This window comes from Promicromonospora umidemergens (assembly GCF_024171995.1).
Classification (GTDB): domain Bacteria; phylum Actinomycetota; class Actinomycetes; order Actinomycetales; family Cellulomonadaceae; genus Promicromonospora; species Promicromonospora umidemergens.
The window spans coordinates 56764-172106 of the sequence record NZ_JAMTCT010000007.1 but is presented as its reverse complement, the minus strand read 5'-3'; the positions used below and the strand labels follow the sequence as shown (position 1 = coordinate 172106).

Annotated in this window: 98 protein-coding genes and 7 tRNA genes (2 of these 105 only partly in view); 66 read left to right on the top strand and 39 right to left on the bottom strand. The window is 71.6% G+C overall.

Annotated elements, in window-relative coordinates; genetic code table 11:
• Nucleotides 1–248: the 3' end of a TRAP transporter large permease gene (locus APR04_RS14135; RefSeq protein ID WP_253871240.1), read on the top strand. The gene continues 1060 nt to the left of window position 1, outside the view; the window shows 248 of its 1308 coding nt (coding positions 1061–1308); its start codon lies beyond the left edge, outside the window; the stop codon is at nt 246–248.
• Between the two features lie 78 nt (nt 249–326).
• Here the strand turns inward: APR04_RS14135 and APR04_RS14130 are convergent, their stop codons facing one another.
• A complete protein-coding gene (locus tag APR04_RS14130) occupies nt 327–1703 on the bottom strand; it encodes a mannitol dehydrogenase family protein (RefSeq protein WP_253871238.1) in 1377 nt (458 codons plus the stop codon).
• Complete coding sequence (uxaC, locus tag APR04_RS14125) at nt 1700–3121, bottom strand: glucuronate isomerase (RefSeq protein ID WP_253871236.1); 1422 nt, start codon at nt 3119–3121, stop codon at nt 1700–1702. Before uxaC ends, APR04_RS14130 begins: the two co-directional genes overlap by 4 nt.
• 117 nt (nt 3122–3238) lie before the next feature.
• Between uxaC and APR04_RS14120 the strand changes: the two genes are divergently transcribed.
• The 3 genes from APR04_RS14120 to APR04_RS14110 all read left to right on the top strand — a co-directional run bounded on the left by APR04_RS14120 (nt 3239) and on the right by APR04_RS14110 (nt 5265).
• On the top strand, nt 3239–3925 hold the full coding sequence (locus APR04_RS14120) for an NUDIX hydrolase (RefSeq protein WP_253871234.1): 687 nt from the start codon (nt 3239–3241) through the stop codon (nt 3923–3925).
• Nucleotides 3925–4260 (top strand): hypothetical protein, encoded by a 336-nt coding sequence (locus APR04_RS14115; protein WP_253871232.1) that lies wholly within the window; start codon nt 3925–3927, stop codon nt 4258–4260. The genes APR04_RS14120 and APR04_RS14115 overlap by 1 nt, the downstream gene beginning before the upstream one ends.
• 72 nt (nt 4261–4332) lie before the next feature.
• Nucleotides 4333–5265, top strand: a complete 933-nt coding sequence (locus APR04_RS14110) for a threonine/serine dehydratase (protein ID WP_253871230.1) — start codon at nt 4333–4335, stop codon at nt 5263–5265.
• A gap of 7 nt (nt 5266–5272) precedes the next feature.
• Here the strand turns inward: APR04_RS14110 and APR04_RS14105 are convergent, their stop codons facing one another.
• Together APR04_RS14105 and APR04_RS14100 are read right to left on the bottom strand one after the other, a co-directional pair.
• The gene (locus APR04_RS14105) at nt 5273–5974 is read right to left on the bottom strand and encodes a DUF4241 domain-containing protein (protein WP_253871228.1); all 702 of its coding nucleotides are present in this window, start codon (nt 5972–5974) and stop codon (nt 5273–5275) included.
• 39 nt (nt 5975–6013) lie between these two features.
• The gene (locus APR04_RS14100; protein WP_253871226.1) at nt 6014–6904 is read right to left on the bottom strand and encodes an aminoglycoside phosphotransferase family protein; all 891 of its coding nucleotides are present in this window, start codon (nt 6902–6904) and stop codon (nt 6014–6016) included.
• A gap of 63 nt (nt 6905–6967) precedes the next feature.
• On the opposite strand from APR04_RS14100, the gene APR04_RS14095 reads away from it, so the two are divergent.
• Together APR04_RS14095 and APR04_RS14090 are read left to right on the top strand one after the other, a co-directional pair.
• A complete protein-coding gene (locus tag APR04_RS14095) occupies nt 6968–7396 on the top strand; it encodes a DUF1801 domain-containing protein (RefSeq protein ID WP_253871225.1) in 429 nt (142 codons plus the stop codon).
• Between the two features lie 91 nt (nt 7397–7487).
• On the top strand, nt 7488–9527 hold the full coding sequence (locus APR04_RS14090) for a HelD family protein (protein ID WP_253871223.1): 2040 nt from the start codon (nt 7488–7490) through the stop codon (nt 9525–9527).
• A gap of 22 nt (nt 9528–9549) precedes the next feature.
• Here the strand turns inward: APR04_RS14090 and APR04_RS14085 are convergent, their stop codons facing one another.
• On the bottom strand, nt 9550–11001 hold the full coding sequence (locus APR04_RS14085) for a GuaB1 family IMP dehydrogenase-related protein (RefSeq protein WP_253871222.1): 1452 nt from the start codon (nt 10999–11001) through the stop codon (nt 9550–9552).
• 172 nt (nt 11002–11173) lie between these two features.
• On the opposite strand from APR04_RS14085, the gene dxs reads away from it, so the two are divergent.
• The 3 genes from dxs (at nt 11174) to APR04_RS14070 (ending at nt 15079) form a co-directional block, all read left to right on the top strand.
• Complete coding sequence (dxs, locus tag APR04_RS14080; RefSeq protein WP_253871220.1) at nt 11174–13084, top strand: 1-deoxy-D-xylulose-5-phosphate synthase; 1911 nt, start codon at nt 11174–11176, stop codon at nt 13082–13084.
• Entirely contained in the window at nt 13081–14166 is a 1086-nt protein-coding gene (locus tag APR04_RS14075; RefSeq protein WP_253871218.1) for a carboxylate-amine ligase, read from the top strand. Before dxs ends, APR04_RS14075 begins: the two co-directional genes overlap by 4 nt.
• A 232-nt stretch (nt 14167–14398) precedes the next feature.
• On the top strand, nt 14399–15079 hold the full coding sequence (locus tag APR04_RS14070) for a GNAT family N-acetyltransferase (RefSeq protein WP_253871217.1): 681 nt from the start codon (nt 14399–14401) through the stop codon (nt 15077–15079).
• On the opposite strand, the gene APR04_RS14065 is transcribed toward APR04_RS14070, so the two are convergent.
• On the bottom strand, nt 15070–15714 hold the full coding sequence (locus APR04_RS14065; protein ID WP_253871215.1) for an MSMEG_1061 family FMN-dependent PPOX-type flavoprotein: 645 nt from the start codon (nt 15712–15714) through the stop codon (nt 15070–15072). The genes APR04_RS14070 and APR04_RS14065 overlap by 10 nt on opposite strands.
• A gap of 97 nt (nt 15715–15811) precedes the next feature.
• On the opposite strand from APR04_RS14065, the gene APR04_RS14060 reads away from it, so the two are divergent.
• The 3 genes from APR04_RS14060 (at nt 15812) to APR04_RS14050 (ending at nt 21140) form a co-directional block, all read left to right on the top strand.
• On the top strand, nt 15812–18013 hold the full coding sequence (locus APR04_RS14060) for a DEAD/DEAH box helicase (RefSeq protein WP_253871213.1): 2202 nt from the start codon (nt 15812–15814) through the stop codon (nt 18011–18013).
• A 64-nt stretch (nt 18014–18077) separates the two neighbouring features.
• On the top strand, nt 18078–20615 hold the full coding sequence (locus APR04_RS14055) for a tetratricopeptide repeat protein (protein WP_253871211.1): 2538 nt from the start codon (nt 18078–18080) through the stop codon (nt 20613–20615).
• Nucleotides 20616–20924: 309 nt separating this feature from the next.
• The gene (locus APR04_RS14050; RefSeq protein WP_253871209.1) at nt 20925–21140 is read left to right on the top strand and encodes a helix-turn-helix domain-containing protein; all 216 of its coding nucleotides are present in this window, start codon (nt 20925–20927) and stop codon (nt 21138–21140) included.
• Nucleotides 21141–21284: 144 nt separating this feature from the next.
• Here the strand turns inward: APR04_RS14050 and APR04_RS14045 are convergent, their stop codons facing one another.
• Both APR04_RS14045 and APR04_RS14040 read right to left on the bottom strand, forming a co-directional pair.
• Nucleotides 21285–21917: a metallophosphoesterase family protein gene (locus APR04_RS14045; protein WP_253871207.1), complete on the bottom strand. Its 633-nt coding sequence runs from the start codon at nt 21915–21917 to the stop codon at nt 21285–21287.
• A gap of 73 nt (nt 21918–21990) precedes the next feature.
• Nucleotides 21991–23541, bottom strand: coding sequence for a hypothetical protein (locus APR04_RS14040; RefSeq protein WP_253871205.1), 1551 nt, complete (start codon nt 23539–23541; stop codon nt 21991–21993).
• A 132-nt stretch (nt 23542–23673) separates the two neighbouring features.
• Here APR04_RS14040 and pdxR point away from each other — a divergent pair, with 132 nt between their 5' ends.
• Nucleotides 23674–25086 (top strand): MocR-like pyridoxine biosynthesis transcription factor PdxR, encoded by a 1413-nt coding sequence (gene pdxR / locus APR04_RS14035; protein ID WP_253871203.1) that lies wholly within the window; start codon nt 23674–23676, stop codon nt 25084–25086.
• On the opposite strand, the gene APR04_RS14030 is transcribed toward pdxR, so the two are convergent.
• The 7 genes from APR04_RS14030 to APR04_RS14000 form a co-directional block, all read right to left on the bottom strand.
• Nucleotides 25031–26329, bottom strand: coding sequence for an APC family permease (locus APR04_RS14030; protein ID WP_253871201.1), 1299 nt, complete (start codon nt 26327–26329; stop codon nt 25031–25033). The genes pdxR and APR04_RS14030 overlap by 56 nt on opposite strands.
• Nucleotides 26330–26386: 57 nt before the next feature.
• Nucleotides 26387–28186: a potassium channel family protein gene (locus tag APR04_RS14025; RefSeq protein WP_253871199.1), complete on the bottom strand. Its 1800-nt coding sequence runs from the start codon at nt 28184–28186 to the stop codon at nt 26387–26389.
• Between the two features lie 126 nt (nt 28187–28312).
• Complete coding sequence (locus APR04_RS14020; protein WP_253871340.1) at nt 28313–30394, bottom strand: 3-hydroxyacyl-CoA dehydrogenase NAD-binding domain-containing protein; 2082 nt, start codon at nt 30392–30394, stop codon at nt 28313–28315.
• Nucleotides 30395–30472: 78 nt separating this feature from the next.
• Complete coding sequence (locus APR04_RS14015) at nt 30473–31723, bottom strand: thiolase family protein (RefSeq protein ID WP_253871197.1); 1251 nt, start codon at nt 31721–31723, stop codon at nt 30473–30475.
• 349 nt (nt 31724–32072) lie between these two features.
• Complete coding sequence (locus tag APR04_RS14010; RefSeq protein WP_253871195.1) at nt 32073–33128, bottom strand: lipid II:glycine glycyltransferase FemX; 1056 nt, start codon at nt 33126–33128, stop codon at nt 32073–32075.
• A gap of 33 nt (nt 33129–33161) precedes the next feature.
• The gene (locus tag APR04_RS14005) at nt 33162–34427 is read right to left on the bottom strand and encodes an HRDC domain-containing protein (protein ID WP_253871193.1); all 1266 of its coding nucleotides are present in this window, start codon (nt 34425–34427) and stop codon (nt 33162–33164) included.
• A complete protein-coding gene (locus APR04_RS14000; RefSeq protein WP_253871191.1) occupies nt 34424–35092 on the bottom strand; it encodes a DUF3000 domain-containing protein in 669 nt (222 codons plus the stop codon). The genes APR04_RS14005 and APR04_RS14000 overlap by 4 nt, the downstream gene beginning before the upstream one ends.
• 163 nt (nt 35093–35255) lie before the next feature.
• Between APR04_RS14000 and gnd the strand changes: the two genes are divergently transcribed.
• The 5 genes from gnd (at nt 35256) to zapE (ending at nt 40467) form a co-directional block, all read left to right on the top strand.
• On the top strand, nt 35256–36704 hold the full coding sequence (gene gnd / locus APR04_RS13995; protein ID WP_308292354.1) for an NADP-dependent phosphogluconate dehydrogenase: 1449 nt from the start codon (nt 35256–35258) through the stop codon (nt 36702–36704).
• On the top strand, nt 36701–38005 hold the full coding sequence (locus APR04_RS13990; protein ID WP_253871189.1) for a carboxylate--amine ligase: 1305 nt from the start codon (nt 36701–36703) through the stop codon (nt 38003–38005). Before gnd ends, APR04_RS13990 begins: the two co-directional genes overlap by 4 nt.
• Before the next feature lie 199 nt (nt 38006–38204).
• The gene (locus APR04_RS13985) at nt 38205–38666 is read left to right on the top strand and encodes a DUF805 domain-containing protein (RefSeq protein ID WP_253871188.1); all 462 of its coding nucleotides are present in this window, start codon (nt 38205–38207) and stop codon (nt 38664–38666) included.
• Between the two features lie 14 nt (nt 38667–38680).
• Nucleotides 38681–39355 carry a Rossmann-fold NAD(P)-binding domain-containing protein gene (locus APR04_RS13980; RefSeq protein ID WP_253871187.1) on the top strand — a complete coding sequence of 225 codons (675 nt, stop codon included), beginning with the start codon at nt 38681–38683 and terminating at the stop codon, nt 39353–39355.
• Nucleotides 39356–39408: 53 nt separating this feature from the next.
• Entirely contained in the window at nt 39409–40467 is a 1059-nt protein-coding gene (gene zapE, locus APR04_RS13975; protein ID WP_253871186.1) for a cell division protein ZapE, read from the top strand.
• Nucleotides 40468–40479: 12 nt separating this feature from the next.
• Here the strand turns inward: zapE and cuyB are convergent, their stop codons facing one another.
• From cuyB to glgX, 5 genes are all read right to left on the bottom strand, one after another.
• Complete coding sequence (cuyB, locus tag APR04_RS13970) at nt 40480–41295, bottom strand: cysteate racemase (RefSeq protein WP_253871185.1); 816 nt, start codon at nt 41293–41295, stop codon at nt 40480–40482.
• Nucleotides 41282–42541 (bottom strand): carboxylate--amine ligase, encoded by a 1260-nt coding sequence (locus APR04_RS13965; protein ID WP_253871184.1) that lies wholly within the window; start codon nt 42539–42541, stop codon nt 41282–41284. The genes cuyB and APR04_RS13965 overlap by 14 nt, the downstream gene beginning before the upstream one ends.
• A gap of 59 nt (nt 42542–42600) precedes the next feature.
• Nucleotides 42601–43461 carry a PPK2 family polyphosphate kinase gene (locus APR04_RS13960; protein WP_253871183.1) on the bottom strand — a complete coding sequence of 287 codons (861 nt, stop codon included), beginning with the start codon at nt 43459–43461 and terminating at the stop codon, nt 42601–42603.
• Between the two features lie 58 nt (nt 43462–43519).
• Complete coding sequence (locus tag APR04_RS13955; RefSeq protein ID WP_253871182.1) at nt 43520–45277, bottom strand: alpha-amylase family protein; 1758 nt, start codon at nt 45275–45277, stop codon at nt 43520–43522.
• A gap of 76 nt (nt 45278–45353) precedes the next feature.
• The gene (glgX, locus tag APR04_RS13950) at nt 45354–47492 is read right to left on the bottom strand and encodes a glycogen debranching protein GlgX (protein WP_253871181.1); all 2139 of its coding nucleotides are present in this window, start codon (nt 47490–47492) and stop codon (nt 45354–45356) included.
• A gap of 142 nt (nt 47493–47634) precedes the next feature.
• Here glgX and APR04_RS13945 point away from each other — a divergent pair, with 142 nt between their 5' ends.
• A complete protein-coding gene (locus APR04_RS13945) occupies nt 47635–47880 on the top strand; it encodes a hypothetical protein (RefSeq protein ID WP_253871180.1) in 246 nt (81 codons plus the stop codon).
• A gap of 12 nt (nt 47881–47892) precedes the next feature.
• Here APR04_RS13945 and APR04_RS13940 read toward each other — a convergent pair whose 3' ends face one another.
• The 3 genes from APR04_RS13940 to APR04_RS13930 form a co-directional block, all read right to left on the bottom strand.
• The gene (locus tag APR04_RS13940; RefSeq protein WP_372496108.1) at nt 47893–48168 is read right to left on the bottom strand and encodes a hypothetical protein; all 276 of its coding nucleotides are present in this window, start codon (nt 48166–48168) and stop codon (nt 47893–47895) included.
• A gap of 22 nt (nt 48169–48190) precedes the next feature.
• The gene (locus APR04_RS13935) at nt 48191–48514 is read right to left on the bottom strand and encodes a DUF2277 domain-containing protein (protein WP_253871179.1); all 324 of its coding nucleotides are present in this window, start codon (nt 48512–48514) and stop codon (nt 48191–48193) included.
• Nucleotides 48515–48575: 61 nt separating this feature from the next.
• Nucleotides 48576–50030 (bottom strand): MFS transporter, encoded by a 1455-nt coding sequence (locus tag APR04_RS13930; protein ID WP_253871178.1) that lies wholly within the window; start codon nt 50028–50030, stop codon nt 48576–48578.
• A gap of 114 nt (nt 50031–50144) precedes the next feature.
• Here APR04_RS13930 and APR04_RS13925 point away from each other — a divergent pair, with 114 nt between their 5' ends.
• The 5 genes from APR04_RS13925 to APR04_RS13905 all read left to right on the top strand — a co-directional run bounded on the left by APR04_RS13925 (nt 50145) and on the right by APR04_RS13905 (nt 54976).
• On the top strand, nt 50145–50615 hold the full coding sequence (locus tag APR04_RS13925; RefSeq protein ID WP_253871177.1) for a MarR family winged helix-turn-helix transcriptional regulator: 471 nt from the start codon (nt 50145–50147) through the stop codon (nt 50613–50615).
• Between the two features lie 140 nt (nt 50616–50755).
• Complete coding sequence (locus tag APR04_RS13920) at nt 50756–51445, top strand: FadR/GntR family transcriptional regulator (protein WP_253871176.1); 690 nt, start codon at nt 50756–50758, stop codon at nt 51443–51445.
• Nucleotides 51442–52209, top strand: coding sequence for a creatininase family protein (locus APR04_RS13915; protein WP_253871175.1), 768 nt, complete (start codon nt 51442–51444; stop codon nt 52207–52209). Before APR04_RS13920 ends, APR04_RS13915 begins: the two co-directional genes overlap by 4 nt.
• 107 nt (nt 52210–52316) lie before the next feature.
• A complete protein-coding gene (locus APR04_RS13910) occupies nt 52317–53417 on the top strand; it encodes a CE1 family esterase (protein ID WP_253871173.1) in 1101 nt (366 codons plus the stop codon).
• Nucleotides 53414–54976 (top strand): AbgT family transporter, encoded by a 1563-nt coding sequence (locus tag APR04_RS13905; protein WP_253871172.1) that lies wholly within the window; start codon nt 53414–53416, stop codon nt 54974–54976. The genes APR04_RS13910 and APR04_RS13905 overlap by 4 nt, the downstream gene beginning before the upstream one ends.
• Nucleotides 54977–55059: 83 nt before the next feature.
• Here APR04_RS13905 and APR04_RS13900 read toward each other — a convergent pair whose 3' ends face one another.
• On the bottom strand, nt 55060–56259 hold the full coding sequence (locus APR04_RS13900) for a sialidase family protein (protein WP_253871171.1): 1200 nt from the start codon (nt 56257–56259) through the stop codon (nt 55060–55062).
• Nucleotides 56260–56362: 103 nt separating this feature from the next.
• Nucleotides 56363–56818: a GNAT family N-acetyltransferase gene (locus tag APR04_RS13895; RefSeq protein WP_253871170.1), complete on the bottom strand. Its 456-nt coding sequence runs from the start codon at nt 56816–56818 to the stop codon at nt 56363–56365.
• A gap of 136 nt (nt 56819–56954) precedes the next feature.
• Here APR04_RS13895 and APR04_RS13890 point away from each other — a divergent pair, with 136 nt between their 5' ends.
• Together APR04_RS13890 and gap are read left to right on the top strand one after the other, a co-directional pair.
• Nucleotides 56955–57911, top strand: a complete 957-nt coding sequence (locus tag APR04_RS13890; protein WP_253871169.1) for a GlxA family transcriptional regulator — start codon at nt 56955–56957, stop codon at nt 57909–57911.
• 199 nt (nt 57912–58110) lie between these two features.
• Complete coding sequence (gap, locus tag APR04_RS13885; protein WP_253871168.1) at nt 58111–59109, top strand: type I glyceraldehyde-3-phosphate dehydrogenase; 999 nt, start codon at nt 58111–58113, stop codon at nt 59107–59109.
• Nucleotides 59110–59183: 74 nt separating this feature from the next.
• Here gap and APR04_RS13880 read toward each other — a convergent pair whose 3' ends face one another.
• A complete protein-coding gene (locus APR04_RS13880) occupies nt 59184–59615 on the bottom strand; it encodes a protein-tyrosine phosphatase family protein (RefSeq protein ID WP_253871167.1) in 432 nt (143 codons plus the stop codon).
• Nucleotides 59616–59698: 83 nt separating this feature from the next.
• On the opposite strand from APR04_RS13880, the gene APR04_RS13875 reads away from it, so the two are divergent.
• Complete coding sequence (locus tag APR04_RS13875; protein WP_253871165.1) at nt 59699–60280, top strand: dihydrofolate reductase family protein; 582 nt, start codon at nt 59699–59701, stop codon at nt 60278–60280.
• 66 nt (nt 60281–60346) lie between these two features.
• Here APR04_RS13875 and APR04_RS13870 read toward each other — a convergent pair whose 3' ends face one another.
• A complete protein-coding gene (locus tag APR04_RS13870; protein ID WP_253871163.1) occupies nt 60347–62008 on the bottom strand; it encodes a beta-1,3-glucanase family protein in 1662 nt (553 codons plus the stop codon).
• Nucleotides 62009–62150: 142 nt separating this feature from the next.
• On the opposite strand from APR04_RS13870, the gene APR04_RS13865 reads away from it, so the two are divergent.
• Nucleotides 62151–63050 carry an alpha/beta fold hydrolase gene (locus APR04_RS13865; protein WP_253871161.1) on the top strand — a complete coding sequence of 300 codons (900 nt, stop codon included), beginning with the start codon at nt 62151–62153 and terminating at the stop codon, nt 63048–63050.
• 398 nt (nt 63051–63448) lie between these two features.
• On the opposite strand, the gene APR04_RS13860 is transcribed toward APR04_RS13865, so the two are convergent.
• The 4 genes from APR04_RS13860 to APR04_RS13845 all read right to left on the bottom strand — a co-directional run bounded on the left by APR04_RS13860 (nt 63449) and on the right by APR04_RS13845 (nt 66059).
• A tRNA-Val gene (locus tag APR04_RS13860) sits at nt 63449–63520 on the bottom strand.
• Between the two features lie 82 nt (nt 63521–63602).
• Entirely contained in the window at nt 63603–64451 is an 849-nt protein-coding gene (locus APR04_RS13855) for an aminotransferase class IV (protein ID WP_253871159.1), read from the bottom strand.
• A 13-nt stretch (nt 64452–64464) separates the two neighbouring features.
• Nucleotides 64465–65055, bottom strand: a complete 591-nt coding sequence (locus tag APR04_RS13850) for a dihydrofolate reductase family protein (RefSeq protein ID WP_253871157.1) — start codon at nt 65053–65055, stop codon at nt 64465–64467.
• A 44-nt stretch (nt 65056–65099) separates the two neighbouring features.
• Nucleotides 65100–66059 (bottom strand): hydroxyacid dehydrogenase, encoded by a 960-nt coding sequence (locus tag APR04_RS13845; protein WP_253871155.1) that lies wholly within the window; start codon nt 66057–66059, stop codon nt 65100–65102.
• A gap of 182 nt (nt 66060–66241) precedes the next feature.
• Between APR04_RS13845 and APR04_RS13840 the strand changes: the two genes are divergently transcribed.
• Genes APR04_RS13840 through APR04_RS13830 form a run of 3 tightly spaced genes read left to right on the top strand, consistent with a single transcriptional unit; the run spans nt 66242 to nt 69454 of the window.
• Nucleotides 66242–67576, top strand: coding sequence for an ABC transporter substrate-binding protein (locus APR04_RS13840; RefSeq protein WP_253871153.1), 1335 nt, complete (start codon nt 66242–66244; stop codon nt 67574–67576).
• Between the two features lie 28 nt (nt 67577–67604).
• On the top strand, nt 67605–68528 hold the full coding sequence (locus tag APR04_RS13835; RefSeq protein ID WP_253871151.1) for a carbohydrate ABC transporter permease: 924 nt from the start codon (nt 67605–67607) through the stop codon (nt 68526–68528).
• Nucleotides 68525–69454: a carbohydrate ABC transporter permease gene (locus tag APR04_RS13830; RefSeq protein ID WP_253871149.1), complete on the top strand. Its 930-nt coding sequence runs from the start codon at nt 68525–68527 to the stop codon at nt 69452–69454. The genes APR04_RS13835 and APR04_RS13830 overlap by 4 nt, the downstream gene beginning before the upstream one ends.
• Nucleotides 69455–69462: 8 nt before the next feature.
• On the opposite strand, the gene APR04_RS13825 is transcribed toward APR04_RS13830, so the two are convergent.
• A complete protein-coding gene (locus APR04_RS13825) occupies nt 69463–70482 on the bottom strand; it encodes a LacI family DNA-binding transcriptional regulator (RefSeq protein ID WP_253871147.1) in 1020 nt (339 codons plus the stop codon).
• Nucleotides 70483–70533: 51 nt separating this feature from the next.
• On the opposite strand from APR04_RS13825, the gene APR04_RS13820 reads away from it, so the two are divergent.
• The 5 genes from APR04_RS13820 (at nt 70534) to APR04_RS13800 (ending at nt 80539) form a co-directional block, all read left to right on the top strand.
• A complete protein-coding gene (locus tag APR04_RS13820; RefSeq protein WP_253871144.1) occupies nt 70534–71505 on the top strand; it encodes a family 43 glycosylhydrolase in 972 nt (323 codons plus the stop codon).
• Nucleotides 71502–73685 carry an alpha-galactosidase gene (locus APR04_RS13815; RefSeq protein WP_253871141.1) on the top strand — a complete coding sequence of 728 codons (2184 nt, stop codon included), beginning with the start codon at nt 71502–71504 and terminating at the stop codon, nt 73683–73685. Before APR04_RS13820 ends, APR04_RS13815 begins: the two co-directional genes overlap by 4 nt.
• Nucleotides 73682–75313, top strand: a complete 1632-nt coding sequence (locus APR04_RS13810; RefSeq protein WP_253871139.1) for a glycoside hydrolase family 43 protein — start codon at nt 73682–73684, stop codon at nt 75311–75313. The genes APR04_RS13815 and APR04_RS13810 overlap by 4 nt, the downstream gene beginning before the upstream one ends.
• Before the next feature lie 318 nt (nt 75314–75631).
• The gene (locus APR04_RS13805; RefSeq protein ID WP_253871137.1) at nt 75632–79201 is read left to right on the top strand and encodes a discoidin domain-containing protein; all 3570 of its coding nucleotides are present in this window, start codon (nt 75632–75634) and stop codon (nt 79199–79201) included.
• Between the two features lie 42 nt (nt 79202–79243).
• Entirely contained in the window at nt 79244–80539 is a 1296-nt protein-coding gene (locus tag APR04_RS13800; protein WP_253871135.1) for an alginate lyase family protein, read from the top strand.
• Nucleotides 80540–80563: 24 nt separating this feature from the next.
• Here the strand turns inward: APR04_RS13800 and APR04_RS13795 are convergent, their stop codons facing one another.
• Nucleotides 80564–81664, bottom strand: a complete 1101-nt coding sequence (locus APR04_RS13795; RefSeq protein ID WP_253871134.1) for a chorismate-binding protein — start codon at nt 81662–81664, stop codon at nt 80564–80566.
• A gap of 190 nt (nt 81665–81854) precedes the next feature.
• Here APR04_RS13795 and APR04_RS13790 point away from each other — a divergent pair.
• From APR04_RS13790 to APR04_RS13780, 3 genes are all read left to right on the top strand, one after another.
• Nucleotides 81855–81926: transfer RNA gene (locus tag APR04_RS13790), tRNA-Gly, on the top strand.
• Nucleotides 81927–81990: 64 nt separating this feature from the next.
• A tRNA-Cys gene (locus tag APR04_RS13785) sits at nt 81991–82061 on the top strand.
• 13 nt (nt 82062–82074) lie between these two features.
• A tRNA-Val gene (locus APR04_RS13780) sits at nt 82075–82149 on the top strand.
• 377 nt (nt 82150–82526) lie between these two features.
• Here APR04_RS13780 and APR04_RS13775 read toward each other — a convergent pair.
• Both APR04_RS13775 and APR04_RS13770 read right to left on the bottom strand, forming a co-directional pair.
• Nucleotides 82527–83339 (bottom strand): hypothetical protein, encoded by an 813-nt coding sequence (locus tag APR04_RS13775; RefSeq protein WP_253871133.1) that lies wholly within the window; start codon nt 83337–83339, stop codon nt 82527–82529.
• 28 nt (nt 83340–83367) lie between these two features.
• Entirely contained in the window at nt 83368–83766 is a 399-nt protein-coding gene (locus tag APR04_RS13770; RefSeq protein WP_253871132.1) for a PPOX class F420-dependent oxidoreductase, read from the bottom strand.
• A 142-nt stretch (nt 83767–83908) separates the two neighbouring features.
• Here APR04_RS13770 and APR04_RS13765 point away from each other — a divergent pair.
• From APR04_RS13765 to APR04_RS13755, 3 genes are all read left to right on the top strand, one after another.
• Nucleotides 83909–83980: transfer RNA gene (locus tag APR04_RS13765), tRNA-Gly, on the top strand.
• A 25-nt stretch (nt 83981–84005) separates the two neighbouring features.
• Nucleotides 84006–84076 (top strand) — tRNA-Cys (locus tag APR04_RS13760).
• Nucleotide 84077: 1 nt separating this feature from the next.
• Nucleotides 84078–84152 (top strand) — tRNA-Val (locus APR04_RS13755).
• A 69-nt stretch (nt 84153–84221) separates the two neighbouring features.
• Here the strand turns inward: APR04_RS13755 and APR04_RS13750 are convergent.
• Nucleotides 84222–84773 (bottom strand): hypothetical protein, encoded by a 552-nt coding sequence (locus APR04_RS13750; protein ID WP_253871131.1) that lies wholly within the window; start codon nt 84771–84773, stop codon nt 84222–84224.
• 360 nt (nt 84774–85133) lie between these two features.
• Between APR04_RS13750 and APR04_RS13745 the strand changes: the two genes are divergently transcribed.
• Nucleotides 85134–88886 carry an Ig-like domain-containing protein gene (locus APR04_RS13745; protein ID WP_253871130.1) on the top strand — a complete coding sequence of 1251 codons (3753 nt, stop codon included), beginning with the start codon at nt 85134–85136 and terminating at the stop codon, nt 88884–88886.
• A gap of 117 nt (nt 88887–89003) precedes the next feature.
• On the opposite strand, the gene APR04_RS13740 is transcribed toward APR04_RS13745, so the two are convergent.
• Together APR04_RS13740 and APR04_RS13735 are read right to left on the bottom strand one after the other, a co-directional pair.
• Nucleotides 89004–89702, bottom strand: a complete 699-nt coding sequence (locus APR04_RS13740) for a tyrosine-protein phosphatase (protein ID WP_253871129.1) — start codon at nt 89700–89702, stop codon at nt 89004–89006.
• Nucleotides 89703–89711: 9 nt separating this feature from the next.
• Entirely contained in the window at nt 89712–91481 is a 1770-nt protein-coding gene (locus APR04_RS13735; RefSeq protein ID WP_253871128.1) for a cation:proton antiporter, read from the bottom strand.
• A 264-nt stretch (nt 91482–91745) separates the two neighbouring features.
• On the opposite strand from APR04_RS13735, the gene APR04_RS13730 reads away from it, so the two are divergent.
• The 23 genes from APR04_RS13730 to APR04_RS31030 all read left to right on the top strand — a co-directional run bounded on the left by APR04_RS13730 (nt 91746) and on the right by APR04_RS31030 (nt 114767).
• Nucleotides 91746–92135 (top strand): hypothetical protein, encoded by a 390-nt coding sequence (locus APR04_RS13730; RefSeq protein WP_253871127.1) that lies wholly within the window; start codon nt 91746–91748, stop codon nt 92133–92135.
• A gap of 82 nt (nt 92136–92217) precedes the next feature.
• Nucleotides 92218–94260, top strand: coding sequence for a threonine--tRNA ligase (gene thrS / locus APR04_RS13725; RefSeq protein ID WP_253871125.1), 2043 nt, complete (start codon nt 92218–92220; stop codon nt 94258–94260).
• Nucleotides 94261–94284: 24 nt separating this feature from the next.
• Nucleotides 94285–94857 (top strand): HIT family protein, encoded by a 573-nt coding sequence (locus APR04_RS13720; protein ID WP_253871123.1) that lies wholly within the window; start codon nt 94285–94287, stop codon nt 94855–94857.
• A complete protein-coding gene (gene pgsA / locus APR04_RS13715; protein WP_253871121.1) occupies nt 94857–95537 on the top strand; it encodes a phosphatidylinositol phosphate synthase in 681 nt (226 codons plus the stop codon). The genes APR04_RS13720 and pgsA overlap by 1 nt, the downstream gene beginning before the upstream one ends.
• Nucleotides 95537–96490 (top strand): phosphatidylinositol mannoside acyltransferase, encoded by a 954-nt coding sequence (locus APR04_RS13710; protein WP_253871120.1) that lies wholly within the window; start codon nt 95537–95539, stop codon nt 96488–96490. The genes pgsA and APR04_RS13710 overlap by 1 nt, the downstream gene beginning before the upstream one ends.
• Before the next feature lie 29 nt (nt 96491–96519).
• Complete coding sequence (locus APR04_RS13705; RefSeq protein WP_253871335.1) at nt 96520–97716, top strand: glycosyltransferase family 4 protein; 1197 nt, start codon at nt 96520–96522, stop codon at nt 97714–97716.
• Nucleotides 97713–98300 carry a hypothetical protein gene (locus tag APR04_RS13700; RefSeq protein WP_253871119.1) on the top strand — a complete coding sequence of 196 codons (588 nt, stop codon included), beginning with the start codon at nt 97713–97715 and terminating at the stop codon, nt 98298–98300. Before APR04_RS13705 ends, APR04_RS13700 begins: the two co-directional genes overlap by 4 nt.
• Nucleotides 98301–98438: 138 nt before the next feature.
• Nucleotides 98439–99353, top strand: a complete 915-nt coding sequence (gene pdxS, locus APR04_RS13695) for a pyridoxal 5'-phosphate synthase lyase subunit PdxS (protein ID WP_308292353.1) — start codon at nt 98439–98441, stop codon at nt 99351–99353.
• 182 nt (nt 99354–99535) lie between these two features.
• Nucleotides 99536–100192, top strand: a complete 657-nt coding sequence (locus APR04_RS13690; protein WP_253871118.1) for a DUF6000 family protein — start codon at nt 99536–99538, stop codon at nt 100190–100192.
• Nucleotides 100189–100437 carry a ribbon-helix-helix protein, CopG family gene (locus APR04_RS13685; protein WP_253871117.1) on the top strand — a complete coding sequence of 83 codons (249 nt, stop codon included), beginning with the start codon at nt 100189–100191 and terminating at the stop codon, nt 100435–100437. Before APR04_RS13690 ends, APR04_RS13685 begins: the two co-directional genes overlap by 4 nt.
• On the top strand, nt 100434–100775 hold the full coding sequence (locus tag APR04_RS13680; RefSeq protein WP_308292352.1) for a type II toxin-antitoxin system PemK/MazF family toxin: 342 nt from the start codon (nt 100434–100436) through the stop codon (nt 100773–100775). Before APR04_RS13685 ends, APR04_RS13680 begins: the two co-directional genes overlap by 4 nt.
• Nucleotides 100776–101205: 430 nt before the next feature.
• Complete coding sequence (locus tag APR04_RS13675) at nt 101206–101757, top strand: RNA polymerase sigma factor (RefSeq protein WP_253871115.1); 552 nt, start codon at nt 101206–101208, stop codon at nt 101755–101757.
• Nucleotides 101754–102755 carry a CU044_5270 family protein gene (locus APR04_RS13670; protein ID WP_253871113.1) on the top strand — a complete coding sequence of 334 codons (1002 nt, stop codon included), beginning with the start codon at nt 101754–101756 and terminating at the stop codon, nt 102753–102755. Before APR04_RS13675 ends, APR04_RS13670 begins: the two co-directional genes overlap by 4 nt.
• Nucleotides 102756–103121: 366 nt before the next feature.
• Nucleotides 103122–103709 (top strand): GNAT family N-acetyltransferase, encoded by a 588-nt coding sequence (locus tag APR04_RS13665; protein ID WP_253871111.1) that lies wholly within the window; start codon nt 103122–103124, stop codon nt 103707–103709.
• 111 nt (nt 103710–103820) lie between these two features.
• Nucleotides 103821–104192, top strand: coding sequence for a helix-turn-helix domain-containing protein (locus APR04_RS13660; RefSeq protein WP_253871109.1), 372 nt, complete (start codon nt 103821–103823; stop codon nt 104190–104192).
• Complete coding sequence (locus tag APR04_RS13655; RefSeq protein WP_253871107.1) at nt 104189–105019, top strand: ImmA/IrrE family metallo-endopeptidase; 831 nt, start codon at nt 104189–104191, stop codon at nt 105017–105019. The genes APR04_RS13660 and APR04_RS13655 overlap by 4 nt, the downstream gene beginning before the upstream one ends.
• Before the next feature lie 190 nt (nt 105020–105209).
• Nucleotides 105210–105629, top strand: a complete 420-nt coding sequence (locus APR04_RS13650) for a PIN domain-containing protein (protein WP_253871105.1) — start codon at nt 105210–105212, stop codon at nt 105627–105629.
• 234 nt (nt 105630–105863) lie between these two features.
• Nucleotides 105864–108035 (top strand): TerD family protein, encoded by a 2172-nt coding sequence (locus APR04_RS13645; protein WP_253871103.1) that lies wholly within the window; start codon nt 105864–105866, stop codon nt 108033–108035.
• Between the two features lie 243 nt (nt 108036–108278).
• The gene (locus tag APR04_RS13640) at nt 108279–109214 is read left to right on the top strand and encodes a hypothetical protein (RefSeq protein ID WP_253871101.1); all 936 of its coding nucleotides are present in this window, start codon (nt 108279–108281) and stop codon (nt 109212–109214) included.
• Nucleotides 109215–109422: 208 nt separating this feature from the next.
• Nucleotides 109423–109866 carry a hypothetical protein gene (locus tag APR04_RS13635; RefSeq protein WP_253871099.1) on the top strand — a complete coding sequence of 148 codons (444 nt, stop codon included), beginning with the start codon at nt 109423–109425 and terminating at the stop codon, nt 109864–109866.
• Nucleotides 109867–110603: 737 nt separating this feature from the next.
• Nucleotides 110604–111077 carry a hypothetical protein gene (locus tag APR04_RS13630; protein ID WP_253871097.1) on the top strand — a complete coding sequence of 158 codons (474 nt, stop codon included), beginning with the start codon at nt 110604–110606 and terminating at the stop codon, nt 111075–111077.
• A gap of 5 nt (nt 111078–111082) precedes the next feature.
• Nucleotides 111083–111283, top strand: a complete 201-nt coding sequence (locus tag APR04_RS13625) for a hypothetical protein (RefSeq protein WP_253871095.1) — start codon at nt 111083–111085, stop codon at nt 111281–111283.
• Nucleotides 111284–111497: 214 nt separating this feature from the next.
• Nucleotides 111498–114767 carry a CHAT domain-containing protein gene (locus APR04_RS31030; protein WP_253871094.1) on the top strand — a complete coding sequence of 1090 codons (3270 nt, stop codon included), beginning with the start codon at nt 111498–111500 and terminating at the stop codon, nt 114765–114767.
• A gap of 6 nt (nt 114768–114773) precedes the next feature.
• Here APR04_RS31030 and APR04_RS13615 read toward each other — a convergent pair whose 3' ends face one another.
• Nucleotides 114774–115343: the 3' portion of a hypothetical protein gene (locus APR04_RS13615; RefSeq protein WP_253871093.1), read on the bottom strand. It continues 555 nt past the right edge of the window; 570 of the gene's 1125 nt are visible here — the last part of the coding sequence; its start codon lies off the right edge, out of view; the stop codon is at nt 114774–114776.

The following is a 115343-nucleotide window of genomic DNA, read 5'->3' as shown; positions in this document are numbered from 1 at the left end:
TCGCGGAGTTCGGCATCAGCCCGATCCACTTCGGCACCATGATCGTCTACAACCTCTGCGTCGGAGTCATCACGCCGCCCGTCGGCAACGTCCTCTTCGTGAGCGCGCGGGTGGCGGGGCTGCGGCTCGAACCCGTCATAGCGAAGATCGTGCCGTTCCTCGTCGCGTTGATCGGTGGGCTCTTCGTGGTCGTCTTCGTGCCGGAGCTGTCGACCTGGCTGCCCACCCAGATGGGCCTGGTCGACTGACCTCGAGCACGAGAGCTGAGCGCCGGGCCGCTGATGCGGCCCGGCGCTCAGCCGTCGGTCGTGCTCATGCCCGCCTGATCATGTGCCGTCGAGCTGCCCTGCCTCGCGCCGGACGGCGGCGACCAGACCGCCGTCCTGAGCCAGCCGGGGGTCGAGCTCGTTCAGGAGGCGAGGCACTGCCTCGTCGAGGCTGCCCGCAGCGAGCCCGACCAGCTCCGGCGCCTGGACATCCGTCACGGACGTGCCGGCCCGGAGGTGGGCGATCCAGGCAGCCAGGACCCGGGACCCGCCCTGCGGGAGCCGGCCCGCGGCCCGCTCGGCGCGGATCGTGGGCAGGATGCGTACCGGGAGCTTCTGCGAGCCGTCGGCGGCGATCTGGTCCAGGCGGTGGCGCATCGTCGGGTTCCCGAAGCGGGCGAGCAACGCCGTGCGGTAGGCCACGATGTCGTCCGCAGGGAGCGTCAGGTGGGTCGAGGCCTCGTCCCACCACTGCTCGACCCAGGCCAGGCAGCCCGGGTCGCCGATGGCGTCAGCGACCGTCGTGTGCCCGCGCAGGAGACCGCCGTAGGCGAGCAGGGAGTGGGCGCCGTTGAGCAGGCCCAGCTTGCGCGCCTCGAACGGCCGGACGTCATCGGTGAACGTCGCTCCGGCGGCCTCCCACCGCGGCCTGCCCGCGGAGAACGTGCCGCTGAGCACCCACTCGCTGAACGGTTCGGTCACCACGGGGGACGAGTCCGACACCCCGGTCAGCGCGGCGACGGACGCGACGTCGTCGGCCGTCGGTTCCGGGGTGATGCGGTCGACCATCGTCGTGACGTAGGAGACGTTGTCGTCGATCCAGTCGGCGAGGGCGGGGTCGACGAGTCGCGCGGCCTCACGGACGACCCGAGCGGTGGCGGCGCCGTTGTCGGGGAGGTTGTCGCACGGGACGACGGTGAGCGGCCCCGCCCCGGCGGCCCGTCGGGCGGCCAGTCCCGCCACCAGCCGGAACGGGACGGTGCTGACGAGGGCCGACGGGTCGGCGAGCAGGGCGACCAGGTCGGCGGCCACCTGGTCGGTGCCGGCGAGACCGCCGTCCGGGCCGCGGGAGTACCCGGCCTCCGTGACGGTCAGCGTGACCAGGACGACCTGCGGGTCGGCGAGGTACCGCAGCCACGCCGCGTGGTCCCGCGCAGGGTGCGTCGCGGCGACCGAGGTGATGACCTCGAGGTGGTCGCCGTCCGCGCCGCGCGTATCGAGCGTGAAGAGTCCGTCCTGCTCGTGCAGCGCGTCAGCCAGGTGCGGGCTGCGCCCGGTGAAGGCGGCGATCCCCCACTGCGCGGCGTCCGGGGCGCGGTGCGTGTACCAGGCTTGGTGGGCCCGGAAGAAGTTGCCCAGCCCCACGTGGACGTGGCGCACCGGGGGTGCGGGCCGCGTGCGCCGCAGCGGCACGGGGGCGGCGTCGAGCGCGGTCACAGCGCGAAGACCTCCGCCGGCTGCCGGGTCACCAGGTCGACTGCCGCTTCGTGGGCCTCGTCCTCGTCGAGGCGACGTTCGGCGACGAGCTGGGCCAGGTATCCGCTGTCCAGCCGGCGCGCCATGTCGTGGCGGGCCGGGATCGAGCAGAAGGCCCGCGTGTCGTCGATGAACCCCGACGTCTTGGTGAAGCCGGCGGACTCGGTGACGGCGGACCGCCAGCGCCGCACCGCCTCCGGCGCGTCCAGGAACCACCACGGCGCTCCCACGTAGACCGAGGGGTAGAAGCCGGCGAGGGGCGCGAGCTCGCGGGAGAAGACCGTCTCGTCGAGGGTGAAGAGCACCAGCCTGAGGTTCGGGTGCGTCCCGAAGCGTTCCAGCAGAGGCCGCAGAGGGTCGGTGAAGTCACCACGCAGCGGGATGTCGTGGCCGGTGTCCGGTCCGAGGGCGCGCAGGGTCGGCGTGTGGTGTCCCCGGCGGACGCCCGGGTGCAGCGTCATCGTGAGCCCGTCCTCCGTCGCCATCCGCGCCATCTCGAGCAGCATGTGCCTGCGCAGCGCGACGGCGTCCCGTGGCGCGGCGAGACCCGCTACGGCGTCGCGGTAGATGCGCTCGGCATCGGCCGGCTCGAGCGGGTCCGTCCGCACGTCCTCGTGGCTGTGGTCGCTGGAGACCGCTCCGTGCGTCTTGAAGTAGGCCCTGCGCGACTCCATCGCCTCGACCCAGCCCGCGAACCCCGTGGTGTCGGCCCCCGCGACGGAGCCGAGGCGGCCCACGTCCTCCTGCCAGGTGGGCGAACCGACCTCGAGGTAGCGGTCCGGACGGAAGGTCGGGACCACCCGGCCGGACCACGTCGGGTCGTCGGCCAGTGCCCGGTGGATCGTCAGGTCGTCCGTCGGGTCGTCGGTCGTGGCAAGGACCTGGATCCGGAACTGCTCGAAGAGCGCACGGGGCAGGAACTCCGCGCGCGTCAGCCGGTCGGCGATCTGGTCGTAGATCTGGTCGGCCGTGGCGGCGGAGGGCCGGACCGTGATGCCGAAGATCTCGGCCAGCTCGGACTCCAGCCAGTAGCGGACCGGTGTCCCGCGGAAGACGTGCCAGTGCGAGCACAGCCGCCGCCACACCTCGCGGGCCGCCGACGGGTCGAGCGGGCCCTGCCCGACCCCGAGCTCCGAGAGCTGGACCCCCGACGCGTGCAGCAGGCGCGTCACGTAGTGGTCGGGAGTCACGAAGAGCGCGGCCGGGTCGCTGAACGGGGTGTCGTGCAGGAGCACGCCAGGATCGACGTGCCCGTGCGGAGAGATGATCGGCAGCTCGCGCACCGCCGCGTACAGCCGGCGGGCGATCTCGAGCACACCAGGGTCGGCGGGCAGCAGCCGGTCGGCATGCAGGACAAGGGGTGTGGCGGATCGACTCATGCCGGCGAGTCTGTTCATGGGCCGGACCGGTCGACAACCGTTTGCCATCAGTTGTCGCGCTTTGCCAGAAGAGGCTGGAGAGACGGTCGCCCGGGCGACGAGAGCTAAGGTCGGGCAGTGAGCTCCTCCGCATCCGCCCGCAAGCAGCTGGTCGCGCTCGCCGAACAGGGTTTCGAAGGACCGTGGCGGCACGCGCGCGGTGACTTCACGAGCAACGCCCGCCCGGCGTCGGTCCTCGTGCTGTTCGGCGTCCTGGACGACCTCGCGGCCGACCGCGACGACCATGACCTCGCGGTGCCCGCCGACCTCGACGTCCTGCTCCTCGCGCGCGCCGCGACGCTCCGCAGCCACGCCGGGCAGGTCGCGTTCCCCGGCGGCCGCGCCGACGACGGGGAGGACGCTGTCACGGCAGCCCTGCGCGAAGCCGTCGAGGAGACCGGGCTGGACCCGTCCGGCATCGAGGTGCTCGGCGCCTTCGACGAGCTGCCCATGCCGGTCAGCAACCACGTCGTCACGCCGGTGCTCGGCTGGTGGGCCAGCCCCACCCCCGTACGCGTCGTCGACGTCGCAGAGTCCGCGCACGTCTTCCGCGCCCCCGTGGCCGACCTGCTGGACCCCGCCAACCGCTTCACCGTCGTCGCGCGCCGCGGCAGCCAGACCTGGCGCGGCCCGGGCTTCCACGTGCACGACGGCGACGTCACCCACCTCGTGTGGGGGTTCACCGCCGGGGTGCTGGACGCGATGTTCGACCAGCTCGGCTGGACCGAGGACTGGGACCGCGCCACGGAGCTGGGGATCTCCTGATGTTCACCACCGCCGACCGTGAGGCGCTGCGGGACTCCCTCGTGGCCGCCGCCCAGGCCGACGCCGACGTGGCCGCCGCCGCACGCTGGACCGACGTGATGTACGGGACGCACGGCGCCGCGCACCACCTCGACGTCGTGGCCGACGGCGTGCTCTACCGCGTGTTCCTGCTGGCCGGTTCGCTGCAGGTCGACGTGTCGTTCTGGCCGTACGAACGGTTCCGCGAGACGCAGCGGGGAGACCGGCTCCTGTTCGGCGACACCAACCCGCCCGCGATCGCTCGGGGCCGCCGAGCTGCGGGCGGCGCACGACGCGGCCGTCCGGGCGATCGGTGAGGAGGCCGCACGGCACGACCCCGCCCTGGCCGGCCGCCTGACCGACGTGTTCGAAGAGCTGAGGAGGATTCGATGACCGAGGTGACCCGCGACGCCATCCGCGCCGCAGAGCAGCTGATCCGACCGCACGTACGGCACACCCCCGTGCTGCCCGTCGACCTGGCGGACTTCGGCAGGCCCGCGCACCCCGTGGCGCTCAAGCTCGAGTGCCTGCAGCACTCCGGCTCGTTCAAGGCACGCGGCGCGTTCACGAGCTTCCTGACCCGCGACGTGCCCGACGCCGGCGTGGTCGCCGCCTCGGGCGGCAACCACGGGGCCGCGGTCGCCTACGCCGCCGCCCGCCTCGGCATCCCCGCGACCGTCTTCGTGCCGAGCGTCACCTCGTCGGCCAAGGCCGACCGCATCCGGGGGTACGGCGCCAAGCTCGTCGTGGGCGGCGACCGGTACGCCGACGCGCTGGCCGCGAGCGAGGAGTTCGTCGCGGGCACCGGCGCCCTGACCGTCCACGCCTACGACCAGCCCGAGACGCTGATCGGGCAGGGCACGCTCGGGCTGGAGATCGCCCACGACCTGCCCGACGTCGACACGCTGCTCGTCGCCGTGGGCGGCGGCGGGCTGGTCGGCGGCATCGCCGCCTGGTTCCGTGGCGAGGTCAAGGTCGTCGCCGTCGAGCCGGAGGGCGCGCCGACCCTGCACCGGGCGCTCGCGGCCGGCGAGCCGGTCGACGCGCCGACCGAGGGCATCGCCGCCGACTCGCTGGCGCCGAAGCAGGTGGGGCGGCTCATGTTCCCGATCGCGCAGCAGTTCGTCGCCGAGTCGGTGCTGGTCACCGACGACGCCATCGCCTCCGCCCAGGCCTCCCTCTGGGAGACGGCCCGGGTGGTGGCCGAGCCCGGCGGCGCGGCGGCGCTCTCCGCGCTCCTGTCCGGTGCCTACGTGCCGCAGCCGGGGGAGCGGGTGGCCGTGCTGGTGTGCGGGGCGAACACGACTGCCGTGCGGTTCTGACCGCGGTCTACTGGTCCGGGTCCTCGGCAACGAGTGGCTCGTCGTTCACGTCGTGCTCCTCGTTCTCGTCGAAGGAGGGTCCGACGACGAGCAGATCGATGTGTACCCCGAGGAGAGACCCGTCGGCGGCGTGGGCGGTGAGCAGCGGAAAGAGGCCGTCGCCCCAGCCGGACAGGCTCAGCACCACGTTCTCGCCGGCACGGGCCAGGGGCATCGTCACGTTGCCGGCTCCGTTCGGGAAGTGGTCGGGGACGTCCAAGAGCTCTGGGGCGAAGACGTCGTTGTACCAGTCGTTGGAGTCCGCCGGGGGCATGTAGGCGGCGATCGCGGCGGCGTCCGCGAAAGCGACGGTCCCGGAGTCGACGCTGACGCCGTGGTACCCCTCCGCACCGGCCGGACCGGCACCCTCCGGGGTGAAGAGCCGCACCTCGGCGACCGGTGCGGCGTCGGACACCACGAGCGAGAGGTAGGCCTCGATGAGGTCGCTTCCGTCGTGGGTGTCGGAGAAGTCCACGACGGTCACGAACACGGGGTATGCGCCCGGCGGGACGTCGATGACCAGGCCTTCACCCAGGCCCACGCACGGGTCGGAGGCCTCGAGGCGCCCGGAGGGGACCTGCAGGACGCCGAGGTCGCGTACCGACTGCGGGTGGGACGCGCCGTCGGGCGTGCCGGGCAGGAGGGCGAAGAGGGGCCTGAAGTAGGACATGCGAGGAACCTAGCGACGGTCACTGACACTCATCGACACTCAGCCGAAGAGCTGCTCGATCGCGTGCTCCCCGACGCCGACCATGATCGGGTGCGTGTCCGGGTAGGAGAAGCAGATGGTCGTGTACAGCAGCGCCCAGCCCTGCGCCCTGCGCCACATCCCGGCGTCCCAGCCGCGCCCGTCGCGCGCGTGCCTGTCGACCACGCGGCGGAAGCGGTCGCGACCCTCCGCGTCGAAGACGAGCCACATCGCGCCCAGGTCCGACGCCGGGTCGCCGCTGGTCACGTCCCCGAAGTCGATCACGGCGGAGAGCCGGTCGCCGTCGGCCACCAGGTTGGCGGGGTGCGGGTCACCGTGCAGCCACACGGGGACGCCGTCGTACCCGGGGGCGTCCGCAGCAGAGGCCCACAGGTCGCGGGCGCGGCCGTGCAGCCGCTCCGGGAGCAGGGCGAGGCGGTCGTCGAAGGTCGCCGACCGCTCCGCGACGGGGATCCCGCGGAACCTGTTCCCCGGGGCGTCCTCGGGCGCCGGCTGGTGCAGCGCCACGAACACCCGCGCCAGGTGCTCGGCCCACGGGGTGCGGTCCGCCGCCGGGACGGTGGCCGCCGGGACGCCGTCGGCCCACCGCACGATGCCCCACGGCCACGGGTAGCCGAGCGTCGCACTGGGCGCGCCGGTGCGGACCGGGACGGGGACCGGCACGGGCAGCCGCGGGGCGAGCAGCGGGAGCACCCGGTGCTCGTTGCGCATGAGCTGCCCCCCGAGCTCGCGCCGGGGCAGGCGCAGGGCGAGGTCGTCACCCAGGCGGATCATCACGTTGTCCCAGCCGTTCGCCACCAGCTCGAGCGGCAGGTCGGCGAGGTCCGGATGCTGCTCGTCGAGGAGCGATCGGGTGAGGTCGACGGTGACGTCGAGGTCGGCGGCGACCACGGCAGCCTCCTTGTTCCTGTGCTGGGCGGGCGGTCAACGGTACCGGTGTGCCCATACTGGAGCATGGCCACCACCTGGACCGACCGCGACCCCGCTGCCTACCTCGACGCGGTCACGCCCGCCGTCCGGCAGCGCGACGCGCGGACGCTGTGCGACCTCATGGAGCGCGTCACGAACGAGGCGCCGCGCCTGTTCGGCACGTCGATGATCGGCTTCGGCGAGTACCGGTACGTGTACGCGAGCGGGCACTCCGGGCACGCCCCCGCGGCGGCGTTCGCGCCACGGAAGGCGGCGAGCACCGTGTACCTCCCGGACGGCGTGGGCGCGCACGAGGACCTGCTGGCGCGGCTCGGACCGCACACCACCGGCGTCGGCTGCCTGTACCTGAAAGACCTCGAGCAGGTCGATCTCGCGGTGCTCGAAGAGCTGGTCCGCCGGTCGTGGGCCACGGTCACCGCCGGCACGTTCGGGCAGCGCGCCGCGGAGTCCTGACCGCCGAGCGCCACGCCCGAGCGCGGTGCGACCCCGGGAACGTATCGCGAACCGGCCGCGTTGACACCAGGCCCGACCACGAGGAGACCCGGTGCAGCAACGCCAGATCGAGCAGTCCGCCGAACAGGAGTACGTCGATGCCCTGTATGCCAGGCTCGACGGCGAGGTGGCGCGTGTCCGCGCGGATCTCGACGACGCTGTACGCACCTCGTCGACCGACCCGGAGGAGGCGTTCACCCGCGACGTGCGCGTCGGCATGCTCACCCGCCGGGCGCGCACCCTCGACGCCGCCGAGCACCACCTCTGCTTCGGCCGGATCGACCACACCGACGGCCGCTCGCTGCACATCGGCCGCACCGGCCTCAGCGACGGCGACGACCAGCTGCTCGTCGACTGGCGCGCCGACGCAGCCCGCCCGTTCTACGCGGCCACCGCCGCCCACCCGATGGGCCTGCACCGGCGCAGGCACCTGGGCCTGGACGGGCGCAGGATCGCACGGGTCAGCGACGAGATCCTGGACGGCGCGGAGCCGGGGCCCCACGACGTCATCGGCGACGGACCGCTCCTGGCGGCGATCAGCGCGCGGCGCACCGGCCGCATGCGCGACGTCGTCTCCACGCTGCAGTCCGAGCAGGACGCGATCATCCGCTCCGCGCACCGCGGCGTCACCGTGGTGGAGGGCGGGCCAGGCACCGGCAAGACGGTCGTCGCCCTGCACCGCGCCGCCTACGTCCTCGCCGGGTTCGCCGAGGCCAGGGCCGACGGCGTGCTCGTGCTCGGCCCTGGCTCGCGCTTCCTCGACTACATCGCGGAGGTCCTGCCGTCCCTCGGCGAGAACGACGTCGCGATGAGCACCCCCGACCGGCTCGTCGCCGACGCCCTCGGCCTGGAGACGCCTCCCGGCGCGGGCCACGAGCTGCGGCGCGCCGCCGGCGACGTCCGGCTCGCCGACCAGCTGGCCGAGGCCGTGCGGCGGTACCAGGCGCCGTCCGGCACCCTCGCCGTGGTCGTCGACGGCGACGCGGTCACCCTCGACGAGCACGCCCTCGCCGAGACCCGCGAGACGGCAGCGGGCAGCAACCTGCCGCACAACCAGGCCAGGGCCTTGTTCAAGGACCTCGTCGTGGACTTCGTGGCCGACGAGGTCCAGGCCCGCGCCCGCGTGCTGCTCGCGAAGCTCGACGAGGACATCGAGGTGCTCACCGGCGGCGTGGACGTCGACCGGGCCGCGGCCAAGGACCTGGAGAAGCTGGGCTTCGGCCCCGACGAGGGCGGCGCCTTCGGGCACGCGGCAGCCGTGGCGGAGCTCGACCCCGGAGCGCTGCGGGCCGAGCTCCTCGACGACCTCGCCCTGGAACAGGCGGTCGAGTCCGCCTGGCCGCGGCTCGCCGCAGGCGACGTCGTGCTGGACGTGCTCGACGAGCACCCGGCGCTCGCGGTGGAGGCCGACGGCGTGTGGACCACGGCGCACCTGCCGCTGCTCGACGAGGCCGAGCACCTGCTGAACGGCCCGCCGGCCACGATCTACGGCCACGTGGTGGTGGACGAGGCCCAGGAGCTGACGCCGATGCAGTGGCGGGCGGTCCTGCGGCGCTGTCCCGGCCGCTCGATGACCGTGGTCGGGGACCTGGCCCAGGCCGGGCCGGCGACCGGCGCCGGGTCCTGGGCCGACGCGCTGGGCAGCGACCTGGCCAAGCGCGCGGACGTGCGCACCCTGACCGTCTGCTACCGCACGACCGCGGAGGTGCTCGAGGCGGCGGCCCCGCTGCGGGAGCTGATCGCGCCCGACCAGGCGCCCGCCGTCGCGGTCCGGCACGGCGTCCCGCCCCGCCGCGTCGCGGTGACCGGAGAGCTGGTGCGCGCCGTCGTCGAGGAGGCGGAGGCTCAGGTCGCCGCCGGACCGGACGAGCTGGTCGCCGTCCTCGCGGCCGACGCGGCGGTCCCCGGGATCGCCGAGGCGCTGGCGGGCACCGACGTCCGGGTGGTTCCGGTCTCCCAGGTGCGCGGCCTGGAGTTCGACGCCGTCGTGGTCGCCGACCCCGACGGGATCACCGCCGCCCGGCCCGGTGGCGAGCGCGACCTCTACGTCGCGCTGACGCGCCCGACCCAGCGCCTGGTGATCGTCGGCTGACCGCCCACGAGCAAGCGGGGGGTCACCAGCTCGTCGCCTGCGGCATGCCCTCCTGGTAGCCGGCCGCCGACTGGATGCCCACCACTGCGCGCTCGGAGAACTCGGCCAGCGACCGTGCTCCGGCGTAGGTGCAGGAGGACCGCAGGCCGGACGTGATCTCGTCGAGCAGGTCCTCGACGCCCGGTCGCGCCGGGTCGAGGTACATCTTGCCGGTGGAGATGCCCTCCTCGTACAGGGCCTTGCGGGCACGGGCGAACGCGGTCCCCGCACCGGAGTTGCGGGCCGCGACCGCCCGCGCGGAGGCCATGCCGAACGAGTCCTTGTAGAGGCGGCCCGAGCCGTCCGACTTCAGGTCACCGGGCGACTCGTGCGTGCCGGCGAACCAGGAGCCGACCATCACCTGCGACGCCCCAGCGGCCAGCGCCAGGGCGACGTCGCGGGGGTGGCGCACGCCGCCGTCGGCCCAGACGTGCTTGCCGAGCTCGCGCGCGGCGGCCGCGCACTCCAGGACCGCGGAGAACTGCGGCCGACCGACGCCGGTCTGCATGCGCGTCGTGCACATCGCGCCGGGACCCACGCCGACCTTGAGGATGTCGGCGCCCGCGGCCACGAGGTCGCGCACCCCCTCGGCGGTGACGACGTTGCCCGCCACCACCGGCACCGTCGGGTCGACCGACCGGACCGCCTCCAGGGCGGCGAGCATCTTGGTCTGGTGGCCGTGCGCCGTGTCGACCACGAGCACGTCGACGCCCGCGGCGAGCAGGTCCTTCGCCTTCGCGGCGACGTCGCCGTTGATGCCGACGGCGGCCCCGATGCGCAGGGCACCGGACGCGTCGAGGGCAGGGGAGTAGATCGACGAGCGCAGCGCGCCCTTGCGGGTGAGGATCCCGGCGAGGCGCCCGTCGCGCACCACGGGCGCCAGGTCGAGCCGCGCGGAGTGCAGCACGTCGAAGGCGGCCTCCAGCCCGCCCGGGCCGTCCAGGAGAGCGGCGTCCAGCAGCCGGGGCTCCGCCGACATCACCTCGGCGACCCGGGTGAACCGGTCGACGTCGGTGCAGTCCGACTCGGTCACGACGCCGACGGGCCGGTCGTCCTCGACGACGACGGCGGCCCCGTGCGAGCGCTTGCCGAGCAGGTTCAGCACGCTGTGCACGGTGTCGTGCGGGGAGACGACCACCGGCGTCTCGATGACGGGGTCCTTGGCTTTGACGTCCGCGACCACGCCGGCGACGACGTCGGCAGGGACGTCCTGCGGGATGATCGCCAGCCCGCCGCGCCGCGCGACGGTCTCCGCCATCCGGCGACCCGCGACGGCGGTCATGTTGGCGACGACGACGGGGATCGTGGTGCCGGTGCCGTCGTCGGACGCGAGGTCCACGTCGAACCGCGACGTGACGTCCGAGCGGGACGGGACGAGGAAGACGTCGCCGTAGGTGAGGTCGGTCGCAGGGCTCTGCTCGGGGAGGAAGCGCACGTTCACCAAGGGTAGGGAGTTCTTCCCGCCCTGCCTATGAGTCCGGCCACATCGTTGTGGAGGTATCGCAGACAGGCGTGGGAGGCGACGCTCTCGTGGCACAGTGGAGAGGTCGGAGCCCCTTAGAGTGGGGCCCCGATTCCCCCGCTGGGGGCACGACGAAAGGACGAGCATGGGGCTGCTGAGCGACATTCGTTCGCCCAAGGACGTCCGGGCGATGACGCCCGGCCAGATGCCGGAGCTCGCAGAGGAGATCCGCAGATTCCTCGTGGAGAGCGTCTCGCGCACGGGTGGCCACCTCGGCCCCAACCTCGGCGTCGTCGAGCTGACGATCGCCATGCACCGGGTCTTCGACTCGCCGCGCGACTCCATCGTGTTCGACACCGGCCACCAGGCCTACGTGCACAAGCTGCTCACGGGCCGCCAGGACTTCTCCGAGCTGCGCAAGCGCGGCGGCATGTCGGGCTACCCGAGCCGCGCCGAGTCCGTGCACGACGTCGTGGAGAACTCCCACGCCTCCACCGCACTGTCCTGGGCGGACGGCATCGCCAAGGCCAACCGGGTGCGCGGCAAGGACGACCACGTGGTCGCCGTCATCGGCGACGGCGCGCTCACCGGCGGCATGGCCTGGGAGGCGCTGAACAACATCGCGGAGAGCCGCGACCGCAAGCTCGTGGTCGTCGTCAACGACAACGGCCGGTCCTACTCGCCGACCATCGGCGGGCTCGCCAACCACCTCGACACGCTGCGCACCACCAGCGGCTACGAGGCGTTCCTCAGCTGGGGCACGCGCGCCCTGCACCGCTCCGGCCCGCCCGGGCGCTTCGCCTGGCGCTGGCTGCACGGCCTGAAGAAGGGCCTCAAGGACGTCGTGGCACCGCAGGGCCTGTTCGAGGACCTCGGCATCAAGTACATCGGCCCCGTCGACGGCCACGACACCGAGGCGCTAGAGCGGGCGCTCGGCCGCGCCAAGGCGTTCGGCCGGCCCGTGATCGTGCACGCGATCACCGAGAAGGGCCGCGGCTACACCCCCGCAGAGGAGGACATCGCGGACCGGTTCCACTCGGTCGGGGCGATCCACCCCGAGACCGGGCTGCCCGTCGCGCCCAGCCGGTTCGGCTGGACCAAGGTCTTCGCGGACGAGATCGTGCAGATCGGCCGCCGCCGGCCCGACGTCGTCGCGATCACCGCCGCCATGCTGCACCCCGTCGGCCTCGCGCCGTTCCAGCAGCAGTTCCCCGAGCGGACCTTCGACGTCGGGATCGCCGAGCAGCACGCCGCGACGTCGGCCGCAGGCATGGCCTTCGCCGGGCTGCATCCCGTCGTCGCCGTCTACGCGACGTTCCTGAACCGGGCGTTCGACCAGGTGCTCATGGACGTGGCGCTGCACAAGGCCGGCGTCACCTTCGTCCTGGACCGCGCGGGCATCACCGGCGACGACGGCGCCAGCCACAACGGCATGTGGGACATGGCGATGCTGCGGATCGTGCCCGGCCTGCGCCTGGCCGCACCCCGCGACGAGACGACCCTGCGCGCGGCCCTGCGCACGGCGGTCGACGTCGACGACGCGCCCACCGTGGTCCGCTACCCCAAGGGGGCGCTCGGCGACGACATCCCGGCCCTCGAGGAGCTCGACGGCGTGGACGTCGTCGGGCGGTTCGAGGCCTCGACAGGCTCGACCGGCGGGAAGGGCTCGACGAGTGCCCCGGCCCGCCGGGTGCTCGTGGTCGGCGTGGGCGCCATGACGGGCTGCGCCATCGAGACCGGCGCTGCGCTCGCTGCGCACGGCGTCGAGGTGACCGTCGCGTCGCCGACCTGGGTGCTGCCCGTCCCGGCGAACCTGGTCAAGCTCTGCGGCGAGCACGACCTGGTGGTCACGCTGGAGGACGGCGTGGTCGACGGCGGTGTGGGCGACATGCTCGCGCAGCGCGCGGGGGAGCAGGGCATCGGTGCGCCGCAGGTCCACGTGGGCCTGCCGGTGGCCTTCCTCGACCACGCGAGCCGTGACCACATCGTCAGGGCCCAGCGCATGACCGCGGCGGACGCCACACGCGACGCGCTGGCCGCACTGGCGCTGCTGTGACGGACTCGGCACGCTCGGTCGGCGTCGAGGAGGAGCTGATGCTGGTCGGGCACGACGGGACCCCGGTCCCGCGGGCCCGGGACGTGCTCGGCAGCGCCGAGCCGGCCGACGGTCCGCTCGAGCACGAGCTCATGGAGGAGCAGCTCGAGACCGCCACACCGCCGCGGTCCACGCTCAAGGAGATCGCCACGGCGATCCGGGAGGGCCGGGCCGGTGCGCAAGCCGCAGCGGACCGGCACGGCGCCCGGGTCGCGGCGCTCGCCACCTCACCGTTGGCGTTCGACGGCACGACGGTGGACAAGCTCCGCTACCTCGCCGCGCGCGCGGAGTTCGGGCTGACCGCCCGCGAACAGCTCACCAGCGGCTGCCACGTGCACGTCGCGGTGGCCGACGACACCGAGGGCGTCGCGGTGCTGGACCGCATCGGGCCGTGGCTCGCGCCCCTGCTGGCGCTGTCGGCGAACTCGCCGTACTGGATGGGCGTCGACTCCGGGTACGCGAGCTTTCGCTCCCAGGTCTGGTCCCGCTGGCACACGGCGGGACCGACGCGGCGCTTCGGCACCCCGGAGGCGTATCACGCGGCCGTCGAGGGCCTCGTCGCGACCGGCACCATCCTGGACGAGGGGATGGTCTACTTCGACGCCCGCCTGTCGGCGCGCTATCCCACCGTCGAGATCCGGGTCGCCGACGTCTGCCTCTCCGCCGACACGGCGACGCTGCTGGCCGCGCTGGCCCGCGGGCTCGTGGAGACGGCGGCGCGGGCGGCGGACTCCCCGGCGCCCGACGTGCCGGTCGAGGTCCTGCGCACCGCACTCTGGCGGGCGGGCCGCTCGGGCCTCGGCGGTGACCTCGTGGATCCCCGGACCTGGCGGCCGGCTCCGGCGCACGACGTCGTCGGTGCGCTGGTGGACCATGTCCGTGAGGCGCTGGTGGACCTGGGCGACCTCGACGCCGTCACGGAGCTGCTGGGCGGTCTCTGGTCCGGCGGCGACGCCGCGACGCGCCAGCGTTCCTGGGCGGCCGCGGCGGGCGGCGACCTTGCGGCGGTCGCGCGGCGTGCGGCGGACGCGACGCTGGAGTGAGCTGAGGCGGGAGCGCGCGCCGACCTGGTCCAGCGTCCAGGGAGTCCGCCCGCGGAACCGGTCGGAGACTGCGGCCCTGGACAGGCCGACCTCGGCAGCGATCTGCCGCTGGCACCTGGCACCCCTCGCCTGGGTATACCTCACCCAGCGCCGAGCCGGCCTGATCTTTCTCAGGCTGGGCCGGGAGTGAAATCAGGTTGTCCGGGACTGCGGCTGCGGCAACGGTAGGCGCATGGACCTCGCCACCGCCTTCCCGACGTTCGGCCTCCGGGTCGCCTGCGGCGACCTCGAGCTGCGCCTGCCCGACGACGCCGAGCTGCTGCGCCTGGCCGACGTCGTCGTGGCCGGGATCCACCCGCCCGAGCGACGGCCGTTCCTGTTCCCGTGGAACGTCGGCGAGCCGGACGAGGTGCGCCGCAACTTCCTGCAGTTCCACTGGTCGGCGCGGGGCAAGGTGGGGTCCGACGCGTGGAGCCTGGAGCTCGCGGTCTTCCGCGATGGTGAGCCGGTCGGCGCCCAGAGCGTGGGCGCCAAGGGCTTTCCCGTGACCCGTTCGGCAGGGACCGGCTCCTGGCTCGGCCTGCGGCACCATGGCCAGGGCATCGGCAAGCGGATGCGGCTGATGGCCCTGCACCTGCTGTTCGACGGGTTCGACGCCGCGGACGCGACGACCGAGGCGTTCGACGACAACCCCGAGTCCAACGGGGTGACGCGGTCGCTCGGCTACGCCCCGAACGGCGTCTTCCCGCAGGATCGGCAGGGCGAGGTGGCCACCGAGAACCGGTACCGCATGACTCGCCGGGCGTGGGCGGCGCGGCCGGACGTGCACCGGCTCGACGTCACGCTGGAGGGTGTCGCGCCGGTCCGGGCGATGCTCCAGATGGATCCGGGGTCGAAGGACCCTCAGCCGTAGATCGTCTCGGCGTACCTGGGGCCGTAGTGCTCCTCGACCTGCTCGAGCGTCTGGTGCTGCCGCTCGAGGGTGTGTGCGATCACGGCGCGGCGGGGCACGGTCTCCAGGTCCCACGCGTCGGGGTCCCAGGCCTTGGCGCGCAGGAACGCCTTGGAGCAGTGGTGGAAGACCTCTTGGATGTCGACCTCCAGCGCCAGCACCGGAACGTTGCGGCGCACCTGGAGGTCGGCGAGGTAGGGCGCGTCGCGCACGATGCGCGCCGAGCCGTTGACCCGCAGCGTGTCGCCGCGGCCCGGGATCACGAAGACGAGACCCACGTGCGGGTTGGCGAGCACGTTGAGGTACCCGTCGGTGCGCCGGTTGCCGGGGCGCTCCGGGATGGCGATCGTGCGCTCGTCGAGGATGCGCACCAGCGAGCCCGCCGGGTCACCCTTGGGGGAGACGTCGAGGTTGCCCTCGGCGTCCGACGTCGCGACCAGGCACAGCGGCGACGCCGCGAGCCACTGCCGGTCGAGGTCGTGCAGGGCGGTGCGTACCTTGCCCGCGGCAGCGCCCAGTGGTGGCGGGATGATCTCGCGGAGCTCCTCGACGGTCGTCACAGGAGTTCCGCCGAACCTGCTCGGCTGGTCAGTCATGGTCCCCAACCTAGACCGGGCACACCGACGCGGCCAGGGAACAGCACGTACATCGCGAATGGGGCATGTCAGACCATCCGGGTACGCTCGCAGCGCCATGACCGAGCAGACGACCCTCCCCAGCCCAGCAGCTGCCCCCACCGGCCCACCACGGCCCTGGAAGGCACGCGCGGCCCGCCGCGTCGTGGGACAGGCGCAGGCGCTGCTCGACGACGCGCGACTCCTTACCACCGCCGACGTCGGCCTGCGCGAGCGCGTCCGCGACGCCTACACGGCCACGCGCGAGGTGCGGGTCCACGCAGACCTCCGCTCGGTCGGCGTCACGGCCCTGGAGGACCGGCGCAAGAAGCTGCGGGTCGCCGTCCTGGAGAAGGCCGGGTTCAAGCACGTCACCCAGGTGCTCGTCGCGGGCACCGACCGGCTCGTCGAGGCGGGCATCGGCGCGGGAACCGCGAAGCTCGCCACTGCCGCGGCCCGCGAGCTCGCCTCCGATGTGGACGGCGATCTGCGGTTCCGCATCGACGTCGACCCCGACGACCCGTACGCCACCGTGCTCGTCCAGTCCCTGTACGCCTTCGGGCTGGCCACCGATGCCCGGCACCGGCACCTCGACGAGGCACGCCGCGTGGCCGCCGTCGTGCCGGGACAGCTGGAGCCTGCGGGCCTCGCCACGAGCCTCTGGCGGCGCCTCGTGGCGCCCGCCGACCGCAAGGCCGCAGCCTTCGCGGCCGTCTCCGCGCTCGCGGACCAGGTGGCGCTCGCACGACTGACCGACGACGCGCGGGCGGTGCGCACCGCCGTCGGGCAGCCGCCCGAGAGCGCGGAGGTCTGGGCGGACTTCGAGGCCCGGTCCGCCGAGTACTACGGGCTGCTGTCGCAGGTCGTGGACCTGGGCGACGACCACGAGGCCGCCGAGGGCGGCCTGCCCGCCGACGTCGTGCGGCGGGTCGAGGCGCAACCGCTGGACCGCACCCTGCTGCGCGCCAACCTGCGCGGCTACCAGCAGTTCGGCGCCAAGTACGCGCTGGTGCAGCGGCGCACCATCCTCGGCGACGAGATGGGGCTCGGCAAGACCATGCAGTCCATCGCCGTGGCCGCGCACCTCGTCGCGACGGGCGGGACGCACGTGCTGGTGGTGTGCCCGGCGAGCGTCGTCACCAACTGGAAGCGCGAGGTGGAGCAGCACTCCGGCCTGACGGCAGTGGTGATGCACGGCAACGACCGGGAGCAGGCCGCAGCGGCCTGGCTGGACGGCGGCGGTGTGGCGATCACGACGTTCGAGGTGCTGGGACGGCTCGACCTCCCGTACGACCTGACGCCGGCGCTCCTGGTCGTGGACGAGGCGCACTACGTGAAGAACCCCGAGACCATCCGCGGCCGCGAGGTGCGGCGCTGGGCCGACCGCTCCGACCGCGTCCTGTTCCTGTCCGGCACGCCGATGGAGAACAAGGTCGCCGAGTTCAAGAACATGGTCGGCTACCTGCAGCCCGAGGTCGCCGCACAGCTCGACCCCAACGCCGGGCTGTCCGGGGCGAAGGCCTTCCGCCGGATCGTCGCGCCCGCCTACCTGCGCCGCAACCAGGAGGACGTGCTCACCGAGCTGCCCGAGATGGTGCAGGTCGAGGAGTGGGAGCAGTTCGGCCCGGTCGACGGCGCCGCCTACCGCGACGCCGTCCTGGCCGGGAACTTCATGGCGATGCGGCGAGCCGCCTTCGCGGTGGCGGACACGGACGAGTCCGCGAAGCTCGTGCGCCTGCGCGAGCTCGTCACCGAGGCGGTCGACGGCGGCCGCCGCGTCATCGTCTTCTCCTACTTCCTGTCGGTCCTGGAACAGGTCATGGACCTGCTCGGCGACCTGGCCGTCGGCCCCCTGACCGGGTCGGTGCCCGTGCCCGAGCGGCAGACCATGGTGGACGCCCTGTCCGAAGCCGACGGGCCGTCCGTGCTGGTCAGCCAGATCACCGCCGGGGGAGTCGGGCTGAACGTGCAGGCCGCGAGCGTGGTCATCTTCTGCGAGCCCCAGGTCAAGCCCACCATCGAGGCGCAGGCCGTCGCCCGCGCGCACCGCATGGGCCAGACCCGCACCGTCCAGGTGCACCGGCTCCTGGTCGAGCACTCCGTGGACCAGCGGATGATGGAGATCCTCGGATCCAAGTCCGCACTGTTCGAGGAGTTCGCCCGCCAGTCCGAGATCACCGACGCAGCGCCGTCGGCGGTGGACGTCGCAGCGCCGACCGAGACCTCGCTGTCGCGCACCATCCTGGCCGAGGAGCAGGAGCGGCTCGGACGCACACCATGAGGGGGCCGTCGGTACCCATACGGGTGTGATACCGGTTCGATCGGGATTGGGGTTCACTGACGTCGTGTCCATCTCGACGTCACAGCCCGGCGCGGCCGTCGCCGACGCCGGGTCGCCCGGGCGCCTGCTCGCGCCGGCACGACGCATCGTGCCGTTCGTGGGGCGCGCCGCCGAGCTGATATCGCTCATCGACTGGTGCAGCGGCCCCGACCCGGTAGCGGTCCGGCTGATCAGCGGCCCGCGCGGCGTCGGAAAGACGCGCCTGGCCCGCGAGGTTGCCCACAGGCTGGCGCACGCCGGCTGGACCTGCCTCGACGTGCCCGACGGCGCCGAGCCCGCCGCACTGGCCGCCGTACCCGACGGCGCCCCCGCCCTCCTCCTGATCGACGACGCGGAGACGCGCGGCCCGGCGCTCGCGGACCTGCTGCGTGCGGCGGCGCGAGACCGCGCCGGAGCGCTCCGTGTCCTGCTGGTCGCACGTGGCGCCGGCGAGTGGTTCAGCCGGCTCAGCATGGCCGACGTGACCGTCCGCGCGCTGCTGGAGCCTGCCCGGGCCCGAGGCGACCTCGGTGCCGAGGTGTTCCCGGGCCAGGTGGACGCCCGCCTCGTGGCGGCGTTCGTGCAGCCGTACGCCCGGGCTCTGGGGCTCGCCGCGCCACGGGTCGCCGTCGCCTCGGTGCCCGGTGGCGGGGCGCGGATGCTGGACCTGCAGGCGGCTGCCCTCTGCGCGGTGCTGCGCGCGCAGGCGCAGGCGCGGGCGCCCCGGGGCGCGCTGCCGGTCGACGTGTCCGACGCGCTCGGTGAGCTGCTCGAGCACGAGCGCTGGAGCTGGTTCCGCTCGGCAGAAGAAGCGGGCGTGCTGGGCGAGGCCGGATTCCTGCCGAAGGCTATGGACGGGCTCGTGGCCGCGGCGACCCTCACGGGTGTGCGGACGCCGGACGCCGCGGAGAACCTCGTGCGCCGCGTCTCGGCCGTCGTGCCGGGCGTGCGGCCGGGCGCGGAGGGCGACGTCGGCCGGTGGTTGCTCGACCTGGACCCGCACCGCGCCCTGCCCGGACGACTGGTGGACCCCCATCTGCTGGCGGAGCTCACGGACGTGCCGGAGCTGCTCGGGGCGTGCCTGGCGGGGGCGGGCGCGGCGGCGGCCCGGAGAGCGGCCCTGCGCGCGGCCGGCATCGTCGTGGAGCAGCCGGGCGGACCGTCCGAGGACCAGGGCGCGGCGCTGGACCGGCTCGGCGCGGCGATCGCCGCCCTCCCGGAGGAGCACGACACGCTGCGTTCGGTCTCCGGGGTGCTCCCGTACCCGTCGTTGGCGCTCGGCGAGCTGCGCGCCGAGCTCACGCTCCGTACGCTCGCCGCCACCCCGGTCGGTGACCTGCCGAGTCGCGCCGAGGCGCTGCGCGACGTCGGCGTCGCGCTCGGCGAGGTCGGCCGCGCCACCGACGCCGAGCAGTACCAGCGCGAGGCCCTCGCCCTGTTCCGCGAGCTGGCCGCGGCGGACCCGCACCGGTTCCGGCTGCGCCTGGCCGCTCTGCTGGTCAACCTGGGCACCACGTACTCCGACCAGGGCCGTCCGCAGGAGGCGCTGCGCTGCGTGGAGGAGTCGGTGGACCTGCTCCGGCTCGTCGCCGCGGACCGCCCTGGCGTCGTCACGCTCGACCTGACCATGGCCGTGTCGAACCTTGCCGTGACGTTCGCCGAGCTGGGCAGGCCCCTCGCGGCGCTCGAGCCGAGCCGTGAGGCGGCACGGCTGTGGCGAGAGCTCTCCCGCGCGAACCCGGAGCGGTTCGCCTGGGCCCTCGCCCTGGCCCTGATGAACGTCGCGCGGCGGCTGCTGGAGCTCGGCCGGGCGCGGGAGGCGCACGAGCCCGCGGCGGAGTCGCTGGAGATCCGGCGGCGGCTGGCGGCCGCGGACCCGGACGAGCACCTGTCCGGCCTAGGGGACTCGCTGCAGGTCATGGGCAGTGTGCTCGCCGACCAGGGGCGAGCCGAGGAAGCCCTGCCGTACCTCGAAGAGGCCGTCGAGATCCGGCGCCGGACCGCCCAGGAGAACCCGGGTCGGTACCTGCCGGACCTCGCTCGCTCGCTCCAGTCCCTGGGCACCCGGCTCGCCGACGCCGGGAGGCGTGCGGAGGGCCTCGACCTCCAGCAGGAGGCCGTCGAGGTGCGGCGCCGGCTCGTGGCCGACGACCCCGCACGATACGTGCCCGACCTGGCCGACGCCCTGTCCGCCGTCGGCGTCACCCACGCCCGGCTGGGCCGGCCGCAGGACGCGCTCGACGTGGAGCGCGAGGCGACTCGGACCTGGCGCGGGCTGGTCGGCTCCGAGCCGGACCGCTACCGTCCCCGGCTGGCGCAGTCGTTGACGAACGTGAGCTCCGCCTTCGCCGTCCTCCGGCTCGGGGACGAAGCGGTCCCGCCGGCGTGCGAGGCTGTCGCGCTGCTGCGCGAGCTCGCCACGGACGACGCGGCGCGGTACCGGCCGCGGCTGGCGGAAGCGCTGCGGGTGCTGACGCTCGCACTGCACGACCAGGAGCGGTTCGACGAGGCGCAGCGGGCCAGGGCCGAGGCAGAGGAACTGGTTGGGTCGCCGGCCCCGTAGAGAGGCGCGTCGGGGGCTTGCTGGCTCTGTACTCAAGCGTCCGGAAACCGCTAGACGTTGGGGTGAAAGTTCCTTACCAAGCATTTGTCAGGAATGGTTGCCGAACTTTTGGTTCGCGGCAGCTGGAGGGTGTGAATTGCGGCGAGAATTGTATTGCCTGGTTTGTCGCTGCGCGCAGCCTGGAGCCGGTTTCCCGCGAATTCGACGACGTGTAGAAAAGAATCATCGGACGGATGTCGGAACTCGCACCGATTCGACTGGACTCGGACGGTACCGACACGTAAGACTGGCGGTGTGAACGAGATCACATTGGAAACCGAAGTCAACAGGCCGCACGAGGACCTGACCGCGCTCGAAGCCGCGCGGTTGCTGGGGGTGTCGAAGCTGCACGTCATCGATCTCCTCGAGGCGGGCGAGATCGACTACCACATGGTCGGGGCGGACCTCATGTTCAACGCAGCGGAGATCGCGTCCTACAAGTCGGACCGGGAGCACCGCGACTCGGAGTCCCTCGTATCCGCATGACCCCCGCGCGGCGGTCCGCGCTCTGGCGCTTCCGCTGACGCACCGGGTGCGCCTCGCACACCAGCGACGCCGCACACCCTGACGCCTGAGCGCACGTTCATCACCTGAGAACGTGCGCTCTTGTCATTTCGGGCTGGGGCCGGCTCACACCCAGCTCAGCGGCTCCAGGTCGGACGAGCTCTCGGTCAGCAGACCGGCGATGACCTCGGCAGGTACTGGACGTCCGCCCCACGCGTCGACGCCGACGTTGATCTGCCGGCCGCGCCGGCGCCAGGTGTCGTGCACGTGGCCGTGCACCACCCAGGCGCCCTGGTCCGCCGGCCGGTACTCGACGAACCGGTCCTCGCCGTGCGAGTCGCCCTCGTACGGGAAGTGCGACAGCACGACGCTGTGCCCGCCCACGGTGACCGGCTCGGGCCGGTCGTGGATCTCGGCGAAGCCCGCGTCCAGGTACCGCTGCCTCTCCTTGGCCCGACGCCGTTCGCGCGCCTCCGGGTCGCCCTTGCGCAGCGCGCGCTCACCCTCCCAGCAGCGGTCGTGGTTTCCGGGCACCAGGAGCTTGCGTCCCGCCAGCCGGCCGATGTGGGCGAGCGACTCGTCGAGCGCACCGAGGGCGACGTCGCCGAGCACCCACACGGTGTCGTCGTCGGTGACCGTCTCGTTCCAGAGCTGGACGAGCCGGGAGTTCATCGCGCCGACGCCGGGGAACGGGCGGTCGCAGAACCGGATGATGTTCAGGTGCCCGAAGTGCTGGTCGGACGTGAAGTACGTAGTCATGTCGGAACGCATTCAACCCGCTCCCGTGCCGCCGAGGAAAGCGAATTCGGCGGCACGGGGACGTGCCAGGTGCTCAGCGCTCATGGGTCCACGTGCAGAGCCCGCCGTCGGCCGTGTAGCTCTCCTTGCCGAGGCTCCCGCCTTCCCAGTCGAGGATGGTGCCGTCCTGCCGGGTGGCCGTGATGTAGTCGCCCGCGGGGATGGTCACGGTCTCGCTCGGGACCGTGAGCGAGTAGCCGACGCACTCCGGCTGGTCGCCCTTTGCGTAGTGGTGGCAGTCCTCGCACGGGTCGATGGTGATGACGCCAGTGGCCGGCCCCGTGTAGACCATCTCGAACTGGTCCGGGCTGTAGTTGTGGACCGTCAGGGTGACGGTTCCATCGGGCTCGGTGAGCGGGGGCAGCTCGACGCCCGCTCTCGGGTCCAGCCGTGCGATGCCCGAAGCGATCTGGACCCGCTCCGCGTAGTCCGCGTCCTTGGCCCGCGGATACACGTCGATGAGAGTGCTCAGGACGCCCTGTGCCTCCGTGTACTGCTCGTTCTTGAACTGCGCCACGCCGCACCTGAGCAGCCCAGCCGGGATCTTCGTACGGGCCTCGTCCGCCAGCGCCTTGACCTTGCCGGAGTCGAACCCGGCGAGGAACGACGTCGACTCGGTGGCTTGCCTCGTGTCGGAGCAGCCGCCCTTGCTGCTCAGACTCTTGATGACGTCGTCCCGCCACGCCGCCAGCTCCTCGGGCAGGGCCTGGGCAGGATCGCTCGCCGGGTGGTCCGCCAGCAGCTCGGTGAGCATGGGACGCGCGCTGGCGAAGACCCCACGCTCGGCGGAACGCAGCCCGCAGTCGTGCAGGGCGCCGGGTAGCTCGTGCTGTGCGGCGGTCCGCAGCGGCTCCGCTGTTCCTGGCTCCGCGAAGTGCCGCACCGCCGCGACGGCGTTGCACGCGTCGTCCCCCTTGGCCTGGGCGTACAGGCCGTCGACGAGTCCCGGTACCCGGTCGGCGGCGCGTGTGCGTGGGTGCTCAGCGACGGTCCGCACGTAGGTCGCGTACGCAGCGTCGTAGACGTCCTTGTACGCAGCGAACACGCTGGGCCTCCCCTCCAGGCTCTCCTCGGCCTGGTCCAGGTCGTGCGCGAGGTGCTGCTCCAGCACCTCCTGCTGCGTCACCACGTACGCGCCGCCCAGGAGCGGGACGACGGCGAGCGTTACCCACGCGATGCGGCCGGCCGCGCGGGGCGTCCAGACGTTGCGCCGCGGCGTCTCGTGGCGTGCCCGGTGCCGGGCGAGGAGGGCAGCGTCCAGCGCGAACAGACCGAGCGCGCCGAGGTAGCCGAGTGCCCACCAGACGGCGATCGGCTCGCGCCCGATCGGCAGCGCGACCCAGACGAGCCCAGCCGTGGCGGCCAGGGCGACGACCAGGCGGAGCCACGCGCGCAGGTGCAGGTAGCCGAGACCGAGCCCGCTCAGGTTGAGCAGGGCGGCGGTCAGGGGGCGGGCCGCGGGTCGAGGGGCGCCGTCGGCGTCCGGGGACGTCGCGGGCGGCTCCGGAGCCTCTCCCGTTGCGTCGGTGGGCGCTGCGGCAGGCTCCTCGGGAAGGGGCGTCGTCGGCGCTGGATCAGTGCTCATGAGCCGCGATGCTAGGTGCCCTTTATGCCTCGAACTGGCGAGAAAGGGCGGTTAAGCCGGGTGAATTGCCCCGATGAGTCCGAACCGTAATGAGCGGCTGTCCTGTCCGCCGGGATGGGCAATGATCGGCGGGTGGACCTCGCCGTCGATCTGAGCCAGCGCACCGGACGCACCGATGCCATCTACCGCGCGCTGCACGCGGCGCTGACCACCGGCCGGATCCCCGCGGGGGAGCGGCTGCCCTCGACCCGGGACCTGGCCCGGGACCTCGGTGTCTCGCGCGCGAGCGTCGCAGAAGCCTACGAGCGGCTCGTCGCGGAGGGCTTCCTGGAGACGCGGGCCGGTTCGGGCACGTTCGCCACGGCGGCCGCGAGCGACACCCCGCCCGTACGGCGCCGGAACCCGGGCGCTCTGCGTCCGCGGGCAGGCTGGCGCTGGGCCCCACGCGCCACGAGCGGCGACGTGCCGGTCCCCGCGCACGACTTCCGGGTGGGCATCCCCGACGCCGGCCTCTTCCCGTTCGACACCTGGCGCCGCCTGCTGACCGCGGAGTCGCGCGCGGGCGGCCCCGCAGCAGGCTCGTACGCCGGCCCGGCGGGCCTGCCGCGCTTCCGGGAGGCCGTCGCCCGTCACGTGGCCGGCTCCCGCGGGGTCCGGGCGGGGCCGGACGACGTGATCGCGACGACCGGTGCGCAGCAGGCCCTCGACCTCGTGGCGCGCGTGCTGCTCGAGCCGGGGGACGTCGTCGCCATGGAGGACCCGGGCTACCCCGACGCGCGCGAGCTCTTCGCGCTGCACGGGGCGCGAGTGGTGCCGGTGCCCGTCGACGCCGAAGGCCTCGTCGTGGACGAGATCCCGCCGCGAGCCCGCCTCGTCTACACCACCCCGTCGCACCAGTTCCCGCTCGGGATGCCGCTGTCGCTCGCCCGGCGTCGCGCCCTGCTCGCGCACGCCGTACGGCACGGTGCAGCGGTGGTCGAGGACGACTACGACAGCGAGTTCCGCCGCGCCCGCCGGCCGCTGGAGTCGTTGCAGGCCCTCGACCGGGACGGCCACGTGATCTACGTCGGCACCTTCTCGAAGTCGCTGCTGCCGGGCCTGCGTGTCGGGTACCTGGTGGCGCCGTCGTCGCTGCGCGACGCGCTGCTCGCGGCCCGCCAGCTCACCGACGGACACGGGGCCGTGCACGTGCAGGCCGCGCTCGCACGCTTCATCGACGACGGCCTGCTGGCCCGGCACGTCCGGAAGGCCTCTGCGCACTACACCGAGCGGCACGAGATCCTGCTGGACGCGCTGGCCGAGCTGCCGGTCGAGCCGGTCCCGTCGGCGGCGGGCCTGCACGTGGCGGCCTACCTGTCCGCGGACTCACCGGTGGACGCGCGGGCGCTGGTGACCCGTGCCCGACGGCGGTCGGTCGCGTGCGAGTCCCTCGCCGCCTTCGCGGTGGGTCCCCACCGGGACGGGGTGGTGCTCGGGATCGGCGGAGCGGTCACGAGCTCGATCCGGCCAGGCATTCAGGAGCTGGGTCGGCTGCTGGCGTCGTGACGGCTGCCGCGGTCCGTGCCCGGCGTCGCCGCCACGTCGACCAGGCGAGGCCGCCGAGCGCGGCGAGCACCGGACCGGTCATGTGCGGCCCGGTCATCACGAGCAGCCCGAGCGCGGCCAGCAGCGACACGGCCGCGCACCACCAGGCGATGCTCCCGCGGGGCAGGAGGCGCAGGGCGGCCGCCGCGCCCACCAGGTACAGCAGCGAGAACGTGGCGGAGGCCATGAGGACCACGGCGTCGGTGGGCAGGTGCAGGGCGGCCAGCACCGCCGTCGTCCCGACGGCCAGCGTCGTGAGGACGGCCAAGGACCTGCGGGGCGGCCGGTCCGGCCGGGCGGCCAGCCAGCCGGGGAGGCCACCGTCCCGGGCGAGGGCGGCGCCGATCCGGCTGCCGCCCGCGAAGTAGACGTTGATGGCGCCGACGGTCAGCAGGACGGCCAGCACCGTGGTCACGGGCCGTGCCTGCTCGCCGAACCCGAGCACCAGCAGGTCCGAGAGCGGCGCGGGCCCGGGTGCCGGCCCGAGCACCGCCACCGTGGCGAAGGCGACGCCCAGGTAGAGCACGCCCACGACGGCCACGGCGATCGCCGTGGCGCGCGGGATGTCGCGGGCCGGACGCCGGTACTCCGCCGACAGCGAGCCCAGGATCTCCCACCCGGCGAAGGCCCAGACCAGCAGTGCCGCCGCCGCGCCGACCGCGCCCCAGCCGTGCGGTGCGAACGGTGCGAGGTGGCCGGGCTGCGCGTGCGGCAGCGCCACGACGACGGCCACGGCCAGCAGGAGCGCCACCGTCCCCGCGATCACGAGCTGCACCGTGCCGGACACGCGCAGGTCGAACCAGTTCATCGTCGCGCACACCGTGATGATGGCGACCGTCGTGGCCAGGGCGGTACCTGGCCCGCCGCCGGTGGCGTCGGCGACGTAGGCACCGGCGAAGCCGGCTGCGGCGGGCGCTCCGACCGCGATGGTCGCGTAGAACGCCCAGCCGACCATCGTGGACGCCCGCTCGCCGAACGCGAGGCGGGCGTAGGTGGCCACGCCGCCGCCGTCCGGGTGTCGTGCCCCGAGGGCCGCGAACGTCGTGGCGAGCGGGATCGACAGGAGGACGAGCGCCGCCCAGGCCACCAGAGAGGCCGGGCCAGCCACGTCGGCGGCGAGGGCGGGGAGCGAGATGACGCCGGTGCCGAGCATGGCGCCGAGGGTGAGCGCGGCGCCCTGAGGCACGCTGAGACCGTTGTGCATGTCCATGACGCTATGCGCGCGGTGGACCGGCGAACGGGCCGGTTCCCGGCCGGTCGTTCAGTCCGGTGCCGGGTCGGGTCCCGGCCGCTCACGCGCCTCCTCGCGCAGGTGATGCAGCCCGGCCGTGGTCGCGATGACGAACACCCGGTCCCCTGGCTGCAGATAGCGGCCCGCCGTCGGCTCGATCAGGTGGCCACCACCTCCGCTCTCGAACGTGAGCGTGTGGACAGCCAGCAGCCGGCTCCTGATCTCCTTCTTCGTGGTGTCGTGCTCTGTGGCGGCCGCGCTCTCGGCGCCGGCAGCATGGAGATTGACGGAGTCGGAGTGCTTGCCGACGAGGCGACTGTTCGTCCCGACCTCGAGCTCGGCGAGCACCAGCACCCGGTCCCGGTACGGGATGGTCGCCTTGACCTCCTGGCCGATCATCGAGGCCGCGAACCACGGCGCGGCGAGGAACGAGGAGCTGAGTCCCACCGAGTCGGGGATCTCGCGGCGGATGCGGCGCGTCAGGTCCTTGTCGTACACGCGCAGGACGGTGCGCAGCGGCGTCGGGGCGTCCTCGGGCCGCGGGATGGAGTGGGCGGCGAAGCCGATGCCGATGGTCGTCGCGCCGCCGCTCGTGACCACCACTACCGCCTGGGCGGTATCGACGTAAGCGGCGCGCAGGGTCGCCGCCCGGCGGGCGTCGCCGATCACGACGGGGACGTCCCTGGCCCGCGCCACCGCGATCCCGCGTGCCGACTCGTCGATGTCGACGGCGACCACGGGCACCCCACGGCGGTCCAGGGACCGGACGATGCGCGTGCCGAGGTCGCCGAGGCCGACGACGACCACATGGTCGGACATCGCGTGCAGCGGGGAGCCCGCGTCGAGCAGGCGCTGGGTCCGCACGACGCCGTCGACCACCACACCCGTGACCCACGGGATGACGGCGACGCTCACGACGGTCAGGACCACCTGGGTGACCTTGACGACGGGGTTCGCGTCGTGGTCGGGGTCGCTGCCCGCCAGGGAGGGCAGCACCGCCTCGTACAGCGCGCCGAAGAAGGACGAGCCCGTCGCGAGCTGCATGGTCACCGCGCCGATGAGCACGACCACGAGGAGGACCCCGGCAGCGAGCAGCAGGTTCCAGCCCGAGGTGATCGCCAGGGTACGCAGGTACTCGCCGAACCGGCGACGCCGGTGCGGGTCCACCTCGTCCTCGTCCGGTTCCAGGTCCGCCGTGATCTCGGGCAGGACGTCGTGCTCGGCGACGTCCGCCAGGAGCACCTTTGGAGCGAGCCCGGCCAGCTCCTCGTCGCTCGGGAGCGCCGTGACGGTGCCGTCCTCGTCGGTCGCGAACAGGACCATACGGTTGGGCAAGGACATCTCCGCGTCCGGCATGGCGACGAGGCGGCGGTGCTGCACCGGGAGGCGGACCAGGCGGCGCAGCGCGGCGCCGACGATCTCGGGCGCCGCGAACGCCGACGCCGAGAGCACCGTGCAGCGGTCGCGCTGCAGGTGCCGCCCGAGCGACTCGTCGAAGATCCGGACCACTACGTGCAGCTGTGGCCAGGCCTCGCGGAGCAGGAGCGCCAGTGCGACGTTGCCGCCGTCGTCCTGGTCCACGAGCGCGGCGGCGACAGCGCGGTCCGCGCCGGCCGCGGTCAGCGCCTTCTCGTCGACCCGGTCGGTCTCCACGAGGTCTACCTGGTCGAGGTCCGCCATCTCCTGGGCGTACCGGGAGGAACGGTCCGGCACGACCACTGTCACGGTGCCCCTGTAGCGCGTGCTGAGCGCTCTGGTCAGGCGAAAAGCGAGCGGACCGTCACCGACCACCACGTAGTGCGCGTGCGTTCCCGGTCCGACGTCTGTCATGTCTGCAGAGCGTAGCGGGGCCCTCCGACACCGGACGCACGAGGTGTGCGCCTGCTGCCGGAGGGCCCCGGTGCCAGAGGCTCAGGCTCTATCTGATCCGCCTGAGCCTGCAGTTCCGCTTCCGGCTCAGGCGGGGACGTTCGCCACGCCGTCGGGCAGGAACCGCTTGCCCAGGACCTTCTCGCTGTAGCCGGTGCGGTCGAGGTACGGCGTGATGCCGCCCGTGTGGAAGCCCCAGCCGGCGCCGAGGATCATCGCGAGGTCGATCTGCTGGGGGCCGGGCACGACGCCCTCTTCCAGCATGAGGCCGATCTCGGTCGTCAGCGCGGTGAGGACGGAGTCGAGCACGCCGTCGGCGTCGAGCACGCTCTGCCCGTTCCGGCCGGGCTCGCCCGGGCTGAGCGCCGGGCCGAAGTACTCCTGGATGGCCGGGTCGACCGGCTTGGGCAGGCCCTTGGCGGGGGCGTCGAGCACCACCCGGGTCCCGTCCTCGACGATCTTGGCGAGCCCCGCCGACGCAGGGATGCGGTCGCCGAGGTTCTCCCGCAGTGAGGTGAGCACGTGCTGCGCGACGGCCGGACCGACCAGGTCGGTCAGCTCGAAGGTCGGCATCGGGAGGCCGAGCGGCGCGAGCGCCCGGTCCGCCACCTCGACGGGGGTCCCGCCCTCGATGGCGTCCACGACCTGGCCCATGACGAGCAGCAGCAGACGGTTCACGACGAAGCCCGGGCGGTCGGCCGACATGACCGCCGTCTTGCGGAGCTTCTTCGTGATCGCGAACGCGGTGGCGAGGGCCACGTCGGCGGTCTGCTCCGCGTTGATCACCTCGACCAGCGGCATCTGGGCCACCGGGTTGAAGAAGTGGATGCCGACCACGCGCTCGGGGTGGGCCAGGTCCGCGGCCATCTCGGTGACGGACAGCGCCGAGGTGTTGGTCGCCAGGATCGCCTCGGGGGCGATGACGCCCTCCAGCTCGGCGAACACCTTCTTCTTGAGCTCCATGACCTCGGTGACGGCCTCGATCACGAAGTCGCACGAGGCGAACTCGCCGATGTCCGTGGTGCCGGACACCGAGGCGACGATGCGGGCCGCGGCGTCGGGCGACAGGCGCCCGCGGCCGGCGAGCTTCTCCGCGGTCTCGCGGACGAACGACAGGCCGTTGTCGACGCGCTCCTGGTCCAGGTCGCGCATGACGACCGGCACGCCGAGGCGCTGGGCGAAGAGGAACGCCATCTGGGCGGCCATCAGACCGGCGCCAACGACGCCTACCTTGGTGATCGGCCTGGCGAGCTGGGGGTCCGGGGCGCCCTGGGGCTTCTTGCCGCCGCCCACGAGGTTGAACGCGTAGATGCTGGCGCGCATCTCGTCGGTCATGACCAGGTCCGCGAGGGCCTGGTCCTCGGCGTCGAACGCGTCGGTCTTGATCGCGTTCCGGGCGGCGGCCAGGAGCTCCAGCGCACGGTGGGGCGCGGGGCGCGAGGTGCCGACGACGGCGTCGAGCCGGTCCTTCGTCGCGGCGACGACGGCGTCCCACACGGGCTGCGGGTCGAGCTCGCGGCGGGGGACCTCGATCTCGCCGGTGACGACCTTGGCCGCCCAGACGATGGACTGCTCCAGGAAGTCGGCCGCCTCGAACAGCTCGTCGACCAGGCCGATCTGCAGCGCCTCGGCCGGCTTGTACGGCTTGTTCGCGGCCGGCCGCGTGAGGATGACCTCGACGGCCTTCTCGATGCCGACCAGGCGCGGCACGAGGTAGGCGCCGCCCCAGCCGGGGACCAGACCGATGCCGGTCTCGGGCAGGCCGAGCGCGGCGGCGTCGGAGGCCACCGTGCGGTAGTCGCAGTTCAGCGCCACCTCGAGGCCGCCGCCCAGTGCCAGGCCGTTCACGAACGCGAAGGTGGGCACACCGGTCGTCCCGTGCAGGTCGCCGAGGATGGTGTACGCGGCGTGGCCCATCCGGCCGAGCTCCACGGCCTCGTCGTGGCCGCTCACGACTGTGATGCCCTTGAGGTCGGCGCCGGCGGCGACGAAGTACGGCTTGCCGGTCACGCCGACCGCGGCGATCTCGCCCGACTCGGCACGGGTGCGGACCACCTCGAGGGCTGCCTTGAGCTCCGCCAGGCCGGCCGGCCCGAGCGTGTTCGGCTTGGTGTGGTCCAGGCCGTTGTCCAGCGTGACGAGTGCGAGGGTGCCGGCGCCGCCAGGCATCCGCACGTCGCGGACCAGCGTGTGGGTCACCCGCTCCGGGGGAGCGGCGGGGGTGGTCGAAGGGGTCTCAGACACTGGTCAGTTCTCCTCGTCCGTGTGGCCGGAGTAGTCGGCGTGGTGCGGGTTCTCCCAGATGACGCTGCCGCCCTGGCCCAGGCCCACGCACATGGCGGTGAGCCCGTAGCGGACCTCGGGGTGCTGCTCGAACTGCCGGGCGAGCTGCGTCATCAGGCGGACGCCGGAGCCTGCCAGGGGGTGGCCCATGGCGAGGGCGCCGCCGTACTGGTTGACGCGCGGGTCGTCGTCGGCGATGCCGTAGTGGTCCAGGAAGGAGAGCACCTGCACCGCGAACGCCTCGTTGAGCTCGAACAGGCCGATGGCGTCGATCGTCAGCCCGGCTGACTTGAGCGCCTTGTCGGTGGAGGGCACCGGGCCGTAGCCCATGATCTCCGGGGGCACGCCGGCGTAGCCGTACGAGACCAGGCGCATCCGGGCGGGCAGGCCCAGCTCGGCGACGACGTCGCCGGCCGCGAGGATGGCACCGGTCGCGCCGTCGGTCAGCGGGGAGGACGTCGCGGGGGTGACCCGGCCGCCCGCGCGGAACGGCGTCTTGAGCCCCTGGATCGACTCGAAGGTGGTCTCCGCGCGCGGCAGCTCGTCGGCGGTGGCCAGGCCCCAGCCCTGCTGGGAGGAGCGGGTCGCGACCGGGACGAGGTCGGGGTCGATGTCACCTCCTGCGAGCGCCTTGGCGTACTTGGCCTGCGACTCGACGGCGAACCGGTCGGCGCGCTCCTTGGTGAGGTGCGGGAACTTGTCGTGCAGGTTCTCCGCCGTGACGCCCATGTTGAGCGACTGCGGGTCCACGAGCTTCTCGGCCACGAAGCGGGGGTTCACGTCGGCGTCGAAGCCCATCGGGTGGCGGCCCATGTGCTCGACGCCGCCGGCGATCACGACGTCGGCGGCGCCCATGGCGATGCCGGCTGCGGTGGTGGTGGCGGCGGTCATGGCGCCGGCGCACATGCGGTCGATGGCGTAGCCAGGCACGGACTGGGGGAGCCCTGCGAGCATGCCGACCGTGCGGCCGAGCGTGAGGCCCTGGTCGCCCTGCTGGGTGGTGGCGGCGATGGCGACCTCGTCGATGCGCTCCGGGGGGAGCTCGGGGTGGCGCCGCAGCAGCTCGCGCACCACCTTCACGATCAGGTCGTCGGCACGCGTCTCTGCGTAGAGGCCGTCGGGCTTCGCCTTGCCGAAGGGCGTGCGGGCGCCGTCGACAAAGACGACGTCGCGTACGCCGCGGCGGGCACGCGGTGTTTCCGGGGCTGCGGTCATCAGCAGAACTCCTGGGGTTTTCGGGACGGCGACGTCCGGTGAGCGACGCCGCTGGATCGAGATACACGCTACCGCGAGTACCGGTAAAAAGCACGCACGAGATGAGACCGGGTCCGGGTCCTACTGAAACGGAGTCTCGACCAGCGCGGCGAGGGGGCTCGGCGAGCGTCCTACCCAGCGATTCCGCCCGAACTCGGCGGGGCCACGGGCGAGATCGCTGGGTAGGCGCGACCTTCGCGGCGAACGCACAGAGCCCGCCTCTACCCAGCGATTCGGCCCGGAACGTGCGGGTTTTCGGACCGAATCACTGGGTAGAGGCGGGCTGCTGGGGGCTGGGTGCCTGTCGCGGTCAGCCGTTGCCGCGGAGCTTGCGGACCACGCGCTTGGCGGTCGGCAGAGCGGTGTTCCAGGTGTTGTACCAGCGCGAGAACGGGACGTCGATCGAACCGACCAGCTCGTCGGTGTGCTTGGCGAAGCTCTTCTTGAAGTCGCTGATGCCGTCGTTGAGCAGGCCGTTCATGTCGTACCGCACGAGGCCCTGCTCCTGCGCGATCTCGATGGTGCGCCAGTAGGTGGGCGCGGTGGCCGTGGCCTTGCGGCCGGCGTCGTTGCCGCCGCCGTACAGGAGGAACGAGGTGCTGGCCGAGTTGACGCACCACGCGAAGCACGCGGGCACGTCGTCGACGTAGGTGGCGACGAGCACCGACTGCTCGCCGAGCGAGCGGTGGATGTCGAGGTAGTACTCGTCGGAGTGGATGGCGAAGCCGGCGCGCTGGGCGGTCTCCTTGTAGACGTCGAGCACGCGCAGCACCTCCTTCTCCTCCGTCACCCGGCGGATGTCGAGACCCGAACGGCCACCCTTGCGGATCTCGTACCGCGTGGACTTGCGCATGTCCGCCAGCAGCTCGACCCCGGACTTGGTGAGGTCAAGGATCAGCGTGCTCGGGATCAGGATCTGGTTCGGCGCGTACCGCCGTCCGGCAAGGTCCAGCTGGGTGCCGGCGGGCCAGTCCGGCTCGATGGTGATGCCGACGCCGCCCACGTTCTCGCGCGCCCACTCGACGACGGTGTTCGTCACGGCGTTGCGGGTGGCGCTGTCGCCGACGCCGAAGACCGCCTGCGCCGTCTCGCCGTCGTGGTGCGCGACGACGGGGCCGCGCGGCACGTACGAGAGCGCCCGGAACTGGGCCGGCAGCGGCCGCACGAGCAGCTGGGCGAGGCCGACGGTGGTGCCGTCCTCGGTCACCCGCAGCCGGTGCGCGCGCCAGTTGCCCGCAGCCTTGACCTCGCCCCATCCCCACAGCTGGAGCGGGTGCCCGCCCAGAGCGAGGACCTCGCGGTCCCAGGTCGAAGGTTGGGTGACGACGTCGACGGCGAGCGTGATGGGCTCCGACAGGGCTGGCATGGGGACGACTCTACTGGTGTGGGCGTCGCGCGCTCACACCTGTTCCGGCACCGCGTCGGCGAACGTCCGCTCCAGGCCGCCCACGAGCAGGCTGACCTGCCACGCGCGGGCACCGCGGCTGCGCAGGAACTCGGTGATCCCGGCGGCGTCGGCCGGGGTGGGCGGCGCCCAGCACAGGCGGCGCAGCGCGTCGGGCTGCAGGAGGTTCTCCACCGGAACGCTCAGCTCCTCGGACAGCGTGGCCACGAGCTCGCGCGCCGCCGTCAGCCGGCGGGCCGCTACCGCGTCACGGTCGCCCCAGGTGCGTGGGGGCGGGGGCCCGTCCGAGCGCGGGCCGCGCACGGAGGGCAGGTCGGCGTCGGGCAGCGCACGCGCGTCGTCGATCGCCTTCTGCCAGTAGGCGGCCCGGCGCTTGGTGCCCTTGCCCGCGAACTCCGGCAGGGCCACGAGCTGGCCGGCGGTCTTCGGCATGGCCTTGGCCGCCGCGACGATCGCCCGGTCCGGCAGGACCCGGCCTGGTGAGATGTCCCGCGCCTGGGCGCTGGCGTCGCGCGCGACCCACATCGCCCGGACGGCGGCGACCTGGCGCGGGTTGCGCAGCACGTGCATGCCGGACGTGCGCCGCCACGGGTCGACCCGTGGCGGCGCAGGCGCGGCAGTGCGCACCGCCTCGAACTCCTGCGCCGCCCACTCGGTCTTGCCCGCGGCCTCCAGCTGTTCGGCGAGCCGGTCGCGCAGCTCCACGAGCACCTCGACGTCGAGGGCGGCGTACCGCAGCCAGTCCGCGGGCAGGGGACGCGTGGACCAGTCGACGGCCGAGTGCTCCTTCGCCAGGCCCAGGCCGAGCACCTCGGCGACGACGGCGGCGAGGCCCACCCGCTCCATGCCGAGCAGCCGGGCGGCCAGCTCGGTGTCGAAGACGCGCGCGGGGCGCAGGCCGTGCTCGGCGAACCCCGGCAGATCCTGGGAGGCGGCGTGCAGCACGAACTCGGCGTCGCCGACGGCCTCGCTCAGCGGCGAGAGGTCCGGGACGCCGACCGGGTCGATCAGTGCCGTGCCCGCACCCGCGCGCCGCACCTGGACCAGGTACGTCGCCTGGCCGTACCGGTACCCGGAGGCACGCTCGGCGTCGGCGGCGACAGGCCCCGAGCCGGCGGCAAACGCCTCGACGACGCGGGCGAACGCACCGTCGGTCGCCACGACGTCGGGCAGCCCGTCGGCGGGCTCGGTCAGCGGGGTGACGGGGGCCGGCACGGGCGTCGATGTCTCCGCAGGGACTCCTCGCTCCGTGGTGGTCATGGGCCTACCGTATGGCGTTGCCTGGAACGGTCGGTAACCCGCCTGGTGAGGGCCGCGACGCCCTCGGGCAGCGGGGGCACGCCCGCCGCCAGGGTGAGCAGGGCCGCCCACGCGCGCAGGTGCGTCCCGAGCCGGGTGTCGAGCGGCGTCCACGACGCGCGGATCTCGAGGTCCACCGCGTCGGGCGTGCCGTGCAGCGCCCCGTAGCTCTGGGAGAGGACCCGGGTGACCGTGCCGCCGTCGGCCACCGTGTCGGTGCCGGGGACGAGCCCGGCGTTCTCGAGGCACTCGCCCACCCAGGACCAGGCGACGTCGGCCAGCATCGGGTCGGCAGCCATCTCGGGCTCGAGCGTCGCGCGCACCAGCGTCACGACCCGGAAGGTGCCGTGCCAGGCCTCCTGGCCGGCCGGGTCGTGCAGGACGACGAAGCGGCCGGTGGCGAGCGGCTCGTCCAGGTGGTCGTGGTCTTCTGGGCCGTCCCGGTCGGTTCGCCCCGGCGCAGTGCCGGGCAGCACGTCGCCCGAGAGCGCCACGCTGAACGGAGCCACGCGGCGCGGGGCCGGGATCTCCGTCAGGCGCACCTCGGCGCGCAAGGCCTGACGCCGCAGGTCGGCGAGGGCTGCTGCGAAGTCGACGGGGACGCCGGTGGGCGGGCCGCTGGTCACCACTTCACGGTACGTCCGCGTGGCTGCCGCCCGGCGGAGGCGCGCGGCCGTCGCCAGATCGTGACCTGCGTCGCCTTGCGTTCTCGGGCCCTACTAGGCTGGCCGGGGGTCGGCGCGCCCTGCGCGTACGCCGACCGGTTCCCACGTCAGAAGGAGCAAGAACGTGTCAGGCACAGCACAGATCGGCGTCACCGGGCTGGCGGTGATGGGGCGCAACCTCGCGCGGAACTTCGCACGTCACGGCTACACGGTGGCGGTCCACAACCGTTCGTACGCGAAGACCGAGTCGCTCGTCACCGAGCACGGCAGCGACGGTGAGTTCATCCCGGCCAAGTCCATGGCGGACTTCGTCGCGTCGCTCGAGCGGCCGCGCAAGGTGGTCGTCATGGTCAAGGCCGGCGGTCCGACGGACGCCGTCATCGACGAGCTGATCCCCCTCCTGGAGGAGGGCGACATCGTGGTCGACGCGGGCAACGCCCACTTCCCGGACACGATCCGGCGTGAGGCCGCACTCAAGGAGCACGGCCTGCACTTCGTGGGCACCGGTGTCTCCGGCGGCGAGGAGGGCGCGCTGAACGGCCCGTCCATCATGCCGGGCGGCACGCCCGAGTCGTACAAGTCGCTCGGCCCCATCCTCGAGGACATCTCCGCGAAGGTGGACGGCGTCCCGTGCTGCACGTACGTGGGCTCCGACGGCGCCGGGCACTTCGTCAAGATGGTGCACAACGGCATCGAGTACGCCGACATGCAGCTCATCGCCGAGGCGTACGACCTGCTGCGCCAGGGGCTCGGTGCGACAGCCGCGGAGATCGGCGAGATCTTCGCGCAGTGGAACACGGGCGACCTGGAGTCGTTCCTGATCGAGATCACCGCCGACGTGCTGCAGCACGTGGACGCGGAGACCGGCAAGGCGTTCGTCGACATCGTGCTGGACCAGGCCGAGCAGAAGGGCACCGGCCGCTGGACCGTACAGAACGGCCTGGACGTGGGCGTGCCCATCACGGGGATCGCGGAGGCCACGTTCGCCCGCTCGCTGTCCGGCTCGGTGCCGCAGCGCACGGCGGGCCGCGCGGCGCTGCCCGCGCACGCGCAGGAGTGGGAGGTCTCGAAGGACGACGCCTCCCGTGCCGCATTCATCGAGGACGTCCGCCTGGCCCTGTACGCATCGAAGGTCGTCGCCTACTCGCAGGGCTTCGACCAGATCGCGGCGGCCGCGGCGGAGTACGACTGGGCGATCGACCGCGGCGCCATGGCCCGCATCTGGCGTGGCGGCTGCATCATCCGCGCCCGGTTCCTGAACCGGATCACCGAGGCGTACGAGCGCGACCAGGATCTTCCCCTCCTGCTCGCCGACCCGTACTTCACCGACGCCGTCGCGAGCGGCCTGCCCGCGTGGCGCCGGATCGTGGCCGGCGCCGCCCAGAACGGCGTGCCCGCGCCGGCGTTCTCGTCGTCGCTGTCGTACTACGACGGCGTCCGCGCCGAGCGGCTTCCCGCCGCCCTGGTGCAGGCGCAGCGTGACTTCTTCGGTGCGCACACCTACAAGCGCGTCGACCGCGAGGGCACGTTCCACACCGAGTGGTCGGGAGACCGCACGGAGGCTGAGGCGTGAGGGGTATCCCCGCGGACATGGGGACGGCGGGTGGCGGCGGGGAGACTCCCGTCCCGGACCTGATGGTGGTGGGCATCGGCGGCGACGTCGGGATGTACGCCCTGGTGCGCGCGTTCCACGAGCAGTACGGCACCCGCTCCGTGGTGCTGTCGAAGGTCGCCACCCGTGCGATGCAGGACTCGGCGATCGCCGAGAACCTCGTCGTGCCCGGCCTCGACGAGGTCGACGTGTTCCTCTCGACGCTCGAGGGCATCGCGCAGCAGCACCGGGACAAGGTCCTGATCCTGCTGACCAACGCGGACTGGCACGTGCGCACCGTGATCCTGAACCGGGAGCGGCTGGAGGCGGCGGGCTACGTGCTGCCGTACCCGTCGCTGCCGGTGCTGGAGCAGGTCAGCAGCAAGGAGGGCTTCGCGAAGGTGTGCGACCAGCTCGGCATCCCGACGCCGCGCACGGTGGCGGTCGACATCGCCAAGCTGGTGGCCGACGGCGGACGGGCCGCCGTGCCCGCCCTCGAGGTGGACCTGCAGTACCCCGTGGTCGGCAAGCCCTCCAACAGCGCCGAGTGGTACTACGTGGACTTCCCCGGCAAGGCGAAGATCCACCACCTCGACTCCCGCGCGGAGCTCGACGAGGTGCTGGGCAACCTCGCCGACGCGCAGTTCCCCGGCACGTTCCTGGTGCAGGAGTTCATCCCGGGCGACGAGACGCAGATGCGGTCCCTGACCGCCTACCGCGACACGACGGGCGAGGTGACGCTCCTGGCCACCGGCCGCGTGCTCCTGGAGGAGCACACACCCGGCACGCTCGGCATCCCGGCCGCGATCCTGGTGGAGGCGTACGAGGACGCCATGGAGGCGGCCACCCGGTTCCTCGACGCGACCGGCTACGTGGGGTTCGCGAACTTCGACTACAAGCTGGACCCGCGCACGGGGCAGCACGTGTACTTCGAGGTGAACCCCCGGATCGGGCGGAACAACTACTACGTCACGGCGGGCGGGGCCAACGTGGCCCGCGTGCTGGTGGAGGACTGGGTGCTGCACCGGCCGATCCGCCCGGTGCGGGCCGTCCGCGACGTGCTCTACACGGTGGTGCCGTTCGGCCTGCTGTCCAAGTACGTCGTGGACCCAGAGCTCAAGACCCGGCTCAAGGCCCTCAAGGCCAGCGGCGACGTGATCAACCCGCTGAAGTACGACCGCGACTCCGGCCTCAGGCGCCGGCTCATCGTCGAGGCGATCACGCAGAACTACCGCCGCAAGTACGCCCAGTACTACCCGGAGCCCACGGCCACCGGCTACTGATCGGCTCTGGTCCGGCACCACCCGGACGTGTCGGACGCCCAGGTCACTCAGGTGACCTGGGCGTCCGGCATGTCAGGGGCCTTTCGGCGATGGGTAGTTCTGCCCGCTCCAGCCCTTGTGCACCCTTCGAGTCACCGGGACACTGTGTGAGCACTTGCTGGAGATTCCCAGCACAACACGTGAGAGAGGTTCTTCCCCGATGTCGTTCATCGAGTCGATCAAGACCGTGCTGTCCAAGTACGCGGTCTTCAACGGGCGCGCCCGCCGCTCCGAGTACTGGTGGTACGTGCTGGCGTACGGGATCGTCTACACGGTTCTCTACGTGGCGCTGGTGGCCCCCGGCCTGGCCGAGTACTCCGCGGCCACCTCGGAGTACCTGATGGCAGGCGACGCCGCAGCGCCGATGCCGGCTATGCCCGGCTCCCTGACGACCGGTTACATCATCCTGTCGATCGTCGGCCTCGCGCTCCTGCTGCCGACCCTCGGCGTCACGGTGCGCCGCCTGCACGACACCGGCAAGTCCGGCTTCTGGGTCCTGATCGGCCTGGTCCTCTTCGTCGGTCAGATCATCCTGATCGTCTTCACTGCCTCCAACGGCACACCCGGCCCCAACCAGCACGGCCCTGACCCCAAGGCCGTGGCGCAGCCGCAGGCGGTCTGACCTAGCCTGAGCTGATGAACAGCCTCCGGCCCGTCCTCGTCGTCGGGGCGAGCGGGTTCGTCGGCAGCCGGGTCGCACGCGGCCTGGCTGCCGGCGGCCGGCTCGTGCTCGCCTCCACGCGTCATGAGCTGCCCGACCGGGTCACGGTCCAGGCAGGGGTGGTTCCCGTCCACAGCCCCGAGACGGCCGCCCTGCCGGACGCCGTCCGCGCCGCCTGTGCCCACGCAGGAGTACCGCTGCCCGGGGCAGTCGTCGCCTCGATCGGCGGCTGGGACAAGGGCGCCCCGCTGCTGGAGTCGGACCCGGACCGCTGGTCCGCGACGCTGGCCTCGCACCTCACCGCCCACCTCGACGCCGCGCGCGCGCTCGCGCCGCTGCTGGGACCCGGCGACCCGTACGTCGTGCTCAACGGCGCGGCGTCCCGCGAGGCGATGGCCGGGTCGGGCGCGATCAGCGTCACGGGCGCCGGGCTGGCCATGCTGGTCCAGGTGCTGCGCCTGGAGTCAGGGCAGGATCGGCCGCCGGGTTCCGGGCCGGCCGTCCGCTTCCACGAGCTCGTCGTCGACCACGCCGTCTCCGGCGACGGCCGCAACGAGGACCCCGCCCAGGTCCGGACCCCCGCGCAGGTGGTCAACGCCCTCTGCGAGCTCCTGGACGACCCCGCTGCACCGGCCGTCCGGCACGTGTGACCTTGCTCTCCCGGCACCCCCGGTGAGCGGCCCCGCCGGTAATCTCTTGCTACGTGACGACCGCTACCACCACCGACAGCCAGACCGCGACGACCGCCCTGTGCGCCGTCCGACCGCGGGTCCCTGTCGACCGGCTCGTCACCGATCTCGTGCCGCCGCGCCACTTCGCGAACGCCCGGTTCGCCACCTACCGCGCCAACCCGGCACATCCCAGCCAGGGCCGCGCGCTCGCCCGCCTGACGGAGATCGCCCAGGAGATCGCCGCCCCCCGGCGCGGCCTGTTCGCCCGCCGCAAGCCCGCACCCGCCGTGTACCTGGACGGCGGCTTCGGCGTCGGCAAGACGCACCTGCTCACCTCGCTCGCCCACGCCGTCGGTGAGGCGCTCGGCCCGGTCCACGGAACGAGCAGCGCCGCGTACGGCACGTTCGTCGAGTACACCAACCTCGTCGGGGCGCTCGGGTTCCTCCCGACCGTCGAGGCGCTCGCCGCCAAGAAGCTGGTCTGCATCGACGAGTTCGAGCTCGACGACGCGGGTGACACCACCATCATGTCCCGCCTCATGCGCGAGCTCGCGGACCGGGGCGTCGCGCTCGCCGCGACGTCGAACACGCTGCCCGACGCGCTCGGTGAGGGCCGCTTCGCCGCCCAGGACTTCCAGCGCGAGATCAAGGCCCTGTCCGACCGCTTCGAGACCCTGCGGGTCGACGGCGAGGACTACCGCCACCGGGACGTCGTCACGGACTCCGAGCCGCTGACCGACGGCGACGTCGCCGCCGCGGCGGCTCGCCCCGGTGCCACCCTCGACGGGTTCGACGACCTGCTCGCCCACCTCGCCACCGTGCACCCCAGCCGGTACGGCGCGCTGCTCGACGGCGTCTCCGTCGTCGCGCTGACGGGGGTGCACGCCGTGACGGCGCAGGAGGTCGCGCTGCGCCTCGTCGTGCTCGTGGACCGCCTGTACGACCGGGACGTGCCGGTGCTGCTCGGCGGGTCGGGGGACACGCGTGGCCTGTTCACCGAGGAGATGCTCGCCGGCGGGTACCGCAAGAAGTACTACCGGGCACTGTCCCGCCTGGGCGCCCTGGCCGAGGAGGGCCGCAAGCTCGTCTGACGGCTCGACCACCTATCCGTCCGCGCGGAGCCTGCGTCCCGCGCGCAGCACCGTCGCCCGGGCCAGCTCGTCGAGGGCGTCCACGAGCACGACGCCGGGCAGGAGGTCCCCAGGGGTCGCCTCCGCCGCGACCGACAGCTCGGTGCACCCCAGCACGATCGCGCCCGCCCCACGGAGGCGCAGGTCGCCGACGACGCCCTCCAGCGTGGTCAGGTCACCGCCACGCCCCGCCTTCACGCCGTCGTAGACCAGGGACGTCACGGCCGCCTGACCGGCGACGTCGGGCACCAGGGTCTTGATGCCGTGTGCGGCGAAGGCGTCGAGGTAGACGCCCGACTCGACGGTCCCCTCCGTCGCGAGGAGGCCGACCGCCTCCGGCCGTGACCCGCTGAGGCGACCCGTCCAGGTGTCGTCAGACAGCACCGCGGACACCGTCACGTCCACCGCGGACAGCAGCGGGACCGACGTCGCCGCGGCGATCGCGCCGGCGAACGCGTGTGCCGTGTTGCACGGCAGCACGAGGAAGCCGACCCCGGCCCGGGCGAGCCGCCGCGCGTCGGCAGCGAGCACCGGCCCTGGATCGTCGGTGGAACGCCCCAGCAGGAACGCTGTCCGGTCCGGGACCGTCGCGTGCTGCAGCACCATCATGTCGACGTGGTCCTGGTCCCGTGCCGCATCGGTCAGCCGGGCGACGCGCTCCATGAACAGGACCGTCGCGAGCGGCCCGACCCCGCCCAGCACGCCGACGAGCGTGCCCCCGGCCCCGGCCCCGGCTCCGGCTCCGGCTCCGGTCCTGGCGCCCGGCGCGCCGGCGTCAGGCAACGTCACGCTCCCCGGACGGGAGGGGCTCCACGGCGCCGGACCGCCCGGTCACCCCGCCCTGTTCCTGCAGCGGATGGTGCTGCGCGAACTTGCGCACCTGGTTCAGCTCGGCGAGACGCACCCAGGCGTCGCGGCGCGGCGACAGGTCCCGGCCGTACTTCAGCGGGTGCACGACGCGGGCGCGGCGCACGGCGGCGCGTACCGACTCGTCGTGCACGTACCTGTCCAGGAGGAAGCTCGGGACTATCCGGTACAGCACCTCCAGCGGCTCCATGAGCGGCCAGCGCCCGGTGAGGTGGTCCGCCATCCAGAAGGCGGCGGGGTTCAGCCCGCTCGCCGTCAGGTAGTAGTTCGACCGTCCCGTGCGCGGGTTCAGCTCCAGGAAGTGTCCGACGCCGGTCCGCGGGTCCACCTTCACGTCGAAGTTCGCGAACCCGGTCCAGCCCAGGTGCTCCACGAGCCGGCGGGCGTCCGCCTCGACCTGCCCGAGCCGCCCCGTGAGGATCGCCGCCGGGTTGCCCAGCGTCCCGGGCGTGTGCTCCTCGAGCAGCACGCGACCGCCCCACGCCATGCGCACCGTGCCCGCGCGATCCGAGTAGGTGGTCATGATCCGCATCTGCGAGTCGTCGCCGGGCACGTACTCCTGAACGATCATCGGCCTCCGGTAGCCCGCGTCGCCGGCCGCGTCCAGGAGCGCGGCCAGCTCGGCGCGGTCCTGCACCAGGTGCACCTTCGCCTTGCCGCGGAACGACACCCGGTGCCACGCCGTGTTGTCACCCGGCTTGGCGATCACGGGGAAGCGCAGGTCGAGGTCGCCGACCGGCTCCCCGCCGTCGCGCACCTCCGTGCGCGGGTGCGGGACCCCGATCTCGTGGCACAGCTCGGAGAACCGCCGCTTGTCCATCACGCGATCGAGCAGGCCCACCGGCGCGTAGGGGACGACCGCCACGTCCGCCAGGAGCTCGCGGTGCGCCGCGAGGGCCCGCACGTACCAGTCCACGCAGGTCAGCGCGATGACCGGACCCGGAGCCGCCGCGGCGACCCGGCGGATCAGCTCGACCATGACGGCCGGGTCGTCGAGGCGCGGTTCCACGACGTTCCGGATGATGGTGGAGTGTGCGATGTTGGGCGTCGGACGGATGGACACGACCGTCGACCTGACGCCGTAGCGCTCGTGGAAGGCGCGAGCGAGGCTGTAGGCGCCGGCGTCGCCACCGAGGATGACCGGGTGTACCGCTGCGTGGTTCCTCATGCCAGGTAAGACGGGCGAGGGACGGGGAAGGTTGTGACCCGGAGCGGGTGAACTACAGGTCAGCTGGCCGCGAGGCGGGCCTTCTCGGTCTCGACGTCGAAGTCGGCGGGCGGCCAGCCGAGGTCCAGCGACCGCAGGGCGCCGGTCAGCAGCTCGGTGACCGCCAGGCGCGCGTACCACTTCCGGTTCGCCGGCACGACGTACCAGGGCGCCACGTCGGTGGAGGTGCGGTCCAGCAGCTCCTGGTATGCCGCGATGTACTGCGGGAGCTTCGAGCGGACGTCGATGTCGCCCGGGTCGTACTTCCAGTGCTTGTCGGGCCGCTCGAGCCGCTCGGCCAGGCGCTCCTTCTGCTCCTGGGCCGACACGAAGAGCGCCACCTTCACGATCAGGGTGCCCGACGCCGCCACCTCGGCCTCGAACTCGTTCAGCTCGCGGTAGTGCTTGCGCCAGGTCTTCTGCGGCTCGAGCCGGTTCACCCGCACGACCAGGACCTGTTCGTGGTGCGACCGGTCGAAGACACCGAGGTAGCCGGGGCGGGGGAGCGCGTTGCGGATCCGCCAGAGGTAGCCGTGCTCCTTCTCCTCCTGCGTCGGCACGCCGAAGCCCGTGTGCTGCACGCCCTGCGGGTCCACCATGCCGACGACGTGCCGCACGATCCCGCCCTTGCCCGCTGTGTCGAGGCCCTGCAGCACCAGCAGCACCGACCGGTCGCCGCCGGTGCGGCCGTGCGCGAAGAGGCGCTCCTGGAGGTCGGCGAGCTCCGGGGCGCGGGAGGTCATCAGCTCCTCGCCGTCGCGCCGCTTACCGGCCCAGCCGGGCGTCGCGGACTCGTCGAGGGCGTCGAGGTCGGTGCCGTGCTCCCAGCGCAGAGCCTCGTGGGCCGGGGTCCGCCACAGCTTCTCGAGCTTCTTCGCCATCGGTGCCTCCTTCGCGGGACCGGCTCGCGCGCCGGTCCCAGAACCCCAGGCTCCCAGGTCAGCCCTCCGCGCGCAGCACGGCGGTCATCCGTGGCGGGACCGTGAGGGTGTCGCCGACCAGGCGCGTCGCGCCCGGCTCCCAGGCGGCAGCGAGCCGGAACGCCGCGGCCGGCGGCGCCTTCTTGCCCGCAGCCTCGGCGGGCCGCAGCAGGCTCCCCAGGCGCAGGGCGGCGAGGCCGTGGCCCGTGTTGAGCACGAACGCCAGGCTGCCGCGCAGCACCGCGATGACCGAGCGGTCGGCCGTGGAGCGGATCTCCAGCGGCAGGCCCAGCTCGTCGGCCACGCTCAGCCGGATGGCGACCAGCTCGCGCGCCCAGCGCACCAGCCGCTGATCGTTCTCGTTGCGCGGGACCACCGGCACGTGCACCGTGTCGAGCACGAGCGGGTTGCCCGCGAGGAGGACGGTGGCGAGCACGCTGGCGCGGATGTCGACGTCGTCCACGCCGAGGAGCGCCGTCGCGGGGCTCTCCTCGCCGGCCCATGGCGCGGTGAGCTGGGCGGCGGGGAGCCGGGTGATGTCCTCGACGACGCTCGCGCCGGCCCGGACCCGGTTGCGGCGCCCGCCGTTCTGGCGGGTCGCCCGGCGCACCGCCGGGTGCACCAGGTCGGCGAGCATCTGGAGCGCCTGGAGGTCCTCCGGCCGGCCGGGGCCGGACAGGATGCGGAGCAGGATCGTCGTCAGCCGGTCGCTCCGGCCCGGACCGTCGACGAGCAGGCTGAAGCGGCGATCGAGCTGTTCGCCCATGCCGACCACGTAGTCAGCGAGCTCGCTGAGGAACGGGGTGGGCGAGCGGTCGACGAGCGCGTCGACGTCGAGCACCAGGCCGTCCACGTGGTACTCCCGCAGCCAGTGCCGCGCGTCGTCGGCGAGGAAGTCGCGCGGGCCGCGGCTGCCGCTGCCGTCGAGGTTGATGCGGTCGCCCACGAAGTCGGTGCGGACCGTCGGTGCGGACGGGACCTTGCCAGCCCGTGTGCCGATCGACGGCACCTGCCCGGTCCGGAGCTGGATGGGGCCGGTGCGGGGCCGGTCCAGCGGCACCTGACCGGTCCGTGGGCGCATCGCCTGGAGGGCGTGCTCGCCGGCGTCGCCGACGTCGGTGCGCGGGGCGCGCACCCGGCCGGCCCCGCCCATGACGTACGGCCCGTAGGCCTCCAGCCCGAGCTCGTCGGCCACCGCCCAGCGGTAGGGGATGTCCAGCACGACGGCGAGGCCCGCCGCGTGCGCCGCGTCGACGAAGCGCTGGAGCGCGCGCGGGCCGCCGTACGGCTCGTGCACGGAGTAGAGGCGCACACCGCGCGCCGGGCCGAGCGCCGGGTCGAACGCGGCGACAGGTGCGAGCTCGACGCCGTGCAGCCCGAGCTCCGCCACCCGGGGCAGCAGCGCCGCGGCGGCGTCGAGGGTGCCCTCCGGGGTGAACGTCTCGACGTCGACGTGCATGAGGACGCCCGTGGAGAGGTCGGGCGGCGACCACGCGCCGTCGGTCCACTCGAAGGCCGGGTCGAAGACCCGGGTGGGTCCGTGGATACCTTGCGGCAGCCACACGCTGCGCGGGTCGGGCAGCAGCGGGCCGCCGTCGACCGAGTAGCCGTAGTCGGTGCCGTGCCCGAGCACCCTGTCCGCCCCCCAGTACCCGGGCTCGCCCGCGCCGACGAGGCGCAGCGGCATGTGCTCCGGCTCCTCGTACGGGTCATAGGGCACGAGCACCTCGATGATGCGTGCGCGCGGGGCCCACACCACCGGTCTTGGCCCTGGCACAGGCATATCAGGCCCTGGTCGGGGCGGTGGTGTGGTTCCCCCGGTTCCACTCCTCGGTCCGGTCACGGCGGACAGCCTAGCCCGGCGTTCCGGCTGGGCGGGTCAGCACCACGACACTGCGCCCCGTCACGGTGAGGCCGGTGCCCGCGTCCAGCACCGTTCCCGGCTCCGCGCTGCCGTCGGTGTCCAGCACCACAGTCCACGCCGTCCCGTAGGAACCGGGCGGCAGAGTGAAGTCCAGGGCCCCGGAATGGGCGTTGAGCAGCAGGAGGAAGGAGTCGTCGACCACCGCCTCACCTCGTCCGCCGGTCTCCGTGATCGCGTCCCCGTTGAGGAAGACCGCCACCGTCCGGGCATACGACTGGTGCCAGTCCGTGTCGTCCATCCGGGCGCCGGTGAGGTCGAGCCACTCGATGTCGGCGGGGTCGTCGGCGGCCTTCGGCCCGACTCTCCCGTCGAAGAACCGGCGGCGGTGCAGGATCGGGTGGTCCCGTCGCAGCCGGACCGCGTGGCGGGCGAACTCCAGCAGCGCCGCACGCTCGTCGTCCAGCTCCCAGTTCATCCAGGCGAGCTCGTTGTCCTGGCAGTAGGCGTTGTTGTTGCCCTCCTGGGTGCGCCCGATCTCGTCGCCGTGGGCGATCATCGGCACGCCCTGGCTCAGCATGAGGGTGACCAGGAGGTTGCGGCGCTGGCGGGCGCGCAGCTCCCGGATCTCTGGGTCGTCGGTGGGGCCCTCGACGCCGCAGTTCCAGGACCGGTTGTGGCTCTCGCCGTCCTTGTTGCCCTCCTTGTTGGCGTCGTTGTGCTTCTTGTCGAACGACGTGAGGTCGGCGAGCGTGAAGCCGTCGTGGGCGGTGACGAAGTTGATGGACGCGCTGGGCATCCGCCCGCTGTGCTCGTACAGGTCGCTGGACCCGGTCAGGCGTGAGGCGAACTCCGGCAGGGTCGCGGGCTCCCCGCGCCAGAAGTCGCGCACGGTGTCGCGGTAGCGGCCGTTCCATTCCGTCCACAGGGACGGGAACCCGCCCACCTGGTAACCACCGTCGCCCAGGTCCCACGGCTCGGCGATCAGCTTGACCTGGGAGATCACCGGGTCCTGGTGCACGATGTCGAAGAACGCGCTCAGCCGGTCGACCTCGTGGAACTGGCGGGCCAGCGTGGCCGCCAGGTCGAAGCGGAACCCGTCGACGTGCATCTCCTCGACCCAGTACCGCAGCGAGTCCATGATGAGCTGCAGCACGGCGGGGGAGCGCATGAGCAGCGAGTTGCCCGTGCCGGTGGTGTCGAAGTAGTGCGCGTCGTCGCCGTCGACCAGCCGGTAGTAGGCGGCGTTGTCGATGCCGCGGAAGCCCAGCGTGGGGCCCAGCTGGTTGCCCTCGGCGGTGTGGTTGTAGACGACGTCGAGCAGCACCTCGATGCCCGCCTGGTGCAGCGCCTTGACCATCGCCTTGAACTCCATGACCTGCTCGCCGCGCCGGCCGTAGCCCGCGTACCCGTTGTGGGGGGCGAAGAACCCGATCGTGTTGTAGCCCCAGTAGTTGCTCAGGCCCTTGGCCGCCAGCGACGGGTCGGTGACGAACTGGTGCACCGGCATGAGCTCGATCGCCGTGACGCCCAGCTTGGTCAGGTGCTCGATGACCGCGGGGTGGGCGAGCCCCGCGTACGTGCCGCGCAGCTCGTCGGGGACGTCGGGGTGGCGCATCGTGAGGCCCTTGACGTGCGCCTCGTAGATCACGGTCTCGTGGTACGGCGTGGCCGGCGGGCGGTCGTGGCCCCAGTCGAAGAACGGGTTGACCACCACGGAGACCATGGTGTGGCCGAGGGAGTCGGCGGGGTCCGGCGTCGTGCCGGTGGTGGCCTGAGCCACGTCCGAGAACGGGTAGGAGAACAGGGACGGGTCCCCGTCGAGGTCGCCGTCCACCGCCTTGGCGTAGGGGTCCAGGAGGAGCTTCGCGGGGTTGCAGCGGTGGCCGGCGGCCGGGTCGTACGGCCCGTGCACGCGGTACCCGTACCGCGTCCCTGGGCCGACGCCGGGCAGGTAGACGTGCCACACGTGCGCGTCGGTCTCGGTCACCTCGATACGGGTCTCGGTGTCGTCGTCGGCGAGCAGGCACAGCTCGACCCGCTGTGCCACCGACGAGTAGAGCGTGAAGTTGGTGCCCGTACCGTCGAACGTCGCGCCGAGAGGGTACGGGCGCCCAGGCCAGGTCTGCATCGGACGATCATCACACCCCTGCGGGGTACGTGGGGGGAGATCTGCGCGCTGGGCGTGCCGTGGTCGTGGAGGCTTCGAGGGGATTCAAAATACTGTGCCAAGCGGAGGATGCGAAGACCGGGCGATCTGCGAGGATGAGACCATGATCACGGGGGAACCCCAGCCCGCCACCGACCCTGTCGACCCCGGTCCGACCGACCTGGTCGACGAGTCGAACGCTTCCTACGCCCACATCGCGCCGCCGGCCCACCGCCGCGCCGCAACCCGCCGTGGCCTGCTCGGCGGGGGAGACGTCTCCAAGGCGCCGCGCAACCTCGCCGGCTGCGAGCTCGACCCGATCTCCGGCGCGTCGAGCGGCGTGTCCTGGGACGACCCGGAAGAGCTCTGACGGCCGGCCTCGTCAGCGGGGCAGCCGCTCCGGGTCGACGGGGATGATGCGGGGCATGCCAGCGGGCGCCACCTGGCTCAGCGCCAGGTAGCGGGCCTCGGCCCGGTGCAGGCGGATGTGCTCGTCGAGCGACCACTGCGGCCCGTTGGCCAGAGTCATGCCGCACGAGCAGTCGATCTCCTCGCGATCCCCCGGCAGGTTCCGCACCAGGCCCACGGTGACGTGGGAGGCGCGGGCGTCGGCCTTGGCGCGGTGCATCGCGGCGCTCACGGGGGCGTGTTCGGTCACGCGGGCCAGGTTAGCCGCCCGGTCAGTGCGTGTGCGCGACGCCCAGCTCGTGCATCCGCTCGTGCTCCTCGCGTTCCTTGATGCGCTGTGCGATGCGCTCCTGGACCTCCGCGCGGCGCAGCGGGGGCACCGTCTTCGGCGGCTGGCGGCGTTCCGGCAGCGCGTCGAGCAGGCGCGTCACGATGTCGGTGATCTCCTGCGTGGCCTGCTCCACCGGCTCGCGCGTGGCGTCGCTGACCTTCGTCACGCCGGTGACCTTGCGCACGAACTGCAGGGCCGCCGCGGTGATCTCTTCGTCGGTGGCGGGCGGTTCGAGCCCGCGGAGCGTCGTGATGTTTCGGCACATGCTCCGACCGTACGCCGGGCGACGGTCCCGCGGGAGGGGACCGCCGGCCTCCGGCGTCGGATCAGTCGTTGCCCGCGGCCGTCCCGGTCGCCCGCACCGGGATGGTCGCCGCCAGCGCGGCCGCCACCACCGCGACACCGCAGCCGAGCAGCAGGGCCACCCGGAACCCGGACTCGGTGGGCAGGGTGTGGTCGCCGTACGAGGTGCTCATCCGAGCGAGGACCACGCCGATCACGGCGGCCGCTGTCGAGGTGCCGATGGAGCGCATGAGCGCGTTGAACCCGTTCGCCGCTGCCTTCTCGTCGGCGGGGACGGAGCCGAGGATGAGCGCGGGCATCGCGCCGTAGGCGAACCCGACGCCCGCCGAGGCGACGAACGCCGTGGCGGCGAGGCCGACGAGGCTGTCCATGGCGAGCGCGGACAGGCCGTAGCCGAGCGACATGACGAGGCCACCGAGGACGAAGGTCGTCTTGGGGCCTCGCGCGCGGGTGATGCGGGCGCCGACCGGCGACATGAGGGTCATGGCGATGCCGGCAGGCGCCATCCAGAGGCCCATCTGCAGCATCGACTGGCCGAGGCCGAACCCCGTCTCGGCGGGTGCCTGCATCAGCTGGGGCAGGATGAGCGACTGCGCGTACATCGCGAAGCCGACCAGGATCGAGGCGAGGTTGGTGATCAGGACGGCCGGCCGTGCGGTGGTGCGCAGGTCGACCAGGGCTGCCGGTGTGCGCAGCTCCCACCAGCCCCAGGCGAGGAGGACCAGGACGGACCCGGCGAACAGCCCGAGCACGAGCGGGCTGGTCCAGCCCCACTCGGCGCCCTTGGAGACGGCGAGCAGCAGGGCCACGAGGCCGGCGCTCAGGCCGAGCACGCCGACGTAGTCGAACGGGGTGCGGACCCTGACCCGCGCGGCGGGGGCGGGGATCGTCCGCCAGATGATCACGGCCATCAGGGCTGCGCAGACGGTGATCAGCCAGAACAGGAAGCGCCAGCTCGCGAACTGTGCGACGGCGGCGGCGAAGGGGAGCCCGAAGGCGCCACCGATCCCGAGCGACGAGCTCATCAGGGAGATCGCGCCGGCCGTCCGCTCCTTGGGCAGCAGGTCGTGGAGCATGCTGATCCCGAGCGGGATGAAGCCGGTGGCCAGGCCCTGCAGGCCGCGGCCGGTGACCATCACGGGCACCGTGGTCGCCACGGCGCAGACCGCGGAGCCGACGGCGAGCGGCAGCAAGGAGATCAGGAGCATCTTCTTCTTGCCGTACAGGTCGCCCAGCCGCCCCGCTACGGGGGTCGAGACCGCGGCGACCAGCAGCGTGATCGTGATGATCCAGGACGTGTCCGACGCCGGGGCGTCGAAGATGGCCGGCAGGGTCGCGATGATCGGGACCACGAGGGTCTGGGTCATCGCCACGACGATCCCGCCGATCGCGAGGACGGCGACGATGCGGTTCGGGGGGACCGTCGGGGCGGCGCCGCCGTCCGGCAGGGGCGTGGGGCGGGACGAGGTGGTCGTCACGAGTCTCCTCGGAATAGTTGCTGTGCATCATGCACATTAGGCGTGAGGCTCAGGGTGCCATATCTTGTGCATGATGCATAGCGCCGGTCGGCGCACGCGACCCGGAGGTAGCCGATGACGTCCCCGATCGACCGGATCGAGTACGAGGCCATGCTGTTCGGCCGCCACCTCGCCATGCTTCCCGCAGGCCGTTCGCGCCGGCACGGGGGCCTGCTCGACCAGAGTGCGTACACCCTGCTCAGCCTGCTCGACGCCGGCGGGCCGGCCAGTCTGTCCGAGCTCGCCGGCGCCACCGGCCTCGACGTCTCGACGCTGAACCGGCAGACGGCGGCCCTGCGCGGGGCAGGGCTCGCGGAGCGGTTCGAGGACCCGGAAGGGGGTCAGGCTCGCAAGCTCCGGCTGTCGGACGACGGCCGCCGCCTGCTCACCGAGGAGCGCGAGGCGAGCCAGGTGCTGCTCGCCGAGCTGCTCACCGACTGGCCGGAGCAGGACCAGGCGAAGCTCGCCGAGCTGCTGGCCCGGTACAACCGGGTGATCGAGGAACGGTCCGGGCGGCACTGGCCACGACCGGTTCCCGAAGCTTGAGGCGGTACTGCTGACTGAGGTTCAGCAGGCTGGAACCGGCCGTCATCGAGCAGCAGATGGTCGCCTGTGGCCTGCTGAACGTCAGTCAGCACCGGTCGTCCTCCTTGACGGAAGAATCACTAAGTGATTTAGTCACTTCCATGACTCAAGGTAGAGCCTCGTTCTCCGAGCAGCTCGCTGACGACATCGTGCAGCTGATCCGCTCCGAGAGCCTCGGACCGGGCGACGTGCTCGAGTCCTCCCGCGACCTGGCCAAGCGCTTCGCCGTCACGACCCCGACCGTCCGGGAGGCCCTGCGGCGGCTCGAGGCCACCGGCGTGGTCGAGCTGCGGCACGGCTCCGGGACGTACATCGGGCCCGGCCTCGAGCGGTCGGTCCTGGCCAACCCGCACCGGCCGCACATCACGCGCGCCTCGGTGATCGAGCTCGTCCAGGCCCGCCTCGTCATCGAGCCCGGCATCGCCGCGCTGGCCGCGAGCGCCCGCGACGCCGCTGGGCTGCAGCGCCTGGAGGCCGCCGCTGCGACGGCGCTGCAGCCCCCTGTGCACGGGGTCCGGCCCGCGCTGAACTTCCACGTGGAGCTGGCGGCGGCGTCGGGCAACGGCCTGCTGCGCGAGACGGTGGAGGCGCTGCTGCACGTGCGGGCCCCTGAGCAGACGGAGATCCGGTTCCGGTACGACGACCGCCGGCGGGACCATGCGGAGCACCTCGAGATCCTGGCCGCGGTGCGGGACGGCGACGGTGCGGCGGCCGAGCGTCTCACCCGGACCCACCTGACCACGATCCGGGAGTCGCTCGAGACGGCGGACTTCGGCGGTGCGGCGTCATGACGGCACCGGACCGCCTCGCGGAGATGACGACGCTGGAGGCCGCAGACGCTGTGGCGCGCGGCACGATCGTGCTGATCCCGGCAGGTGCCCTGGAGCAGCACGGCCCGGGCATGGTGCTCGGTACCGACCTGGTGCGGGCCGAGGCGGTCGTCGCGCAGGTTGCCGCGAACCTGGCCGGCCGCGTGGTGGTCGGTCCGTCGATCCCCCTCGGGGTGTCGCCGCACCACATGGCGTTCCCCGGCACGGTGACCCTCACGACGAGCACGTTCGCCGCCGTCGTGCGGGAGTACGTGACGAGCCTGCACACCCACGGCTGGACCCGGTTCCTGGTCGTCACCGGGCACGGCGGCAACAACGCGACGCTGACCACGGTGGCGCAGGACCTCCTCGTGTCGCACCCCGGCGTCCAGCTCGCCTGGTCGCCGCTGACGTCGCTGGCCGGCGACGCCGTGGCGGCCTTGGACCCGAGTGCGGTCCACGGCCACTCCGGCGAGGCCGAGACCGCGCAGATGCTGCACATCGCACCGCACCTGGTGCACCCCGACCGTCTCGAGCCGGGCACCACCACCCCGGACCAGCTCGACGACGTCTCCCGGACCGCGCGCCACCACGCGCAGCCCGCCCTCACCCTCCCGTACGACCGGCTCAGCGGCAACGGGGTGCTCGGTGACCCCCGCCGTGCCACCGCCGAGGACGGCGCCGCGATCGTGCAGGCCATCGTCGGCCGCATCACGACGTTCCTCGAGGAGTGGCTGGCCGCATAGGCCCGGCTCCGCACACCCACCCATACCGAACCCTCGACGCACCTGGCCCGCCAGGTGTCCGTTCCGTCATGCCCGCACCCGCGGGCTGGCACCGAGAAAGGACTCGCATGTCAACGACGACAGCATCATCCGGCCATGGCCGCGCAGGCGGCGCCCCCCGGCGGCTCGGCCGCCGTGCCGCGCTCCTCACTGCGCTGGCGCTCGCGGTCTCGGGCCTGGCCGGCCCGGTCGGCGCCACCACGGTGTCTGCCGCTCCGGTTCCGGCCGGCGCGACGACCCAGCCGTCGGGCAGCGTCGCCCCGGCCGCTGCCGCCCGCCCGGTGCGTTCCGTCGGGTGCGGGACCGACCCTGGCCAGGAGCCTGGCAGCAGCGTGCTGCGCACGCTCACCAGCGACGGGCGGGAGCGGAGCGTGCAGCTGCACCTGCCCGACGGCTACCGGAGCGACCGCGCCTGGCCGGTCGTGCTCGTGTTCCACGGGCGTGGCAACACCGGTGCGGGCACCGAGGCGTTCGCCGGGCTGAACGCCCTGCCCGCGATCGTTGCCTACGGCAACGGCGTGGTCGGCACCGGGGACGGTGACCGGCAGGCCTGGGAGGGCGCGCCGTACTCAGCTCCCGGGGTCGACGACGTCGCCTACGCGAACGACCTGCTGGACACCCTGGAGTCGGACCTGTGCGTGGACTCGCGCCGGGTGTACGCCACCGGCAAGTCCAACGGCGGAGGGTTCGCCGGCATCCTGGCGTGCGAGCTCTCGGACCGGGTCGCCGCCGTCGCGCCGGTGGCCGCGGCGTTCTACGGGACCGGCCATCCGGACTGCGCCCCGCAGCGCCCGGTGCCGGTCATGGAGCTCCACGGCACCAACGACGTGACGATCCCGTACGTCGGGGACGTCGACCGTGGCCTGCCCGCCATCCCGCACTGGGCCGGTGAGTGGGTCGGACGCAACGGGTGCACCACCGGGCCCGAGGTCGAGGCGACCGCCGACGACGTGACCACCTACCGCTGGACCGACTGTGCCGCCGGCGCGGAGGTCACGCAGGTGGCCGTGCTCGGCGGCGGTCACACGTGGCCGGGCGAGGACAGCTACTCCGGCGGCGGGTACGCCACGCACAGCATCGAGGCCCACGAGGTGATGTGGGAGTTCCTGCGGGACGAGCGCCTGCCGGTCCGGTTCCTCGACGAGCGCGGGCAGGGGGCGGCGTCATGACCACCACGTCCAGGCCCGGCACCGCCGGAGGTCCCGGGACCGAGCCGGACCGTCTCCCACGCGTCCTGCGCGCCCTGGCCGTCGTCGAGCGCCTCGGCAACGCGCTGCCGCACCCGTTCTGGCTGTTCTGGATCCTCGCGGTGATCCTCGGCGTGGCCAGCGCCGTCCTCGCGGCCACCGGCGTCTCCGTGGTCTCGCCCGCCGACGGCGAGGAGGTGGTGGTACGGAACCTGTTCAGCGGTGAGGGGCTTGCGATGGCCGTGGAGACGGCCGTCGACAACTTCGCCGGGTTCGGCCCGATGGGCACCATCGTCGCCGTCATCATGGGCGTCGCGATCGCGGAGCGCACCGGCTTCCTCGCGGCGGCCATGAAGGTCTCCGTGTCCCGCGTGCCGGTGTCGTGGGTGGTGTTCGCCGTCGCCTTCGCCGGCACCGTCTCGCACGTCGCGAGCGCCGCCGCGTACATCATCCTGGTGCCGCTGGGCGGGCTGGCGTTCCGGGCGGTGGGCAAGTCGCCGATCCTCGGCATCGTCGTGGCCTACACGTCGATCGCGTCCGGCTACGACGCGAGCCCGATCCCGACGCCGAACGACGCGATCTTCGCCGGCATCACCACGGAGGCCGCGCGGATCATCGACCCGTCGGCCTACGTCTCGCCGGTCAGCAACTGGTTCTTCAACATCGCGTCCTCGCTGCTGCTGGCGACCGTGATCACCCTGGTCACGAAGCTGGTCCTGGCGAAGCGTCCCGACCTCGACGCCGACCCGGACGCCAACCTGGACGACGTCGCGAGCCTCGAGCTCACGGCGCGGGACCGGTCCGCCCTGCGCATGGCCATGCTGGCCGGTGCCGTCGCGCTGGCCGCCATCGTCGCGGCGGTGCTGCCGTCGTCGTCCCCGCTGCGGGGAGAGGACGGGAGCCTCACCGAGTCACCGTTCCTCGGCGGGATCGCGGCCGTCGTCGCTGTCATGTTCGCCCTGGTGGGGACGGTCTACGGCGTCCGGTCCGGGTCGATCGCCCAGGCCGCGGACGTGCCGAGGCTGATGGCGGACGGCGTGCGTCAGATGGCGCCCGTGCTGGTGCTGTTCTTCGCGATCGCCCAGTTCCTGCAGTACTTCACCTGGACCCGCATCGGCGACGTCATCGCCGTGAACTCGGCGAACGCCCTGGAGACCACCGGGGTGCCGATCTGGATCGTGTTCCTGGGGATCCTGGCGCTGCTGTCCCTTGTCAACGTGCTGGTGACGAGCGGCTCGGCGATGTGGGCCATGGCGGCGCCTGTCGTGGTGCCGATGCTCATGCTGCTGGACGTGCCCGCGGAGACCACCCAGGCCCTGTTCCGGATCGCGGACTCGGGGTCAACGGCGATCACGCCGATGAGCCCGTACTTCATCATGGCGCTCGGGTTCCTGCAGCGGTACCGCAAGGACGCGGGCATCGGCACCCTCGCCTCGTACACGCTGCCGCTGGCCGTCTGCATGACGGTCGCCTGGACGCTGCTGTTCTTCGCCTGGTGGGGGCTCGGGATCCCGCTCGGGCCGGGTGCGCCGGTGCGCTGACGGGAGGTGCGGCCTGCGGCCCTGACTCGACGTACCAGGTACGTCGAGTCAGGGCCGCAGGCCCTTGTGGGGCCGCGCGCGGATCAGTCCGGCAGGCCGGCGACCGCGAAGTAGGTGGTGCAGGTGCCGCCCTCCGCGTCGTACCCGGTCGCCAGCTCGAGGAGCTCACCCCGCTCGGGCATGGCCAGCAGGCTCGAGCTGTAGTTGGGGCAGTAGTTGTTCCACGGCTCGTGGATCCGGACCGGAGCGTCGGCCGTGCGCCAGGGGGACTCCGGCGCCGCGTCGTTGGTCATGATCGTCGACCCGTTGCCCGGCTGCACCGTCCCGTCGGCGCCGTACAGCATCTGCCCGACGCCGAGCAGCCGCCCGTCGCCGGTGCCGTCGTCGTACCAGCTGATCGTCGGGGCGTGCCGGAAGTGGGTGCCGTCCACGGTGCGCACGGGGTTGCCGAGGTGGTCGGCGGGGCCCCAGCTGACGCCGTCGGGCGACCGGCGGGTCAGGTGCCGGCAGTCCTGGCCGGGGCCGCAGATCTCGTAGCTCATCAGGTACGTGCCGCTGGGCAGCCGGCGGACCACCGGCATCCCGGGGCGCAGCGCGGGGTCCTGCGCCGCGACGACGTTCTCCAGCGGGGACCAGGTCACCCCGTCCGGTGACGTCGCCTGCACGATCGTCTGGCTGTGCGTCGGCTGCTGGTTCTCGTCGGAGACGTACAGCACGAGCTCACCGTCGGGCGAGACGGCGAACTCCGGTTCCCACAGCCCCTTGGTGCCGGCAGCCGTGGCCGCGGTGGACACGTACTCCCAGGTGCGGCCCTGGTCCTTGCTGGCCCAGACCGGCAGCGTCATGCGGCGAGTGGCCGGGTCCGCCTCCTGGCCCGCCGACGCCGACCAGAGCAGCGTGCCGGCCGCCAGGTCGCCCACGCGCTGGGGCAGCTCGTACAGCGTCGAGCAGCACAGCCCCTCGGCGGCGCCCGGGTCGGAGACCGTACCGATCCGGTCGAACGTGCGGCCGTCGTCGGTGCTGGAGAAGATCGCGCCGTGCCCGGCGCCGCCGGCGAAGGTGACGGCGCTGGCGATGATGGTGCCGTTCGCTTCCCCGGAGTGCTCCAGCCGGATGGCGCGGGGGTAGAGGGCCGGGCCCTCCATCAGGCGGGTCCCGTTCTCCGCACCTCCTGGCGGTGGTGCTGTCCCGCCGGGGTCGATGGCGGTAGCGGGCGCGACGGCGGTGGCCAGCGTGAGGGCGGCGAGCGCCAGGACCGTGAACAAGCGTCGTGCAACAGGCATGCGTTGGCACCTCTCGGATCGGCTCTGATCTCGAACAGTGGTGGGTCGGTCGGCCGCGTCGACGGGCGACCGCCGTCACCGTAGGCGCCCGATCGCACGTGAGTCAACGTTGCATCAGTCCGTTGCGCGCCGAGAACCCCAGCCGTTCGTAGAACGGGACCGCCGAGTCCCGGGCGTCCAGCGTGAGCTTCCGGACCCCCAGGCCGTCGGCCGCCGCGCAGATCGCCTCCATCAGCCGGCGCCCGATGCCGCTGCCCTGGTGCTCCGGCAGCACGAAGACGCTCTGCACGTCGCCCGAGCGACGCACGAGGTCGCCGGGGTTGGGCGCGCGTTCGAACACCGCCAGCCAGGCCATCCCGACCAGGTCGCCGTCCAGGACCGCGATCTGGCAGACCGACCGCTCGCCGCGCTCCTCCATCCACCGCCGGAGCGCCCCGGCGAACTCCCTGGCCTCGTCGTCGCTCGGCGTGCGGTCAGGGACCGCCCAGCGCCAGCGCAGCGCGGCTAGCGCGGGAGCGTCGTCGGGGGTCGCGGCTCTGACGAGGAGGTCTGCTGCCATGGCGCCAGCCTGGCACGCGACGGGACGCGAAGGTCCGCCGCGATCATGCGGTCAGGCCCGGATCCGGGCCGTGGACCAGGCCTGATCGCATCCTGGAGGCGGACCTTCGGCTCGGGCGCCGCATAGGATCAGTCGTGTGAGCTTGCCGCGGTCGAGGAACCACCAGATCGCCGTGCTGGTGCTCGAGGGTGCCAAGCCGCTCGACGTCGGCATCCCCGCGCAGGTGTTCTCCAACCGGCCGAGCATGCCCTACGAGGTGCGGGTCTGCGGCGCGGCGCCCGGGCTGGTGACCGGCGGCGACGGCCTCTCGTACCACGTGGCCGAGGGGCTGGACGCCCTCGAACGTGCGGACACCGTGTTCGTCCCCGGCTACCGGACGCCGGCCGCCGCCGACCCGCCCGCCGTCGTCGTCGACGCGCTCAAGCAAGCCCACGACCGCGGTGCCCGGCTCGCCGCCATCTCGACGGGAGCGTTCGCGCTGGCCGCGACAGGTCTGCTCGACGGCAAGCGGGCGACCACCCACTGGCACTACACGAGGGCGCTCCGCGAGCGCCATCCGCTCGTGCAGGTGGACGAGAACGTGCTGTTCGTGGACGAGGGCGGCGTGCTGACGTCGGCGGGCGCGGCGTCGGGCATCGACCTGTGCCTGCACCTGGTGCGGCGCGACCACGGCGTCGGACTGTCCAACCATGTGGCCAGACGGCTGGTGGCCGCGCCGTACCGCAGCGGGGGACAGGCGCAGTACGTCCCGCGCAGCGTTCCCGAGCCGCTCGGCGACGTGTTCGCCGACACCCGTGCGTGGGCCCTGGAGCATCTGGCCGAGCCGCTGACGCTCGCCGCGCTCGCGCGCAACGCGCGGGTCTCGGCGCGCACCTTCTCGCGGCGGTTCGTTGAGGACACCGGGTATACGCCGATGCAGTGGGTGCTGCGGGCGCGGGTGGACCTGGCGCGGGAGCTGCTGGAGCGAAGCGACCTGGGCGTCGAGCAGGTCGCGCACCGGGTGGGGCTTGGCACTGCTGCCAACTTGCGCCTGCACTTCCACCGGATCCTTGGCACGTCGCCGACGGAGTACCGGCACACGTTCTCCGCCTGAGCCGGAGGTGCAGCGCAGGGTGCGGGCCGAGGAACGAGGCACACGCCCGGAGCGGAACCGCAGACTCAGGCGGCAAACAGGTAGGGCCTGAGCGGTGGCGGGATCCTTGCGCGCGGTGGCGTCATGTCTGGCACGTTCCTTGCGCACCATGGCGTTCCAGCCGCTTTCGAAGATGAGTCAGGCGGCCGAGCATGGAGGCATGACACGTATCGCCATCAACGGCTTCGGCCGCATCGGCCGTAACTCCCTTCGTGCCCTGCTCGAGCGCGAGAGCGACCTCGAGGTGGTCGCCATCAACGACCTCACCGCCCCGGACGCGCTCGCGCACCTGCTCAAGTACGACAGCGCGCTCGGCCGTCTCGGCCGCCCGGTCGAGGTCGACGGCGACGTGCTCGTCGTCGACGGCCACCGAATCAAGGTGCTGGGCGAGCGCGAGCCCGCCAAGCTGCCCTGGGCTGAGCTCGGCGTCGACATCGTGCTCGAGGCGACCGGCCGGTTCACCTCGGCCGACGCCGCCCGCGCGCACCTCGACGCCGGCGCCCGGAAGGTGCTCGTCAGCGCGCCCTCGGCCGGCGCCGACGTCACGCTCGCCTACGGCGTGAACACGGACGTCTACGACCCGGCCGCGCACGTGATCGTCTCGAACGCGTCGTGCACCACGAACGCGCTGGCCCCGCTGGCCTCCGTCCTGGACGACCTGGCCGGTATCGAGCACGGCTTCATGACCACCGTGCACGCCTACACGCAGGAGCAGAACCTGCAGGACGGGCCGCACCGGGACCTGCGCAGGGCGCGTGCGGCCGCCGTCAACATCGCGCCGACGACGACGGGTGCCGCCAAGGCGATCGGCCTGGTGCTGCCGAACCTGAACGGCAAGCTCTCGGGCGACTCGATCCGCGTGCCCGTCCCCGTGGGCTCGCTCGTGGAGCTGAACACGACGGTCTCGCGTGAGGTCACCCGTGACGAGGTGCTCGCGGCCTACCGCACGGCGGCCGACGGCAAGCTCAAGGGCATCCTCGACTACTCCGACGAGCCGCTGGTCTCCAGCGACATCACCGGCGAGCCGGCGTCCGCGATCTTCGACGCCGCGCTGGTCCGCGTCGAGGGCAAGCACGTCAAGGTCGTTGCCTGGTACGACAACGAGTGGGGCTTCTCCAACCGCGTGATCGACACCCTGGAGCTGCTCGCGCGCGGCTGAGCGACCGACGCTCGGACGCGTGGTCGGCAAGACGTCAGGTGATCGGCACCTCGAGGTGCCGATCACCTGACGTCTTACCGACCACGTGTGAGAGCCGTGACCACCCAGCGCTTCTGATGCCGGGTCTCTACCGCGCGGCGGTGATAGTGCGTGCGGACCCAGGCCACGGCGTCGTCGGGCGCAACCCCGCTGAGGACGGCAAGGACCGCCAGTGCGGTGCCGGTCCTGCCGACCCCGCCGCCGCAGGCGATCTCGACCCGTTCGGACTCTGCTCGCGTGTGGGCCTCCCGCAGCGCGGCGACGGCCTGCTCCGTCGAGTCGGGCAGCCGGAAGTCGCGCCAGCGGACCCACCGGTACTCCCGATCGGGCCGTGGGTCCCTGCCGAGCAGGTAGACCGCGAAGTCCGGGGGAGGGGCATCCCGCCGGGGACGGCGCAGGCCCGTGCCGCGCAGGCGCCTGCCGTCCGGCAGCTCGACGACGCCGTCGATCAGGTCCCACTGGTTCATCGCCCCAGCGTAGTGAGCCGCGCACCGATGAGTACCGCGGTTCTCCGCAGTCTTATGGTCAGGAAAACCGGAGGGAGAGGGCAATGAGCAAGGTCTTCACGCACATGACGATGTCGCTGGACGGGTTCATCGCGGACCCGGACGACGGCATCGAGGATCTCTTCGACTGGTACGGCGCGGGTGACGTGGTCGTGCCGAGTGCCAACGAGGACGTCTCGCTCACGGTGGACGAGGCGAGCGCGGGGATGCTGCGCGACCTGACCGAGGGCGTCGGTGCCCTCGTCTCGGGCCGGCGGCTGTTCGACATCACCGACGGGTGGGGCGACAAGCACCCCGTCGGCGCCCCCGTCGTCGTGGTCACGCACCGCACCCCTGAGGACGCGGGCCGGTGGCCGCGGACGACGTTCCTCGGCGACGTCGGAACCGCGATCGGGCGCGCCAAGGAGATCGCAGACGGCAAGGACGTCACCATCGCGAGCGCGAGCGTGGCCCAGCAGGCGATCATGCTTGGGCTGGTGGACGAGGTGTGCGTCAGCCTCGCCCCCGTGCTGCTGGGCGAGGGGATCCCGTACTTCGCGAACCTCGGCGCACGTGTCCTGCTGGAGGACCCCGTCGCCGTCCAGGGGCGCCGCGCGCTGCACCTGAGGTACCCGGTGCGGCGCTGAGCGCCCCCCCGGCCGGCACGGACGCCGGCCAGGGGGCGCTCGCCGCGGGGACTCAGCCGCGGGGACTCAGAAGGTCCAGCGCTGCGTCTCCGCACCGGAGCAGGCGCGGATCTCGAGCCGCTGACCGTCGCGCAGGGGAGCGCCTCCGACCGCCGTCAGGCACTTGCCGGACTGAGGGTTCACGAGTGCCCGGGTGGCGGACTGGTACGTCCAGCTCTGGGCACCCGTGCCGTTGCAGGTCCACAGCTGCACGACGGCGCCGTCGGCGGTGCTGCCGCCCGAGATGTCCATGCACCTGCCCAGGGCGCTGATGGTCGACCCGGACCGCGTCCAGGTCTGGGCCGCGTTGCCGCTGCAGTTCGCGATCTGCAGCGGGTTGCCGTCGTGCGAGTCGGCCCACGGGACGTCCACGCACATCCCGTTCGCCGCGTGCACCGGGCCGGTGCCCTGCGGCAGGGTCGACCCGTCGCCGCCACCGCCGTCGCCCCCGCCGCCGTCGGAGCCGGCGATGGGGGTAGCGGCGCCCTGGAACGGGTCGAGCTGCATGTAGGCCGCCGTGGGGTTGCCGTCGTGGACCAGCGACTCCTGCGCCAGGACGTCGTCGAACGCGAAGCCGTAGGCCTTGCCGTTCGCCATCTGCTCGTGGATGTACTTCGCGTAGTAGTCGGTCACGGACTCCTGGTAGAAGCCGGACGTGCTGGTGCCGGGCTGGGTGGTGGTGGTCAGCAGCGTCGTGCGGTGGAAGCCTGCGCACAGCGTGCGGGCGATGGCACCGATGTCGTTGTTCGGTGCCGCCAGGTCCTTGTAGCAGCCGAAGATCGAGTCGCTCGACGGCTTGCGGAACTCCGTGACGTAGGCGCCCGAGGCGTTCGTGAACCGCATGACGCCGTTCTGCACGCGGCCGGTGAACCGAGCGGCCGGGTCGTACGAGTACGGCGCGACGGTGAGGGGTTCGTTCGCGTACTTGGCCCACACCCGGTCGACGTAGCCGGCCATCATGTTCGCGTCCATCTGCCCGGTCTCTATCGCGTGGCCGGGGGCGAGGATGCGCAGCAGGGAGCCGTCGGGAGCGTGCTGCTCCAGGTTGCTCCAGCCCGGTGTGCCGTTCAGGGCGTTGAGGACGTTGGTGTAGCCGTCGGGCTTCAGCATGCCGGTGCTGATCACCGTGCCGTCACCCTTCTTCAGGCCCGTCTGGTAGGGGGCGGAGAGGAAGTCGACCTGGGTGCTGTTGATCCACAGGCCGTCGTCGTTGAGCGTGAACTCGGTCCAGGCGAACAGCTTGTTGCGGTTCGGGTCCTGCGGGTTCTGCACCGCCGGCTGGACCAGCCGGCCGTCGTTGACGATCTTGAACGACAGCTTGCTGCCGTACGAGAAGTACACCCGGCCGGACAGCTTGGGCAGCTGGATGGTCATCGACTGCCCGTCCCGCGGGCCGGCGATCGACGCGTCGGGAGCGTCGACGGGCGTTCCGCCCACCGTGGGCCACTGGTGGAACGCGCCGCCCGCGTCGGACCAGCCGAGCCGGCCCTCGCCGGGAGTACCGAGCACGTAGATGAAGACCTGGTCGCCGCGACCGGAGTCGTTGGTGATGGTCATGGGGATCGTGGCAGGGACCGCAGTGGCGGGCGGTGGCTGCGTGACGACGAGGGCGGTAGCGGTGACGGCGAGCGTGCCGAGCACCGCCACGGCCCTCAGGAGCCTGCGGAATCTGGGTCTGGGACGCGACATGGGAGATCTCCTCGTGTTCCGTTCGGTACGTCGTTGTACTTACTGGACTGTCAGCAAAATGGATATTAGTGAGGAATCCTGCCTATGTCACTAGCCGGGCGCGATCTCGTGAGTCGGCGGCCATCCGGCTAGCCTCGGTGGGGTGGACCTCAACAAGCCGCACCACCGCAGTCTCGACGTCGGCGGGCTGGAGATCTTCTACCGGGAGGCCGGCGCGAGGGACCTGCCCTGCGTCCTGCTGCTGCACGGCTTCCCCAGCTCCTCCCACAGCTTTCGGCAGGTGCTCTCGCCGCTGGCGGAGGTGAGCCGCGTCGTCGCGCCGGACCTACCGGGATTCGGGTTCTCCGCCGCGCCCGGTGTCGACGAGTACGACTACACGTTCGCCAACCTGGCAGACACCGTCGAGGCGTTCCTCGACCAGCTCGGGGTGGACGAGTTCTTCGTCTACCTGCACGACTTCGGCGCTCCGGTCGGCTACCACCTCGCCACACGGCACCCCGATCGCGTCCTCGGGCTCATCGTGCAGAACGGCAACGCCCACGAGGACGGGCTGGGCAGCCAGTGGGACAGCGCGAGGGCGTACTGGGCCGACCCCTCGGAGGCCAACCGCGGACGACTGCCCGAGTGGCTCAACTTCGAGGGCGTCCGCGACGAGTACGTGAGCGGGGTGCCGGAGCGGGTGCGGGTGCTCCAGCCGCCCGAGTCCTGGCACCTGGACTGGGAGCGGATGTCGCGGCCCGGCAACCTGGAGGCCCAGTTCCGGCTGTTCCGCGACTACGCGAACCACGTCGCCCGGTTCGGCGAGCTGGCCGACTACCACCGGACCCACCAGCCGCCGTGCCTGGTGCTCTGGGGGCGCCACGACGCGTACTTCGACCTGGCCGAGATCATGGGCTACGCGAGGGTCCTCGACCGGCTGGAGCTACACGTCTACGACGCCGGCCACATGCTGCTGGAGACCCACTCGCCGGAGTGCGTGGCGGTGATGGCGGCGTTCGTCGGAGACGTCACCGCTGGCACCGGTGTCGGCGGCCCGTTGTGAGCTGGTGGGTCCGGCGTCGTCGGGTGCCGAACCGCAACATACGGGTTGGCCTGGGCGGGCTGCTGGCGCCGAACCGCAAGGTGTGCGTGGGCTTGAGGGGCTTGCTGGCGCCGAACCGCAAGGTGCGCGTGGGCTTGAGGGCCGAGCCGCAAGAAGCACGTGCCTGCACGCCCGGATCGACGTGTAGGTTTCGGCTCGGCACCCGGGGCGACCGGTAAGTTGCGGTTCGACGTCGGTGGCTTGCCGGGGTGACCAGCAACTTGCGGCTCGGCCCCGGCTCGGCCCCGGGTCAGCTGACCTCCAGCTGGTCCCCCCAGGAGTCCCGCACCGACACGTCTGGGCAGACGAAAGACCCCCCGACTCAGCGTTTCCGCTGGTCGGAGGGCCTTCTCTCACGGTGGGCGATACTGGGATCGAACCAGTGACCTCTTCGGTGTGAACGAAGCGCGCTACCCCTGCGCCAATCGCCCGTGCTGCCAGCCCCGTAGGGCGTGCGTGGACGATATTAGCCTGCTTCGAGCGCGGATGCGAAATCCAGACCGCCCGGTCGGGTCAGGGATCGATCCGCTCGCGCATGTTCCGCTCGAACAGGTCGCGCGCGGCGCTCGACAGCTCGCCGACCTTCAGGTCGACGCCGTCCAGCCAGGCCGTCGGCTGCACGTTCCGCACCGATCCTGTCAGCAGCATCCGAGCCTCACCGGCGGCTACCTGGTCGAGCACCGAGAACGGCAGCTCGCCGTCCTTGGCCTCGCGCACGGGCAGCCCCGCCTCGGCGCCCCACTCCAGCAGCAGCTCGCGCGTGATGCCGGCCAGGCAGCCCACGCTGAGCGGGGGAGTGACGAGCTCGCCACCGATCTCGATGAACACGTTCGAGCCCGTGCCCTCGCACAGCTCGCCCCGGGTGTTCGCGAACACGGACTCGTCGCCGCCCTTGGCCGTCGCATCCGCGAGCGCCACGACGTTCTCGGCGTAGGACGTCGTCTTGAGCCCCGCGACCGCGCTGTTCTCGTTGCGGGTCCAGGGGGAGCGCGCGGCACGTCCGGTGGGTACGACGACGGCGGGGGTCGCCGCCACGATCACCGTCTGCGGCCCGGCCGACCGGCCGGAGCCGAGCGGCCCGACGCCGTCGGTCACGGTGATGCGCAGGCGCCCGGCGTCGGGCGCGGCGGCGAGGACGGCGTCGACGCCACCGCGCACCTTGTGCAGGTCGAGGTCCGCCATCCCCATGCCGGCCGCCGACCGCTCCAGGCGGGCGAGATGTCGCGTCAGCGCGAACGCGTGACCGCCGAGGACGGCGCACGTCTCGAAGACGCCGTCGCCGACAGTGATGCCGTGGTCGACCGCGCTGAGCGCGGCCTCGTCGGGCGCGACCATGCGCCCCTCTGTCCAGATGACCGTCATGACGTCCAGTCTGTCACCGGCGCAGCGTCACGTGCGTGACCTCGGGCGTGTGCCGCACGGAGGTCGAGGTGAACTCGATGGGCGGCACGCCGTCGAACACGCGCGTGCCCGAGCCGAGGGTGAACGGCACGACGTGCAGCCGCAGCTCGTCGATGTGCCCGGCGGCGAGGTACTCGTTGAGGGTGGTGGCCCCGCCCGTGATGGAGATGTCACCGTCGCCCGCGGCGGCCCGGGCCTGCTCCAGGGCGCTCTCCGCGCCGTCCGTGATGAAGTGGAACGTGGTGCCGCCCTCCATCGGGATGGGGTCGCGCGCGTGGTGGGTGAGGACGAAGACCGGCGCGTGGTACGGCGGGTTGTCGCCCCACCAGCCCTTCCAGTCCAGGTCCCACGGTCCGCGGCCTGGGGAGAACATGTTGCGCCCCATGATGTACGCGCCCGCGCCGACGATGGCGTCCACCTCTGCCTTGTGCGCGTCCCCGTGCTCGAACATCCAGGTGTGCAGGCGCTCGCCGGCGAGCGGCCCGAACGGGTGCTCGAGGCTCTGGTCGTGCCCGGCGGAGTAGCCGTCGAGCGACACTGCCATATCTGCTTTGACGATTCCCATACCTGTAGGACGACGGAGGCCGGTGCGACTCATCGATCCGCGACTCACTCGCGGGCGAGGCGCTCGATCTCCATGACCGCGTTCTCTCCGAGCCGGCCCAGCTCGTTACCCATGGACCCAGCGATGTGTGGTGTGAGCAGCACGTTCGGCAGGGTCCACAGCGGATGGTCCGCCGGCAGCGGCTCGGGCTCGGTGACGTCGAGGATCGCGTCGATCCGTCCGGTGGCGAGCTCGGCGACGAGCGCGTCGGTGTCCACCAGGGCGCCGCGGGCGGTGTTGACGAGGGTGGCGCCGTCGGGCAGGAGGGCGAGCCTGCGCGCGTCGATCATCCGCTGTGTCGCGGGGACGTCGGGTGCGTGGACCGAGACCACCGTGCACGTGGCCATCAGCTCGTCGAGCTCGACCTTGTGCACGCCCAGGTGCTGCGCGTCGTCGTCGGTCAGGTAGGGGTCGAAGACCGATATCGCCAGGTCGAACGGCTTCAGCAGCTCGATCGTCTGCCGGCCGATGCACGAGGCCCCGACGATGCCCACGCGGCGGCCGTGGTTCCCGGCGTGCGGGAAGGCCTGCTCCCGGTCGATGAGGGCGCGCCGCTCGGCGTAGAGCCGGGCGGCCGGCAGGGTCTGCTTGCCCGCCAGGAGGATGAGCGCGAGCGAGAGCTCGGCGACCGGGCGCCCGTTCGCGGCGCGGGCATCGGTCAGCGTCATCCGGCGTTCGAGGGCTGCGGGGCCCAGCAGGTGCGTGGCGTTCCCGCCCGTGTGCACGACGGCGCGCAGCCGCGGTGCCGTGGCCAGCACGGCGTCGGAGAGGAAGCCGGCACCCCAGCCGGTGACGAGGACGTCGCAGTGCTCCAGCGCCCGGCGGGCCGCCGGGGTCGTCAGCTCCTCCAGCACCTCGGGCCAGACCTCTGCCGCGGCGTCGAGCCGGCGGCGGGCGGCATCGTCGAAGAGTCGTTCCGCGAGCGCCGTCGGACGCATCGCGAGCACGACGTTGAGTGGTTCCATCCCGACCTCCTTGTCCGTGGCACAGGATAACGTTGTCCTGTCGCGAGGGGAAGAGGCAGGGGTTCCGAGGCCGGAAAGAGACGTTCGCTTGACAGTCGGGTCCGGAGCGCTAATCTGAGAACGTTTTCCTGTGCCACGCACGGCGCAGCTCAAAGGAGCAGTACTTCTCAAAGGGGAGAGCCATGATCAGATCACGTGCCCGCTGGGCGACCGCCGGGCTCGCCGTGACGGCGCTGGCCGGCCTGAGCGCCTGCTCGGCCGACGCCTCGTCGGCCGGTGCGGCCGGCGACACGGAGCCGGCCGGCCCCGTCACCATCGAGGTGTGGGGCTGGAACGCCGAGACCGGTGAGCAGACCGCCGAGGCGTTCAACGCGGCGCAGGACGACGTCACCGTGAAGTACGTGCTGCAGGCCAGCAACGTCGCCACGCAGACGAACTTCCGCAACGCGACCGAGGCCGGTTCCGGCGTCCCGTGCCTCGTCCAGGGCTTCGCGCCGTTGACCACCATGGTCGTCAACGGCTGGGCGCAGGACATCACCGAGCAGGTCGAGGGTTCCGTCGACCTCTACAACGAGGGTGCGCTCGCCGCCGCCCAGGTCGACGGCCGGTACTACGGCCTGCCGAGCGGGTCGGACGGCCAGTTCCTCATCGTGAACCAGAAGACGTTCGACAAGTACGACGTCGAGGTCCCCGCCACCTGGGACGAGTTCGTCGAGGCGGGGCGGGAGCTCGGGCCGCACGGCGTCGACATCACCAACCTGGCCGGCGAGGACCCGAGCATCCTGATGAACCTGGCCCAGCAGGCCGGCGCCGAGTGGTTCGCCATCGAGGGCGACCAGTGGGTGGTGAACTTCACCGACGAGAAGACCGTCGCCGCTGCGGACGTGCTGCAGCCGCTCATCGACGAGGACCTCGTCTCCAACCAGACCTTCATGGACAAGCCGGCGCTGTACAAGTACTTCGACTCGGGCAAGATGGCGTCCACGACCACGCAGTGGTGGTCGCTGACGGGCCTGCAGACCAACCTGGCCGACTCGGGCGGCGACTGGTCGGCGCACCCGGTGCCGCAGTTCGCGGACGCGACCGCGCCGGTGACACCCGGCCGCACGCTCCCGTCGTTCGTCCCCGAGGGGTGCGAGAACCCCGGGGCGGTCGTGGCCTACACCGACTGGCTCACCACGCCCGAGGCGATCGAGGCCGGCCGCAACGCGGAGACCGGCGCCGTCAGCTTCCCTGTCCAGGTCCCCGACGCGTCCGACTACGTGGACGCAGTGGTCCCCGAGGACTTCTTCGTGGACGACAAGGCGGCCGGCGAGCAGATAGTCACCGCCCAGGACCGCGTGATCGGCAAGTTCGAGCTCGGACCGAACTACGACGCCTGGTTTCCCGAGCTGCAGGACCAGTGGGGCAAGGCCGTCGCGGGCGATATCACGCTCCAGGAGGCGCTGACGGCGGTGCAGGAGTTCGTCGCGGCCGACCTCGACGACAAGGGCATCTCTTACACCGTCACCGAGTGACCCGCTGACCTACGAAAGGAGGACGCGGATGTCCGTCCGTGCTCAGCGGTCCCGGCCGCTCTTCGGCTGGCGCACGATGCAGAGCCTCAAGGGTGCGTCGTTCACCCTCCCGTTCCTCGCGGGGTTCGCGCTGTTCGTCATCGTCCCGGTGCTCATGGGGGTGCGCGAGAGCGTCTACACCACCCAGTCGTCAGGACTCGGTTTCGGCGGGCAGACCGTCGAGTTCGCCGGGCTGCGGAACTTCGCCAAAGGCCTGGCCGACGGCGCGTTCTGGACCGGGATGTTCCGCGTCCTCCTCTACGCGATCGTGGTGGTGCCGCTGACGCAGGCGCTCGGCCTCGGCCTGGCGCTCGTGCTCGACGCCGCCCGGCGTCGTACCGCCGCCCGCTTCCGCATCGCGCTCCTGCTGCCGTACATGGTGCCCGGCATCGTCGCCGCGATGATCTGGATCTACCAGTACAGCCCGACCGTCGGCCCGATCACGGGGTTCTTCGCACTGTTCGGCCTGGACGTGAACTTCTTCACGAGCTCGATGGTCTGGGTGTCGATGGGCAACCTCGCGGTCTGGAGCGCGCTCGGCTTCACGATGCTCATCCTGTACGGAGCGCTCCAGTCGGTGCCGCACGAGATCTTCGAGGCGGCCCGCATCGACGGGGCGTCCGAGCTGCGGATCGCCTGGTCCATCAAGGTCCCGTTCGTCCGCGGGTCGCTCGTGCTGACGTCGCTGCTGTCGATCATCGGCACCCTGCAGCTCTTCGACCAGCCGGTCCTGTTCCGCGCGGTCACACCCGAGACGATCACCCGGGACTTCACCCCCGCGATGATGATCTACGACCAGGCGTTCCAGGTCGGGAACCTGAACTACGCCACGGCCCTGTCGGTCATCCTCGCCGTCGTCGTCGGCATCGCCTCCGCGATCATCTACCGCTTCATGAACAAGGAGGAGTCATGAGCCACGCCACACTCGAGCCGGCGACCCGGCAAAACCCGCCGGCCAGGCGCCGCCGTCGGCCCGTACCCGAGACCCGCTCCGCGGCGGAGGCAAGGGGCTCGTCCCGCTGGGTGGTCCTCGGGGTGCTGGTGGCACTCTCCCTGTACGCCGTCGGCCCGCTGTGGTGGCTGCTGGTGGCCGCCACCAAGAACCAGCGGGAGCTGTACACGACCAACGGCCTGTGGTTCGCGCAGCTCGACCTGTGGGCCAACCTCAGCAGCCTGTTCACCTACCAGGACGGCATCTTCACCCGGTGGCTGTGGAACACCGTGCTCTACTCGGGGCTGGGCTCGCTCGGGCTCACCCTGGTCGCGCTCGCGGCCGGCTACGGCATCGCCAAGTACCGCTACCGCGGCCGCGGGCTGACGATGGGCCTGATCATCGCGTCGTTCCTGATCCCAGGCTCGCTGATGATCGTGCCGAGCTTCGTGCTGTTCGTGCAGCTCGGCCTGTACGACACGATCTGGGCGATGATCCTGCCCGGCATGTTCGGGTCGTTCTCCGTCTACCTGGCCAAGGTCTACGCCGAGGGCGCCGTGCCGACCGAGCTCATGGAGGCCGCGCGCATCGACGGCGCCGGCGAGTACCGGATCTTCTTCTCCATGGGGCTGCGGCTGCTCACCACCGCCGGCGCGACGATCTTCCTGCTGCACTTCGTGGCGAGCTGGAACGCGTTCATGTGGCCGCTGGTGTTCCTCAAGGGGGTCGAGAAGTGGCCCGTGATGCTCGGCCTGTACTCCTGGCTCCAGCGGGGCACCGACAGCACCGTCGACCTGACCAGCCTGGTCCTGACGGGCTCGCTCGTCTCGACCATCCCCATGGTCGTGCTCATGATCTCGATGCAGCGCTACTGGCGCTCGGGCGTGACGCTCGGGAGCCTGAAGTAGTGGCCGGCTCAGCCCCGCGGGGCAGCAGTCGACTCCCGCACCACGAGCTGCGGCGCCGTGACCGACGACGCCGCGTCGACGTCGCCGTCGATCACCTGCGACAGGAGGCCGAACGCCCGGGCGCCGAGGTCCTCGAAGTCCTGGTCCACCGTGGTCAGGGAGGGGCGCCACAGCGCGACGAGCGGCTGGTCGTCGAACCCGATCACGGAGATGTCGCCCGGGACGTCGACGCCGCGGTCGGTCAGCGCGCGCATGAGGCCCAGCGCGATGTCGTCGTTGGCGCAGAAGACCGCGGTGACGTCGCTCATCCCCGCGATCCGCTCACCCCAGCGGTAGCCGGCGCTCGCGTCCCAGTCGGCCCGCATGATCTGCGGGACCGGTGCCCCGGCGGCGCCCAGCGCCGCGCGCCAGCCGTCGGTGCGGCCCGAGTGCTTGCCCTCGGTGGGGCCGGCGATGTGGTGGACGGTCCGGTGGCCGAGATGGAGCAGGTACTCGGTCGCCTGGCGCCCGGCGGTGCGCTCGTCGATCAGCGCCGCGGGGACATGACCGGTGCGGCGCGAGCCGCCACCGGCGACGACGACGGGCAGCCCCTCGGGCAGCGCCTTGGCGGCGTTGATGCCGGCGCGGTCGAACTCGAGCACGATCACCCCCGCCGTCGGCTGGGCCAGGGTGAGGTCGATGGCGGCGTGCACGTGCTCGGCGTCGCCGGACTCCACGACCGTGATCGACACCGTCATCCCCGCGCGGCGGGCGGCGGTCTCGACGCCCTGCAGCGTGCGGGCGTAACCGTAGTTGGCGGTCGCCCCGGCAAGGACCGACACGAGCGTCCGCCGTCCGGAGCGCATCGAGCGGGCGGCGCCGTTCGGGCGGTACCCGAGGGTCTGCACCGCCTCGTTCACCCGGTGGGCGAGCTCGGGTGCCACGTACTTCGAGCCGTTCAGAACCCGGGAGACCGTGGGCACGGAGACTTCCGCCGCCTTGGCGACATCGGCGAGGACAGGGGCTCGGTACGGCTTCGGACTGGCCATGAGGCGAAGCATACGACAGCTGATAACGTTTTCCCCACCCGAGGAGATTGAGTGCCCACCCATCCGCACGCCCCACGAGGCGTCATCGCACCAGGACAGCTGTTCGTCGACGACCAGGGCGCCGTCGCCCAGCTGCACGGCGTCGGCATCCAGAGGTTCGGCGGGAGGTTCTACGCCTGGGGCGAGGACAAGACCAGTGCAGGGACCTTCGGGGGAGTGGCCTGCTACTCGTCGCCCGACCTGGCGACCTGGACCGCGCACGGGCACGCCCTGGCGGTCTCGCCGGACGTTCCCGACCTCGCCCCCGGGCGGGTGGTCGAGCGGCCAAAGGTGCTGCGCAACCCGGACGGGAAGTTCGTGATGTTCCTGCACGTCGATTCAGCGGACTACGCCTACGCCCGGGTCGGCTGGGCAGTGGCCGAGCGGCCTGAGGGCCCGTACACCTACCTGCGCAGCGAGCGCCCGCTCGGCAACATCAGCCGGGACATCGGCGTCTTCGTTGATCATGACGGCACTGACGACGACGGCACGGGCTACCTCCTGTCCGAGGACCGCGAGCACGGGCTGCACATCTACCGGCTGTCGGCCGACTACCTGGCGGTCGAGGAGATCGTGGCGACCACGCTCACCCCGCCGAGCGACCATCCGGCGGGCCCGCACGGGTACGAGTCGCCGGCCCTGGTGAAGGTGGACGGCCTCTACTACCTGTTCGGCTCCGAGCTGACCGGGTGGTCCACGAACGACAACAAGGTGGCGACGGCGTCGTCGCCGGCCGGGCCGTGGAGCGACTGGGCGGACTTCGCGCCCTCGGGCTCCGCCACCTACGACTCGCAGACCTCGACGATCGTGACCGTCCAGGGCTCGCAGTGCACGAGCCATGTCTACGTCGGCGACCGGTGGGACAGGGACGACCTGTTCCACTCCGCACCCGTGTGGCTACCGGTCCGGATCGCCGACGGCGCCGCCCGGCTCGAGTGGCGGGACGCCTGGACCGTCGACCCCGTGACGGGAGTCATCGCATGACTGTCACCCTTCCCGGCCTCGAGGACAGCACGGAGCAGCGGCTCGAGTGGGGCAACGACGTGGTCCGCGTCGTGGTCGCCCACGGGCCGCACACCGCGCCACGCCTGGTGGCCCTGTGGCACACCGGCGAAGCGCGGCCGGACGTGGACGGCCAGCGGCGCTCCGCGCTCCCGGTCCTGGAGGTGGCGGTGCTCGGCGACGGGCGGTCCGGCACCTCCGGCAAGCGGCACGTCGACGGCGCGGCGGCCCAGCGGATGCGGCTCACCGGTACGGAGCAGGACACGGACGAGGGCGGCGTCCGGCACCTGCGGCTGTGCCTCGCCGACCCGGAGTCCGGCCTGCGAGCCGTCGTGCACTACGAGGTCGCCGTCGGCATCCCCGTGCTGCGGACGTGGGCGGAGCTGACGTCCGACCGTGAGCTGGTGCTCGACCACGTCACCACCGGCGTCGTCGCGGGCCTGGGGCACGCCGCACGCTGGGAGCACGAGCTGGCCGTGTGGGAGGCGGCCAACCCGTGGAGCGGCGAGTTCCGCTGGCGCCGGTCCACGCTCGCCGAGCGGGGGCTGTACGACGTCGGCATGGTGCGGTTCGGCCAGGTCGGCTCGAAGAACCGGATCAGCCTGACCTCGACCGGCGCCTGGTCCACGTCCGAGCACCTGGCCATGGGCCTGGTCGAGGACACCCGCACCGGCCGCCTGCTCGCCTGGCAGGTCGAGACCAGCGGTGCCTGGCACGCCGAGCTCGGCGACCGGTACGACGACGTCTACCTCGCCGTCATGGGCCCGACGGCGCACGAGCACCACTGGGCCGGCCACCTCGACGCCACCACACGGTTCACCAGCGTCCCGGTGAGCCTCGCCGTCGTCCCCGGTGCCGCCGACGGGCCCGAGGCGACCCTGGACGCCGTCGGCGCCGCGCTCACGGCGCACCGCCGCCGGACCCGGCGGCAGCACCCCGACCACGAGGCGCTGCCCGTGGTCTACAACGACTTCCTCAACGCCCTCATGTCAGACCCCACCACCGAGCGCGAGCTGCCGCTGATCGAGGCGGCCGCCGACCTCGGCGCCGAGTACTACGTGATCGACGCAGGCTGGTACGACGACGAGCAGGGCGGCTGGTGGGACTCCGTGGGCCAGTGGGAGCCCTCGACCACCCGGTTCCCGGACGGCGGCCTGGGCGGCATCGTCGACCGGATCCGCGCCCACGGCATGCAGCCGGGCCTGTGGCTCGAACCCGAGGTCGTCGGCGTGCGCAGCCCGGTCGCCCGCACGCTGCCCGACGCCGCGTTCTTCCAGCGCCACGGCCACCGCGTCACCGAATGGGGCAGGCACCAGCTCGACCTGCGCCACACCGCCGCACGCGAACACCTCGACACGGTGATCGACCGGCTCGTGAGCACGTTCGGGCTCGCCTACCTCAAGCTCGACCACAACATCGACATCGGCCCGGGGACCGACGCGGGGACAGGCACGGCACCGGGTACCGGCCTGCTCGAGCACGGCCGCGCCTTCCTGGCCTGGGCGAGCGCCGTCATGGACCGCCACCCCGGCCTCGTGATCGAGGCGTGCGCGGCAGGCGGGTCCCGCACCGACCCGGCCAGCGGCAGCGTCTTTCCCGTCCAGTCCGTCACCGACCAGCAGGACTACCGCGCGACCCCACCCATCGCCGCGGCCGCACCGCTGGCCCTCCCACCCGAGCAGACCGGCGTGTGGGCCTCCGTCGACGGCACCATGGACCGGGAGCCGCTCGCCTTCTCCCTCGTCACCGCGCTGCTGGCGCGCGTGCACCTGACCGGACGCGTCGACACGCTCGACGCCGCACAGCGCGCGGTGGTCCGGGAGGCGCTCGCGGCCTACCGGGCGATCCGCTCCGCCGTCGGCCGCTCGGTACCGGTGTGGCCGCTCGGCCTGCCCGGCTGGCGCGACCCCTGGATCGTCCAGGGCGCGCGCGACGGCGAGCACCTCTACCTCGCGGTCTGGCGCAGGGGCGGCCAGGACGACGGCGCCCCGGACACGTTGCGGGTGCCGCTGCCGGGCCGCGTCGCGGACGAGGCGGTCGAGGTGCTGTACCCGCGCTGGGGCGGCGAGTCGGTCACCGTCGCCGACGACGGCCGGGTGCTCGAGCTCAAGCTCCCGGCTCTGACGTCGGCGCGCCTGCTGCGGGTCCGGGTGGGCTCGTGAGCGGCCTGGTGCGCCGGGTGGTGAACCCGGTGGTGCGGGGCTTCGCGCCCGATCCGTCGGTGATCCGCGTGGGCGACTGGTACTACCTCGCGACGAGCTCGTTCGAGTGGTTCCCGACCATCCCGCTGTACCGCTCGCGGGACCTCGCGGAGTGGGAGCACGCCGGGGCGGTCGACGGCGCCGCCCCTGGCCGGTCGCTGCTCGGGGTGCCCGACTCGGGCGGGATCTGGGCGCCCGCCCTGAGCCACGCGGACGGCGTCTTCTGGGTCGTGTACTCGATAGTCCGCTCGGTCGGCTCCCGGCACTACGACCTGGAGACCTACCTCTGCACGGCGCCCGACGTCGGCGGCCCATGGTCCGGGCCCGTGCGCCTGCCCGGCCACGGGTTCGACCCGTCGCTGCTGCACCACGATGGGCGGCACTACCTGCTCAACCTGCAGAACGACTCGCGGGTCGGCGGGCGGCGGTTCGACGGGATAGTGCTCACCGGGCTGGAGATCCCGCTCGTCGGCGGGGTGCCCGGCCGGGCGCGAGCGGTGGGTCCGACCCGCCTGCTGCTGCAGCGCGAGGAGCTGGTCGAGGGACCCAAGTTCACCGTCCACGACGGCTGGTTCTACCTGCTGCTCGCCCAGGGCGGGACCGGCGTCGAGCACGGGGTGCTCGTGGCGCGCAGCCGCTCGCTGACCGGCCCGTACGAGGTGGACGACGTCCCGCTGCTCACCTCGCGCGACGACCCGGCGGTCCCGCTGCAGAAAGCCGGGCACGGCGAGCTGGTCCAGGCGCCGTCGGGCGAGTGGTACCTGACCCACCTGGCGTCCCGGCCGCTGCCGACGCCGGCTGGGCCGCGCAACACCCTCGGCCGGGAGACGGCGGTGCAGCGTGTGGTCTGGACCGACGGCTGGCCCCGGCTGGCCCAGGGCGGCTGGCACCCGGCGACGGAGGTCGAGGTCCCGGACGCGACTGGTCAAGCCGGCCCGTCCGCTGGTAGGGCCTGTCAAGACCTCGGCGCCGGGTGGCCCTGGTCGACGCTGCGTGAGCCGCCGGGGGACTGGGTGGAGTCCGTTCCGGGTCGGCCGGGCAGGGTGCGGCTGCGCGGCCGGATGTCCGCGGAGTCGCTGTGGCAGCAGTCGCTCCTGGCCCAGCGCCTGACCGAGCACCACGCCGAGGTGGCGGTCACCGTCGACGCCGAGCCCACCACGTTCACCCAGTCCGCCGGGCTGATGCTCTGGTACGACACCACGTCGTACTACCAGCTCCACGTGACCTGGACCGAGCCAGAGGGCGAGCCCCAGGCGGGCCAGCAGTGGGTCGGCGACCAGGGCCGCCGCGTGCTGGTCCTCACCCACGGGCACCCCGACGGCGCCCGGGTGCTGGCGACCGTCGATCTTGCGGTGGGACCGATCCGGTTGCGCGCGCAGATCGACGGCGCGACGGCGCGGTTGTCCTCGGCGTCGGGCGACGGGCCATGGGCGCAGGTGGGACCGGACGTGGACTTCAGCGAGCTGTCCGACGACTTCGGCCCGCGGCTGCGGTTCACCGGCGCGATGGTGGGGATCAGCGTGGTCGACCTGGTCGACGGCGCCTTCACCGCCGACTTCTCCGGCTGGTCCCTTCACCACCGCGTATGACCGGCGCGTACACAACAACCGATGGACGGATCTCGGGAGGTTCACTTAGTATTGGAGTACGCGATAGGGAGAAATCCTGAGCGTCTTGCCTCAGCCCCCGCCTCTGGCGGGGGCTGCTGTGCTTCTACGGCTTCCAGATCCGTTCCTTGCGCATGCTCGGCGCGATGACTCTGTTACGAGAAGCTGCAGACCTTGTGCTGTCCGGTACGTCGGGATAACGTATTTCCGGGATAACGATATCCCGACTCACGACGAGGTGACGACAGTGCGGCCCGGGCCGCGCTCGGCCCGCAGAGCTGCGGCCGTGGAGGGAACACGATGAGGCAACGCACATCCAGGCTGCGCTCGAGAGCCGCCGCACTGCTCACCACGGCGGCCGTCGTAGTCGTCGGCATGGTCCCGGCGCCCGCCGCGGTGGCCGACGTCGGCGGCGACGCTGCGCAGCTGCCCGGCCAAACCACCGGCCAGGCTGTCGAGATCCACGAGACGACCAGCGACGCGGGGTTCGCCCACCCGGGCGTCGGCCTGACCGCGGACAACCTCGAGAACATGCAGACCCAGGTGCTCGCTGGTGTCGAGCCGTGGGCGAGCTACTACGACGCGATGACCCAGACGCGATTCGCCGCCGCCGACTTCGAGGCCTCGATCCAGGGCCCCACGGACGAGCAGCCGACCACCACCGCGTACGACAACGCGAGCATGCGTAGCCGCCAGCACGGCGACAGCCTCGGCGCGTTGACGCAGGCGCTGATGTACCTGGTCACCGGTGACGAGGTCTACCGGGCGAACGCGCTGCACGTGATCCGCACCTGGAGCAGCCTGGACCCGGACCGGTACGAGTACTTCGCCGACGCGCACATCCACACCGGTGTGCCGCTCTACCAGACGCTGGTCGCCACCGAGATCCTCCGTTCCACCGAGCCCGCCCAGGACGAGCTCGACGGGTACGACCTGCGCTGGACCGAGCGCGACCAGCAGCGCATCGAGGACAACCTCGTCCACCCGGTGCTCGACACGTTCCTCTACTCCCAGAACCGCCTGTGGAACCAGCACCTGTACGGCGTGATCGGCATGGTGTCCGCGGCGATCTTCCTCGACGACGCCGAGCTCTACGCCGAACGCGTCGAATGGTTCACGGTCAACGCCGGCTACGAGAGCGAGCACACGATCAACGGCGGGGACGTCAACGGATCGCTGGCCTCGCTCTTCCGCACCATCGATGCGGACGACCCGCTCAACCCCTACGGCAAGGACTTCGTCCAGCACCTGGAGATGGGCCGCGACCAGGCGCACGCCGAGGGCGACGTCGACATCCTGACGGCGCTCGCCCGCATCGTGAACAACCAGGGCACCCTGATCGACCCCGCCGACGGGACCGTCTCGACCGCGACCGACGCCGTCAGCCCGTACGCGTTCCTGGACAACCGCATCCTCGAAGGAGGCGACGTCTACACCGGCTTCATGATGGGCGAGGAGCCGCCGTACGTCGACGTCTCCGGTGGATCGGGCAAGCTCTCCGAGGCCTACCGCGGACGCCTGCGCGAGCCGCTGAACGAGCTGTACTACCAGTACGAGTACGTCGCGGGCGTGGACGTCGAGAAGGAAGCGCCGTTCGTCGCAGAGCTGCACCGGCAGGGCGACGGGCCCCTGTACCGCTACGGCTCGGGGATCTCGAACTTCTGGAACGAGAGCGGCTCGGACTTCACGGGTGCCGAGTACTGGGTGGCGTTCCCGCCCGCGCTCGCCCAGGAGGACGTGACGGTGCCTGCGGTAGGGGACAGCCCTCAGCTGCCCCTGGGGCAGTTCGGCCACGCCCTCGGCAAGGGTGCCAAGCAGCTGACCGACGACGCCGGGCAGGGCTTCGTCAGGCTGAACGCGAAGAAGGACGACGCGCGGGTGGCCGTGCGTCGCGTCGTCTACCCCGACCGCAGCCGCACGGCGCTGGTCGGGCTGCAGGTCCGCACCCGGGGTACTGCCACCGTCGAGGTGTCCAGGACCTCGTACGACGATCCCTTCACGACCGTCCAGCTCCCCGACACGGACGGGCGCTGGCGCTACGTCTGGTTCGACGTCGCCTCGGCGAAGGTGCCGGTCGCCGGAGCCAACCTCGTGGTGCTCCGCGCGACCGGCGGCAAGACCGACGTGGACGTCGCGGGCCTGCTCGCTGACGCGAACGGGACCATCGACCCACCGGTGTTCGACGAGGGCACGTCGCTGGACGTCGTGGCCGTGGCCGGCGAGCTCTACACCAGGGACCTCGAGGTGACCGACACCGACGGCGACTTCTCCCTGGCGCTCCAGGACGCGCCGCGCGGCGCGACGATCTCCGCCGACGGCGCGTTCACGTGGACGCCGGACCGCAGGCGCGGCGTCGAACGCCTCGTCGTCGTCGCCTCGGACGACCAGGCGGACACCGCGTTGCCAGTGTCCCTCACCGTCGCGCCGGACCGGGCGGCCGCGGTGGCGGCGCTCCTGGACGGGCTGCGGGAACCGGCGGCCTACACGACCGCCACCTGGACGCCCGTCGCGGAGGCGGAGGCTACCGCGTCGGGCGGCGTGGCGGGATCCGACCCGGCGGAGTTCGGCCTGCTCCTGGAGGACCTGCGGCTGGCGGTCGGCGACCTGGAGCTGCTCGACCCCCGCCTGCCGGACGACACGCTCGACTACTCCCGCATCGTGTCCTCGGACCAGGTCGCTGCGACGACCCTCGTGGCGCTGACCGACGGGGACAACCAGACCACCTGGGGAGACCTGCGGGTGCCGAGCGTCGTGCTCGACCTCGGGCCGGGCTATCGCGTCCGGGCGGACGGCTTCGGCTTTCTCGCGCGGAACACGTTCGCCAACCGGGCCGAGGGCACGAACGTCTACGGGTCGTCCGACGGCCGGACGTGGACGCTCCTGACCGAGCACCCCAACGCGGGTGACGACACCGAGATCGAGCAGGTAGCGGTGCGCGAGGCGGAGCGGGACAGCGCGTTCCGGTACCTCAAGCTCCAGGTCGACGAGCCGGGCGTGCCGTCAGACCCGGCGTACCCGGGCATCTGGAGCCTGGCGGACTTCCGGATCGACGGGGCACGGATCGAGGCAGGCCTTGACGTGCTGCTCGCCGAGGCGCAGGCCGCGGACCTGGCGGGATACTCGCGTGCGTCGGCGGTGCGGTTCTCCCGGGAGATCGAGGCGGTGCGTGCCGTCGCGGAGCCGGGAGCGGACGAGACGGCGCTGACGCAGCGCGTCCTCGGCGCCTGGGACCTGCTCGAACCGCCGCCAGCCGGGACCGCCGACGTCGTGCGGGCGTGGGTGACCGCGAGCTCGCCGTCGTGGGACGGCAGCAGGGACGCGGCGGCCAACGGCTGGACGATGTTCGACGGTGACACCGCCACCTTCACCGACACGACGCAGGCCGGTGGCTGGGTCCAGGCGGTGCCCGACGACGGCAGCACCTTCCACGTCGAGTCCGTGCGATACCTGCCCCGGTCCGGCCATGCGAACCGCGCCGAGGGTGTCCGGTTCCAGGGCTCCGCGGACGGCGGCCGGACCTGGCAGACCTTCGCCACGATCAGCGGCGCGACGGCGGGCTGGGGCCGGATCGACCTGCCTGAGCCCGTCGAGGCGGGGGCGATCAGGGTGCTGGCCGATTCCGGCAACACGAACCTTGCCGAGGTGGAGCTCGTCACCAGCGCCGTCGACCGTACGGGACTCGACCTGTACCTGGCGGAGACCGCTGACCTCGCCGCCGAGGACTGGACGACGGCGTCCTGGCAGCGTCTCGCTGCCGCCCGCGAGACGGGTCTCGCGCTCCGTGCCGCCGACGCCGCCACCGACCAGGAGGAGGTGGATACCGCCGCCGACGAGCTCGCCGCGGCCGTGGCCGCACTCGAACCGGCCTGAACGAGGCCGTCCGTTGTCAATGACGACAGAACGGAAACAGCGATGACTACACACCCAGAACACCCGGACGGCGGGCGGGATGGCGCGTCGCGCCGCGCCTTCCTGGCCGGTTCCTCCCTGGCGCTGCTCGCCGGGACCGTCGGCGGCACGGTGGCGGCACAGTCCGCGTTCGCCGCGCCGGTGAGCCCGCACGGCGGCTTGGCCGGCCGCGCGGCCGACGGCACGGCGAGGGCCCTCGCCTCCGCCCACCCCGGCATGCAGCACACGGCGGCGCAGCTCTCAGCGGCTGCCGACCACGTCGCGGCGGGCGCCCAGCCGTGGACGGCCGGGTGGGACCGGCTGGTCGCGAACGGCCGGTCCGCGGCGACGTGGCAGCCCCGCCCGCTGGCGGACGTGATCCGCGGCGGGGACGGGCAGAACTACGCGCAGATGTTTCCCGACATCCACACGGCCTACCAGAACGCGCTGCGCTGGCACGTGTCCGGCGACGAGGCGCACGGCGCCGCCGCAGCGCGCATCCTCAACGCCTGGTCCGCCACCATGCGGTCGCTGGGCGGCAACGCGGACCGGTTCCTGGCCGCCGGCATCTACGGGTACCAGTGGGCCAACGCGGCCGAGCTCGTCCGGGACCGGTCGGACTTCGACCGCGGACGGTTCGCGGACCTGCTGCTCGGCATCTTCCACCCGATGAACGAGCAGTTCCTGACCCACCACAACGACGCGGTGATCACCAACTACTGGGCCAACTGGGACCTGTGCAACATGGCCTCGGTCCTGGCGATCGGGATTCTCGCGGACCGGCAGGACCTGGTGGGGCGCGCCGTCGACTACTTCGAGGGCGGGGCGGGGAACGGCTCGATCGGGCACGCGGTGCCCTTCCTCTACAGCGACGACGGCGGCCTCGGGCAGTGGCAGGAGTCGGGGCGCGACCAGGCGCACACGATCATGGGCATCGGTCTCATGGGCGCGTTCTGCGAGATGGCCTGGAACCAGGGCATCGACTGCTACGGGTACGACGACAACCGGTTCCTCAAGGGCGCGCAGTACGTCGCGAAGTACAACCTGGGGCACGCCGTGCCGTTCACCGAGTACACCTGGCAGTCCGGCCCCGTCACGTCGCCGCGGTGGAACACCCAGACCGTGATCAGCGCGGCGTCCCGGGGCCAGGCACGGCCGGTGTGGGCCATGGTCCTCGCGCACTACTCCGGGCGGAAGGGCCTGGAGGCGGGCTGGGTGCGGCAGATCGCCGAGACCGTCCGCCCAGAGGGCGGTGGCGGCGACTACGGCACGACGTCGGGCGGGTACGACCAGCTCGGGTTCGGTACGCTCATGTACTGACCCGCACCCCGGGACGGCCCGTCGTCACCGGGGCTCCGACGCCAGCGCGACCAGCCGCTCCGCCTTGAGCTCGGTCTCGTGCCACTCGGCGGCCGGGTCGGAGCCCCAGGTGATGCCTGCACCGGTGCCGAACCGGAGCACCCCGTCGGCCCACCAGAACGTGCGGATGCCGACGGCGAGGGAGGCCTCGCCGTCGGCCACCCAGCCCACGGCGCCGCAGTACGGGCCGCGTGGCACGGGTTCCAGCTCGCCGATGATCCGCAGCGCGCTCGACTTCGGCGCGCCCGAGACCGAGCCCGGTGGGAAGGTGCCGTCCAGCAGCCGGCGCCACAGCGCGCCGGAGCTGGCGACGTCGTCGGACAGGGTCCCGCGGACACGCGAGACGAGGTGCACCAGGCCGGGGTGTTCCTCGACCGCCAGCAGGGACGTGACCTCGACCGTGCCCGGACGGCAGACGGTCTGCAGGTCGTTGCGCACGAGATCGGTGATCATCACGTTCTCCGCGCGGTCCTTCTCGGTGAGCCCGTCGGGTGTGCGGGCGGTGCCCTTGATCGGGCCGGACTCCACGACAGTCCCGGTTCCCGGCTCGTCCCGCACGGACAGGTAGAGCTCGGGGGAGGCGCTCACCACCCACACGGGGTCCAGGCCTGTGGCGGCGGGCACGTGGACGGCCGCTGCGTGCGGGGCAGGGTTGCCTGCGGCGAGCCGGGCGGCGAGCGCCCGCGCGTCGGGCTCGGCGCCGGGCGGGCCCATGAGCGGGGCCGACAGCACCCTGCACACGTTGGCCTGGTAGACGTCGCCCTCGCGCACGTGCTCGCGGACCTGTCCGACGGCGGCCTCGTAGGTGGCCCGGTCCATGGAGGAGGTCCAGGCGTCGTGCGGCGGACCGTGCCAGGTGGTGGCGGGCGGGGTGGTGGCGGGCGGGGCTCCGGCGTCGTGCACGTGGGCGAAGCGCCACGCTCGGGCCCGCCCTCCGGAAGGGGTCCCTGAGCCGGCCTCGAAGTCGGCGACGACGAACCATGTCCCCGTCGCCAGCCGCTCGGGCTCGGCCAGGACGTCGATGCCCTCGACGGCGTCGGTCGCGACGCGCCCTGCGAAGCTCGCCCAGCCGGTGTTCCCGGTCACGTCGGATCGAGAAGTGGCGGAGACCGGGTGGGACGGAACCGGCGGAATCGTGCGGTTTGCGGGCGGATGGGCCGGGCTGGGGGACACGGGACAACCGTACGGCGGCGCGCGCGATTGGACGGTTCGCCCTCCGGTCGATTAATGTTCATCACGCCGGAGCACCGGGGGAAACCCCAGGATGCCCGGCTTCGCGGATGTAGCTCAGTGGTAGAGCATCACCTTGCCAAGGTGAGGGTCGCGGGTTCAAGTCCCGTCATCCGCTCGGAACGCCGCTCTCGTAGATCTTCGGCTGATGAGAGCACCCAGGGTTGTAGGTTCGACCGGGCGGTGGGTTGGCCGAGTGGCGAGGCAGCGGCCTGCAAAGCCGTATACACGGGTTCGAATCCCGTACCCACCTCGCAATGCAGCATGGGCGATTGGCGCAGCGGTAGCGCGCTTCCCTGACACGGAAGAGGTCACTGGTTCGATCCCAGTATCGCCCACCAGCACGGCAAGGCCCCCTGACCAGCGGAAGCGCTGTCCAGGGGGCCTTTTCGCGCGGTGCGGGGGACCGATCGCTCGACGAGACCTCATCGGCGCTGGATGCTCAGGGTTCTTTCCCTGCCGGAACGAGGGTTGCCCCTGATGTGCCCGGTACGGGCCGATCGCTAGGTTCGCCGTATCGCGAGCGGGACCTCCTGCTGGCACAGCCCTGGAGCGGGGGAGATTCGGGTGAGCTTGCAGAACTCCCTTCGGCTTCGGTACGCCCGCAACGACCTGATCAAGAACAAGGGCGTCAACATCGCCCTTGCTGTGGTCCTGGTCCTCAGTGCCTTCCTGATGGGCACAGGGGCCATGGTCCGTCGACGAGCGGTCCGGGCTGCTACGACCGCGGCGTCACGGCCCACGAACCGTTCGTGGTGATGGCGAGCACCCCGGGCAGCGAGACGTCGTAGGAGTCGGTGAAGGCCACGCTGTCCCCGAACATCTGTGAATCGCCCGAGACGCCGAAGTAGCGGCCGGCGAACATGTCGTCGGGCCCCGCGGGAGTGAACTCCACGTCGATGCTGGACGCCGTGTCGCCGAGCGCCAGCACCGTCGACCCTTCCCCGGCCTGCTTGCCGGTCACGGGCGCCAGGTCGTTCCACGACTCGAACCGCAGGCTCCAGGGTCCCTTCGCGACGAGCCAGACGGACTGCTCAGGATCGGTCCCCGTGAACACGTCCATCAGGTACGAGCCCGTCAGGACACCGTCGGCCGCACCGAACGGTGTGCCTCGCTCGGGACCGGTGAGGATCGTCGCGCCTGAGCAGCCGGAGCAGTCGAGGTGGACGACGACGGCGAACTCGCCGTCCCGCTCGAAGGTGACCTCGGCGTTCCCCCGGCCCTCCGCCACCGCGGGTACGCCCGGCGCCACCGTGCCGGCTGCCACCGAGCGGGCGGGCGCCGCGGTCGGGCGCGGGTCGGGGGTGGGCTCGGCCTCCGCAGTGGGCGCCTCCTTCCTCGGTGTCGCCGACGTCGTGGTCTCGGTGGCAGCGGGCGTCGAGGCCCCGGACGGCGTAGCGGTCCGGCCTGACGGAGACCCCGCATCTGCGAGGTCTCCGTCTCCGGCACAAGCGGTCAGGGCCAATGCGATCAGCATGGTGGCAGCGACGGCGGTGGCGGCCGACCGCGGTCGGCCGTGGAGTGTGGTCACGGGCGCCAGACTGTCACGCGGCGCCCGGCTACTGCGTCGTGTAGTGCTCGATGCTCATCACCAGGATGACGCGGTCCGGGCTGTCCGACGGCGGCTGCTGGTCGGGGTTGCCGTAGCGCTTGCCCAGGTGGACGTAGTACGCCCCGGTCGGGTCCGGGATCGCCTCGATCAGCGTGCCGCGCACCTCGAGGTAGTTGAACGGGTTCTCGTCGTTGAGGATCGCGAGGCTCATCGAGGGGTTGTGCTGCAGGTTGCGGAACTTGGCGCGCTTGGCGGAGTGGGTGAAGCGCAGCGTCTCGCCGTCGTAGTCGAACCACATCGGGTTGACCTGGACGGTGTCGTCCGGCCGGATCGTGCCGAGGAACGCGTAGTTCGGCGCCTCGAGGAGCGGGATGAGGTGGGCGGGGATGACATCGGTCGCACTCATACCGCTGAACATAGCCGGGTGCGGCCCCCGGGGACGCGTCGCAGGTGGCGCCGCCATTTTCGATTGGACCGGCACGCCACTTGTGAACTACTCTTCCGGAGTTCCACCATGGGAACCCGAAGGGGTTTTAGTTGGTGGTTACGCGGATGTAGCTCAGTGGTAGAGCATCACCTTGCCAAGGTGAGGGTCGCGGGTTCAAGTCCCGTCATCCGCTCGAACCCGCATTTTGTGGGGAGCACGGTGGGTTGGCCGAGAGGCGAGGCAGCGGCCTGCAAAGCCGTACACACGGGTTCGAATCCCGTACCCACCTCGGGCGATTGGCGCAGCGGTAGCGCGCTTCCCTGACACGGAAGAGGTCACTGGTTCGATCCCAGTATCGCCCACCAGCACGGCAAGGCCCTCTGGCCAGCGGAAACGCAGGTCAGAGGGTCTTTTGCCTTTCGGGCTGCCGACCTTCAAAGGACCTCCATCTGGGGCTGGGGGACGCCGAGCTCGTCGGCGAGCCGGGCGAATCGGTCCCACTCGGACTGATCCGCGGTCCGCACCTCGTACCGGACGGTCCCCGGCATCCCGGTGATCACGACCTGCACGTGCCGAGCCCCGGCGTCGGCCAGGGAGAACGCGTCCACGACATCCTCGGCCGTCACCGGCTCCGCCCAGACCACGTAGACCCGCTCGACGCCATCGGCGTCCTCACCGACGAGGTGCACGGAGGCGTCGCGGTTCGGCCGGAGTGGGCCGTCCGCCCGGACGACCACCTCGCCGGCCTCCTCGGGCGACAACCCCGGGTCCAGGTGGACGGTCGTGACAGACCAGGTCGCGCGCTCATCATGCACGGTCGGCGACTTGTCGTGCCGATCGACCTGCGCCGAGGCGACGCCCTCCACCTGCGCCAGGCGCCACGCCGCCAGGCGCACCGCCGGCGGTGCTGCCCACGGTTGCCACACGAGCATCCCTCCGATCGCGACGACCAGCACGACGAGGACCAGCGCACGAGGACGAGTCACGGCGACGATCGTGCCGGTCGGTGGGCATCCATGTCCACCATGAGCTCCCAGGTGTCCTCTGAGGCGAGCCGGCCGCCGCGTCGTTCACGCGAGCGAGCCGCCGCACCACCCGGTGTGGGCGAAGTGATCAATACCGAACAATATCTTGGTGCATTCGGTCATTACGGATACCGTTGCGCTCGCTAGGTGGGCTTAAACAAACAAAAACGAACATCGACGCCGATGGTCATGAGTGCAGCTCAAGGGAGACCTGCACCGCACCCGCCGCGAGCCCGACCGGCCCGCGGGCGGCCCGCGACTGCCCGTGCGGCGTCGACGAGTACTTCAACGAGGAAGGGAAACACCATGAGACTCAGACGCGTGTCATCAGCGACCATCGCGGGAATCCTCGCGTGTGGCGTCGTCGGATCGTCGCTCGCCGTGGCGGGAACGGCGACGTCGGCCGCAGGGGCACCCCGCGCCGGCACCGAGATCGCTGTAGCGGCCGAGGTCACCGAGATCACCGAGATCACCGTCGACGGTGACGACATCGCCGCCGACAACGTCAACGGCCTGACGTTCAAGGGCTTCGGCGTGCTCAGCGCCAACAGCACCAGCGCCCTCCTGATGGACTACAAGTCCGAGCAGCCCGAGAAGTACGCGGAGCTGCTGCAGGTCCTGTTCGGCGGCAAGCACCCGATCATGCACCACGTCAAGATCGAGATGGGCGACGACCGCAACAACTCGACCGGCTCCGACGTCGCGACGATGCGCACGCAGGACGAGCCGGCCAACGTGCGCAGGCACCCGGGCTTCCAGCTCGCCGCGGACGCCAAGAAGGTCAACCCTGATCTCAAGGTCTCGATCCTGCGCTGGAACGCCGTGCCCTGGGCGGACACGAACGACAAGATCTACGACTGGTACAAGAACACGATCCTCGCCGCGTACCGCGACTACGGGTACATGGTCGACTACGTCAACCCGGGCGTGAACGAGCACAGCGCCGACCTGGAATGGACCAGGGAGTATGCCGAGCGCGTCCGCACCGACGACACGGGGTACGTGAGCGACGACCCCCGGCTCGCGGGCTTCCGCAGGGGAGAGGCGAGGCTCTTCCACCAGATCGAGGTGGTCATCTCGGACGAGGTCGGCACAGGCACCTTCGGTGACGAGATGGTCGCCGACGCCTCGCTGCGCGACGCCGTGGGCGCCGCCGGGTTCCACTACAACACGAACGACGACGCGGCAGGGAACTTCAAGCGCCTGGCCGACGAGCTCGACGAGCAGATCTGGAACAGCGAGGCGCAGGCCACGTTCAGCAGCTCGTCGTTCCGGCCGAACAACAACACCGCAGACCCGACCGTCGAGGGCACCGGCCTCGGCGGGACCGGGAGCTCCCTGGAGATGGCGAACACCGTCGTCAAGGGCTTCGCGAACTCCCGGCGCACGCACTTCATCTACCAGCCCGCGATCGGCTCGTTCTACGAGGGCGGGCAGTACTCGTACAAGGAGCTCGTGGGCGCTCGCGACCCGTGGTCGGGATGGATCCACTACGACGCAGGGCTGGTGGCGCTGCAGCACTTCTCGAACTTCGCCGTGACCGGCTGGGAGGACTCCCGCAACCGGTCCGGGATCTGGCGTGCGGTGCCTGCGGCGTCGGGCACCACGGCGACCGGCACCAACCCGGTGAACGGGCGCGACGGCGGCCCGAACTACCTGACCCTCGCGGCGCCGGACCGCTCGGACTTCTCGACGGTCCTCGTCAACGACTCCGAGACGCCGCGGACCTACCGGATCACCCCGGAGGACCTGCACCTCGGCCGCAAGCCCTCGCTGGCAGTGTGGGAGACCCGTGCCGCTGAGGACGGCGAGGCCTTCGACGCGCGGTACAAGCAGCACGTCGGTGATCTCTCCGCGGATGCCGAGGGCGCCTACAGCGTCACCGTGCAGCCGTACTCCATCACCACCGTGACCTCGCTCGACGTCAGCCGGGACAAGGCATGGACGACGCCGCTGCCCGTCGAGGGCGAGCGCACGGTGCTCGACGCCGGAGCGGCCGGCGACGCCGCGAAGAACGTGCTGTGGTCCGACGACTTCGACTACACGGACAAGAAGGTGCGCACGATCCGCAAGGGCGGCGGGCTCCTCGGCAGGACCGAGGACTTCGTCGACTCCCGCGGTGGGGACACCGGCGCGATCCCGCTGTACACGTGGGACCGCAACGGCTCCTTCGAGGCGTATCTGGCCGACGACGGCGAGCGGGTCCTGCGCCAGCAGGTCGACCGCGCGGGCACCGGCGTCGGCGGCGCGTGGAACAACGGTGAGCCGATCACCGCCGTCGGCGACCGGCGCTGGAGCAACTACCGTGCCACCGTCGACGTCCGCTTCGAGCGCGGCCAAGGAGCGGACAACTACGCCGCCCTCGGAGCCCGCTCCAGCGGCGGTGGCACCTCCCACAGCCTGCGCGGCACGCCCTACGCGCTGAGGCTGGGCGCCGACGGTGGCTGGCGGCTCGACCGCCTGGGAACCGCCGTCGAGAGCGGCTCCGTCGCGACCGACAGCTGGGATGCCGCCGCGTGGCACGAGCTGTCCGTGCAGGTGGCGGGCGACCGGGTCACGGGCTGGGTCGACGGCGAGCAGGTGTTCGACTGGACCGACGACGCACCGATCCTGTCCGGCTGGGTCGACCTCGCGAGCGGGTTCCACTGGACACATTTCGACAACTTGCGCGTCGAGCGCGTGGCCTCCGAGGTGCCGTACTACGGCGAGTACCTCGACGGTCACGAGATGACCGACCTCGCCGACCCGGCGGCGACCAAGCTCGTCTACGACGGCGAGTGGGCGCACGCCAACGGCAAGGGCATGTTCGAGTACGGCCGCACGTCGTCCATCAGCCAGGGCTCCGACGCCTCCGTGAGCTACACGTTCACCGGCTCCGGGTTGGACGTGCTGGGGCCGAACGACGGGTCCGCACGCCTCGACGTGACGGTGGACGGCGAGCCGGTCGCGGTCAACGCCCGCACCCGCGCGTCCGGTCAGTACCAGCAGGCGTTCGAGCTGCGGGGCCTCGGCTGGGGCGAGCACACGGTGACCCTCACGGTCGCCTCAGGCACCCTGAACGTCGACGCCGTCGGCGTCGTCTCGGCCCCGGCGTCGCAGCCGGCCGACGACGGGTCGCTCCGCCGCGCTCTGGAAGCGGCAGAGGGGATCGAGCGCACCGACGACTTCACCGACCTGGACTGGGCGGTCCTGCAGAACGGGATCTCGGCCGCTCGGGCTGCTCTCACCGACCCGACGGCCTACCGGCTCGACGGCCAGGGGGCAGGCCAGCTGGTGTCCCGGCTCGAGACGGCGTCCGCGCCTGTCGTGAACCGGATCGTCAGCCTCGAGGAGCCCCGGGTCGCGACCTACGTCGGCGAGGAGCCGTCCCTGCCGGACGCGCTCACCGCCGAGCTCACCGACGGCAGCACGCGCGAGGTGCCGGTCGACTGGGCCGTCGAGGAGGGCGCGTTCGACGAGGCGTGGGCGTCCGCGGAGATCCGGGGCTCGTACGGCCCGGTGACCGCGACCGTGCACGTCGAGGTGGTGCCGCGCGGAACCGTCGCCTTCGGTGACGTCAACGCCACCAGCGGCAGCACGCTGGGGTACGACTCGCCGGCCTACGGCGCGATCGACGGTCTCGTCGGTGGTGCGCTCGTGAACGAGGTGCCCGACCAGGTGCGCACGGACGGCTCGACCTGGGGACACTGGGCGCAGGCGGCATCGGGCAACCGGTCCATCGAGTACAAGGGCGTCACCGCCGGCGAGTACGACAAGACGACGACCACTGGCATGTACACCGCGAACCAGGTGGGTGCCGAGGTGTCGTACACCTTCACGCTCCCCGCGGGCTCGTACACGCTCGTGGCCGGCTCCCACTCGTGGTGGCCGGGTAGCAGCAGGAGCGCGGACGTCCTGCTCGACCACGACGGCGAGAGCCGCGCGGTCGGCTCGGTCACGCTGGACTCGGGCAACCCGAGCGAGGTGCTGAGCCACGACGTCGAGCTCGCGGAGCCGGGTCCGGTGACGATCCGGCTCAGGGCGACGAACAACCAGTCGCCCATGCTGTCGTGGGCGGCGGCCGTCGCGAGGTGACGAGCCGAACGTCGTCAGGATCCGCTGACTGACGTTCAGCAGGCTGGAGGTGGCTGGAACCCCCGGGGGTTACGGTCGCCTCCGGCCTGCTGAACCGAGGTCAACGGCCCGGTCGGCTCAGCCGGCCAGCCGGGTGCGTAGGGCGCGGACGTGGCCAGGGGTGAGGCCGCCGCGGGTGAGGTACGCCTCGACCGAACCGTGCCGCGCGCGCAGGTGCTCCAGCGCCTCGATGATGACGTGCCGGGTCGGCGGGATCTCGCGTCCGACGGGGATCTCGCGGTCCTCGGGGAGCTCGGCGTAGCGCGGCGCCAGCCGTTCGTTGGTGAGCTCGTAGTCGTCGGCGAGGGCGTCGACGTCGGCCCCGACGATGCTGAGCGCGAGCGCCACCACCAGGCCCGTGCGGTCCTTGCCCGCGACGCAGTGCACGAGCACCGGACCTTCCGGAGCGTCCGCGAGAGCCGCCACGGCGCGCGCGAACAGGTCGGGGCGTCGGTCGAGCAACCCCGTGTACAGGTGGACCCACGGACCCTCCTCCGGGTCGTCGGTCTCCTGGACGGGGAGGCTCAGGTAGCCGGGGTGGCCCGCCAGCAGGCTCGGCCACTCCTCGTTCTCCCGCGGGCGGCGCAGGTCGATGATCCGCGCCAGGCGGAAGGCCGTTGCGGCGGCGACGCCGTCGTCGGTCAGGAAGCTGGAGGAGTCGGAGCGGACGAGGGCACGTTCACGTACCGTGCCGCCGCCCGTGAGCGGGAGTCCGCCCAGGTCACGCACGTTGAGACAGCCGGGCCAGTCGAGGTGGAGCGGTGTGTAATCCGTCACGCCGGGAGGTTAGCGCTCCGGCGCGGCGTCGTGCAGGGGAATCTTGCCCTTGCGCATCTCGACGGCGATCTGCTCGGCGTCCAGCAGGTCGAGGGCGATCCCGAGCTGGGCGGAGTCGTAGGTGCCGGTCGCGCGCGCGGCGAGCAGCTCGTCGCGCTGGGCGGCGATGGCCGCCAGCCGCAGCTCGCGGTACTGGATGAAGCGCTCCTTGGTGAGGACCGCGTCCTCGTCCTGCGACTCGTGCTCCCGGAACATGTCCTTGCGTACCCGGATCACCACGCCCTCGTCGTAGGGCGTGCCGTCGGGGCGGTGGGGGCGGGCGAGGAAGGCGCGGGCAGCCTGCTCGGTCTCGCGGCGCAGGGCCGGCAGGTCGTCGGCGGTGTCCTGCCCCACCAGACCGAGCCGTCGGGTCACCCACGGCAGGGTGCTGCCCTGGAGCAGGAGCGTGCCGAACGCGACGCCGAACGCCACCAGGATCAGGAACGACCGGTCGGGGGTGTCAGCGGGCAGGGTCTGCGCGGCGGCGAGCGTGACCACGCCGCGCATGCCCGCCCACACCAGCAGGGTGCCCTCCCGCCAGCCGAGCGGCCTGGCGAGGTCGTAGTCGATGTCGGCGGTGCGGCGCCGCAGGAGGCCTCGGATCCGCTCCTGGCGGGCGGCGGGGGAGCGGCGTCCGTCGCCGTCGGCAGGCTCGCCCGTACGGGCGGGCGCCGCGGCGGCCCGCTGGTCCAGCCGGTCCTGGATGCCGGTGAGGGTCTCGCGCACGGCCTCGCCGCGCCGCGCCCTGCGGGCCTGGATGCCGATCAGCGGCGTGACGAACGCCGCGCGCACCACCAGCACGGCGGCGCCCGCGACAGCGGCCACGGCGGCGGCCAGCCAGAGCGAGATGCTGCCGCGCTCCGCGTCCTCGATCAGGTCGAACAGCTGGATCCCCATCGCGAGGAAGACCGCGCCCTCGAGCAGCAGCTCGACGGTGTGCCAGTTGGACCGTTCGGCGATGCGGTCCTGTGGCCGCAGGTGCCTGGCCGAGCCGTTGCCGGTCACCAGGCCCGCCGCCACGACGGCGACCAGGCCCGACGCGCCCAGCTCCTCCGCCGGGAGGTACGCGGCGAACGGGACGACGAACGACATGGCGGTGCTCAGGGCGGCGTGCTGCAGGCGTCTGCGGACCCGCAGCCCCACCCAGCCGACGGCCACGCCGATCACGACGGCAAGGCCCGCGGCGTACGCGAAGTCACCGACCACCTCCCACAGGCTGACCGACGCCGCCGTCGCCGCGATCGCCGAGCGGAGCAGCACCAGCGCGGACGCGTCGTTGAGCAGGGACTCGCCCTCGAGCATCGTGACGCTGCGCGGGGAAGCCCCGAGCCGCTTCACGATCGAGGTCGCCACGGCGTCGGTCGGGCTCACTATCGCGCCGAGGGCGATCGCGGTGGCCAGGTCGATCCCGGGGATGAGCAGCCGGAACAGCAGCCCCAGCAGCACGGAGCTGATCACGACGAGCGTGATGGACAGGCCGCCGATGGCCGTGAAGTCGCGCCGGAAGTCCATCGACGGCAGGCCGACCGCCGCCGAGTACAGGAGCGGGGGCAGCACACCGCCGAGGATCAGCTCTGGCGGCACCTCGATCGCCGGCACCCACGGCAGGAGGCTCACGCCGGCGCCGAGCACGACCAGCACGAGGGGCGAGGCGACCCCGGCCCGGGGTGCGAGCGCGGTGACCGCGATGATGAGAGCCGCAGCCGCGACGGCGATGGTCAGGTACTCGACGGACTCCACGGCCTGACGGTACGAGACGTCGAGTGCCTTCGCCGAGCATCGTGCTACGGATCACTCGTCCGAGCCGGCGCCGCTCGTCCTGGGAGGTGCGGAGATTCCTTCCCACCGGCGGCCCTCGTGACCCGTGGGAAGCCTCGGCCCCCCGCGCCGCGTCGGCCCTGCCGCGCGCTCCTCTTCGGGTGCGCGTAGGTTCGAATGGGCGGCGGGGCCCCGTCGCACGCAGGGGGTGCACCATTCGTGTGCCTGTGTCGAAGGGATTTGAACATGGGACTTTTTGACAAGGCCAAGGAGTTCGCGTCCGACCCGGACAACGTCGCGAAGGCGAAGGAGCACATGACCGACGAGAACGTCGGCTCTGCCACCGACAAGCTCAAGCAGTTCGCACCCGACCAGGCGGACGGCGCCATCGACTCGCTGGGCGAGCGGGCCACCGCGTGGGGCGGCGGCGAGGAGTCGGGACAGGAGTCGGGACAGGAGCCGGCGCAGCAGCGTGAGGCCCAGCCGCAGGCAGCGGAGCGTCAGGACAGCCCGCAGCAGGAGCGCGAGGGTGGCCGCGGTGAGGGCCGTGAGGGCGGCGAGGGCCGCGGCGAGGGCCGCCACGGCGGCCGTGACGACGACGGCCCGGGCCGCCACGGTGGCGGCGGCCGCGACTGACGGTCGGTACGATCGAGGGGCACTGTCGGCGACGACGGTGCCCCTCGATCAGTTTCCGTGACCATCCCATAGGAGCACCGTCGTGTCCGACGTCGCATCGCCGCCCAGCCCCACCGCACTCCCTTCGGCTGACACCACCACGGAGGCGACGAAGACCACGGCCACGACCAGCGGCGTCGAGCTGTACGCCGAGCGCCGCGACGTCGTCGTGGTGCGGGTGGACGGCGAGCTGTGGGACCTCGACCGGGAGATCCCGGCCGGCCACGTGGTCGAGCCGGTGACCATCGGCGAGCCGGACGGCCTCGCGGTGCTGCGGCACAGCGCGGCGCACGTGCTGGCGCAGGCGGTGCAGCAGGTCAACCCGGACGCGAAGCTGGGCATCGGCCCGCCCGTGACCGACGGCTTCTACTACGACTTCGACGTCGAGACGCCGTTCACCCCTGAGGACCTCAAGGCGCTCGACAAGATCATGGGCCGCATCATCAAGGAGGGCCAGACGTTCCGCCGCCGGGTCGTCACGGAGGACGAGGCCCGCGCGGAGCTGGCCGGCGAGCCGTACAAGCTCGAGCTGATCGGCCTCAAGGGGTCCTCGGCGGAGGCGGGCGAGGGGGCCGACGTCGAGGTCGGCGCCGGCGAGCTCACCATCTACGAGAACGTCCGGGGCGCGGGTCGCGAGAGCGAGACGGTGGTCTGGAAGGACCTGTGCCGTGGCCCGCACCTGCCGAGCACCCGCCTGATCGGCAACGGCGTGCAGCTCCAGCGCTCGGCCGCCGCCTACTGGCGCGGCAGCGAGAAGAACCCGATGCTGCAGCGGGTCTACGGCACGGCGTGGCCCTCCAAGGACGAGCTCAAGGCGTACCTGGAGCGGCTGGCCGAGGCCGAGCGCCGCGACCACCGGCGTCTCGGCTCGGAGATGGACCTGTTCAGCTTCCCGGACGAGATCGGCTCGGGCCTGGCGGTGTTCCACCCCAAGGGCGGCGTGATCCGTAACGCCATGGAGGAGTACTCCCGGCAGAAGCACATCGAGGGCGGCTACGAGTTCGTCTACAGCCCGCACATCACCAAGGAGAAGCTGTACCAGGTCTCCGGGCACCTCGACTGGTACGCGGAGGGCATGTACCCCCCGATGCACCTCGACGAGGAGCTCGACGACGACGGCACCGTCCGCAAGCCGGGGCAGAACTACTACCTCAAGCCGATGAACTGCCCGATGCACAACCTGATCTTCGACGCGCGGGGCCGGTCCTACCGTGAGCTGCCGCTGCGGCTGTTCGAGTTCGGCACCGTGTACCGCTACGAGAAGTCCGGAGTGGTGCACGGCCTGACGCGTGCCCGTGGCTTCACGCAGGACGACGCGCACATCTACTGCACGCGCGAGCAGATGAAGGACGAGCTCACCGGCACGCTGAACTTCGTGCTGGACCTCCTCAAGGACTACGGCCTGGAGGACTTCTACCTGGAGCTGTCCACGCGCGACCCGGAGAAGTCGGTGGGTTCGGACGAGGCGTGGGACGAGGCGACGCGGACGCTCGAGGAGGTCGCGACGGCGTCGGGCCTCGACCTGGTGCCGGACCCGGAGGGGGCGGCGTTCTACGGTCCCAAGATCTCCGTGCAGGCGAAGGACGCGATCGGCCGCACCTGGCAGATGTCGACGATCCAGCTCGACTTCAACCTGCCGGAGAAGTTCGACCTGCAGTACACGGCGGACGACGGCTCACGCCAGCGCCCTGTCATGATCCACCGCGCGCTGTTCGGCTCGATCGAGCGGTTCTTCGCCGTGCTGCTGGAGCACTACGCGGGCGCGTTCCCGGCGTGGCTGGCGCCGGTGCAGGTCAAGGCGGTCCCGGTCGCCGACGCGTTCGACGACTACCTGGCCGACGTCGTGACCCGGCTCAAGGCGCAGGGCATCCGCGCCGAGGTGGACTACAGCGACGACCGGTTCGGCAAGAAGATCCGCAACGCCGCCAAGGAGAAGGTGCCCTTCACCCTCATCGCCGGGGGCGAGGACGTCGAGGCCGGCGCCGTGTCGTTCCGGTTCCGTGACGGGACCCAGGAGAACGGCGTCCCGGTGGCCGACGCGATCGAGCGCATCGTGGGTGCGGTCCGCGACCGCGTCCAGGTCTGACGGGTGACTGATGGTCGTCATCGGATGAGCACAGAGCCCGCACCGGAGTCGTCGGCGACCTTCGGCCCACCGGGCGACGGGCTGCAGCGGCTCTGGACGCCGCACCGGATGGTCTACATCGGTGGGCAGGACCGGCCCACCGACTCGACCGTCGAGACCTGCCCGTTCTGCCGCATCCCGGAGGGCGACGACGAGCAGGGCCTCGTCGTCGCCCGCGGGCAGCGGTGCTACGTGGTGCTGAACCTCTACCCGTACAACTCCGGGCACCTGATGGTGCTCCCGTACCGGCACGTCTCGGACTTCACGGACCTGGACGCGGCCGAGACGGTCGAGCTGGCGCAGATGACTCAGCAGGCGATGCGCGTGTCGCGCGCCGTGTACGCGCCGGCAGGCTTCAATCTTGGTATCAACCAGGGGGAGGTGGCGGGCGCGGGCATCGCGGCGCACCTGCACCAGCACGTGGTGCCCCGCTGGCTGGGAGACGCGAACTTCCTGCCCGTGGTGGGCCAGACCAAGGCGTTGCCCGAGCTGTTGGGAGACACCCGCCGCCGACTCGCGGAGGCGTGGGTGACAGCAGGGGGCGGAGAGGAGAACTGATGTTCCGGGGCCTGCGCTCCTTCATGACCACGGTCTTCACACCCCTGGCCCGGCTGCTGCTCGCGCTGCGGGTCTCGCCCGACGCCGTGACCGTCGCCGGCACGGTGGTGGTGACCGCGGTGGCCCTCGCGCTCTTCCCCACAGGGCACACCCTCGTGGGCGGGCTCCTCGTCGGGTTCTTCGTCCTCTTCGACTCGCTCGACGGGGTGATGGCGCGCCAGGCCGGTCGCTCGGGCCCCTGGGGCGCTTTCCTCGACTCGACGCTCGACCGGGTCTCCGACGGCGCGGTGTTCGCCGGGATCACCCTCTGGTTCGTGCTGCACCCCGACGAGCACCACGGCCTGTGGGGCATCGCCGTCGCGCTGGCGTGCCTGGTGCTCGGCAGCGTGGTCCCGTACGCCCGTGCCCGAGGCGAGAGCGTCGGCGCGACCGTGCAGGTGGGCATCGCCGAGCGCGCCGACCGGCTCGTGCTGGCACTGGTCCCGTTCACGTTCCTGCAGGTCGGCCTGCCGGTGATCGTGCTGGAGGTGGTGCTGACGCTGCTGGCGCTCGCGAGCCTCGTGACCGTGGTCCAGCGCATGGCCACCGTACGCACCCAGCTCACACGGCAGTCCGTCGGGCTGCCGCGCGACCCCCGCGACGAACCACGTGAGGGACCGCTGGCCGGGCAGGGAGCCTGATGGACGTCGCGGCGGCGTACACGTTCGCGTGGCGGCACGCCACGAAGATCCCCGAGCCTCTGCTCCGGGGCCTGTTCACGGCGGTGGCCGACGTCACCTGGCTGCGGCACGGCAAGAGCGTGCGCCGCATGGAGGACAACTACGCGCGCGTCCGGCCGGACCTCGACGCCGCCGCCGTCCGCCGGCTGTCCCGAGCCGGCCTGCGCAGCTACATGCGGTACTTCCGCGAGACGTTCACCCTGCAGGGCGTCACCCCGGAAGGGCTGCGGGCGCGCGTGCGCGTCGAGGGCTACGACGAGCACGTGCGGCCCGTCGTCGACGGCGGAGGCGCGGCAGCGCTCGCGCTGGGCCACCTCGGCAACTGGGACCTGGCCGGCGCCTACGGCTCCCAGTACCTGGCGAGCGTGCTCACCGTCGCCGAACGGCTCAAGCCCGACGAGCTGTTCGATGAGTTCGTGCGGTTTCGTGGCTCGCTCGGTATCGAGGTGCTGGCCCTGGGCAACGGCGACGTGCTCGGCTCGCTGATCCGCAGCGCCAAGGAGGGCAGCAGGCTCATCCCGCTGCTCGGCGACCGTGACCTCACCTCGACCGGCATCGAGGTGGACCTCGCGGGGCACCGCGCGCGGGTAGCCGCCGGACCGGCGCTGCTCGGGCTGGAGGCCGGCATCCCCGTGCACCCGGTGAGCATCAACTACGAGCGGCTGCGCGGCGCTCGTCGCCGGTCGGCAGGGACGCCGTGGGGGATCGTGGTCCGGTTCTGCCCGTCCCTGCCCGTGCCCGACGCCGGGCTGCCGCGCGACGAACAGGTCCGCCTCCTCACCCAGGGCTGGGTGGACCAGCTCACCCGGACGATCGTCGAGCACACCCACGACTGGCACATGCTGCAGCGTGTGTTCGTCGCCGATCTCGGGCCCGCCCGTCCGCGCACCACCGGAGGGCGGGGGACCGGATGAGGGTCGTGCGGCGTCGGAGCCACCGCGCGCTGCGCGTCGGCCTCGTCTGCCCCTACTCCTTCGACGCCCCCGGTGGCGTCCAGTTCCACGTGCGCGACCTCGCCGAGGCGCTCCAGGCCGCCGGGCACGAGGTGTCGGTGCTCGCCCCCTCCAGCGAGGACACCGAGCTGCCCGGCGTCGTCACCGCCGCCGGCCGAGCCGTTCCGGTGCCGTACAACGGGTCGGTCGCACGCCTCACCTTCGGTCCGCTGACCGCCACGCGGGTACGCCGCTGGCTGGAGGGCGGCATCGGCGGCCACCCGTTCGACATCGTCCACCTGCACGAACCGATGGTGCCGTCGCTCTCGATGCTCGCGCTGTGGCAGGCCACCGAGCCGGTGGTCGCCACCTTCCACACCTCGCAGGTGCGCTCGCGGGCCCTCCAGGTCGCCTACCCGCTGGTCCGGCAGTCCCTGGAGAAGATCGCCGCCCGCATCGCCGTGTCCGAGGACGCGCGCCGCACCCTGGTGGACCACCTCGGCGGCGACGCCGTGGTGATCCCGAACGGCGTGTACACCCAGGTCTTCGCGAGCAGCCCCCGGCGTCCCGAGTGGACCGGCACCCCCGGCGCGCCCACCATCGCGTTCCTCGGCAGGCTCGACGAACCGCGCAAGGGCCTCGCGGTCCTGCTGCAGGCCGTCCCCACGATCCTCGATCATGTGCCCGGTACGCGGTTCCTCGTGGCCGGGCGCGGGGGAGGCGTCGCCGCCGAGGTCCGCGAGCTCCTCGGGGAGCATGCCTCGTCCGTCGAGTTCCTCGGCGGCGTCACCGACGCCGAGAAGGCCGAGCTGCTGGCCTCCGCCGACCTGTACGTCGCGCCCCAGACCGGCGGAGAGAGCTTCGGCATCGTGCTCGTCGAGGCCATGAGCGCGGGATCCGTCGTGGTGGCCAGCGACCTGGGGGCCTTCCAGCGTGTCCTGGACGACGGCGCCGCCGGCGCCCTGTTCCACAACGGCGACCCCGCCCACCTCGCCACGACGGTCCTGACCCTGCTGGCCGACTCCGCGCGCAGGGACTCCTACCAGGCCCACGCCGCCGACTGGGTCCAACGGTTCGACTGGTCCGGCGTGACCGAACAGGTGCTCGCCGTGTACGACATGACGCTCGCGGCCGACCACGCGATCGGCGGCGACGTCGTCCGGCGCGTCATGGGGCTGTTCCCACGCCAGGTCGGCGGCGACCCATGACCTGGTCCGAGATGGCGCTGGTCGTGCTCGGGGCGCTCGCGGTCGGCCTGCTGCTCGCCTGGCGGGGCGCATACCGCGTGGACCGGCTGCACCGCAAGGTCGCCGCGTCCCGCATAGCGCTCGACGCGCAGCTCGTGCGGCGGGCGTCGTCGGCGGTCGAGCTCGCGGCGTCGGGCACGCTGGACCCCGCGAGCGCCGTGCTGGTGGCGGACGCCGCGTACACGGCGTCGGACGCCGGGCCGGTGACCTCGCCGGCAGCGGCGCTGAAGATGGACGGGCTGGGGCCGGCCCGGGAGCGGGCCGAGTCGGGGCTCACGGCGACGCTGCGGGAGGCGATGGGTGGGCCGGAGGCGGTCCGGGCTCTGCTGGAGGGACCTGCCGGCGAGGTCGTGACGGGGCTTGCCGACGCCTGGTACCGGGCGACGCTGGCCCGTCGCTTCCACAACGAGGCGGTCGCGCAGGCCCGGCGGGTGCGCAGGCTCTGGTACGTGCGGTTGTTCTGGCTGGCGGGGCGCACGCCGATGCCACGGACGGTGGAGCTGGACGACGCGCTGCCGCACGCCCTGGAGCCCAGTGGCGGGTGACCGGTCCGCCGGAGCATGACCGGTCCGCGGGCAGCGGGCGGGGCCCGCCGGAGCCGGACGATAGGATCGGGGTAGGGCGCCGACCGCGCCCGGAACGACCGGCGTCGATCCCATCGGCGAGAACTTTGCGAGGTAACCGTGACTGAATCCGTGACCGGCGAGAACACCGTGGGTACGGCTGGCACCGCGCGCGTGAAGCGCGGTATGGCCGAGATGCTCAAGGGCGGCGTCATCATGGACGTCGTCACCCCCGACCAGGCGAAGATCGCCGAGGACGCGGGTGCGGTGGCCGTCATGGCGCTGGAGCGGGTGCCTGCGGACATCCGTGCGCAGGGCGGCGTGTCGCGCATGAGCGACCCCGACATGGTCGACGGCATCATCGAGGCCGTCTCCATCCCGGTGATGGCGAAGGCGCGCATCGGGCACTTCGTCGAGGCGCAGGTGCTGCAGTCGCTCGGCGTCGACTACATCGACGAGTCCGAGGTGCTGACCCCGGCTGACTACACGAACCACATCGAGAAGTGGAACTTCACCGTGCCGTTCGTCTGCGGTGCGACGAACCTTGGTGAGGCGCTGCGCCGCATCACCGAGGGCGCTGCGATGATCCGCTCGAAGGGCGAGGCCGGCACGGGCGACGTGTCGAACGCGACCACGCACATGCGTCAGATCCGCCAGCAGATCCGCCGCCTGACGTCGCTTCCGGAGGACGAGCTGTTCGTCGCCGCCAAGGAGCTGCAGGCGCCGTACGAGCTGGTCAAGGAGATCGCGACCACCGGAAAGCTGCCGGTGGTGCTGTTCACCGCCGGCGGTATCGCCACGCCTGCGGACGCCGCGATGATGATGCAGCTCGGCGCCGAGGGCGTGTTCGTCGGCTCCGGCATCTTCAAGTCGGGCAACCCCGCGCAGCGGGCGAAGGCGATCGTGCAGGCCACGACGTTCTTCGACGACGCGGACGTGATCGCCAAGGTCTCGCGCGGTCTCGGCGAGGCGATGGTCGGCATCAATGTTGAAGAAGAGGCTGCGCCGGTGCGGCTGGCTGAGCGCGGCTGGTGAGCTAGGCCGTCGACGGAGGGGCCCCGCGGACATCGAGTCCGCGGGGCTCTTCTGCTTTCCTGGGCAAGGTGGCCCCTGTGGCCGTGGCTGGGTTGGGTTCAGTAGGCTCGGGCAGAGCCATAACCCGTCCGATAACGGCCGCTCCGATAACGGCCGCCTGGAGCCTGTTGAATCAAGGTCATGTGTCGGCGCCGTTGTCGGAGTATGAGTGGGGCCAGTCCGGGGCAGGAGAGGGGCGCAGCTCATTGCTCTATACCCGTGAAGACGCCCGGCTGATCAGGCGGCTGGTTCGGCCGTTCTACCTGAAGATGTACTTGGTGGAGGCGCCGACCGAAGTCGATCCGGATGCTGCACGCAGGTTCCGGCGCAAGCTGATCAGAGCGGGTAGGCGACCGACTTCCGAGCAGGTGGAATGGCTGCTCCTGAGCGGCGGGTGGCGTGAACAGACCATGGGTGCGTGGTTCGCCCTGGCGGTACCCGCCGACAGAGTTCGCGAGGCAGTCGCCGCCGCGTGGATCGACGCGTCCTCGCATGCTGCAGGTCCCCTTGCAGTTGTCAGCGCGCTGATCACTGGGTCGGACGTCGTCGCGGGAATGCAGTCGTTCGTCGCACGTCGCGATGGCCGTGACGACCTCGGAACTGCGGAGTATGTATCGGCAGCCATCGCCCACCTGGGCGGTCCTCCGCCGTTCGATCCCGATCCCATAGTCGTTGCCTCGTTCCAGGACTCACTGAAGGTTGCTACCGATCTTCAGAGCGACTTCCGAACTGCGCGCCGTTCAGCGTGGCGCGCACCTCTCTGGCGGGGCGGTAGAAAAAGTTATACCGTTGATCCATGAAGACAGCGATCAGCCTCCCGGACCACACGGCGGAGCGCTTCGACCACATCGCGCAGAAGCACGGCATGACGCGTTCGGAGTTCTATCGGCGTGCCGCTGAGCACTACGCCGACGAACTGACCAGTGCAGACCTGACCGAGCAGATCGACGACGCGATCGACGCCATCGGGCAGCCCGGTGACGATACCGCCGAGTTTCGCCGTGCCGCGAACGCGCGCCTGGTCGAGGCTTCGGACGAGTGGTGATCCGGCGCGCAGAGGTGTGCTGGGTCGACTTCGGAGAACCCCGGGGCAGCGCTCCGGCCAAGCGGCGACCTGCCGTCGTCGTACAGTCCGATCAGTACAACAAATCCCGCATCGCGACCGTCGTCGTCCTGCCGATCACCTCGAACACGGCCCTCGCGCGGCATCCTGGCAACGTGTTCCTCCCAGCTTTGGCGTCCGGGCTGCCGAAGGACTCGGTCGTCAACGTGTCCCAGCCGATGACCGTGGACCGCACTGACATCGAACCCACCGGATTCGCGCTTCCTGACAACCTGATGGATGCCGTCGACGCCGGCCTTCGACGAGTGGTGGACCTGTGACGGTCGATCCGCTGGCCGGGCGATGGAGTCTGTCCTTCTGCGCACCCTGATGTGTACGCCTGATGAGGCGTGCCTGGCAGCGCGACCTTTGGGTGTGCGGCAGAACGACCACAAGTCGTGCGGCAAAACGACGGCCTGTACCAATCTTGGACCACGGCATCAATGTCGAAGAAGAGGCTGCGCCGGTGCGGCTGGCGGAGCGCGGCTGGTGACAGGTCGCTCCTGCGACTGACGGAGGGGCCCCGCGGACATCGTGTCTGCGGGGCCCCTCCCGTTTGTCGTGGGGAGATGTTCCTCGTGTTTGGTGGGGTGCGGGTGGACCGACAGACCCGGTTCTGGCGCCTTGGCCTCGTGCACCCCACGTCCACGGGGCGGCGTTGCACTTTCGTCGTCGGGAACCATGTAGGGGCATGAGACAAAGGAAGAGTCTGTGGTGAGGCCAAGGCCGGACGTCGTGTTCAGCGAGGTGTTCCGCGCGGCCTACCCGGACATACTCGCCTTCATACGACGTCGCGTTGATCCCGCGCTGGTGGAAGACCTCGCCGCCGATGTGTTCACCATCGCCTGGGACCGGTGGGAGGACGTGCCACGCGAGGTGCGCCCGTGGCTGTTCGGCGTGGCGCGCAACCTGGTCGCGAACGACCACCGCACCCAGGAACGACGACGCCGTCTGGAGCTGCGCCTCGGTAGTGAGCGAGATCCAGACGCGGACGGCACATCGTTCAATGCCGCGGCACTGGACCTCCGGTTGGCGTGGGCACGGCTGAATGACACCGACCGCGAGGCGATCGCCTTTGTCGCCTGGGACGGACTCACCGGCCGGGAGGCCGCTGCTGTGCTCGGATGCACCCGAGCGGCGTTCTCGGTCCGGCTGACCAGAGCGCGCCGACGGCTCAAGCATCTGCTGGGCGACTCGGTCGATGACCCCGTCCCCGCGATCACCCCGAACCTCACTGTTGCCTTCAAGGGAGAGCTGCCATGAACAACCTCATGAGAGACCGCACGCTCCGCCGGGTCACCGAGGCGAACCCCGTCCCGACCAGCACACTGACCGCGGACGAGAGCGCCCGCGCAGAACTGCTCCTGCAGGACCTCTCAGCAACCTCACGACCTGCTCGCTCGGGAACCTCGAAGCGCTGGGGCACCAAGGCTCGCGCGTTGGTGGGCGGTGGGGTCGCATTGCTGGCCGCCGCTGTCGGTGGTGGTCTCCTGGTCACCGCGCCGGCGTCGGCGGAGCAGATCCTTCTCGAGGCGGCGAGTAACGCTGCCCTGCAGCCGGTGGAGGAGGGACGGTACTGGTACGTCCGGACAGAGGTCGACACTTCCGTCACTGTCCCGTACCAGCGTGAGATCTGGCTCGCCCGCGACGGCGGGGTGCTCCGTGACGAGTTTCTGGCTGCGGAGGCCGCTGAGCTGGACGGCAGCGAGGTCCTCGACCCCGCATTGATCCGGAACCAAGACCTCGGGCAGAACTACACAGACCCGGAAGCAGACGGGACCACAACGTTCGGTGACAACGTGTCAGTGACCTGGGACGAGCTCGAGGAGTTGCCTTCTGACCCCGAGGCGCTCAGCGCACTGCTGACGGAGCGGGTGACGGAGACCTCGCACGGCGACGCCTACGACCTGTGGGACGCCTCTACCGGCCTGTTGCGCGAGAGCCCGGCCAGGCCCGAGCTGCGGCGAGGCCTGTGGGAGGTCATCGCCACGATCCCCGGTGTCACCCTGGACGGCCCGACGACAGACGCCACCGGCCGCGACGGCACTGCCGTGAGCATTGACTTCAGTAGCCAGAACCTGGGCCGCTATGCTCTCGTGCTCGATCCGAGCGACGGCAGGCTGCTGGAGACCCGCTACCTCGACAACGACGGCGCGCTGCTCCACACCGGCACCGTCGTCGAGCAGAGCCCCCGTGACTTTGCTCCCAAGGCGCAGTCTCCGGTCTGCGGGCCGGGATCGGAGCCCGAGCGATCCTGTTGAGAGAGGACATGCCGGTGCTGTTACCTGCTTCGGCGCTAGCGGGCTCGTCTCGGTGACTCGTGAGTGCCCTGTGGACGACGTCCACGGGGCACTCACTCGTCGTGGCGATGCTCCGATCGGGAGCTCTGACTGGATGCACAAGTGCGCGTCAATCTTGGACCACAGCGTCAACGTCGAAGAAGTGGCTGCGCCGGTCCGGCTGGCGGAGCGGCTGGTGACGTCGGGTTTCCCAGCTTCTAACTGGCCCGGAAGCTGAGTGGGACCCCGCAGACCTCGTGTCCGCGGGGTCTCGTCGTCCTCGTCTCTGCTCGACGACAGGCGCCGCCACGCACGGTGCGGACCTACCGCTTCGGTAGGGTCCGGACCGTGGACGAGGGCGGAAGGAATCGAAGGGCTTCACGACCACCGTCCTGCGCTGAGCCGCCAGACCAGGGGCGGCTCGCGATCCCGCTCGAGACCGTTCGGCTTCTGCTTCGTCCCTGGCATGTTTCGGACGCTGTTGCCCACCGTGAGATGTGGGTCGACCGTGACCCACGAGTCCCGGCGCATCGGCGGATCGATGCCGAGGGGCGTCCCACCGTCGAGGACCTTGAGGACCGGATCCGTGACACCCCGCCGCCCGGATCGCTCGGGTTGCTGGTGGTGGAGCGCAAAGGGACCGGTGACGTTCTCGGGTACTGCGGGTTGATCGCGAGCCCGATAGTTCCGGAGGGCGAACCCGAGGTGGCCTATGAACTGCTTCGGCGGGCCCGGGGGCAGGGATACGCCACCGAGGCTGCGCGGGCCGTCCTCGGCTGGGCGCGCGCAACTGGTCACCGCCGAGTGTGGGCCACCGTCCGGGCGTGGAACGACGCCTCGCTGCGCGTCCTGGCGAAGCTCGGGTTCGAGACGACGGATCGTGTCGAACGGGACGCAGTCCACGGGGACTCGCTGTTCTTGACGAAGCAGTTGTGACCGTGGGTCGATTCGGCGGGCGTGCGATGGAGGGCGCATCCACGAACAGCAGGAAGCTGGAAGTTCAGGACGTGTCAGTCCCACCCGCTAGACTGAATCACATTGAGAAACATGATTCAGGAGGTGGTTCGGGTGAGTGTACGGATAGGCGCGGCCATCGAGAGCGCCCGTGAGGCTGCTGGGCTGTCGCAGCGAGCGCTTGAGGATCGCACGGGCATCTCGCAGACGACACTGAGTCGCATCCTCTCTGGCAAGCGCCCGGCGAAGATGACTGAGATCATCTTGATCGCCGACGCGGTCGGCTGCACGGTGGCTCAGCTGACGGGTACGGCCGTTGCCGACCGGGTGCAGTGCGCGGCGCGCGCGACGAACGGTTCGGACATGGAGAAGATGCGCCAGCGGCTCCTGCACTTCATCGAGTTGGACGCCTACCTCGATGACCAGGGCATTCCCGAGCTTCCGGCAAGGGGAGGCCGGACATGACGCTGGAGCAGGAAGGTGAGAGGGCAGCCGCGACATTCCGCGAGGAGCATCGCCTGGGGGAGCAGCCCTTGGGCGATCTCGTCGCGCTCATCGAACAAGCGACGGGTTGCGATGTCGCTGTGCTCGACGCGGGACCTGACGAGCACGGTCTGACGATGCGTGATCCCGTGCGTGGCGTCGCCTTCATCGGCGTTGCGCGGACCCGTAACCCCATGCGGCAGCGCAGTACCTTGGCCCACGAACTCGCTCATGTGGTCTTCGGCGACTGGACCGAAGGTGAGTCCCTTGGCGAGCGTTCCTCCGAGGAGATCAGGGCAGACGCGTTTGCTCGGCACCTGCTCGTGCCGGGCAAGGGGCTCCGACTGTTCCTCGGGCGACGGGTGGGCCTGACTGAGGCCGACCTGTCCGCCGTCGTGCAGCGGTTCCTCGTGTCTCCAGCGATCGCAGCGATCGCGCTCTGCGATTCCGGGTACGTCGACGCCGTGACCAAGCAAGAATGGATGAGGTTCTCGACGCCCCGGCTCGCGACCCGCTTCGGTTGGACCGACCAGTACCAGTCGCTCCAGAACGACGCCGACCGTACCCGCGCTCCACAACGCCTGCTCACTCGTGCCATTGCCGGCTTCAGCGAGGGCATCGCGACGGTCCAGGCCGTCGCCACCCTCAGGGGAATCAGCGCCCAAGCGGTCGCCGACGAGTTGGCGGAGGCCGGTGTCGCACCGAAGGAGCATGAGCCGTCCTGGATGGCGGCGTCCGAGCTGCCCCAGGTCGTCGTGGACCTCAGCGACCTGGACGACGAGGAGAAGATCGAGGGCGCCGACGAATGAGCCAGCGCCCCATCATGGATGCCGGACCCGGTATCAACTTCCTCTCGCTCAACAAGGAACGGCTGCTTTTCGGCGCTCTGGGGGCGCTCTGCGTTCCCGAAGCGGTAGAGAGCGAGATCCTCCGCAAGGCGCGTCAGGATCAGCGCTTTGCTGCTGCCGAACGAGTTTGGAAAAGCTCCCCGAGCACCTCATGGAGGTGCTCTCCGACGACGTGACCGACACCTTGGCCGTAGCCGTCCAGCGTATCAGCGGGGTCCCGTTCGATCAGCGTTTGCGCTCCGGGAAGGATCTCGGCGAGACCATGGTCGTCGCGCACGCCGCCGTGGCGGCCGAGGCCGGGGAACATGTCATCGTCCTCATCGACGACGGCGGAGGATGCCGTGCCGCCGCAGCCGAAGGCCGTCGTTTTCAGCGGCTTCAAGCGGAGGGCAAGGCGGTGGGCAGCATTCGCCTCATCCATACTCTGACCGTGCTCGAGCGCGCCGCAGGTGGCGAGCATCTGCCCGACAGAAGCGCCATGCGGAACCTGTACGAGAGACTGCGGAACCTGGACGACGGGCTCCCGCCATTGGCCACCACGAACCTCCTGAACCTGCCCTGCTGGCAGTAGGTGCCAGGGCCGGTGACGCTCGCGGCGCTGCGCGACCCAACAATCTTGGACCACGGCATCAATGTTGAGGAAGAAGCTGCGCCGGTTCGGCTGGCGGAGCGCGGTTGGTGAGCTAGGCCGTCGACCGAGGGGCTCCGCGGACATCGTGTCTGCGGGGCCCTTCGTCTTTCGTCGTAGGTCGGGCAGATGCGGGCAGCCGCCCCTTGAAATCAACCGTCTAGGCTTTGCGCCAAGATGACCAACGACCTGGACCTTCTCTTGATTGCGCACACGCTGCGCGTCCCCGCGGAGCCCGCGCCGCGTGGCGACGGGACCGCCGTCGCTCGCCAGCTTGACGTCACCCTCCTGACCGCCGGGTTCAAGGCTTCGGTGGCGCTCCTCGAGCACATCAGCCGCATGGAGGCGGGCGTCGCGACGCAGCGGGCTCAACGGGTCGTGGAGGCGGTCGCCGGGCTCGTCGGCGACCACGTGCGCCACAACGTGTACTTCCAGGGCTTCCCGCGCGGGGTTCCGGACACGTTCACGTTCTGGTCCGAGTGCCTCGCCGAGGCCGCGGGCGATCCGGACTTCGCCCGCCGGCCGCGACGGCGGGCACGGCGGGTCGTCGTGAACCTCTTGGCCCTGCCCAGGTACGGCCGGTACCAGCACTCGTACGCCGAGATGGCCGCAGCGCACGCCGAACTCGCTCCGGCGCTCGGCGACCGTGTCACGACCCTCGACCTGGGCGGCCTGGCCGACGACGAGGCGCGCGACCTCTACCTGCGCCTCGCCAGCGCGACGACGCCGCTGCGCGAGGAGGAAAGGGACGCGCTGCGCGGGCTGGCTCGGCACTGCGCAGACGGCGCGCAGCCGTACACGATCCCCGTCCGCGAGAGTCGCGCCGTCGTCAACGCCGCGCAGGTCGAGGCAGGCCGCACACCGGTCGACGGCACGGTCGACACCGTCGACGACGTCCTGCGCCTCGCGTGCGAGCTCGCCGGCGGAGACGGCACGCTGCGGACGCCGACGCGGTTCCCATCCTTCTCGCGTGCGCGGCGCCGCCTGCTCCTCGGCCTGCTGGACGACGTCGTCCGCGCGAACCCCGCGAAGCTGGGTGACGTCGGGGTCCGGCGCGAGCGGTGGAAGCGTCTCGGTGCGCGGTTGCACCCTGGCGACTTCCCGGACCTGGCGCACGCCGCCCGCGTCTTCGCTGTCGCGCGCCGCGACGAGCACGCACCGTCGTTCACCTCTCGGGTCGAGGCGGCCTTCCGAGCCGGCGACGTCTACCAGGCGCTGCGCGTGCTGGAGCAGGCGCCCGGACTCCTCGTCCGGAGCGTCGACCGAGCGCTGCGCTCGGCGACGGCTCCGGACGAGCGCCAGGCCGTCGTCACGGCGGTCGAGCGCGTGCTGCCCGACGTGTCCGGCAGAGTCGTCCTCTCGCTGCGCGAGCACCTCGGCAACCGGGACGACCGAGCCCTGCAGCGAATCTTCGTCAACGCCCAGGCCCGGGCGTGGAGCGTGCCAGACACGCGCGCCCGGCTCGACCCTGGGGCCGTCGCCGACCTCGTGCGTCTGTGCGACGCGGAGACGCTGCGCCGCCTGCCGCGCCCGGCCCGGCTCGTCATCGACCCCGCCATCGCCGACGTCGCACTGCCCCTTTCCGGCAGGTCGCGGGCGAACGGCTTCGGCACGCTGCCCCGTGGCTCCCGCACACCCGTGGACGGCGACCGGCTACGGTTCTTCGTGCACTGGCGGCAGGCCGCGCGGCGCACGGACCTCGACCTGTCGTGCCTCTTCCTGGACCGGGACTTCACCTCCCCGGAGCATGCCTCGTGGACCAACCTCCGCGGGCATGCTTTCGTCCACTCTGGCGACCTCACCGAGGCGCCCGAGGGTGCGTCCGAGCAGATCGACGTCGACACCGGTGCGGTGGCGAAGGACGTCGTCGTCCCGCAGGTCCTCGTCTACTCCGGCGAGGGGTTCGACGACCTGGCCGAGGGGTTCTTCGGGTACATGACCCGAGACCACGAGCAGGAGGGCTTGCCTTTCGAGGCGCGGACCGTCCGGATGAAGTCCGACCTCTGCGGGACGGCTCGCATCGTCGTCCCCGTCGCGTTCGTGCGCGACGGCGGCGTGTGGCAGGCCGTATGGCTCCATCTCGACCAGCGCGGGCGCACGCGGTTCAACACTGTCGAAGAGGGCCGCACGACGACGACGGTGCAGGTCCGGCAGATCGTCGGACGCCGCTACCTGACGGTCCGCCACGTGGCGGATCTGCTCCGCGCCGCCGGGACCGACGTCGCCCCGTACACGGGCCAGGAACTCGACGGTCCGGTTGCGTTCGTTGGGTTCGAGCGGCCTGACGGGCTCCCTGCCGGGTCCGTCGTCTACACCCCGGCGAATCTCGGTGAGCTGATCCCGGCCTGACCGCTACAGTGACGCCTGGCGCGGCCATGAGGTGGCTTCCTTCTCATCTTCTGAAAAAAGCCAGCGACCTCGCCTTCCGCGTCCCCGAGCGGAGGCGGCACCCTGTGTGCCGCCTCCCGTCGGGTAAACCGCCGGCTGGGTCACATGCCTGATACCGCGCTGGAACTTTGACTGGATCGCCCGTCGCTCAGGGTGGGTCCCCGGCGCCTCCGTCCTCCCGGGCGCGCCGCTACCCTGGCGTGCATGTCCGATGACTACGCGTTCGACGCACAGGTCCTGAACGGCCTGGTGCGCTCGGCGTCGGTCATCCGCGTGCACGACCGCGGTGCGTCCGCGAGCCAGCCGCGCGACGTCGAGCCCGTGCTGACGATCAGCGAACGTGCCGAGCTCGACGATCTGGCCCGGTTGCTGGAGGTCTCCCGATCCACGGGCATGTACTGCATGTGCCTCGGCGACTCCGCGTTCGAGCTGCTCGACCACGAGGGCACCGCAATCGATGTCCTCGGCTGGCACCACGGCTCGGCGCTGCGCTGGCAGGGCTCGCCTGACGGCGATGTCGAGCTCGCGCACGGTCCGGAGCTCATCGCCTGGATGGCTGCTCACGGCTATACGCATCATGCTGACCGGGTCGATCGTCGTGAACAGCAGCGACGAGACCAGGCACGGGCCCTCGAGTCCTGGACGAAGGCCGCACCCGAGGCCGTTCGTGCAGAGGCTCCCCGGATACTCGCGGAGGCCGCTTCTGGGCTTCCCGAGCGACTGGCCGACGACCTCGCCCGCAGCCTTGCTGAGGTGCACCCGGGCGAACCCGATCAAGCGGTGGCACTCCTGCGCTGGAGGTCAGGCGGCACCGGCCGTTACTCCGGCTACCCGGTGCAGGAGGGGGCGGCGACGACCCTGCTCGAGCGGTTGCCCCTGCAGGCCGTCTTCACGGCCTTGGCCGGTGTACCCGCCACGGACCCCGCATGGTCCGGCGCCGTCCGCTACCTGTTGGCCTGGCGCCCCGAGGACATCGTCCTGCTGCGCCGCATCCCGGAGAGCGTCTGGAGCGTGCTTGCCCAGGTGGTGCACGACGAGGCCGACAGCACGTGGGCCGACCGCTACGAGACCTGCCACCGCCAGGCCGAGCATGCCCGCGCCCAGAGGGAGCGGGCCCGCAGGCGCTCCCGAAGAGGCTGAGGAGAGCGTGTCCGCATGATCTCTTGCTCTGGCAGTAGTCGATAAGGTCTGTGGGCGAGGATCTGGTTCGCGTGCGGCGCGACGGTGCCACGCTCGAGGATGTTGTCCAGGTCGGACTGCGGAAAATTCGACACTTCGATCGCGCGGACCTTGCCTGGTTCGTGGGCTTCCTCCAGATGGCTCTCGTGGTCTCCGGTACGGTGGGCGCGTGGGCATCCTCGGCTGGTGGGTGATCGGTCCGGTCCCGCGGTCCGTGGCGGTGTCGGCCAACCCCCTCGACAGTGAGGGGCTGCGTGATCTCCTCGACCATGTCGTCGAGGGACCGGGTTTCTTCGTCACCGCCGCTCGGAAGTGCCTCCCGTTCGAGATCTTCGTGGAGATCGTCGGACCAACTGGCCAGGCCCGTTCCCTCACCGACAGCGTGCTGTGGTCACCTGCCGAGGCCGCCGAGGCGCTGGCCGAGCTCGCCACGATCATTGACTCTGACCCCGCCGCCCGGGCCCAGTTGATCCGCCGAGCGGCCGACGCAGTTGATACCCAGGGCGACGAGCCGGACTACGATGCCGAGGAACTGATAACCGGCCCTCTCCGCGCCCTCCGCCACGCCGTCGAGCACGACCTCGACCTCCTCGCCGTGGCAGCGATCAACTGAATCCAGACGGCTGACGTCGGCTGTGCGCGGTCATTGCCGGGGCCACCGCGCATCAGCAACTATCCCTGCTATCACGGCAGAATCTCCCCCCGCATTCGGTGGAAGGCTCTTGTAGCTTCGAGCTGGGATGACGTGGCCCAGGATTAGATCCACCGGTCCGCGGCCGAGCTCGTAGTGGTCCTCCTCGACGCGCGCCGACGGGGTGCCGCGCGAGATGACCCCGACCTGGGCTGCGGGTCGAGCGCCGAGTGCTGAAGCTGGGCCCGTCGACGGGTGGGTGGCCCGTGCCGACTCTCCCAGGGGCGTTCGCGGTGGTTGAGCGCTGCTGCCCGCGATCCGCATGGTGCGGAATCCGCGACCTCAGGGTTGCAGAACAACGACTTGGGTCCTGCAGAACAGCGGGTTTGTGCTTGCAGAATAGCGACTTGCCCGGTCGATCCCCAGTCTGCCCCGGTGCGCATCAATCGTGGACCACGGCATCAATGTCGAGAAATCGCCTGAGCCTGTTCGGTTGGCTGAGCGCGGCTGGTGAGCTAGGTCGTCGGACGGCCCCGCGGACATCGTGTCCGCGGGGCCGTTCTGCTGTGTGATGGCAGGCCCGTGCGACCGTCGGCGCCGGCTCGGCGCACCCGGACCATCTCGACCCCGGAGTATGTGCACGGACACCAGGTGGCGGTACCTTCGCGTGGGCTCATAGCCGAAGAGCAGCCCGTGCCCAAGAGAGGAAGTGGTCGATCGTGGCAGATGTCTCTCCCGACGAGCCTGAGATGCAGGCCGATACGTTGGAGCTCATCAATACCGAGCTTGCAGGTCGTCTGGCGCGGCAGGCCGAGTCCATGTCGAAGATCGAGACGAAGGCGACGGCACTCACGGGTCTTGCCATCGCGGCCGCGTCGTTCCTGTCGACCCGCGAGGTCGACTCGGTTCTCGCGGGACTGGCATATGTCAGCTACGCCGCCGCAGGGGGTCTGAGCATCGCGGCGAACGCCGTGGCCTCCTATCAGGACGCTCCCACTCCACGGCCGTGGTTCAACAAGTACGCCACGGCCACGCGGACGGCGGCGCTCGCGGCGCTCAGTGCCACCAGGGTCAAGGCCTTTGAGGCGAACGTGCCCAGACATGTACGGAAGGGACGCCTTTGGGCAGCGTCAGCCGGGGCGCTGGGACTTGGTGTCGTGCTGATGATCTCAGCGATCCTGGTACACAATTAGCGGATATGACTGAGATGGACGAGCAGGCGCCCGACGGCTCCGAGCCGGCCCGGCGCCCGGCCGGCGCGAGCGAGTCAGGGCAGAGCGGAACACGGGCGGCAATCGTGTCGGGGGACCTCGTCGATACGTTCGCCGACGATGAGCTCGCCGGCTTCGAACCGCGCCGACCAAGGCGTTCGGACCGTCCGGACCAGCAGCCGAGCTGAGCGCGACCACATGCGCGCGACAGGCGAGGCGGAGCGCTGGAGCGCGCAAGCACATGCGGCCTGGGACCGCTGGGTGCAGACAGGCGACCAGGCCGAGCTCGACCGTGCCATCACCTCCTCTCGGGCTGCTGTCTCATCGCTTGGCCCGAACAGCCCCGAACGCTCGGAGGACCTGTATCACCTGCTGTGCTGCCTGCATGCTCGCCTTGAAGCGGTGGGAGGCACCGACGATCTCGACGAGGCGATGCGCGTGGGGGCCGAGCTCATCGAGCTCGAGCCGCGCCACCCGGACTACCTGACGATCGTGGCCGTGCTCCACCATCATCGGTACGAGCTGCTCGGTGACCCGGCGGAGCTGGAGCGGTCGATCAGCCTCGGGCGGTCGGCGATCGCGCTGCCTCCTCACGAGAATTCGGACGGAACGTCAGCGCTGAACAACCTGGCGGTCGCGATCGAAGCGCGGTACGACCTCTACGGCTCGATCACAGATCTGGAGGATGCGATCAGCCTCCACCGGACGTCGCTTGCTCTCAGGCCTCCCGGGAGCTCGCGCAAGGGGTCCCTGCACAATCTTGCCGGAGCGTTCTGCGAGCTGTTCGAGGCGCGGGGTACTCCCGAGGCGTTGGAGAGCGCCGTCGGCTACGCACGACGAGCGGTGAACGCACGGCCGCGAGACGGCAGGGATCAGTCGAAGTGCCTGAGCATGCTGGCACGAGCGCTCGTAGCGCGATCCGGACGAGCGCGTGCGCCCGAGGACCTGGACGAGGCGATCGAGCATGCCCGGGCAGCATGCGACATGGTTCCCGTGGAGCATCCGCTCCGGGAGTCGCATCTGGCGCATCTCATCGAGGCGCTCATCGCACGGTCGGAACTGACCAGCGGTCCGGAAGCCATCGAGGAGGCGGTCGCTCTCGCCGGCGCCCACGTGACAGCGGCGAACCCGGCACCCGATGGTTCGAAGCCCGGCGCGCTGCTGCTCATGCTTGCGCTCTTCTCGCGATACAGGTGGAACGCATCCATCTCCCATCTTGACGAAGCCATCGCCGAGGGTTGGCTGGCAAGCGAGATGCCCGACACTTCCTCCGCCATGTCGGTGGAGCAGACAAGGTTGCTCTCGGAGCTGCTCTATCACCGGTTCCGCCATGCCCGCGCGCTCTCCGACCTGGACGCGGCGATCGACCAACGCCGCACGGTGCTCGGCCGATCCGGGAACGACGGGAGAGCACAGCCCACCGACCTGTCATCCCTTGGTGTGTATCTCTGGGAACGCTTCATGCACACGGCGCACGCATCAGACCTGGACGAGTCGATCACGTTGAACCGAGCGGCAGTGGCGAACGCTCGGCACGCGACGGACCGGGCGATGTGCCTGGCGAACCTGGGAGCCGTGCTGTCGGCACGGTTCGACCGCGATCATCTCCTGGCCGATCTCGACGAGTCGATCTCCGTCACCCGGACAGCTCTCGCCATCGGCCTGACCTCGCACGAACAGCAGGCGGGGTTTCTCGCGAACCTGGCGTGGGCCTCTGTCCAGCGGTTCGACGTCGTTCATGAGCCGGCCGACCTCGACGAGGCGATCACTCATGGCCGACGCTGCATGGAGCTGGTCGACGAGCACCATCCCGAGCGGGCAAAGTTCCTTCTCAATCTCGGGCGCGCCTACTCGCGGCGTAGCCTTCTCGCGGCCGATCCCACGGTGGACCGGGACGCCGCCGTCGATGCAGCGCTTCGCGCGTGGCACTCGGAAGGCGCCCCGGCCCGGCACAGGATCCTGGCCGCTCAGGACGCAGCAGGGCTGCTCACGTCTTCTGCCCCGCACCGCGCGGTCGACCTGATGGTTGCGGCCGTGCAGATGTTGCCGGCGATCAGTCCGCGCCGGCTCACCCGCGACGATCGGCAACGGGAGCTCAGGGGCATCGGAACTCTCGCCGCGGAAGCGGCCTCGCTCGTCCTGGCCGATGAAAGGTATCCCGAGCGAGAGCGGCCCCTCCGCGCACTGAGCCTCCTGGAGGTCGGCCGAGCGGTACTGATCGGCCAGAGTCTGGAGGGCCGGGACGATCTGTCCTCTCTGCGTGCGAGCCACCCGGACCTTGCCGCGCGGTTCGTGGAGCTGCGGGATCTTCTCGACCAGCCTCTCGACGCCGCCCACTTTTCGTCGAGCGCTACGAGGCGGCAAGAGATGCCGGCTGTCGATCGGAGTCTGGTCCGCGAAAGACCGAGGCTCGCGGTGGAGTTCGAGACCCTGCTGAGTCGCATCCGGGCGATTCAGGGATTCGAAGCGTTCGGGCGGCAACCTGCCCCGGAAGAGCTGCTTGACGCCGCACAGCAAGGCCCGGTCGTGGTGCTCACCATCAGCGAGTACGGATGCCACGCGCTCCTGATCACCCCCACTCGTGTCATCGCGACCGCCCTCGACAACCTCGATATGGACGTCGTGGGTGAGCGGTTCGACGCCTTCCAACAGGCGCGAGATGCCATCTATCTTGATGAGGACTCCGAAGGGCGCCGCGCGGCGGCCCGGACCTTCACCCAGGTGCTCGAGTGGCTCTGGGACTCCCTGACCAGACCTGTCCTGGACGCGTTGGGTCTGTTGCAACAGCCCCCGCCTGATCCTGCGGACTGGCCCCGCGTCTACTGGATTCCGTGCGGCGCGCTGAGCGTGTTTCCCATCCACGCCGCCGGCTACCACGCGATGCCCGACGCCGGGAAGGGTCCTCAGGCTCCTGAGGCAGTGATCGACTGCGTCGTCTCCTCCTACGCGCCGTCCGTTCGGCTGCTCCTCCACACCCGCCGAAGGGCCGGGCACACGGCGGCGCTCTCCACGCCGCGTGCGCTCGGGATCGCCATGCCGGCAACGCCCGGGCTGCTCGACGACGGCCGCCTGCCGTACGTGGCAGGAGAGATCGCGGCGTTCCGCCGCTACTTTCCCGACGCGACAGTCCTCGAGGGCGATGCGGGGGGCGCGTACGGCCCCCTGCCAGCGGTGTATGACGAGGTCAGGACGAGGATGCCGCACCACGAGATCCTGCACTTCGCCGGTCACGGCGAATACGACCTGAGCGACCCCTCGCAGAGCCGCCTTCTGCTGGCGGATCACGAGGCCAACCCGTTCACCGTCTCCAGCCTCAGCGCGGTGACGCTGGCTCGGGCCCAGCTCGCCTACCTGTCGGCGTGCAACACCGGATCGCCGCTCAGCTTCGGGCTCGGTGACGAGTCCATCCACCTTGCGTCGGCATTCCAGGTCGCGGGGTTCAACCACGTCGTGAGCACGCTCTGGGAGACGGACGACCGGACCTCGGTCGTCGTGGCGGAGACGTTCTACTCCCGTCTCGGCGGTTCGGACCGGGAGCTGGACCTAGGTCACACCGCTCACGTACTGCACCGCGCTGTCCGGGCCGTTCGTGACGGCGAGGACCGACCTGGTTCCGCTCGCCGGAGGCGCCATCCCTTCCTCTGGGCTCCCTTCATCCACGTGGGCGCGTGACGTAGGTCAGTCGTCCTCCCCGTCGTCCAGCTGCTCTTCGAACCATCGGGCCTTCTCCGCGGGACACGTTGCCCATAGCTCCGCGAGAGCCTGGTGGACCGCTTGCGGGGAGTAGTCAGAGGCGATCAGCCCTCGCGACAGCAGCAGGTTGAGAACCATGCGGACCTTGGGCTCGCTGTCGAGCGCCCACAGCGCGACCGAGGCCGCCGTCTTCAGGCTCTGCTCGGCTGTGGGCGATGCCAGGAGGTCAGCCAGAGCGGTCATGTTGTACACCGAGTCGGGACGAGCGACCCGAAGGCATTCGGACACGACATCTGGATTCGGGTGGTGCAGGTAGACGTTGATCCAGCTCGCCCGAAGCATGCGCCGGGCGTCCGCACCCCAGTCGGCAACCAAGCTTTCGTACCTGTCGTCTCCGGGCCAGAGGTACGGCAGCGTCGGCTGAGCCAGGAACGCCTCGACGTCGACGGTCCACGGCACTTTGAGGGGCAGCAGCCCCCAGGTCTCGTCACCGAGAGGATCGTCAGGAAACAGAACGATCTCGCCGTTCGGTCCAAGGCGGCTCGACTCGCGCAG

Bases quoted from the DNA above. Each gene is read 5' to 3' on its own strand.
- uxaC (WP_253871236.1), bottom strand. From the start codon at position 3,121: ATGAGTCGATCCGCCACACCCCTTGTCCTGCATGCCGACCGGCTGCTG.
- APR04_RS14115 (WP_253871232.1), top strand. From the start codon at position 3,925: ATGTTCACCACCGCCGACCGTGAGGCGCTGCGGGACTCCCTCGTGGCC.
- APR04_RS14110 (WP_253871230.1), top strand. From the start codon at position 4,333: ATGACCGAGGTGACCCGCGACGCCATCCGCGCCGCAGAGCAGCTGATC.
- APR04_RS14105 (WP_253871228.1), bottom strand. From the start codon at position 5,974: ATGTCCTACTTCAGGCCCCTCTTCGCCCTCCTGCCCGGCACGCCCGAC.
- APR04_RS14095 (WP_253871225.1), top strand. From the start codon at position 6,968: ATGGCCACCACCTGGACCGACCGCGACCCCGCTGCCTACCTCGACGCG.
- dxs (WP_253871220.1), top strand. From the start codon at position 11,174: ATGGGGCTGCTGAGCGACATTCGTTCGCCCAAGGACGTCCGGGCGATG.
- APR04_RS14070 (WP_253871217.1), top strand. From the start codon at position 14,399: ATGGACCTCGCCACCGCCTTCCCGACGTTCGGCCTCCGGGTCGCCTGC.
- APR04_RS14065 (WP_253871215.1), bottom strand. From the start codon at position 15,714: ATGACTGACCAGCCGAGCAGGTTCGGCGGAACTCCTGTGACGACCGTC.
- APR04_RS14060 (WP_253871213.1), top strand. From the start codon at position 15,812: ATGACCGAGCAGACGACCCTCCCCAGCCCAGCAGCTGCCCCCACCGGC.
- APR04_RS14045 (WP_253871207.1), bottom strand. From the start codon at position 21,917: ATGACTACGTACTTCACGTCCGACCAGCACTTCGGGCACCTGAACATC.
- APR04_RS14040 (WP_253871205.1), bottom strand. From the start codon at position 23,541: ATGAGCACTGATCCAGCGCCGACGACGCCCCTTCCCGAGGAGCCTGCC.
- APR04_RS14030 (WP_253871201.1), bottom strand. From the start codon at position 26,329: ATGCACAACGGTCTCAGCGTGCCTCAGGGCGCCGCGCTCACCCTCGGC.
- APR04_RS14025 (WP_253871199.1), bottom strand. From the start codon at position 28,186: ATGACAGACGTCGGACCGGGAACGCACGCGCACTACGTGGTGGTCGGT.
- APR04_RS14020 (WP_253871340.1), bottom strand. From the start codon at position 30,394: ATGCCTGGCGGCGCCGGCACCCTCGCACTCGTCACGCTGGACAACGGC.
- APR04_RS14015 (WP_253871197.1), bottom strand. From the start codon at position 31,723: ATGACCGCAGCCCCGGAAACACCGCGTGCCCGCCGCGGCGTACGCGAC.
- APR04_RS14010 (WP_253871195.1), bottom strand. From the start codon at position 33,128: ATGCCAGCCCTGTCGGAGCCCATCACGCTCGCCGTCGACGTCGTCACC.
- APR04_RS14005 (WP_253871193.1), bottom strand. From the start codon at position 34,427: ATGACCACCACGGAGCGAGGAGTCCCTGCGGAGACATCGACGCCCGTG.
- APR04_RS13985 (WP_253871188.1), top strand. From the start codon at position 38,205: ATGTCGTTCATCGAGTCGATCAAGACCGTGCTGTCCAAGTACGCGGTC.
- APR04_RS13980 (WP_253871187.1), top strand. From the start codon at position 38,681: ATGAACAGCCTCCGGCCCGTCCTCGTCGTCGGGGCGAGCGGGTTCGTC.
- APR04_RS13965 (WP_253871184.1), bottom strand. From the start codon at position 42,541: ATGAGGAACCACGCAGCGGTACACCCGGTCATCCTCGGTGGCGACGCC.
- APR04_RS13960 (WP_253871183.1), bottom strand. From the start codon at position 43,461: ATGGCGAAGAAGCTCGAGAAGCTGTGGCGGACCCCGGCCCACGAGGCT.
- glgX (WP_253871181.1), bottom strand. From the start codon at position 47,492: ATGCAGACCTGGCCTGGGCGCCCGTACCCTCTCGGCGCGACGTTCGAC.
- APR04_RS13945 (WP_253871180.1), top strand. From the start codon at position 47,635: ATGATCACGGGGGAACCCCAGCCCGCCACCGACCCTGTCGACCCCGGT.
- APR04_RS13935 (WP_253871179.1), bottom strand. From the start codon at position 48,514: ATGTGCCGAAACATCACGACGCTCCGCGGGCTCGAACCGCCCGCCACC.
- APR04_RS13925 (WP_253871177.1), top strand. From the start codon at position 50,145: ATGACGTCCCCGATCGACCGGATCGAGTACGAGGCCATGCTGTTCGGC.
- APR04_RS13920 (WP_253871176.1), top strand. From the start codon at position 50,756: ATGACTCAAGGTAGAGCCTCGTTCTCCGAGCAGCTCGCTGACGACATC.
- APR04_RS13915 (WP_253871175.1), top strand. From the start codon at position 51,442: ATGACGGCACCGGACCGCCTCGCGGAGATGACGACGCTGGAGGCCGCA.
- APR04_RS13910 (WP_253871173.1), top strand. From the start codon at position 52,317: ATGTCAACGACGACAGCATCATCCGGCCATGGCCGCGCAGGCGGCGCC.
- APR04_RS13905 (WP_253871172.1), top strand. From the start codon at position 53,414: ATGACCACCACGTCCAGGCCCGGCACCGCCGGAGGTCCCGGGACCGAG.
- APR04_RS13900 (WP_253871171.1), bottom strand. From the start codon at position 56,259: ATGCCTGTTGCACGACGCTTGTTCACGGTCCTGGCGCTCGCCGCCCTC.
- APR04_RS13895 (WP_253871170.1), bottom strand. From the start codon at position 56,818: ATGGCAGCAGACCTCCTCGTCAGAGCCGCGACCCCCGACGACGCTCCC.
- gap (WP_253871168.1), top strand. From the start codon at position 58,111: ATGACACGTATCGCCATCAACGGCTTCGGCCGCATCGGCCGTAACTCC.
- APR04_RS13880 (WP_253871167.1), bottom strand. From the start codon at position 59,615: ATGAACCAGTGGGACCTGATCGACGGCGTCGTCGAGCTGCCGGACGGC.
- APR04_RS13875 (WP_253871165.1), top strand. From the start codon at position 59,699: ATGAGCAAGGTCTTCACGCACATGACGATGTCGCTGGACGGGTTCATC.
- APR04_RS13870 (WP_253871163.1), bottom strand. From the start codon at position 62,008: ATGTCGCGTCCCAGACCCAGATTCCGCAGGCTCCTGAGGGCCGTGGCG.
- APR04_RS13855 (WP_253871159.1), bottom strand. From the start codon at position 64,451: ATGACGGTCATCTGGACAGAGGGGCGCATGGTCGCGCCCGACGAGGCC.
- APR04_RS13850 (WP_253871157.1), bottom strand. From the start codon at position 65,055: ATGGGAATCGTCAAAGCAGATATGGCAGTGTCGCTCGACGGCTACTCC.
- APR04_RS13845 (WP_253871155.1), bottom strand. From the start codon at position 66,059: ATGGAACCACTCAACGTCGTGCTCGCGATGCGTCCGACGGCGCTCGCG.
- APR04_RS13840 (WP_253871153.1), top strand. From the start codon at position 66,242: ATGATCAGATCACGTGCCCGCTGGGCGACCGCCGGGCTCGCCGTGACG.
- APR04_RS13835 (WP_253871151.1), top strand. From the start codon at position 67,605: ATGTCCGTCCGTGCTCAGCGGTCCCGGCCGCTCTTCGGCTGGCGCACG.
- APR04_RS13830 (WP_253871149.1), top strand. From the start codon at position 68,525: ATGAGCCACGCCACACTCGAGCCGGCGACCCGGCAAAACCCGCCGGCC.
- APR04_RS13825 (WP_253871147.1), bottom strand. From the start codon at position 70,482: ATGGCCAGTCCGAAGCCGTACCGAGCCCCTGTCCTCGCCGATGTCGCC.
- APR04_RS13815 (WP_253871141.1), top strand. From the start codon at position 71,502: ATGACTGTCACCCTTCCCGGCCTCGAGGACAGCACGGAGCAGCGGCTC.
- APR04_RS13805 (WP_253871137.1), top strand. From the start codon at position 75,632: ATGAGGCAACGCACATCCAGGCTGCGCTCGAGAGCCGCCGCACTGCTC.
- APR04_RS13800 (WP_253871135.1), top strand. From the start codon at position 79,244: ATGACTACACACCCAGAACACCCGGACGGCGGGCGGGATGGCGCGTCG.
- APR04_RS13770 (WP_253871132.1), bottom strand. From the start codon at position 83,766: ATGAGTGCGACCGATGTCATCCCCGCCCACCTCATCCCGCTCCTCGAG.
- APR04_RS13730 (WP_253871127.1), top strand. From the start codon at position 91,746: ATGGGACTTTTTGACAAGGCCAAGGAGTTCGCGTCCGACCCGGACAAC.
- APR04_RS13720 (WP_253871123.1), top strand. From the start codon at position 94,285: ATGAGCACAGAGCCCGCACCGGAGTCGTCGGCGACCTTCGGCCCACCG.
- pgsA (WP_253871121.1), top strand. From the start codon at position 94,857: ATGTTCCGGGGCCTGCGCTCCTTCATGACCACGGTCTTCACACCCCTG.
- APR04_RS13710 (WP_253871120.1), top strand. From the start codon at position 95,537: ATGGACGTCGCGGCGGCGTACACGTTCGCGTGGCGGCACGCCACGAAG.
- APR04_RS13700 (WP_253871119.1), top strand. From the start codon at position 97,713: ATGACCTGGTCCGAGATGGCGCTGGTCGTGCTCGGGGCGCTCGCGGTC.
- APR04_RS13685 (WP_253871117.1), top strand. From the start codon at position 100,189: ATGAAGACAGCGATCAGCCTCCCGGACCACACGGCGGAGCGCTTCGAC.
- APR04_RS13670 (WP_253871113.1), top strand. From the start codon at position 101,754: ATGAACAACCTCATGAGAGACCGCACGCTCCGCCGGGTCACCGAGGCG.
- APR04_RS13660 (WP_253871109.1), top strand. From the start codon at position 103,821: ATGATTCAGGAGGTGGTTCGGGTGAGTGTACGGATAGGCGCGGCCATC.
- APR04_RS13655 (WP_253871107.1), top strand. From the start codon at position 104,189: ATGACGCTGGAGCAGGAAGGTGAGAGGGCAGCCGCGACATTCCGCGAG.
- APR04_RS13650 (WP_253871105.1), top strand. From the start codon at position 105,210: ATGGAGGTGCTCTCCGACGACGTGACCGACACCTTGGCCGTAGCCGTC.
- APR04_RS13645 (WP_253871103.1), top strand. From the start codon at position 105,864: ATGACCAACGACCTGGACCTTCTCTTGATTGCGCACACGCTGCGCGTC.
- APR04_RS13640 (WP_253871101.1), top strand. From the start codon at position 108,279: ATGTCCGATGACTACGCGTTCGACGCACAGGTCCTGAACGGCCTGGTG.
- APR04_RS13625 (WP_253871095.1), top strand. From the start codon at position 111,083: ATGACTGAGATGGACGAGCAGGCGCCCGACGGCTCCGAGCCGGCCCGG.